This window comes from Coriobacteriaceae bacterium, assembly GCA_025992705.1.
In the GTDB taxonomy this organism is placed as follows: domain Bacteria; phylum Actinomycetota; class Coriobacteriia; order Coriobacteriales; family QAMH01; genus QAMH01.
Map to the genome: position 1 here is coordinate 115,344 of DAJPGJ010000001.1, position 115,343 is coordinate 230,686.

The 115,343-nt window shown below is 59.2% G+C and carries 97 protein-coding genes and 3 tRNA genes (2 of these 100 cut by a window edge); 17 read left to right on the forward strand and 83 right to left on the reverse strand.

The genetic code is table 11. The features are described from left to right. Together OIM11_00545 and OIM11_00550 are read right to left on the reverse strand one after the other, a co-directional pair. A protein-coding gene (locus tag OIM11_00545; protein ID HJI99639.1) for a hypothetical protein crosses the window boundary here: on the reverse strand, nt 1-104 show its 5' end (the start). 403 nt of this gene lie to the left of the window's left edge; 104 of the gene's 507 nt are visible here — the first part of the coding sequence; the start codon lies at nt 102-104; its stop codon lies beyond the left edge, outside the window. Next, entirely contained in the window at nt 104-2,467 is a 2,364-nt protein-coding gene (locus OIM11_00550; protein ID HJI99640.1) for a molybdopterin-dependent oxidoreductase, read from the reverse strand. Before OIM11_00550 ends, OIM11_00545 begins: the two co-directional genes overlap by 1 nt. A 282-nt stretch (nt 2,468-2,749) precedes the next feature. On the opposite strand from OIM11_00550, the gene OIM11_00555 reads away from it, so the two are divergent. Continuing rightward, entirely contained in the window at nt 2,750-3,970 is a 1,221-nt protein-coding gene (locus OIM11_00555) for an acetate kinase (GenBank protein HJI99641.1), read from the forward strand. A 14-nt stretch (nt 3,971-3,984) separates the two neighbouring features. Here OIM11_00555 and OIM11_00560 read toward each other — a convergent pair whose 3' ends face one another. The 3 genes from OIM11_00560 to OIM11_00570 are packed head-to-tail and all read right to left on the reverse strand — an operon-like array spanning nt 3,985 to nt 6,530. Then, on the reverse strand, nt 3,985-4,575 hold the full coding sequence (locus OIM11_00560) for an indolepyruvate oxidoreductase subunit beta (GenBank protein ID HJI99642.1): 591 nt from the start codon (nt 4,573-4,575) through the stop codon (nt 3,985-3,987). Next, nucleotides 4,568-5,248 (reverse strand): thiamine pyrophosphate-dependent enzyme, encoded by a 681-nt coding sequence (locus tag OIM11_00565; protein ID HJI99643.1) that lies wholly within the window; start codon nt 5,246-5,248, stop codon nt 4,568-4,570. Before OIM11_00565 ends, OIM11_00560 begins: the two co-directional genes overlap by 8 nt. Beyond that, the gene (locus OIM11_00570; protein HJI99644.1) at nt 5,217-6,530 is read right to left on the reverse strand and encodes a hypothetical protein; all 1,314 of its coding nucleotides are present in this window, start codon (nt 6,528-6,530) and stop codon (nt 5,217-5,219) included. The genes OIM11_00565 and OIM11_00570 overlap by 32 nt, the downstream gene beginning before the upstream one ends. A 127-nt stretch (nt 6,531-6,657) precedes the next feature. Between OIM11_00570 and thrC the strand changes: the two genes are divergently transcribed. Next, nucleotides 6,658-8,196, forward strand: coding sequence for a threonine synthase (gene thrC / locus OIM11_00575; GenBank protein HJI99645.1), 1,539 nt, complete (start codon nt 6,658-6,660; stop codon nt 8,194-8,196). A gap of 166 nt (nt 8,197-8,362) precedes the next feature. Then, the gene (locus tag OIM11_00580) at nt 8,363-8,713 is read left to right on the forward strand and encodes a LysR family transcriptional regulator (GenBank protein ID HJI99646.1); all 351 of its coding nucleotides are present in this window, start codon (nt 8,363-8,365) and stop codon (nt 8,711-8,713) included. 136 nt (nt 8,714-8,849) lie between these two features. Here the strand turns inward: OIM11_00580 and OIM11_00585 are convergent, their stop codons facing one another. The 11 genes from OIM11_00585 to OIM11_00635 all read right to left on the reverse strand — a co-directional run bounded on the left by OIM11_00585 (nt 8,850) and on the right by OIM11_00635 (nt 21,239). Continuing rightward, the gene (locus tag OIM11_00585) at nt 8,850-9,989 is read right to left on the reverse strand and encodes a DUF5692 family protein (protein HJI99647.1); all 1,140 of its coding nucleotides are present in this window, start codon (nt 9,987-9,989) and stop codon (nt 8,850-8,852) included. Between the two features lie 16 nt (nt 9,990-10,005). Beyond that, nucleotides 10,006-10,593, reverse strand: a complete 588-nt coding sequence (locus tag OIM11_00590) for a TetR/AcrR family transcriptional regulator (protein ID HJI99648.1) — start codon at nt 10,591-10,593, stop codon at nt 10,006-10,008. A gap of 184 nt (nt 10,594-10,777) precedes the next feature. Then, nucleotides 10,778-12,586 (reverse strand): Stk1 family PASTA domain-containing Ser/Thr kinase, encoded by a 1,809-nt coding sequence (gene pknB, locus OIM11_00595; GenBank protein ID HJI99649.1) that lies wholly within the window; start codon nt 12,584-12,586, stop codon nt 10,778-10,780. 118 nt (nt 12,587-12,704) lie between these two features. Then, entirely contained in the window at nt 12,705-15,476 is a 2,772-nt protein-coding gene (locus OIM11_00600; GenBank protein HJI99650.1) for an FtsW/RodA/SpoVE family cell cycle protein, read from the reverse strand. Nucleotides 15,477-15,478: 2 nt separating this feature from the next. Further along, a complete protein-coding gene (locus OIM11_00605; protein HJI99651.1) occupies nt 15,479-16,732 on the reverse strand; it encodes a Stp1/IreP family PP2C-type Ser/Thr phosphatase in 1,254 nt (417 codons plus the stop codon). Then, on the reverse strand, nt 16,729-17,142 hold the full coding sequence (locus tag OIM11_00610; GenBank protein HJI99652.1) for an FHA domain-containing protein: 414 nt from the start codon (nt 17,140-17,142) through the stop codon (nt 16,729-16,731). Before OIM11_00610 ends, OIM11_00605 begins: the two co-directional genes overlap by 4 nt. Before the next feature lie 7 nt (nt 17,143-17,149). Beyond that, nucleotides 17,150-18,148, reverse strand: a complete 999-nt coding sequence (locus OIM11_00615) for a DUF3662 and FHA domain-containing protein (GenBank protein HJI99653.1) — start codon at nt 18,146-18,148, stop codon at nt 17,150-17,152. A gap of 2 nt (nt 18,149-18,150) precedes the next feature. Next, nucleotides 18,151-19,812 carry a serine/threonine protein kinase gene (locus tag OIM11_00620; GenBank protein ID HJI99654.1) on the reverse strand — a complete coding sequence of 554 codons (1,662 nt, stop codon included), beginning with the start codon at nt 19,810-19,812 and terminating at the stop codon, nt 18,151-18,153. 126 nt (nt 19,813-19,938) lie between these two features. Beyond that, a tRNA-Leu gene (locus OIM11_00625) sits at nt 19,939-20,024 on the reverse strand. Between the two features lie 140 nt (nt 20,025-20,164). Continuing rightward, entirely contained in the window at nt 20,165-20,338 is a 174-nt protein-coding gene (locus OIM11_00630) for a hypothetical protein (GenBank protein HJI99655.1), read from the reverse strand. Between the two features lie 103 nt (nt 20,339-20,441). Continuing rightward, nucleotides 20,442-21,239 (reverse strand): SDR family NAD(P)-dependent oxidoreductase, encoded by a 798-nt coding sequence (locus OIM11_00635; protein ID HJI99656.1) that lies wholly within the window; start codon nt 21,237-21,239, stop codon nt 20,442-20,444. A gap of 118 nt (nt 21,240-21,357) precedes the next feature. On the opposite strand from OIM11_00635, the gene OIM11_00640 reads away from it, so the two are divergent. Next, the gene (locus OIM11_00640) at nt 21,358-21,756 is read left to right on the forward strand and encodes a phage holin family protein (GenBank protein ID HJI99657.1); all 399 of its coding nucleotides are present in this window, start codon (nt 21,358-21,360) and stop codon (nt 21,754-21,756) included. 449 nt (nt 21,757-22,205) lie between these two features. On the opposite strand, the gene OIM11_00645 is transcribed toward OIM11_00640, so the two are convergent. From OIM11_00645 to OIM11_00670, 6 genes are all read right to left on the reverse strand, one after another. Beyond that, a complete protein-coding gene (locus tag OIM11_00645) occupies nt 22,206-22,439 on the reverse strand; it encodes a hypothetical protein (protein HJI99658.1) in 234 nt (77 codons plus the stop codon). Between the two features lie 8 nt (nt 22,440-22,447). Then, a complete protein-coding gene (locus OIM11_00650) occupies nt 22,448-23,731 on the reverse strand; it encodes an Nramp family divalent metal transporter (protein HJI99659.1) in 1,284 nt (427 codons plus the stop codon). Between the two features lie 11 nt (nt 23,732-23,742). Beyond that, nucleotides 23,743-25,080 carry a CBS domain-containing protein gene (locus OIM11_00655; protein HJI99660.1) on the reverse strand — a complete coding sequence of 446 codons (1,338 nt, stop codon included), beginning with the start codon at nt 25,078-25,080 and terminating at the stop codon, nt 23,743-23,745. A gap of 189 nt (nt 25,081-25,269) precedes the next feature. After that, nucleotides 25,270-25,364: transfer RNA gene (locus tag OIM11_00660), tRNA-Ser, on the reverse strand. A 66-nt stretch (nt 25,365-25,430) separates the two neighbouring features. Continuing rightward, entirely contained in the window at nt 25,431-25,823 is a 393-nt protein-coding gene (locus OIM11_00665; protein HJI99661.1) for a hypothetical protein, read from the reverse strand. A 7-nt stretch (nt 25,824-25,830) separates the two neighbouring features. After that, nucleotides 25,831-26,082, reverse strand: coding sequence for a hypothetical protein (locus OIM11_00670; GenBank protein ID HJI99662.1), 252 nt, complete (start codon nt 26,080-26,082; stop codon nt 25,831-25,833). Nucleotides 26,083-26,267: 185 nt separating this feature from the next. Here OIM11_00670 and OIM11_00675 point away from each other — a divergent pair. Continuing rightward, nucleotides 26,268-26,344, forward strand: a tRNA-Arg gene (locus tag OIM11_00675). 95 nt (nt 26,345-26,439) lie between these two features. Here OIM11_00675 and OIM11_00680 read toward each other — a convergent pair. The 5 genes from OIM11_00680 to OIM11_00700 all read right to left on the reverse strand — a co-directional run bounded on the left by OIM11_00680 (nt 26,440) and on the right by OIM11_00700 (nt 35,555). Further along, on the reverse strand, nt 26,440-27,480 hold the full coding sequence (locus OIM11_00680; GenBank protein ID HJI99663.1) for a peptidylprolyl isomerase: 1,041 nt from the start codon (nt 27,478-27,480) through the stop codon (nt 26,440-26,442). A gap of 46 nt (nt 27,481-27,526) precedes the next feature. Continuing rightward, complete coding sequence (locus OIM11_00685; GenBank protein ID HJI99664.1) at nt 27,527-29,125, reverse strand: BspA family leucine-rich repeat surface protein; 1,599 nt, start codon at nt 29,123-29,125, stop codon at nt 27,527-27,529. A gap of 24 nt (nt 29,126-29,149) precedes the next feature. Continuing rightward, on the reverse strand, nt 29,150-30,892 hold the full coding sequence (locus OIM11_00690; protein ID HJI99665.1) for a CAP domain-containing protein: 1,743 nt from the start codon (nt 30,890-30,892) through the stop codon (nt 29,150-29,152). Between the two features lie 270 nt (nt 30,893-31,162). Beyond that, nucleotides 31,163-33,502 carry an InlB B-repeat-containing protein gene (locus tag OIM11_00695; GenBank protein ID HJI99666.1) on the reverse strand — a complete coding sequence of 780 codons (2,340 nt, stop codon included), beginning with the start codon at nt 33,500-33,502 and terminating at the stop codon, nt 31,163-31,165. A gap of 70 nt (nt 33,503-33,572) precedes the next feature. After that, nucleotides 33,573-35,555 (reverse strand): CAP domain-containing protein, encoded by a 1,983-nt coding sequence (locus tag OIM11_00700; protein HJI99667.1) that lies wholly within the window; start codon nt 35,553-35,555, stop codon nt 33,573-33,575. A gap of 434 nt (nt 35,556-35,989) precedes the next feature. Between OIM11_00700 and OIM11_00705 the strand changes: the two genes are divergently transcribed. Beyond that, entirely contained in the window at nt 35,990-36,640 is a 651-nt protein-coding gene (locus OIM11_00705) for a hypothetical protein (GenBank protein HJI99668.1), read from the forward strand. Nucleotides 36,641-37,362: 722 nt separating this feature from the next. Here the strand turns inward: OIM11_00705 and OIM11_00710 are convergent. The 13 genes from OIM11_00710 to OIM11_00770 all read right to left on the reverse strand — a co-directional run bounded on the left by OIM11_00710 (nt 37,363) and on the right by OIM11_00770 (nt 63,125). Then, complete coding sequence (locus OIM11_00710; GenBank protein ID HJI99669.1) at nt 37,363-39,096, reverse strand: putative DNA binding domain-containing protein; 1,734 nt, start codon at nt 39,094-39,096, stop codon at nt 37,363-37,365. A 335-nt stretch (nt 39,097-39,431) separates the two neighbouring features. Further along, nucleotides 39,432-43,520: an RICIN domain-containing protein gene (locus tag OIM11_00715; protein ID HJI99670.1), complete on the reverse strand. Its 4,089-nt coding sequence runs from the start codon at nt 43,518-43,520 to the stop codon at nt 39,432-39,434. Nucleotides 43,521-43,684: 164 nt separating this feature from the next. Then, entirely contained in the window at nt 43,685-46,063 is a 2,379-nt protein-coding gene (locus OIM11_00720; protein HJI99671.1) for an InlB B-repeat-containing protein, read from the reverse strand. A gap of 24 nt (nt 46,064-46,087) precedes the next feature. Next, on the reverse strand, nt 46,088-47,731 hold the full coding sequence (locus tag OIM11_00725; protein ID HJI99672.1) for a BspA family leucine-rich repeat surface protein: 1,644 nt from the start codon (nt 47,729-47,731) through the stop codon (nt 46,088-46,090). Between the two features lie 71 nt (nt 47,732-47,802). Next, a complete protein-coding gene (locus OIM11_00730) occupies nt 47,803-49,887 on the reverse strand; it encodes a BspA family leucine-rich repeat surface protein (protein ID HJI99673.1) in 2,085 nt (694 codons plus the stop codon). Between the two features lie 117 nt (nt 49,888-50,004). Further along, the gene (locus OIM11_00735; GenBank protein HJI99674.1) at nt 50,005-50,139 is read right to left on the reverse strand and encodes a hypothetical protein; all 135 of its coding nucleotides are present in this window, start codon (nt 50,137-50,139) and stop codon (nt 50,005-50,007) included. Between the two features lie 298 nt (nt 50,140-50,437). Next, a complete protein-coding gene (locus OIM11_00740; protein HJI99675.1) occupies nt 50,438-51,811 on the reverse strand; it encodes a CAP domain-containing protein in 1,374 nt (457 codons plus the stop codon). Between the two features lie 17 nt (nt 51,812-51,828). Beyond that, nucleotides 51,829-53,082, reverse strand: coding sequence for a BspA family leucine-rich repeat surface protein (locus OIM11_00745; GenBank protein ID HJI99676.1), 1,254 nt, complete (start codon nt 53,080-53,082; stop codon nt 51,829-51,831). A gap of 16 nt (nt 53,083-53,098) precedes the next feature. Next, complete coding sequence (locus OIM11_00750; GenBank protein HJI99677.1) at nt 53,099-55,051, reverse strand: CAP domain-containing protein; 1,953 nt, start codon at nt 55,049-55,051, stop codon at nt 53,099-53,101. 242 nt (nt 55,052-55,293) lie between these two features. Continuing rightward, on the reverse strand, nt 55,294-56,364 hold the full coding sequence (locus tag OIM11_00755; protein HJI99678.1) for a hypothetical protein: 1,071 nt from the start codon (nt 56,362-56,364) through the stop codon (nt 55,294-55,296). A gap of 189 nt (nt 56,365-56,553) precedes the next feature. Then, on the reverse strand, nt 56,554-58,275 hold the full coding sequence (locus OIM11_00760; GenBank protein HJI99679.1) for a BspA family leucine-rich repeat surface protein: 1,722 nt from the start codon (nt 58,273-58,275) through the stop codon (nt 56,554-56,556). A gap of 184 nt (nt 58,276-58,459) precedes the next feature. After that, complete coding sequence (locus OIM11_00765) at nt 58,460-60,208, reverse strand: BspA family leucine-rich repeat surface protein (GenBank protein ID HJI99680.1); 1,749 nt, start codon at nt 60,206-60,208, stop codon at nt 58,460-58,462. A 271-nt stretch (nt 60,209-60,479) separates the two neighbouring features. Further along, on the reverse strand, nt 60,480-63,125 hold the full coding sequence (locus tag OIM11_00770) for a BspA family leucine-rich repeat surface protein (protein ID HJI99681.1): 2,646 nt from the start codon (nt 63,123-63,125) through the stop codon (nt 60,480-60,482). Between the two features lie 209 nt (nt 63,126-63,334). On the opposite strand from OIM11_00770, the gene OIM11_00775 reads away from it, so the two are divergent. Both OIM11_00775 and OIM11_00780 read left to right on the forward strand, forming a co-directional pair. After that, a complete protein-coding gene (locus OIM11_00775) occupies nt 63,335-63,550 on the forward strand; it encodes a DUF6290 family protein (protein ID HJI99682.1) in 216 nt (71 codons plus the stop codon). Further along, nucleotides 63,550-63,819 (forward strand): type II toxin-antitoxin system RelE/ParE family toxin, encoded by a 270-nt coding sequence (locus OIM11_00780; protein HJI99683.1) that lies wholly within the window; start codon nt 63,550-63,552, stop codon nt 63,817-63,819. The genes OIM11_00775 and OIM11_00780 overlap by 1 nt, the downstream gene beginning before the upstream one ends. A gap of 148 nt (nt 63,820-63,967) precedes the next feature. Here OIM11_00780 and OIM11_00785 read toward each other — a convergent pair whose 3' ends face one another. From OIM11_00785 to OIM11_00920, 28 genes are all read right to left on the reverse strand, one after another. Beyond that, nucleotides 63,968-64,483, reverse strand: a complete 516-nt coding sequence (locus OIM11_00785; protein ID HJI99684.1) for a ferritin — start codon at nt 64,481-64,483, stop codon at nt 63,968-63,970. Between the two features lie 58 nt (nt 64,484-64,541). Next, the gene (locus tag OIM11_00790; protein HJI99685.1) at nt 64,542-65,603 is read right to left on the reverse strand and encodes a glycoside hydrolase family 3 protein; all 1,062 of its coding nucleotides are present in this window, start codon (nt 65,601-65,603) and stop codon (nt 64,542-64,544) included. Between the two features lie 167 nt (nt 65,604-65,770). Then, nucleotides 65,771-66,076: a metalloregulator ArsR/SmtB family transcription factor gene (locus OIM11_00795; protein ID HJI99686.1), complete on the reverse strand. Its 306-nt coding sequence runs from the start codon at nt 66,074-66,076 to the stop codon at nt 65,771-65,773. A 77-nt stretch (nt 66,077-66,153) separates the two neighbouring features. Further along, nucleotides 66,154-68,247 carry a heavy metal translocating P-type ATPase gene (locus OIM11_00800; GenBank protein HJI99687.1) on the reverse strand — a complete coding sequence of 698 codons (2,094 nt, stop codon included), beginning with the start codon at nt 68,245-68,247 and terminating at the stop codon, nt 66,154-66,156. Between the two features lie 123 nt (nt 68,248-68,370). Continuing rightward, nucleotides 68,371-69,087 carry a hypothetical protein gene (locus tag OIM11_00805; GenBank protein ID HJI99688.1) on the reverse strand — a complete coding sequence of 239 codons (717 nt, stop codon included), beginning with the start codon at nt 69,085-69,087 and terminating at the stop codon, nt 68,371-68,373. Between the two features lie 21 nt (nt 69,088-69,108). After that, a complete protein-coding gene (locus tag OIM11_00810; GenBank protein ID HJI99689.1) occupies nt 69,109-69,801 on the reverse strand; it encodes an HAD family phosphatase in 693 nt (230 codons plus the stop codon). 87 nt (nt 69,802-69,888) lie between these two features. Beyond that, nucleotides 69,889-70,461 (reverse strand): 50S ribosomal protein L9, encoded by a 573-nt coding sequence (gene rplI / locus OIM11_00815; GenBank protein HJI99690.1) that lies wholly within the window; start codon nt 70,459-70,461, stop codon nt 69,889-69,891. Nucleotides 70,462-70,589: 128 nt separating this feature from the next. Beyond that, entirely contained in the window at nt 70,590-70,850 is a 261-nt protein-coding gene (gene rpsR / locus OIM11_00820; GenBank protein ID HJI99691.1) for a 30S ribosomal protein S18, read from the reverse strand. 35 nt (nt 70,851-70,885) lie between these two features. Further along, on the reverse strand, nt 70,886-71,392 hold the full coding sequence (gene ssb / locus OIM11_00825; GenBank protein HJI99692.1) for a single-stranded DNA-binding protein: 507 nt from the start codon (nt 71,390-71,392) through the stop codon (nt 70,886-70,888). 39 nt (nt 71,393-71,431) lie between these two features. Beyond that, on the reverse strand, nt 71,432-71,743 hold the full coding sequence (rpsF, locus tag OIM11_00830; protein ID HJI99693.1) for a 30S ribosomal protein S6: 312 nt from the start codon (nt 71,741-71,743) through the stop codon (nt 71,432-71,434). A 4-nt stretch (nt 71,744-71,747) separates the two neighbouring features. Beyond that, nucleotides 71,748-72,908 (reverse strand): M23 family metallopeptidase, encoded by a 1,161-nt coding sequence (locus OIM11_00835; protein HJI99694.1) that lies wholly within the window; start codon nt 72,906-72,908, stop codon nt 71,748-71,750. 141 nt (nt 72,909-73,049) lie between these two features. Beyond that, on the reverse strand, nt 73,050-73,640 hold the full coding sequence (gene purN / locus OIM11_00840; protein ID HJI99695.1) for a phosphoribosylglycinamide formyltransferase: 591 nt from the start codon (nt 73,638-73,640) through the stop codon (nt 73,050-73,052). Next, on the reverse strand, nt 73,633-74,682 hold the full coding sequence (gene purM, locus OIM11_00845; protein HJI99696.1) for a phosphoribosylformylglycinamidine cyclo-ligase: 1,050 nt from the start codon (nt 74,680-74,682) through the stop codon (nt 73,633-73,635). The genes purN and purM overlap by 8 nt, the downstream gene beginning before the upstream one ends. A gap of 114 nt (nt 74,683-74,796) precedes the next feature. Then, nucleotides 74,797-75,510, reverse strand: a complete 714-nt coding sequence (locus OIM11_00850) for a LytTR family DNA-binding domain-containing protein (protein ID HJI99697.1) — start codon at nt 75,508-75,510, stop codon at nt 74,797-74,799. 72 nt (nt 75,511-75,582) lie between these two features. Next, entirely contained in the window at nt 75,583-76,974 is a 1,392-nt protein-coding gene (locus tag OIM11_00855; protein ID HJI99698.1) for a histidine kinase, read from the reverse strand. 27 nt (nt 76,975-77,001) lie between these two features. Next, complete coding sequence (locus OIM11_00860; protein HJI99699.1) at nt 77,002-78,255, reverse strand: hypothetical protein; 1,254 nt, start codon at nt 78,253-78,255, stop codon at nt 77,002-77,004. Nucleotides 78,256-78,473: 218 nt separating this feature from the next. Further along, nucleotides 78,474-80,387, reverse strand: a complete 1,914-nt coding sequence (rnr, locus tag OIM11_00865) for a ribonuclease R (protein HJI99700.1) — start codon at nt 80,385-80,387, stop codon at nt 78,474-78,476. 9 nt (nt 80,388-80,396) lie between these two features. After that, nucleotides 80,397-81,221 (reverse strand): hypothetical protein, encoded by an 825-nt coding sequence (locus OIM11_00870; protein ID HJI99701.1) that lies wholly within the window; start codon nt 81,219-81,221, stop codon nt 80,397-80,399. Between the two features lie 26 nt (nt 81,222-81,247). Continuing rightward, nucleotides 81,248-81,667: a YtxH domain-containing protein gene (locus tag OIM11_00875; protein ID HJI99702.1), complete on the reverse strand. Its 420-nt coding sequence runs from the start codon at nt 81,665-81,667 to the stop codon at nt 81,248-81,250. A gap of 184 nt (nt 81,668-81,851) precedes the next feature. After that, the gene (locus OIM11_00880; GenBank protein ID HJI99703.1) at nt 81,852-83,411 is read right to left on the reverse strand and encodes an MBL fold metallo-hydrolase; all 1,560 of its coding nucleotides are present in this window, start codon (nt 83,409-83,411) and stop codon (nt 81,852-81,854) included. Between the two features lie 51 nt (nt 83,412-83,462). Next, the gene (locus OIM11_00885) at nt 83,463-83,936 is read right to left on the reverse strand and encodes a hypothetical protein (GenBank protein ID HJI99704.1); all 474 of its coding nucleotides are present in this window, start codon (nt 83,934-83,936) and stop codon (nt 83,463-83,465) included. Between the two features lie 4 nt (nt 83,937-83,940). Continuing rightward, the gene (locus OIM11_00890) at nt 83,941-84,438 is read right to left on the reverse strand and encodes a septal ring lytic transglycosylase RlpA family protein (GenBank protein ID HJI99705.1); all 498 of its coding nucleotides are present in this window, start codon (nt 84,436-84,438) and stop codon (nt 83,941-83,943) included. 191 nt (nt 84,439-84,629) lie between these two features. Beyond that, a complete protein-coding gene (gene purE, locus OIM11_00895; protein HJI99706.1) occupies nt 84,630-85,094 on the reverse strand; it encodes a 5-(carboxyamino)imidazole ribonucleotide mutase in 465 nt (154 codons plus the stop codon). Nucleotides 85,095-85,144: 50 nt separating this feature from the next. Then, nucleotides 85,145-85,714 carry an NUDIX hydrolase gene (locus OIM11_00900; GenBank protein ID HJI99707.1) on the reverse strand — a complete coding sequence of 190 codons (570 nt, stop codon included), beginning with the start codon at nt 85,712-85,714 and terminating at the stop codon, nt 85,145-85,147. Continuing rightward, nucleotides 85,702-86,985 carry a phosphoribosylamine--glycine ligase gene (gene purD, locus OIM11_00905; protein ID HJI99708.1) on the reverse strand — a complete coding sequence of 428 codons (1,284 nt, stop codon included), beginning with the start codon at nt 86,983-86,985 and terminating at the stop codon, nt 85,702-85,704. The genes OIM11_00900 and purD overlap by 13 nt, the downstream gene beginning before the upstream one ends. A 1-nt stretch (nt 86,986) precedes the next feature. Beyond that, the gene (locus tag OIM11_00910) at nt 86,987-88,267 is read right to left on the reverse strand and encodes an adenylosuccinate synthase (GenBank protein HJI99709.1); all 1,281 of its coding nucleotides are present in this window, start codon (nt 88,265-88,267) and stop codon (nt 86,987-86,989) included. 105 nt (nt 88,268-88,372) lie between these two features. Beyond that, a complete protein-coding gene (dnaB, locus tag OIM11_00915) occupies nt 88,373-89,713 on the reverse strand; it encodes a replicative DNA helicase (GenBank protein HJI99710.1) in 1,341 nt (446 codons plus the stop codon). 292 nt (nt 89,714-90,005) lie between these two features. Then, nucleotides 90,006-91,580 (reverse strand): 2-isopropylmalate synthase, encoded by a 1,575-nt coding sequence (locus tag OIM11_00920; protein HJI99711.1) that lies wholly within the window; start codon nt 91,578-91,580, stop codon nt 90,006-90,008. 290 nt (nt 91,581-91,870) lie between these two features. Between OIM11_00920 and OIM11_00925 the strand changes: the two genes are divergently transcribed. The 3 genes from OIM11_00925 to OIM11_00935 all read left to right on the forward strand — a co-directional run bounded on the left by OIM11_00925 (nt 91,871) and on the right by OIM11_00935 (nt 96,428). Further along, nucleotides 91,871-93,409, forward strand: a complete 1,539-nt coding sequence (locus OIM11_00925; GenBank protein HJI99712.1) for a Re/Si-specific NAD(P)(+) transhydrogenase subunit alpha — start codon at nt 91,871-91,873, stop codon at nt 93,407-93,409. Nucleotides 93,410-93,411: 2 nt separating this feature from the next. Next, nucleotides 93,412-94,857 (forward strand): NAD(P)(+) transhydrogenase (Re/Si-specific) subunit beta, encoded by a 1,446-nt coding sequence (locus tag OIM11_00930; GenBank protein HJI99713.1) that lies wholly within the window; start codon nt 93,412-93,414, stop codon nt 94,855-94,857. Between the two features lie 428 nt (nt 94,858-95,285). Beyond that, complete coding sequence (locus tag OIM11_00935; protein HJI99714.1) at nt 95,286-96,428, forward strand: DUF3810 domain-containing protein; 1,143 nt, start codon at nt 95,286-95,288, stop codon at nt 96,426-96,428. A gap of 19 nt (nt 96,429-96,447) precedes the next feature. Here the strand turns inward: OIM11_00935 and OIM11_00940 are convergent, their stop codons facing one another. From OIM11_00940 to OIM11_00985, 10 genes are all read right to left on the reverse strand, one after another. Next, nucleotides 96,448-97,761, reverse strand: a complete 1,314-nt coding sequence (locus OIM11_00940; protein ID HJI99715.1) for a protein kinase — start codon at nt 97,759-97,761, stop codon at nt 96,448-96,450. 15 nt (nt 97,762-97,776) lie between these two features. Continuing rightward, the gene (locus OIM11_00945) at nt 97,777-98,196 is read right to left on the reverse strand and encodes an XRE family transcriptional regulator (protein HJI99716.1); all 420 of its coding nucleotides are present in this window, start codon (nt 98,194-98,196) and stop codon (nt 97,777-97,779) included. Nucleotides 98,197-98,281: 85 nt separating this feature from the next. Beyond that, nucleotides 98,282-98,926 (reverse strand): DUF4190 domain-containing protein, encoded by a 645-nt coding sequence (locus OIM11_00950; protein ID HJI99717.1) that lies wholly within the window; start codon nt 98,924-98,926, stop codon nt 98,282-98,284. A gap of 225 nt (nt 98,927-99,151) precedes the next feature. Beyond that, nucleotides 99,152-101,479 carry an acetyl-CoA carboxylase carboxyltransferase subunit alpha gene (locus OIM11_00955; GenBank protein HJI99718.1) on the reverse strand — a complete coding sequence of 776 codons (2,328 nt, stop codon included), beginning with the start codon at nt 101,477-101,479 and terminating at the stop codon, nt 99,152-99,154. Nucleotides 101,480-101,510: 31 nt separating this feature from the next. Continuing rightward, entirely contained in the window at nt 101,511-101,957 is a 447-nt protein-coding gene (gene fabZ, locus OIM11_00960) for a 3-hydroxyacyl-ACP dehydratase FabZ (protein HJI99719.1), read from the reverse strand. A gap of 56 nt (nt 101,958-102,013) precedes the next feature. Then, entirely contained in the window at nt 102,014-103,303 is a 1,290-nt protein-coding gene (gene fabF, locus OIM11_00965) for a beta-ketoacyl-ACP synthase II (protein ID HJI99720.1), read from the reverse strand. Beyond that, nucleotides 103,300-104,061, reverse strand: coding sequence for a 3-oxoacyl-[acyl-carrier-protein] reductase (gene fabG, locus OIM11_00970; protein HJI99721.1), 762 nt, complete (start codon nt 104,059-104,061; stop codon nt 103,300-103,302). The genes fabF and fabG overlap by 4 nt, the downstream gene beginning before the upstream one ends. After that, nucleotides 104,054-105,022 carry an ACP S-malonyltransferase gene (locus tag OIM11_00975; GenBank protein ID HJI99722.1) on the reverse strand — a complete coding sequence of 323 codons (969 nt, stop codon included), beginning with the start codon at nt 105,020-105,022 and terminating at the stop codon, nt 104,054-104,056. Before OIM11_00975 ends, fabG begins: the two co-directional genes overlap by 8 nt. 13 nt (nt 105,023-105,035) lie before the next feature. Further along, on the reverse strand, nt 105,036-106,019 hold the full coding sequence (locus tag OIM11_00980; protein ID HJI99723.1) for a nitronate monooxygenase: 984 nt from the start codon (nt 106,017-106,019) through the stop codon (nt 105,036-105,038). Nucleotides 106,020-106,032: 13 nt separating this feature from the next. Further along, nucleotides 106,033-106,254 carry a phosphopantetheine-binding protein gene (locus tag OIM11_00985; protein ID HJI99724.1) on the reverse strand — a complete coding sequence of 74 codons (222 nt, stop codon included), beginning with the start codon at nt 106,252-106,254 and terminating at the stop codon, nt 106,033-106,035. Nucleotides 106,255-106,448: 194 nt separating this feature from the next. Between OIM11_00985 and OIM11_00990 the strand changes: the two genes are divergently transcribed. The 4 genes from OIM11_00990 to dcm all read left to right on the forward strand — a co-directional run bounded on the left by OIM11_00990 (nt 106,449) and on the right by dcm (nt 111,944). Next, nucleotides 106,449-107,522: a ketoacyl-ACP synthase III gene (locus tag OIM11_00990; GenBank protein HJI99725.1), complete on the forward strand. Its 1,074-nt coding sequence runs from the start codon at nt 106,449-106,451 to the stop codon at nt 107,520-107,522. A 126-nt stretch (nt 107,523-107,648) separates the two neighbouring features. Then, complete coding sequence (locus tag OIM11_00995) at nt 107,649-108,953, forward strand: DUF4143 domain-containing protein (GenBank protein HJI99726.1); 1,305 nt, start codon at nt 107,649-107,651, stop codon at nt 108,951-108,953. A gap of 118 nt (nt 108,954-109,071) precedes the next feature. After that, nucleotides 109,072-110,556: a Sau3AI family type II restriction endonuclease gene (locus tag OIM11_01000; protein HJI99727.1), complete on the forward strand. Its 1,485-nt coding sequence runs from the start codon at nt 109,072-109,074 to the stop codon at nt 110,554-110,556. A gap of 110 nt (nt 110,557-110,666) precedes the next feature. Then, the gene (dcm, locus tag OIM11_01005; protein ID HJI99728.1) at nt 110,667-111,944 is read left to right on the forward strand and encodes a DNA (cytosine-5-)-methyltransferase; all 1,278 of its coding nucleotides are present in this window, start codon (nt 110,667-110,669) and stop codon (nt 111,942-111,944) included. An 18-nt stretch (nt 111,945-111,962) separates the two neighbouring features. On the opposite strand, the gene OIM11_01010 is transcribed toward dcm, so the two are convergent. From OIM11_01010 to OIM11_01020, 3 genes are read right to left on the reverse strand one after another with little or no spacing between them, the layout of a single operon-like run. Beyond that, the gene (locus OIM11_01010) at nt 111,963-112,352 is read right to left on the reverse strand and encodes a (deoxy)nucleoside triphosphate pyrophosphohydrolase (protein ID HJI99729.1); all 390 of its coding nucleotides are present in this window, start codon (nt 112,350-112,352) and stop codon (nt 111,963-111,965) included. Nucleotides 112,353-112,361: 9 nt separating this feature from the next. Beyond that, nucleotides 112,362-112,679 carry a hypothetical protein gene (locus tag OIM11_01015; protein ID HJI99730.1) on the reverse strand — a complete coding sequence of 106 codons (318 nt, stop codon included), beginning with the start codon at nt 112,677-112,679 and terminating at the stop codon, nt 112,362-112,364. Then, nucleotides 112,676-112,954: a type II toxin-antitoxin system Phd/YefM family antitoxin gene (locus OIM11_01020; protein HJI99731.1), complete on the reverse strand. Its 279-nt coding sequence runs from the start codon at nt 112,952-112,954 to the stop codon at nt 112,676-112,678. Before OIM11_01020 ends, OIM11_01015 begins: the two co-directional genes overlap by 4 nt. A gap of 141 nt (nt 112,955-113,095) precedes the next feature. Between OIM11_01020 and OIM11_01025 the strand changes: the two genes are divergently transcribed. Continuing rightward, nucleotides 113,096-113,404, forward strand: a complete 309-nt coding sequence (locus tag OIM11_01025; GenBank protein HJI99732.1) for a type II toxin-antitoxin system RelB/DinJ family antitoxin — start codon at nt 113,096-113,098, stop codon at nt 113,402-113,404. Beyond that, nucleotides 113,401-113,829, forward strand: coding sequence for a PIN domain-containing protein (locus OIM11_01030; protein ID HJI99733.1), 429 nt, complete (start codon nt 113,401-113,403; stop codon nt 113,827-113,829). Before OIM11_01025 ends, OIM11_01030 begins: the two co-directional genes overlap by 4 nt. Here the strand turns inward: OIM11_01030 and OIM11_01035 are convergent. Next, nucleotides 113,826-114,437, reverse strand: coding sequence for a TatD family nuclease-associated radical SAM protein (locus tag OIM11_01035; protein HJI99734.1), 612 nt, complete (start codon nt 114,435-114,437; stop codon nt 113,826-113,828). The genes OIM11_01030 and OIM11_01035 overlap by 4 nt on opposite strands. A 330-nt stretch (nt 114,438-114,767) precedes the next feature. After that, nucleotides 114,768-115,343, reverse strand: the final stretch of a protein-coding gene (gene serA, locus OIM11_01040; GenBank protein HJI99735.1) for a phosphoglycerate dehydrogenase. The gene runs 1,008 nt beyond the window's last position; the window shows 576 of its 1,584 coding nt (coding positions 1,009-1,584); its start codon lies off the right edge, out of view; it ends in the stop codon at nt 114,768-114,770.

The window sequence follows — 115,343 nt, forward strand, 5'->3', positions numbered from 1 at the left end:
TTGCCCACGGGATAGTTGTGGGTCTCCTTGCAGGTCACCTCGCAGCTTTGGCAGCCGGAGCAGTACTCGTAATCGATGAGGAGTCCGTATGCTTCCTTGCTCATTATTGGTCCTCCCTCTTGAACTTCGTCCAGACCTCGTTCATGTCGGTGTCGAGGCACTCTTCAATCGGCTTGATGTTGCACAGCAGGCACTTGAACGGCGCGCCGAAGCCAAGCTTGCCAAAGTGGAAGTTGGGCACGAGGTTGTTGACGTTGCTACGCCAGTTACCGTAGAGATTGGGCTCGCTGCCGTCTTCCTCGGGGAACCACCAGGCATGCTGGCAGTGGATGGTATTCTCGTCGACTGTTTCGGTGACCTTGGCCTTCTGCTTGCAGCTGCCGAACTGGTTCCAAATCTCGCACCACTGGCCGTCCGCGATGCCAAGCTTCTTGGCCGTCTTGGGGTTGACCTCGACGATGGGGTCGGGGTTGAGCTCGCGGCAGAACGGAATCTGGCGATTCTCGGAGTGGAAGAAGGCGTACGGACGCGCACCGGTCGTGAGCACGAAGGGATACTCCTCCAGAAGCTCCGGCGTGTTGCGCGGGCTATACTGCGGCTCGTCGTAGTAGGGCAGCGGGTCATCATCGAACTGCTGGAAGATGGTGGAGTAGAGCTCGATGCGGCCGGTCGGCGTATTGAAGCCCACCTTGCCATCAGCACGCAGCTTGCCGCACTCGTTCTTGCGATACGTCACCTCGTCCTGCACGTACACGGCAGGCGCGACCTCGCGGAACTTGAACTTGTTGGACAGACGCAGGTGGTTGATGAAGTCCTCGACGGTGTCGTAGTCGGTCCACCACTGCGGATTGAGCGCCTTGCCGAGCTTGAAGCATGCCTCGGCGTCGGTGAGCGCCTCGCCCGTGCGGGTAGCCGCCTGCGAGAAGCCCTTGATGCCCATTGATGCGCCGTAGTGCGTGAAGGTCGTGCCCTCGCGCTCGGCCGACGCGGCCAGCGGCAAGAACACATCGCACGATGCCTGCGCCGACGGCGTCATGAAGGTGTCGATGGTGAAGCAGAACTCGAGCGACTTGAGGATGGCGTCATGCCAGCGCTTGGGCTCGGCAGAGGTACACGACATGAGGTTGTTACCGCAGTACATGCCGAACTTGATGGGATAGGGCTCACCCGTCTCGAGAGTCTGGAGCATGAGGTCGGCGTGCGCGTTCATGATGAGGTTGCAGTACGCCGGGTATTCCGCCAGGCCGATCATCTCGCCGACGAGGTCGCCGACGCCCTTCTCGAAGCCGAAGCCGACTTCGTTGAGGCCGGAGGTCACGTCACCGAGGACGTTGCCGCCGGGCACGTCGACGTTGCCGGTGATGGCCATGAGGTCGAGGATGCACTGGCCGGCCTGCATGCCGTTGGCCTTCTGGTCGATGGCGAGGCCCCAGGAGATGCATGCGGGCTTGGCCTGCGCGTACATGCGCGACGCCTCCACGATCTTCTCCTCGGGAATACCGCAAATCTCGGCGGCCTTGGCAGGCGTCATACCCTTCTCGGGATCGTTGATACGAGCCTTGAGCTCGTCGAAGCCGTAGCACCAGTACTCGACGTACTCAGCATCGTAGAGACCCTCATTGATGATGACCGAAAGCATCGCCATGGCGAGTGCAGTGTCGGTGCCGGCGCGCAGGCGCAGGTGGATGTCGGCACGGCTCGCGAGCCAGTTCATGCGCGGGTCGACCATGATGAGGCGAGTGCCACGACGCATCATGTCGATGACGGCATGGCCGAAGAGGCCGTCGCCATTGGACGACAGCGGCATCTTGCCCCACATGATGAGGCACTCCGGCAGCTCGTAGGCCGGGTCATCGAAACGGCCAGGCAAGGCGCAGGCATAGTCGATTTCGGGATAGGCCGAGCCGATGATATAGCTCGAAGCAGCCAGGCGCGGGATGTAGCAGGCATAACCCGACTGCGTGTAGCAGTAGTTGGGCGTGCCGAGCATAACCGAGCCATAGGGGTTGAAGGTGCCACCCTCACGACCGGTGCCGGTGAAGCACACGCAGCTCTCGCGACCGTACTGCTTGGTGATGCGGTCGTAGTTCTCCTTGATGATGGCCACGGCCTCATCCCAGGTGCAGCGCTCCCATGCATCGGCGTCGCCGCGCTTCTCGGGGTCACGCTTCATCGGATAGATGATGCGGGAGGGATTGTACATGTAGTCCATAAGCGTGAGACAGCGTACGCAGAGGCGACCCTGCGTGATGGGATGGTTCTCATCGCCCTCAACCTTGACCACACGGTCCTTGCCGTCGGTGTAGATCTTCAGGCCGCAACCGGTGGGATGGCATCCCGGAGCCGACCACGGGGACAGGCGCGTGACGGTGAGACCGTCTTCCTCATAGCGCCAGGGCTTTCCGATGTCGTTGACGTCGGAGAGCGTATCCAGTTTCACAACCGGGGCAGCTTTCATTTCTTCCATGAATGACCGCCTTTCTCCTTCTCTCAGTTGGTTTTGAAACCGACGAGCTGACGAGTGCCCGCCGATACAGAAAGTCTAGAAAGCGCGTATGGGGTGGTCATGACCCGCAGGGAATGGACTTGGGGGTGAGATGAGAGGGTGAGAAGTAGCCCGCATCAAATGAGACAAAAGTCGCCGGGGCACTTTTGTCTGGTTAATGAGACAACGTCTCTGAGTAACTGTCTCATTCCGCCGGTAAGCGCCTCATCTATAATGGTCGAACACGGTCACAAGGAGGACACAATGCTCGTACTGGTCGTAAACGCCGGAAGCTCCAGTTTGAAAAGCCAGCTCATCGACACAAATAACAAGTTGTCGCTCATGAGGTGCCTCGCGGAAAAGGTTGGCTCGCCCGAAGCGTTCATGAACGTCTCGTTCGCGCCCGACTTTGCCAAGACCTCCTACGACGTGGCGGGTCTTACGGTGCCGGAATGCCTCAAGGAGCTGTTGGACATACTGGTGCAGGACCCCAAAAGTCCCATCAGCAGCCTCGACCAGATCGATGCAATCGGAAATCGCGTCGTCGCGGGTGGCGAGTACTTCAGCAAGGCCACGCTCATCGATGACGACGCACGGGCAAAGCTCGAGGCATGCGAGGAGTTGGCGCCGCTCCATAACCCGCCCGCAGATGCTTGCATCGACATGATGCGCAAGATGATGCCGGACACGCCGGAGGTCGCCGTGTTCGACACCGCATTTCACACCACGATGCCTCCGAAGGCCTACATGTACCCATTGCCCATGCGCTACTACGAGGATTATCGCATCCGTCGCTACGGCGCCCACGGCACGAGCCATCGCTATGCAGCGAAGCAGGCAGCCGCCCTTCTCGGACGTCCGCTCAAGGACCTTGGCCTCATCACCTGTCATCTGGGAAACGGCGGCTCCATCACGGCCGTGAACCATGGCAAGTCCATCGACACCACCATGGGCTTCACGCCACTCGAAGGCCTCATGATGGGCACGCGCACGGGCTCCATCGACCCGGCCATCATCACCTACATCATGCGTCGCGAGGGCATCAGCTTTGACGAGATGGATGCCATCCTCAACCGCGAAAGCGGCATCCTGGGCGTGTCGGGCCTATCCAGCGACATGCGCGACGTGCTGGAGGCGGCACAGGATGGCAACGAGCAGGCAGAGCTCGCAATCGACATGTACGTGTACCGGGTGCAGAAGGCCATCGGCGGCTTCTACGCCGCGATGACGCGAACAGACGCCGTCGTCATGACTGCAGGCATTGGCGAGAACTCGGCCGAGTTGCGCGAGCGCATCTTCGACGGGCTGGCGCACATGGGCATAATTCTCGATAAGGACCGCAATCACGTGACGGGCCAGATAGGCGTCAATCGCATCATCTCGATTGATGACAGCCCCATCAAGATCTGCGTCGTGACCACCGACGAAGAAGTGCGCATCGCCCGCGAGACGAGCAGTCTCGTGAAGAAACTCAACAAAAAGTAATGAACGAAGCGCGCTTAGTCCCCGAAGACGAGGGCGATGGCACGCAGATTTATCTCGTGAAAGCGAGGCTTCACGCGAGCGCGTATAGCGGCTTCAAGCTCATCACGCGTAATGCCGAGCGCACCGCTTTTGACAGCCGCGGTGAGCAGCGCGATGTTGAGCACCTTTGCCGATCCGACCTGATCGCAGATGGAGGTTCCATCGACTTCGATGAGCGTGGCATCGGGCAGCGAACGCAGGTATGCAAGTGCCTCGGACCCGTCGTAGTCGATGCCTTGCAGGGCCGCTACCGGAGGTTGAGTTGCCTGCGTGTTTACGACGATGGTGGCGCCAGGCGCAAGGTAGTCGATACAGCGCACAGCCTCGCCAGGCTCGAAGGCGATGAGGCAGTCGGCGCAGCCCTTGGGCACGAGCGGGGATTGCGGATGACCACCACGCACGTGACTTGCGACTGAGCCGCCGCGCTGTGCCATGCCAATGGTCTCTGCGGTCTTTACGTGCTCGTCACGGGCGAGCAGCACCTGCGCAATGAGGCGCGAGGCAAGCACATTGCCCTGTCCGCCCACGCCACAGATGACGCAGTTAAGTCCGGAACGTCTACTCATCGCGTCCCCCTTCCCGCAGCGCGTCAGTGGGGCATATCTTGCAGCAGAGCTCGCAACCGTAGCACAGCGATGCATCCACGGCCACGTGGCCATCCTCGACCACGAGAGCAGGACAGCCAAGCTGCTTGATGCAGACGCGGCAGTCAATGCAGGCATCGAGGTCAAGCTCAACGGCTGGATGCCGTGGCGGCTCGAGATAGATGCAGGGCGACTTGAAGATGATGGCACGCACGCCCGTCTTGTCGATGGCATCGCGCACCGTCTGCACGGCAGCCTCGAAGTCGAGCGGATCGACGATTGCGCACTCGACATCGAGCGCTTCGAGAATGCGCGGGATGCTGAGCGCGGGCACGTCGTTGCCCATCATCGTGTGGCCTGTGCCCGGATGCGGCTGCTGGCCGGTCATGGCCGTCGTCGAGTTGTCGAGTATACACACGATCATATCGTGCTGGTTGTAGACGGCGTTGACGACGCCCGTGATGCCGCTGGCAAAGAAGGTCGAATCGCCCACGAAGCCAAACGCGAGCGTGCCAGGGTCAGCCGTCTCGATACCCTGCGCGACGGTGATGCCACCGCCCATGCACAGGCATGTGTCGACCATGTCGAGCGGTGCGGCATTGCCGAGCGTGTAGCACCCGATGTCACCGCAGAAGACGGCCTTGCGTTTGCCCACGGCACGTTTGACGGCATAGAAGCTTGCGCGATGCGGGCAACCCGCGCATAACACGGGAGGGTCGCGGTGGGAGATCAGGTTTGTCGACGGGATGTGCCAGGGGGTCTGACCCCCTGGCACACGCCAATGTGCCAGGGGGTCTGACCCCCTGGCACATCCCGTCGACAAAATCCGCGAGCACGTCGCAAATGGCCTCGACGCTCTGCTCGCCTGCATAGCCAAAGTAGCCATCGAGCTTGCCATGGATGGTGTTGGGCAAGAACTCGAACCCACAGAGGAAGTTGAGCTCGCGCTCGATGACGGGATCGAGCTCCTCGACACAGATGACCTCGTCAACCGCCTCGAGAAACTCGGTCGCGAGTTTGGCGGGGAAGGGATAGGGCGTCCCGATTTTGAGGACAGGCAGCTCGAGTCCGCACATCTCGAGGGCTTCCATGACGTAATGATACGAAACGCCACCGCAGGCGATGCCGAGCGCGAAGCGCGACTCGCCACGCTGCTCGAATGCATGAGTCGCCTCCTCACGTGACATGCCGGAGATCTCGATACGGTTGGGGCGATAGCCGAAGGAGAGCTCATCGGCAATGGCCGCCGCGCGCTCCTCGACCTTGCCATGGTTCAGAAAGCTCGTGCGCGGGAAAACGACCCAGCGCTGCGTGTCCTTCACAAAGCCGCTCGGGACATGCCGCTCCCAGGCGGCATCATCGTCATCTCGCGTGGGATTTGCGAACTCTGCCCCGCAATCGGCTACGCCGCCACGCGTCTTGACGGTGCCGCAGGCGTGGCTTACGCGCGTGGTCGGGCGCACGATAACGGGCGTATGGTGGCGCTCGGAGAGCTCGAAGGCATCCTGGATCATGCCGTACGCCTCGCCGGGGCTCGCCGGGTCGAAGATCGGCACCTTGGCAAACTGCGCAAAATTGCGTGTGTCCTGCTCGGTCTGACTCGAGATGGGGCCGGGATCATCAGCCACGACGATGACGAGCCCACCCTCGACGCCGATGTACGAGAGCGTCATGAGCGGATCGCTCGCGACGTTGAGACCGACCTGTTTCATCGTGACGAGGGCCCGTGCGCCGGCATAGGCCGCTCCCGCGGCAGCTTCGAGGGCGGCTTTCTCGTTGGTAGACCACTCGACATGGATGGAGCCATCGTTGTGCTTGGCGATGGTCTCAAGCACCTCGGTCGAGGGCGTGCCAGGATACCCGCTCACGAAGTTGACGCCCGCGTGCATAGCGCCGAGCCCGAGGGCCTCGTTTCCCATGAGCAACTTAACTGGCATGTCGTATCTCCTCGTCTGCGCCTTCTCGTCAGGCTTTCCGATAGCGTTTGCGTGCCGAGTCGTGTGCTCGGCGCAGTTCGATACATGGTACCATCTATCGCACGTTCACCTTACCTTGGAGTTTCGCATGGAAATTCGCTATATCGACACGCGTGGTAACACACAGGAACCCTTGACCTTTAGTGAGGCGCTTCTGAAGGGGATTGCCTCGGGAGGAGGCCTTTTCGTTCCCGAGAAGCTGCCTTCGATGACGCTCGACGAGATCGTCTCGCTCGCCGACATGCCCTATGCCGAGCGGGCGGCGTTCGTGTATGAGCGCTTCGGCGTTGACTTTGGCGATACGGAGCTCAACGAGCTCATGCAACATGCGTATAACGAGAACTTCGACACGCCGGACATCTGCCCGGTCGTCACCGTTGCCGATGGCATGCATGTGCTCGAGTTGTGGCATGGCCCCACGTGCGCCTTCAAGGACATGGCGCTCCAGTGTCTGCCGGTGTTCTTCTCGGCATGCGTTGACAAGCATCGTGCTGCGGGCGGTGCGGATAACGATTATCTCATCGCCGTGGCAACGAGCGGTGATACCGGCAAGGCGGCCTTGCAGGGTTTTGCAGACCGCGACCATATCTCCATTGTCGTCTTCTATCCAGACGGTGGCGTGAGCGATATCCAGTTCAAGCAGATGGCCACGCAAGAGGGCGACAACGTCTGCGTCTATGGCGTACGCGGCAACTTCGATGATTGCCAGACGAGCGTCAAGCGCATGTTCGACGATGCGACCTTCAACGCGCACTTGCTCGACACACGCAATATCGCATTGTCCTCGGCCAACTCGATCAACTGGGGCCGCCTGCTGCCGCAGGTCGTGTACTACATCAGCGCATATTCCATGATGGTCAAGGACGGCGTTGTGGCCGCCGGTGACCCCATTGACGTGACGGTTCCCACGGGCAACTTCGGCAATATTCTCGCCTGCTGGTATGCCAAGCAGCTCGGCGTGCCCATCGACCACATCGTCTGCGCGAGCAACGCCAATCGCGTGCTCGCCGACTTCATCGAGACGGGCGTTTACGATATCAGCGACCGGCCCTTCATGCTCACGCCCTCACCTTCGATGGACATTCTCGTCTCGAGCAATCTCGAGCGCCAGCTCTTCGAGCTCACGGGGCGTAATGCCGCAGCCATCCAGGGATGGATGGATGACCTGCGTGAGAAGCGCCGCTTCGAGCTTGACGAGGAGACCTTCGCCGCGCTCCAGCAGAATTACCGCGCGGGTTCAGTCGACAGCGACACGTGCCTGCAGATCATTCATGACGTCTTCGAGCAACATGACTACCTGCTCGATCCGCACACGGCTGTCGCATGGAAGGTCGCCGAACAGCAAAAGGGCGACAACCCCATGCTCATTGCCTCGACGGCCAACTGGGCGAAGTTCGGCAGCAACGTGTATCGGGGACTAGCCGGTATCCCGGCAGACGAGCCGCTTCCCGCTGACGTGGAGGAGCTTACCGATGTGCAGCTCAACCGCAAGGTGTATGAGATGACGCGCGTCTGCCCCATTCCGCCGCAGCTCGATGAGCTCGACGACAAGGCAATCCGCTTCACGACGGTGATCGACGGAGACGTGACGGCAATCGAAGATGCGGTTACCGATTTCATAGGATAAACACGAGCGTATGAAGGGTTAACCGTTCGCCACCGCAAATAGCCTTTGCTCAGCTTAATCTTGAAATCCGATAAAAATCTTGTTATCCATGTAGATAGCGTTAAAGGTATTTATCGGGCAATTCATCAGTGCGAATCTACAGGACAGCTTACCGAGAGGATTCATCATGGCCGATAAGAAAAATCTGCACGCACAAGTCAAACTCATGGTTAGTGCTACCGAGGATCGCAAAGGTCCGACATTTGGAAAAGGCGCGGCGACCCTTCTCCACGGGATCGAAGAGAACGGTTCGTTGAACAAGACGGCCAAGAACCTTCACATGGCCTATAGCAAGGCGTGGAGCATGATCAAGAAGGTCGAAGAGGGCCTCGGCTTCCAGCTCATCGAGCGCTATGGCGCCCGTGGCTCCAAACTCACCGAGGACGGCGAAGAGTTCCTCAAACTCTACGATGTCTACGACAAGAAAGTCGAAGCCTACGCCGACAAGGTCTTCCGCGAGACCTTCAAGGACTTCTAGAGTAACGTGCCTGGCACGCAGTCTCAAAAGGTAGCCAAAAGGCATCGATTGTCGATGATTTGAGACAGCGTGCCAGGCACAGAGAAGCCGCCCGATGGGGCGGCTTCTCTTGCGTCACGCAAGTCACGAGCCCGAGTTACTCGCGCTTGATGGTATCGACCTCGACATCGATTTCGTCAGCATTCTTGGCAACGTACACAAAACCGACCTCGCCATTTACAGGCAGCTCGTTGTAGGCAACCATCTCGGCGATTTCCGCAGGAGTCGCGCTTTTGGGCTCGGTCTCGAGCAGGTAGGCGGTGTCGGCACGACGCGCCATGGCTTGCTTGAAGTCCTTCGTTCCTACGAAGACCTCCTGCTTGTACGGGTTGACGCCAAGCTTCTTGGAGCGGTAGATGATGTAACCGAGCGCCAGGATGTTGGCGATGAGCGCGATGGAGGCGACCACGGTATTGACGGCCGGGTCGTTCACGGACTGCACCGCGAAGATGGAGTCGTTGGCGAACATCGGCACCATCTGGCAGAACATGCACCACATCGAGAGCGTGAACGCGCGGTTCTGGATCCAACCACCCTTGTTCCACATCAGGCCCGCAATCGTCGGAGCTAGCAGCAATGCGATGCCGCAGTACCAGGAGTGGGTGGGCAGGCAGTTGTAGGTGTAGCAGAAGTTCCATAGGTCATACGCGATGATGAACACCCACGTCATGTCCGGCCACAGCATGTCCTGGCGCTTCTTGGAAATGTAGATGCCGAACCAGCCGGTCATGCACAGGATGTTTAGCAAGCCGGCGCAGCCGTTGAGCACGTTATGCCAGCCGCCGTTGAGCAGGACGCCCTCGTCGGTGACGAAGCTCGAATCCCAGGCGACGATGGCGCTCTCGAAGTCGCTCGCGACCGCGATCAGGATGTTGATGGCCACGATCACGAACGGGAACGCCTTGAACCAGTGCGAGCGACCGATCTTTCCCCAGCTGTACTTGAGCATCATGAAGCCGATGCAGCCCGCGGTCGCTGCGTACACCTTGGCGTAGTGGAACCAGCCGCCCATGGTGGTGTACGTGGGGTTGTTGAGCGCCCACTCGGCGCCCATTGCGGCACCGACCTCGACGGCAATGCAATAGATGGTCATCGCGCCGCACACGCCGAAGAACATAAAGCAACCGCCGAACTTGGAACGTCTGGCAAACTCGTTGAGCAGGATGAGGGCTACCAGCACCATGATGAGCCCCATCCATTGAAATGGGGCGTTTGCCCCGTATACGTCAAACAGCATTTCTCATCCTCCTTGTCTATGGCCTATCCATGTGGAGCGTCTGCGCAATTACGTCGGCGATGACGGCATCGTCGGCATCCGGATGCTTGCGTAGATATCCGATGACACCCAATATGAGCACGTAAAACGTCTCGTACAGGTGGTCAATCCGCACGTCGTGGAGGTCCGCATAGTCACGGACGGTGGTGTCTATGATGTAGCGCGTCGTCTCGTCCGCGACACGATTCACGAACTCGAGGTAAAGCGCGGCGTTTTCGCGCGAGGACAGGGCGATATGGAAGGTGTCGTCCTCGAACAGGCCGATGCGTAGCAGCTTGACGATGGTGCTGAGCGCATGGTCGATGTCGCCTTCGATTCGACCGTCGTTCCAGTGCGCGAGCGCCTCAATGTAGTCCTGGGTGTAGTCGTCTATGACGGCAGACGTGACGGCGTCCTTGTCGGGAAAGTAGTGATAGAAGAGCGTCCGCGTGACACCCACACGCTCGGTGATGTCCTTCACGGTCGTGTGGGAGAGGCCGCGCTCCTCGTAGAGGTCGCGGGCTGCGGCGATAATCTGCGCCCTGCGCGCGTCACTGCGATTGACCGTTGCGTCGTCTGGATTCATGGCGCGTCTCCCCATCTCCCGATTCGCGTATTAGGCTATCGCTCTGGTCGACACGGGGTCAATGAACAGAATTGACGAAACGTCAATGAGAGACAACGTGCCTGGCACCCTGTCTCAAAAGGTGGCCAAAGGATATCGATTGTCGATGATTTGAGACAGCGTGCCAGGCACGCCTAACGCAACGCTATTGCGTGGTGGACGCCTCGCCCTCGCCGCCGCCAGTTGCATCTCCTCCGCCGGTGTTATCACCGCCGGTCGTGTCTCCACCGCTTGGAGTGTCGGGCGTTGTGGGCTCGGAGGGATAGGGCGAAACAGCAACCGTAATCGTGATGCTTGAACCCTTGGCCACCTCGGTACCACCAGAAATGCTCTGGCTGATGACCTCGCCCTGAGCAGCGCTGGTAGATGACTCGTACGTGACCGACACGCTCAACCCGCGGCCTTCGAGGGCCGACACGGCATCAACCTCGCCGATACCCAAAACGCTCGGCACAAGGACGTTTTCCTTCTTCTTGCCCGTCGAAACGGTGTAGGTGACCTTGGAACCAGCCTCAACCTGCGAGTTGACGAGCGGATCCTGGGCACAGACCTTGCCAGCTTCAACAGTGTCACTGCTGTCCTGCTTGGATTCACCTACGAGCCCTAACGCAGCGAGTTGCTGCTCTGCCTCCGAGGCCGTAAGCCCCGTGAGGTTGGGCACGGTAACAAGATTGCCGCTCGTCTTGCCCGACGAAATCACAAGGTCAACGGTCGAGCCGGGCTCCACGTGGGAGTTTGCCGTCGGGGTCTGGCTAATGACCTTGCCCTTCTCGACCGTCTCGCTGATGTCGAGCTTGATCTTGCCGACCTTAAGCCCGACAGCATTCAATGACTTGCGGGCTTCTTGCTCGGTCTGCCCTTGGAGGTTGGGCACGGTGACGGAGCCGCCCCCGAAGAGACCCGCGCCATTGGCGACAAAGAAGCCGATTCCAGCGATGAGGATAATGGCGATGATCGCGATGATGACGTTGCGCTTCGTGTTGCTATTGCGTGGTGGCTGCTGCATGCCGCCACGCCCGCCACCGGGCATGATGGTGGTCTGCCCCGGCGTGGGCATGACGGTCGTCTGGTCGACGCCATAAGCGCCGACGCCGGCAGCGGCATAGCCAGGGTTAAGGACCTGGGTCTCGGCCGAAGCGCGACCCGACAGATAGTCGTCGATGGCGCGCTGCATCTCCTTGGCAGTGGCAAAGCGATCGTCGGGATTCTTCTCGAGCGCCGTCATGATGATGGCCTCGAACTGCGGATCGATGTTGGGGTTGATCTGACGCGGCGGTACGGGCAGGTCACTTACCTGCTTCATGGCGACCGAAACCACGTCCGCACCGTCAAAGGGCAGTTGGCCCGTCGCGGCCTCATAGAGCACGATACCGAGCGAGTAGAGATCGCTTGCCGGCGTGAGCTTCTTGCCCTGGGCTTGCTCGGGGCTCACGTAATGCGCGGTGCCCAGAACAGACGAATCCTGCGTCATGCCGGGATGACCGGCCTGCGCAATGCCAAAGTCCATGACCTTCACGTTGCCATCGCCCTGCACCATGATGTTGGCGGACTTGATGTCACGGTGGATGATGTCGTAGCCATGGGCGACGGAGAGCGCGGAGCACACCTGCGAACCGATCTCTGCAACCTTGCGCGGATGGATGTTGCCGCGTTGCTGGATGGCGGTCTTGAGATCCGTGCCGCGCACGTACTCCATGACGATGTAGTACGAATCGCCGTCACGGCCCCAATCGTAGATGTTGACGATGTAGGGGCTGCTCAGGTTGGCGGCAGCCTGTGCCTCCTGCCTGAAGCGTGCGGCAAAGTTGGGATCTGACGCATATTGCGGAAGCATCACCTTGACGGCGACAGTTCTGCCAAGCGTTGAATCGGTGGCTTTGTAAACCTCTGCCATGCCGCCCATACCGATTTTCTCGGTAACTTGATAGCGGTTCCCCAATGTCCGATTAACCACGTTTATACTCCCTGTCGCTTGTGATGCGAATGCGCGCGTTCGCATACCATCAGGCATTCTACCAATCTAGTAGCTGCCGTATCTGCATAATGTCGAAAAAAGCGCTTTGCCTGCATATCTAGAGCGCCCCCAATTCCCTTAGGGCAGCCAAAAACACCGTTGAGGCCTTGGGCGCCGCAACGTCTCCGCCGCTGTCGCCTTCCTCGATGACGATGGCGACGGTCACGCTGCGACCGTTGGCCTGCGCCGTACCGACGAACCAGGCATCGGATTTCTCCTTGCCCGTCTCGGCCGTACCCGTCTTGCCGATGACGTTCGCGCCGTCAACACGGGCTTGCGTGCCCGTGCCGCTATCCACGACGCCCGCGAGAATCTCCTGCTCGGTCTTGGCGGTCTTTTCCGAAATCGTCTGGCCCATGATCTGGGGGCGCGTCTCGAAGGTCGTCGACCCGGAGGCAGACACCACCTTGGATACGACATAGGGATGCAGGGCCACGCCGTTGTTCGAAATCGCCGCCATGCAAACGGCCATCTCCATCACCGTGGCCTGGGGTCCTGCGGGGCTTTCGTGCTCACCGACGGGCTGGCCGTCGCCGGCCCAGGCGGTTTCCCAGCGGGTCATCTCGTTAGGATCGGGCATGAGCGAGGTGGCGAGGTTGAAGTCAAGCGCCACGGTATCGCTGTTGAAGCCGAACTTCTCGGCATAGGTGACGAGGTTCTTGGTGCCGAGTTCGTCGGCAATCTGCGCAAAGGCCGTGTTAGCCGACAGCGCGGTAGCCTCAGCGACGGTGACGCGACCGTACGCATGGTTCTTGTAGTTGGTGATGGGCGCGTTGCCGATATCAAGCGAGCTTGGCGCGCTGTAGACGGTGTCAGGCGTAACCGTGTTCGTGTCGAGCGCAGCGCCGAGCGTGACGATCTTGAAGGTCGAGCCCGGTGCGTAGAGCGTCTGCGTCGCGCGGTTGACGAGCGTTCCCTCCGAGCTAAGCGACGATCCGGTAAGGATGCTCTCGACATTGTTGTTGTCATAGGTCGGTGTGGATGCCTCGGCAAGCACTGCGCCCGTAGCGGTGTCGAGTACGACGCATGCGCCCTTCTGGCCATAGAGAACGCCTTCGGCGGTACGCTGAATCTTCGAGTTGATGGTGAGCACGACATCGTTGCCCTGCGGTTTCTCGCCTGCGTAGGCGCGGATGGCATCGCCTATCGTCTCGAAATGCTCCTCGCCCACAAGGGTGGAGCCCATCGTGTTCTCGACGCCAGTGCTGCCAAAACGCTGCGAGGTGTAGCCAACGGCATGAGCAGCGAGCGACCCCTGCGGATAGACGCGCTCATAGGTGCCATCCGCCTGCGGGATGGATTCGGCGAGCACGACGTTGTCGGAAGTGACGATGGCGCCACGTTGCTGCTCGGCGATGCGCTGCAGCGTATGGTTGTTGCCGCTACGGTTCTGCAAGTCATCGGCTTGCACGACCTGCACGTAGGTGAGATTGGCGATAAGGGCGGCAAAGAGCAGCGCGAAGACGGTGATGAGCCTGGTAAGGCGCTTGCCCAGGGCCGAGCGGCCCAGAACGCCCGTCTCGCCCGGCGTCTTGATCGTGGTTGTGCTCGTCATCTCGGTTTGCAGACCAGTTCCCTCGTTGCCAGCGCAGAGCAGCAGGCCGACGATGATGAAGCTCGAGAGCAGCGACGAGCCACCTTGGCTCATGAAGGGAAGCGTCAGGCCCGTGAGCGGGATAAAGCCCGTGACACCACCGATGATGATGAAGGCCTGCAGGCAGATGGACGTGGTGAGGCCGACAGCCGTGAAGGCCGCCATGTCGGATTTGGCGCGTGCTGCGGTGAGAAATCCGCGCACGGCAAAGAGCATGAACAAGAAGATGACGCCCGATGCGCCGAGCAGGCCCATCTCCTCGGCAATGGCCGAGAAAATGAAGTCGCTCTCCACCTCGGGGATGAAAGTGGGCATGCCCCGGCCGATGCCGCAACCGAACAGGCCACCATCGGCAAGCGAGTACAGCGACTGCACGAGCTGATAGCCCGAGCCGCCTGGATCGGCAAAGGGGTTGAGCCAGATTGCGATGCGCGTCTGCACGTGCGGAAAGAGCGTGTAGAGGCCCACGCCGCCGATGGCGACGAGCACGATGCCGATGAGCACGTAGGAGAGTCTGCCAGTGCAGACGTAGACCATCACGAGGAAGATGCCGAAGAACAGCAGGGCGCTTCCCAAGTCGCGCTCGAGGATGACGATGAGCATGGCGATGATCCACATCGCAAGCAACGGTATGAGCGCACGGAAGTCAGGGTACTTGAGGCCGGAGCGGCTACGGCGCATGACGCTCAACAGCTCGCGGTTGTCGGCGAGATAGGCGGCGAGAAACAGGACGACGAAAATCTTGGCGATTTCGCCTGGCTGGAACGAGAGCCCGAAAATCGACAACCAGATGCGCGAGCCGTTGTATTCCGCTCCGATAAACGGAACGACCGGCAACAGCAGCAATATGAGGCCGAAGAGCAGGCAGGTGTACTTGTAGCGCCCCAGTCGCTCGACGCTGGGCACGAGAATGATGGTCGCGACCATGAGCGCGATGCCGGCAAAGAGCCAGATGATTTGGCGTCCAGCGCTATCGGGCGCGAGACGCAGCACAAAGCATATGCCTATGCCGCACAGCAAAAACGCAATGGGCAGGATTGCCGGGTCTGCATTGGGCGCAAATCGGCGCAGCGCCAGATGCGCAACGAAAAAACTCACGACCAGCGCGATGGGCACGGCAAAGGAGTTGAACGTCAACGGCGTGTTCGCGTTGACGAGCAACATGAGGAATAGCAGCAACAATACGGGTGTTGCTGCTATGAGAAGCCATAGCTCTGTCGTCCGGCGTGAACGCACGATTAGCCCTTCGTGGTCTGCAGACGGAACTCGGAAATCTTCTCGTTTGCCTCGTCAAGCGAGTTGACGGAAATGCCGTTCTTCAGGTTGCTCTGCACCATGGGCGTGAGCTTGGACACGTCGATATCAGGAGCCTGAGACTCGAGCCAGGACACCGAGATGCCGGCAAACTCACCGGGAAGGCCACGATAGACGTTCACGACACCGTTTTCGGCGATGATGAAGTAGGAGTTCTGCGCGAAGGCGTAGAATCCGAAGCCTGCGGCAGCGAGAATGAGGATGAAGGCAAGAGCCCAGATGAACGGTGCCATCCTGCCCCTGTGCTTGGGTTTATGGTGCTTGCCACCCTTGCCGCTTTTCTTGGGCTTGCTCTTGGATGCGTGTGCCGCCTGCGTGGGCGCAGCTTCAACGGGTGCGGCCGCAACGGCAGGAGCGGCGGGCTCCTCCTCATCGGCCCTTGCGTCTTCGGGAAGGCCAACGACGCGCTCCTCGACGATGTCATCCTCGTCCTTCTCGCTCGGAGGATCACCGAGGGGATCGATGACGATGACGGTGACGTTGTCGAGACCGCCGGCGATAATCGCCTCCTCGACCAGCGCATCGCAGGCGTGGGCGGGAGCGGGATTATCGAGCAGGATTTCCTCGATGTCCTCATCGGAGATCATGGAGCATAGGCCATCGGAGCACAGGAGCAGTCGATCGCCCTCCTCGACGTGCAGGGTGTAGAGGTCGGGCTGCATGTGCGGATCGCTGCCGAGAGCACGCGTGATGACCGAGCGTTGCGGATGGAAACGCGCCTCAGCCTCCGTCAGACGGCCCTGCTCGATGAGGTCTGCCACGAGAGAGTGGTCGCGCGTGATGCGCTGGAGCTGGCCATCGTGCAGCAGGTACGCGCGCGAGTCGCCCACCTGCGCGATGGTTGCCTCGTCCTCGAAGACGAAGGCGGCGGTGAGCGTCGTGCCCATGCCCGGTTTACCCGTGCCGTCCTGGGCGCCGCGCAAGACGGCCTCGTTGGCCTTGATGACGGCTGCGGCAAGCGCTTCGGGGCTCGTGCTCTTGGGCGCATGGGCCTCCATGGTGGTGACGGCAATGTTGCTCGCGACCTCGCCGGCCTCATGGCCGCCCATACCGTCAGCGACGACGAAGAGCGGGGTCTTGACCAGGTAGCTGTCCTCGTTGTGTTCGCGCACGCTGCCAACATCCGAGCGAGCAGCATACGAACGCGGCATGGTGGGCTTGGTGAAGTTGAAACTCATTGACGGCCAATCTTTATATCGACGTTTCCGATGGTAACGATATCGCCCTCAGAGCAGGCGACAGGCTTGGTGACGGGATGCCCGTTGAGCAGGGTGCCGTTGGTGGAGTTGAGGTCCTCGACCGAAAGGCTCTTGCCCGAAAGCGAGAAACGCGCATGGCGTGCCGAGACGTAATCGGTGGGGATGACGATATCGGCGCCCGGAGCGCGGCCGATGACGATGGGGCCGGCAATGGTCAAGCGAACGCCCTTGAGCGTGCGCGGGCCTTTCTCAACGTTGAGCGTCCAGGACTTTTCCTTCTTGTTCTGACCGCGCACGAGGCCGACGCCCGTCTTCACGACGAAGAACAGGAAGAGATAGAGCAGGGCGACGAGCAGCAGGCGGCCAGCCAGAAGAAGAAGATCGACCATGCTGTGCTTAGCCCTCCTGGAACTCGAGCTGGGTGGTACCGAGGTCGATGATGTCGCCGTCGTAAATGCGCGACTGCGTCGTGGCAATGCCATTGACGATCATGCCGTTGGTTGAACCGGTGTCACGGATGAGCCAGCCGGAATCGTTATGCAGGACCTCGGCATGATGACGCGAAACGCTCGGGTCACCGATGATGACGTCGCAGTTGGTATCGCGACCGACGACGGTGCGATCATCACGTAGCTGGTACACGCGCTGCGTCTTGAGGTTGTAGAGAACGGCCTGGGGCTGTTGCGGCATGGGCTCGTTGAGGATGACGGTGCGTTGGTCGGCAGGCGCAGCGTCGCTGACGGCATCATCCGCCGCATTGTCGACGACGACATCGTTCGCGAACGCGTCAGGACCAGGGATCGAGGTACCCGAAGGCATGGGCGCGGGCGCGTCGAAAAGCGGCTCGTCAAAGTCGCTCGCAAAGGGCTCCCCTGCGAAACCGTCGTCAGCCTGGAAATCAGCCCCCTGCGGCTGCTGGTTCCTCGAATGCGAATGGGAACGATCGAAATCGAAGTTATCGAGGTTGTCGTAATCCGGCTCGATGCCGTAGCGCACCATCTCCTCGTGACGGAGCTCGGCGATGATTGCCGGGTTGACGCTCTCGGCGATGATGTCGAACTTGCCACGGCGCAGGCCATCGTCGACGATAAAGCGCGCAAGAGGCGGGCAATCGAAGACAAGGCCGCGCTGAGCACCCTGACCGGTGAGATAGGTCTCGATCTCTCCTGCAAGCGAGGGATAGTAGCCGCTCATTGCGGCATCATCCTCAGGTGATACGAGGATGTTGTAGAGCGTGGGCGCATACTCGTGCCCGACGCCAATCATCTTCTCGTGCTCCATCTCCTTGCAGGCACGTTTGGCGAGCTTGACGGGTTCGATGCCACCGCGACCGCGACCGCCCGATCCTTCGATGACGTCTTCGGCCTTGTTCTCGAACCTCGAAAAAATGCCCATTGCTATTCTCCTTTATGACGTACCGACGACCCAAGGACGCCGACGACACACATTGCAACGCACGCAAGAACCGTCGTGATGGCCCACGTGCCGCTCGGACCGGCGGGGAAACCGGTCAAGATAGTCAATCCAATACCCTGCGCGATAAGCAGAATAAGCGCCGCGCAGATTGCACCAAGTATCGACAGTATACGTGTCTCGCGCACGCATAGCACCGACATAAGCACAGTCGCGATAATCCAACCACATATCATAATCCAGGTCGGTATGCTCGTGATGCTGCCAAACAATAATTCTGGCCCCGTATTCTTGCCTACGGTGAGCATGAGAACGACCTGGATGATGGCAGCGCCGAGCGCACGCCTTGGCGGCAGGCAATAACCAGCGATCATGGGTGCGAGCGGCGCAAAACCGACGAGGCCGAGGGGCGAGATGACAAGCGCGCAATTGGTGTCGGCAACGCCCTCCCTGCCGAAAAGCACGACCCAGGCGATGGCCGCCGCAATGGCAACCACGCCGAGCACCGGCATGGGCACGGGGCAGAGGAAAAGCGAGACACCGTTGATGAGCATCGCGAGCAAGGCGCCGAAGGGAGGCTTGACCGCTGCGGCGACTGCCGGCAGCAGTGCGATGAGCATGGCGATGTTGGTGTCTATCATCGTAATGTTGAAGAATGCCGAAGTGCTGATCCACCAGCAAAGCGCTGCGGCGATGACGCGTCCGAGGATGAAGCTCAGGTTGGGCGAGACGCGATCGAGGATGCCACGCTTCTTGGGCGCGTAGCTCTGCTCCTCGACAACCTCATCGTCCACTTGAACGATCTCGCGCAGGCGACGGCTACCCTGCGCGGCATTTCCCAGATAGGGCATGAGCGCGGTGAGGAAATCCGCGATGCTGTCGTAACGGTCTTCCGGGTCGGGCGAGAGCGCCGTGAACAGCACGCTGTCGATGCCCGGGTCGAGGTCAAGGCGCACCGAAGACGGTGGGGTGACATCGAACTTCTGGATGAGCTTGGCGCTGGCATCGAGGCTGTTTGCCGCAAAGGGACGCTTGCCCGTGAGAATCTCGTACACGACGGCTGCCAGGGCAAACTCGTCGGTGCGTTCATCGAGCATGTGGCCGTTCATCTGCTCGGGCGGCATATAACCGATGGTGCCGCCGCTTGCCTTGCGGAAGCCCTGCGCGTCGGCGAGCTCGGACACGCCGAAATCGCTCACCTTGCAGGCGCCATTGCGGTTCACGAGGATGTTATCGGGCTTGATGTCGAGATGCAGTACCTGGTTCTCGTGCGCGAACTCGACTGCGTCGCCGACGGCGAGGATGATGGCCGCCGCAATGTCGAGGTCGAAGCTGCCCGCCGGGGTGTCATGGATGATCTGTGCCAGGGAGGGGCCATCGATGGCTTCCATGATGAGGAACGCCTCATCATCGACCCTGTCGAAATCGTACACGCTTACGATGGAGGGGCGACTGAGCATCGCACCTGTGCGGGCCTCGGAAAGGCCGGTGACGACACCGTTTGCCTGCGCGTTCGAGATGGGCATGCGTTTGATGGCGACACGACGCTGTATGCGCGTGTCCCAGCAGATTTCGACCCTGCCGCTGCCACCTTCGCCTTTAACTTCTATGGGTCGATAGCGATCCAGAATCAACGGACCTTGCATCTTGCCTCTCTCCTCGATTTCTGTTCATTTTGACAGATGCAGTAGCACATTATAGGTAATCGGCGGATAAAACTGCCGAAGTCCACGAAAAAGGCCGACCACTTGGGTCGGCCTTTCATGCTTGTATGGTGCGGGCGAAAGGAGTTGAACCTTCACGGGCCGAAGCCCACTGGCACCTGAAGCCAGCGCGTCTGCCATTCCGCCACGCCCGCATGCGGCGCTTTTGCGCGGATACGTATACTAGCACAAAAATGTGGCGATGGGGGCGAAACAAAGGGACGGTCCTAATGTTGCGAAAATCGTGCAACATTAGGACCGTCCCTTTGTTTCGCTCTGTCTCGTTTTGGAGGAGCTAGTTGTTGAGGGCTGCCTCTTCGAAGGTAGCGGCGGTCTCCGCAGCATCCACGGCGGCCTCCTCCTCGCCCATCGCATCGTAATCCTCGACTGCAGCCGCTGCCTCTGCGGCTGCCTCTTCCTCGATGCGCTCAAGGTCCTTGCGGGCATCCTCGTCCATTGTATCGACCATCGTGACCACCATCCTTCTATTAACCTAACCTAGATATATTCTAAAACTCGAATGTATCTTTCTCAAGGATTAAGACGTATGTCAGAAGCTTTTTGCCCTGCCACTAGAGCCGGCGCACAAGCTCCCAGCCCGCCATGCTGATGCAGTTGGGAACGACCTTCCCGATAATGCGCAAAGCACAGGACTGTGGGCTTGCCGTGGCAACCGCCATATGCAGACGATTTGCTCGCAGCGCGCGAGACACGACGGTCGAAGCCTTCTGGGCACCGAGCAGATGATGTACGTCACTGCCTCCGCCAGACTCGCGGGCAACTTTCTCGAAGCCTGTCTTTACCCAGGTGGGACACAGCGCAGTTGCCGTGATTCCCGTGCCGTGCAGCTCCCAACGCAGCGCACGCGTGTAGCGCAGCACGAACGCCTTGGTAGCTGCATATACGTTCATATGAGGAAGCGGGACAAAAGCCGCGGCAGATGCAACCTGCACGATATGCGCACCACGACCCATATAGGGCAGTGTCGCATGCGTCATGTCGACAAGACCACGGCAGTTGAGGTCAATCATGGAATCGACGGCCTCGTCCGAGATGCTCTGCCAATCCCCGAACTTGCCAAAGCCGGCAGCATTGACGAGGTAGCGCACATCGGGATCGAAGTCCGCCAGCCGCTGCTTGATAGCCGCGATATCTGCCTTGCTCGTGAGGTCTGCCACAATGGGAACCGCCGGAGAACTGAGCGTGTCGGCGATCTCTTGCAGTGCGTCGTGGTTGCGGGCGATGAGCCACAGCTCGTCTACTTGCTGGAGAAGGTCTATCTGCCGGGCGAATTCCCGCCCGAGCCCCGATGAGGCACCTGTGATCATTGCCACGCGTTTGCGTGATTGCCGGGTTTCGTTCTCTGCCATGGGAACCTCCGATCACGTTCATCTTGCTGGCGTATAATGTCATTATATACGCGATTCAAGAAGGTCAGGCGCAATTCGCCTGCACGCCTCACCATAGTCGCTCGTGAAAGGAGTAGCCATGTCGTTTCTTATTCGCTGGATAGTAACTGCCATTGCCGTTGCCGCAGCCGTATGGCTCATTCCCGGCATCGAAATCATTGGCGGTGACTCCGCTTGGGTCGGCATCGTCATTTTCGCGTTGTTCCTCTCGCTGATAGACATCTCCATCAAACCGATCCTGCAGATACTCTCGCTCCCCATATCGGTGCTGACATTGGGAATCTTCTATCTGATTGTCAACACGGCGCTGTTGTATCTGGCAGCTTGGCTTGCCAACGGATTATTCGGCGTCGGGTTCTGGATTTCGGGCTTTGGCAGCGCGTTTCTCGCGTCCATCGTGATCTCGATTGTGAGCGCCATCGTCAATGCAATCGTCGCGGGAGACAACAACCGGGCAAACCGCCCGTACGCGAATTAGCACGAAAATTAGCACGCGAGCTTTTCGACAGCGAAAGTGCGTGCTGGCCAGACAAATGAGACAGTTGCTCAGAAACACTGTCTCATTCGCGGCAGCCAATCGTGCCAGCGCTGACGAGAAATGACGTTTGTGGCACACGCTCGCACCGTTGCTGGCGAGAATTGACGCTTGTGGCGCGCGCTCACACTGTTGCTGGCGAGGATTGGCGTTTGTGGTACGCGGAACGTGCCACAGCAAGGAGTTCTTGGCAGGATGCGACATAAACCGACGTTTGTGGCACATTTGCTACACCACAAACGTTAATTCTCGTCACGTGCCCGGCGCAGACGTACCCCAAGCGACAATCCTCGTCACGTGCCCGGCGCAGGCGTGCCCCAAGCGTCAATCCTCGTCAGCAGCTCGTCAGCGGCGGATCTATCCAGCGACGCTCGTCCAGTAAGCGGCGGCGCCTATGCAATCTTGGGAGCCCGTGAGAGGAAGAAGCGGCAGTTGTGGCAGTTCTCCTTACGAGCCACGCTGAAGTCGACGTCATAGGCATCGAGCATTTCCATGGCGCCGGCGCGCTCGTACCAGAAGCAATCGCATATGGTGTTGATGCAGTCGCGCGGGCAGACGCCCGTGGCATCATGCGGGCAGTCCTTCGACATCGCCCCGTGGCAACCCCTGTCTTCCCAGCAGCGCATCTCTCACCTCAAAAGCCGAGCACGGTCATGGCCAAACAGCCTATCGTCAACACGAAGACTACCACGATGAGCACCCAGATGAGCACGGTGAGCAGCCGACGGTTGGTGTACGCGCGCATGACATGACGGTCAGAGAGGATGAGCACCATGAAGATGAGCAGCACCGGCAGCAGCACGCCGCTGACGAACTGTGCGACGAGCATGATGCTGATGAGACTGACGTCGGGAATGAGCGTCACCACGACGCCAATGACAATCATGGCGGTGTAGATGCCGCGGAACGCGGGGGCATCATTCCAACCCCGGTCCACGCCGCGCTCCCAGCCAAATGCCTCGCAAATGGCACTCGAGGCCACGAGCGGAACGACGCAGGCGGCAAGGAAACTTGCGGCAACGAGACCAACACCGAAAAGGATCGTGGCGTATTGCCCGGCAATGGGCGTGAGTGCCGTTGCGGCTGCGGCGGCGCTATCCACGGTGACCCCCTGCGGATACAGGACGGTGCCCGTCGTGATGATGATGAAGCCCGCGACCGCGCACGCGACAATCGCACCACCAATGGCATCGACGCGCTCGAGCGGGAGCTCGTCTGGCGTGACGCCCTTATCCACGACGTTGTTCTGCGTCAGGAAGATCATCCAGGGAGCGATGGTGGTGCCCACGGTGGCAATCACCAGGCTGATGAAGCTCGGGTTATTCTCGAAATGGGGAATCACGAGAGACAGGCCAACCTCGCCCCAATTGGGTTGCGCAAGAAACGCCGCGACGATATACGTCACGAACACGCAGCTAATGGCAAGGAACACCTTCTCGACACGCTTGTAGCTGCCGCCCATGACGAGCAGCCACACGACGACGCCGGCAATGGGAATCGCAATGTACTTGCTCACGCCAAAGAGCTCCATGCCAGCGGCGATACCGGCAAACTCCGAGAGCGTGGCGGCGCCGCTCTCGATGAGGACGGCGATCATGGCGAGCGCGGTCAGGCGCACGCCAAACTGCTCGCGAATGAGCGACGCGAAGCCCTTGCCCGTCACCGCGCCCATGCGCGAGGCGCCTTCCTGCACGATGGCGAGCATCACCATCATGATGGGGATGATCCATAAGGTCCCATAACCAAACTTGGCACCGATGGTCGAATACGTCGAGATACCGCCAGCATCGTTGCCCGCCATTGCGGCGACAACGCCAGGGCCAAGCGCCGCGAGCACGATGAGGACGCGGTTCTTCTTGCGTGGAGCCGGCTGGCCCTGCTGCAACCCCTCGCGTTCTGTCAACTTCTCGTTCGTCACGGCATTGCCCTCTAGCTATTGAGCATGAAGATGAGCACGCCGATGACGATGAGCAGCGCGACGATGATACCGATGACCCAGGGGCTCGAGATGGAGCGCTGCTGCAGATCCTCCTCGTGCTCCTCCTCCAAAACGTCCATGGCATCATCGACGGTGACGACGCCGAGCATGACACCTTGCTCGTCGACGACGGGAATGGCGAGCAAGTCGTACTTGGCGATGGTCTGTGCGCACTCCTCCTGGTCGAGGTCAGGATGCACGGTAATGAGCTCCTTTGTGCTGAGCTCGTCAAGCGACATCTCGGGTTTGGCGATGACGAGCGTTCGCAGGCTCAGCACGCCGGTGAGCACGTCGTTGTCGGACACGAGGTAGAGGTAGTGGATGCTCTCCTGGTTCTCGTCCATCTCTCGTATGGCCTCGATGGCATCCGAGACGGTCAGGTCATCGTTCACGGTGAGGAAGTCGGTGGTCATGATGCCGCCGGCCGTCTCCTCCTTATAGCCGAGCAACGACCGCACCGAGGCTGACTCCTCGACGCCCATGAGGCGCAGGAGCTTCTCGGCCTTATCGTAAGGTAGGTCGCCGATGATGTCAGCAGCGTCATCGGGATCCATCTCGTTGAGGACGGCGGCACCGCGACTCGTGGTCATGTCCTCGATGACATCGGCCTGGAACTCGTCCTCGAGCTCGGCGACCGCATCGGCTGCCTGGCCTGCGTCGAGCTTGTCGAAGACCGCCTGGCGGTGTTGCGGCTCGAGCTGCTCGATGATGTCGGCAACGTCAGCCGGATGCATGTCATGCAGACGCTTGTGACTTACGGAGAGCTTGATCTGCGACATGTCGCGCTCGATGAGCTCCATGTAGTTCCACGCGATGAGACGCTCCTTGAGCGGATGCCCGAAAGCCGTCGCGATGGCGTTGACGGCCTTCTCGAGATGCGGCGAGATGCCGAAGAGCAGGCCGCGGATGCCCGTCTCGGCACCGAGCAGGCGCAGACCCGCCGGGCTATCGGAAAGCTTGAGGTCGTTAACGCGCACGACCTTCATGCCCTGCGTGTCGACGATCTGCTTGTCGAGCAAATCACGCGCGAGCAGCACCTCATCGGGCTGCAGGTACGAGAAGCGAATGTCCGACGACGGCACGTTGAGGCGCACGCAGCTGCCATCATAGGACTCGACGTACTTGCGCCACGAAATCATAAACGGAGTCTTGCGCGGGCCAATGAAGGCCAGCGAGGTGACACGCGGGAAGACCTCGCCGGTGGCGATGGCCAAGTCACTGATGACGCCGATTTGTTCGCCGTCCTTATCGAAGACGGGTTGCTTGAGAATCTGACGCAGGTAGATCATGCAGGCGGACTCCTCTATTCATTACCTATGCGCCGCGCAAAAAGGCTATGCGGGCATGACCCGCGCGATGCTGTTATGCGTGGCGAAACGACGGCCCCACCGGGCCGCCAAGAGGAGGTCCGGAAAGGCTAACTACTGTGAGGTCGGGGTTTCACAGAGTTCCTTTCTTCTGGACAACAAAAAAGCGTCTGGCGGAGAGCTGGGGATTCGAACCCCAGATAGGGCTATCTAACCCTATACTCGCTTAGCAGGCGAGCGCCTTCAGCCAACTCGGCCAGCTCTCCGTGCCAATTCGACGCAAATCGGAATGATAGCACAAACGTTACGAGGTGATACACGCCGCATTCGGACTAGTCGAGCGGATTGCCCGGATGAGCGGCTGCCTGCATGCGAACCCACGCAACGCGCTTGGCATCGGGGTCATCGAGGCAATCCGCGAATCCTGGCACGGCAACCAGTCGATAGCCTGTGACATGCACGGGGACATCTGCGGCAAAGGCCTGCTCATCTAGATCGAAAGCCCCGCGCAAGGCGTCAATCGAAGCGTCATCGATTGCGATGAGCGACCAGGGGTCGGCCTCGAAGACGAAGCGCTTGAGATCGCCGGTCTCCGAGAGCTGCACGATGGCGCAGCCGTCCGCATAGCCGAGCGCCTGCGCGGCGGATTGCAGGGCAGAAGCCACCCGCACGTCGAGAGGCGCATGCGCGAGCACGACGAGCGTGGTGTCTTGAGCCTGCGTCATGGAAAGCTTAGACAGCGGTAACCGTTACGCCCGTGTCGGCGTCATCGCGCTCGATGGCATCTTGGGCCTCGGTGAGCATCTCGCGCACGTTATCGAGCTCCATCTGGATCTTCTGAAGCTGCATGGCGGTGCGCTCCATCTGCCCATCGGATGCGAGATGGTACATGCGATGCGTCCAGCGCCTCGTGAGAGCGACCGTCTCGTCAATCTGATTGACCGTATCCTTGAGCTGCTGGGTGTTTACGCCATTTGCGCACATGATTAACCTCCAGTTGAAATTCACACGTATTGCGAAATCATAGCACGTTGCAGTGATGGGAGGAATGCCGCGTGGCGCGCATGATGGCAACCAGACAAAGGTGCCCCGGCGGGCTTTGTCTGGTTGAATGCAAAAGAGCAGTGTTGACATGGTCGGCTGCGGTGGTATTATGTTCAGGCTTCATCGGGGCATTACCTCAGCTGGATAGAGGGACTGACTACGAATCAGTACGTCAGGGGTTCGAATCCCTTATGCCCCACCATAAAGAATCGGGCCGGCATCACGCCGGCCCGTTTTGTTTTGCTTGACGAAACGGGGTGGTCACTCAGAGAGCAGCCACCCCGTTCTCGCTCCTGCTTAGAGCAGTCCCGTCGTGATCTTCTCGATGACGGGGCGCTTATCCCTGTCAATCATTCCATTGCCAGGATCGTCACCAGGCTTGCCAATCTCGTCGCAGATCTTGTCCACGATCTCGATACCGTCGATGACATGACCAAACGCAGCATAGTGACCGTCCAGATCGGTCACATCCTTGTGGCAGATGAAGAACTGCGAGCTGCCGGAGTTGGGATCGGTAGAGCGGGCCATCGAAATCGCGCCCCTCGTGTGCGAGACGGGATTATCGAAGCCGTTGTCGGCGAACTCGCCATAGATATTCTCGCCGCTACCGCCGCTGCCTGTGCCCAGCGGATCGCCGCCCTGCATCATGAAGTCCTTGATGATGCGATGGAAACCGAGCCCATTGTAGAAGCCCTTATTGGCAAGCGTTACGAAGTTGTCGACCGTCTTGGGAGCAGCGGTGGCATCGAGGGAGACCGTGATGGTGCCCAGGTCCTTCATCTCGATATCAGCGTAATACTCCGTGCCATACCAGCTCTCGCCTTCGTACTTCCATCCCTTGCTTACCAGAATGTCTCGCTCGCCAGCATCCTTGGTGTAATGGTGGTTATTGGCGAACTCGTTGGGATTGTAGAGGCGGTACAACACGACGTGCTTCGTGGCGTTGGAGCGCCAGCGCTCGCCCTCGTCAATCCAGCCCAAAGAAACCAGGCTATCGCGCTCGACGGTGCTCATCGTGTAGTGATGCTCGCCGGCGTTGGGATTGTAGACGCGGTATACCGGCTCGCCCTCGGTGGGGGCAACCCAGCCCCTGCCCTCGTCATCCCAGCCGTTGACCACGCAATTGTCGCGCTCGACCTCGCTTGACGTGTAGAAGTGCTCGCCGGAGTTGGGGTTATAGAGACGGAACATGACCTCGGCGCCCGTCTTTCCGTTAGCCGCATAGGCCTGCTGGGCAGGCTGTGCAGCCAGCGTGACCGCCAGAGCGATCGCGCATGCGCAGAGCACGGCGAGCAGCGCCCTTGCGACTCTCCAGTGTGTTGACTTCGAAATCTCCATGGATTCCTCCTTCATGCGCTAGGCGCTTTTTCTTCCAGGACGCGCTTTAGCGTCCCTCGATCCCATACCAACCTATGCCCTCGTCGTTCCAACCAATGCTAACAAGATGGTTATGCTCGACTTCGCTGGACGTGTAGTTATGATTGTTCGCGTACTCGTTGGGGTTGTACTCGCGCATGAGCGGCGTATATCCGCCCGAATACCACCTCACGCCTTCGTCAATCCAACCCAGACTCGTGAGATTGCTCTTCTCGACGGTGCTCATCGTGTAGTGATGCTCACCGGGCAGGTTGGGATTGTAGAGACGGTAGACCGGCTGACCCTCGGACGGGGCAATCCAGCCGATGCCCTCGTCATTCCAGCCGTTGACCACGCAATTGTCGCGCTCGACCTCGCTCGACGTGTAGAAGTGCTCGCCGGAGTTGGGGTTGTAGAGACGGAACATCGTGACGCGCTCGCCTTGAGGCTCCGTCGGCCTGGGCTTCTCGGGGTCATCGGGAATGTACCTGCTGTAGCTATCAGCCGCGTTATTGCGATCGGCGGCGATCTGAGCGGCCGTGAAGGTCTTATCCAAGGCCTCCGAGTGCCATTCGCCTTCGGGCAGCGTCGTGAGCACCTCGTTTCTCGCGCCCTTGAAGCTGAAGCCGGTGCCAAGCTTCACCTCGGCAAGGTCGTCGCAGCCGCCGAACATCTTGTAAGGGCCGAGCTCCATCCTCGTCACCTTGGAGGTATCGAAGCTCGAGAGATCCAGCGAGCGGAGCGCCTTGCAGCCGTAGAACATGCCCTCCATGCTGATGACGTCGGAGGTGTCGAACTTGGAGACATCGAGCGAGCCGATGGAGGAGCAGCCGGAGAACATGTTACCCATGACCGCGACGCGCGAGGTATCGAAGTTCGAAACGTTTAGAGATCCGAGCGAGGCGCACCCGGAGAACATGCTATCCATGTGCGTCACGCGCGAGGTATCGAACCTGGAGACGTCGAGAGACGACAGGCGCGGACAACTCGCGAACATGCCCGTCATGACCTCGACTTTTGAGGTGTCGAAGCCCGATACGTTCAGCGTGCTCAGCTCCGTACACGACTCGAACATGGCCTGCATCTTGACGACCTTCGATGTGTTGAACCCAGAGACGTCAAGCGAGGTGAGGGCCGAGCAGCCCTTGAACATCATGGTCATGTCCTCGACATTGGCCGTGGAAAGCCTTGTCGCATCAATGGTCGCGAGACGAGTGCACCCGAGGAACATGCTCTCCATGTTGGTGGTACGGGCGGTATCCAGACCAGCCAGATCGATGGACGTGATGAACGCACAGTCGGCGAACATGCCGCTCAGGTTCTCGTTTGCCTTGACGCCGGGCTTGATGATCACGGCCTTGATGGCGCTGCGATGGGCAAGCCACGGAGCGCTGTTGTCTGTATGGTATTCGAGATTGGCGAGCATTCCGCTTGAGCCGTTGGTAGGGGCGATGGTGAGGGTGCCTGCGCCATCGATCGTCCAAGTGCACTCGCCACTCGTGCTGCTTGCCGGGTTATCCGCATGGGCGGAGAACGCCGTGACGGGCACGAGGGCCAGCGCCAGCGCCAGCGCACAAAGAGCTGCGATAACGCCTTTCAGCGGCATGACTTGCGTCTTGGTATTCATGCTCTATCCTCCTTGGATCTCGGGCTACTCGATGCCGTACCAGCCGATGCCCTCGTCGTTCCAGCCAGCGGCGAGCACGTTGTCTCGCTCGTATTCGCTGGTCGTGTAGTTATGGTTGTTGGCGTAGGCATTAGGGTTGTACTGGCGGTATAACGGCGTGCGTCCGCCGGAATACCAGCCGATACCCTCATCGTTCCAGCCGACGCTGATGAGATGGTCGCGCTCGTAGGCCGACAGCGTGTAGTGATGCTCGCCAGCATAGGAGTTGTAGAGGCGATAGACGGGGTCGCCATCGGAAGGCGCAATCCAGCCAACATCCTCGTTGTTCCAACCGATGTTGATGAGATAGGCGCGCTCGTACTCGCTCGCGGTGTAGAAATGCTCGCCGCTGTTGGGATTGTAAAGGCGATACATGACGACGGGCGTGCCGATGGGATCCGAGGGCTGCGGATCACTCGGTTTAGTGGCCGAAGGCGGCACGATCTTGAACGTGGTCGTCAGCGTACCCGTATAGGTCCCGATACCGGTAACCTTGACCGTGGCTGTTCCCTCGTTGACGTTGTTGCTGTAGGCGACCTCGTAATCCCTGTCTTGGGTGAGTAGGCGGTCATAGTATTTGACGCTCGGCTTGGGCGTGATCTCGGAGCCGGTGTACTCGTATTCGGTCTGAGGCAACGTGACCGAGGTGATCTCGTCGCTCAGGCCGAAGAAGCTCACCTTGTAGCTCACGGGATTGGGAATGCCCGTGACGGAAACCTGGTAGAAGTCGTTTTCACCACTGCCCACGCCAACGGAGAGGTCCTTGGGGCGGAAGATAATGCAACCCTTCTGTCCGTAGTTATCGTTGTTGACGTAAAAGTCGCCATCGGCGCTGCCCTGAGAAAGATTCCAGGTCTTCATGTCGGAATTGCGCGTGACCGTGACCTTCACCTGGGAGGCGTCAAGATTGGCGCCCGTGGAAAGCGACCAGGCGCTATCGGAGGCGAAGAGCTCCATGGGGGTGTTCTCCGCAGGCCAGGCGACGTTTTTCTGCGAGGCACGCGTATTGCTGTTGTCAATCGAGTACATGGCGCCCCAGCCTCTGAAGCCACCCTTGCCACCGGAATCCGCCACGGCACCAAAGCCGGTCTTGCCCATGTAGGGATTCAGCACCCAGCGACGATGACCAAGAACCGAGATGTTGTGCTCGTCAGAGTCGTCGAGCCAGGAAAGGATGGCCGCATTGATGCTGCCGGTTCCGGACGAGGCATACAGGTTGCTTGCCTGAGCGCCCGCGAGGCCCTTCTCGTACATGTCGCTCGTCATTCCCTCGGGGCGAGTGGGAGTGTGAGTGAGCTGGCCGTTTGCGGCATCGACGAGCGCGGCCGCCTGGGCGAGCTGCGTGTACTCGTCATCAAGGGTGACGTTGGCATCGAGGCCCGCGACGAAGCGAACGAAGTTGAGCGTGGCGAGCGACTGCTCGAGGGACGTCTTGCTCATGGCACCCACGGCATAGGGACTCGTCGCGTTGGGGACCGCCGAAAAGCTCACGCCCTGGTTCAGGTTGATGCTGTGCTCGCGGTAGTAGTTCTTGATCTCCCGCTCGCTATGGTAGGTGACGTCAAGCTTGCCATCTGCCTGGGCAACGAGAGCGGAGCCCTCCGCGGCCGCCTCCTGCTGCGTCGGTGCTGCAAAAGCGGCAACGGGCATGAGGCTTGCGGCAAAGGCAAGCGCGCAGAGGCAGGCTATGATCTTTTTCGAGAACGAAGTCTTTGGTTGTGCGAACATCTCAGGTTCCTTTCAAGCCGGCACGGGAGCCTGTTACGATTCTTTGGAGCATTGTACGGACTGCCGCGGTCCTCTCCAAGATAACTCGCCGAAATGACAAGTAAATCGGGGTGCGGTACGCAATCGTTTCCGGCACTTCACAAGCCCTCGACAATTGAGAATGCCAGCGGCACCATTGTCATTCCGACCGGAGGCGCCGCAAGGCTCCCCTGTCATTCCGACCGGAGGCGCGAAGCGCCGGAGTGGAGAAATCTCGCCCTTCGTTCGAACTTACTTCACGCCGTACCAGCCGAAGTCCTCGTAGCGCCAGCCGATGGAGACCAGGTGGTCGCGCTCGACCTCGCTCGTGGTGTAGTGGTGGCTTCCGGAGTTGTTGGTCGGCGCGTTGGGGTCGACGTTGGGGTTGAACAGGCGGTGAAGCCCGACGGCCTCGTTGTCGTCGGAGTACCAGCCGATGCCCTCGTCGCTCCAGCCCACGGATATGAGGTGGTCTCGCTCGACGACGGAGGTGGTGTAGTGGTGGTCGGTGCCCGAGTACAGGCGGTAGACCGGCGTAGCGCTCGTCACCGGCGCGGTCCACGCCTCGCCCTCGTACTGCCATCCCACGGCCACGATGGATTCCACCTCGGCGTAGTGCGCCGTGTAGAAGTGCTCGCCGGAGTTGGGGTTGTAGGCGCGGTACATCACCTGGGTGGCCACGGGGTTCGAAGGATCGCTTGATGCTTCGGGGACGATCTCGAACTCTGCCTCCAGCGTACCGGTAAAGTTCTTGCATCCGGTTATGACCAGGTGTTTCGTGCCGACACTGGTGCAGTCATTAGGATACGAGACGGTGTAGTCGGTCCACTCCTCGAGCACCTTGCCAGCACCCATCACGGTTAGCTTGGGCTCCTGCCAAAAGCCGGTATAGGTAAGGCGCGTCTCGCTGAGGCTCACGGAGCTGAGCTGGGCGGGAGTGATGGTATAGGCGACGGGTTTGGTGCCCGAATAGTTGCCCTCTCCGTATACGTGCAGGACCTTGGTCCCGACATTGACATTATCCGTCACGGGATAGACATAGTAGTCCGGGCCGTCCTGGAGCGTCTTGCCGCCAAGATTCACGGTCACGGCCGGCGTTTTCTCCGTGCCGTCATAGATGTACTGCGCCGGATTCGCTGTCACGCTTGCATCGGTAATCGAGGCGCGCTCGATCGTGAAGTAGGCGTACTTGCGTCCCGTATAGCTTCCCATGCCCTCGATGATCACGGTCGCCCTCTCGGTAGCGTCGATGTTGCTTGCGTAGCTGAGCGAATAATCAACGCCCTTGACAAGGCGCTTGCCATCGATCGTCACGGCAGGATCCGGTTTTATCCCGGCTCCCGTATAGGTGACACTTGGAATGGGGGCGACGACCGCATCGCTCAACGATGTCGTATCCTGATTTGCCGCTGCTTGCGGAGTTGCGGCGAAAGCGGCTGCTGCAGCGGTCGTATTCGCCTTCCAACGGGCGTAAAGGGTGATGGTGCTTCCGCCGAGCCCGAGGTTACTCACCTGCTCGCCATCAGAGAAGCGCTTGGCGCCACCCTGCTCCGTCGCCCAACCGTCGAACGTGTACCCGCTGCGGCTGTAGAGATTGCGGGGTAGGCTATAGGTGGTGTCGCGGTAGTAGGAAATCGGCGACATGGTACCCGACCCGCCGGTGGCATCGAACTGCACGCGATACGTGGGCTTCTCATCAGGATCGGTGACCTTGAGCTTCCAGCCGGCAAAGAGCTTCACGTCACTATCGACCGGTGTCGAAGACGTGTATTGGTTGCCTCCATGGGGCGAGGTGAACCAGCCGGTGAAGTCATAGCCATCACGAGTCACCATTGGCCCATCGCCAAGAGCACTTCCCTTCTTCACGGAGCGCTGCACCGCGCCGGTCATGGTGCCACCGTTGCCGTCAAAGGTAACGACATATATCGTCGCGGAATCGTCGGAGTCGGTGCCCGACTCTCCCGAGCCTCCGGGGTTGTTGGAGTCGCCGGGACCGTTTGAGCCGTTGGAGCCGTTGCCAGAGTTACCGGAATCGTTCCCAGCATCCCCGGAGTTGGAGTTCACGCCGTACCAGCCGATGCCCTCGTCCTGCCAGCCGAGAGAGAGGAGCGTCTGGAACTCGCCCCAATCGGTGGTGTAGTGGTGGTTGTTGGCATAGGCGTTAGGATTGTAGGCGCGGTACAGGGGCACGGCCTTATCGGGATCGGAAAGCCAGCCTCCCTCCTCCCAGGTCCAACCGGCACCCACGAGCATGTCACGCTCGTCGGGCGAGGTCGTGTAATGATGCTCGCCAGCGAAGGAGTTGTAGAGGCGGTAAACCTGGATGCCCCGGATGGGGGCCGTCCAGCCGGTGCCCTCGTCGTCCCAACCAGCGGCGATGACGTTGTCGCGCTCGACAGTCGAGGACGTGTAGAAGTGCTCGCCGCTATTGGGGTTATAGAGGCGGTACATGACCTCGGTTTGATCATCAGATACCTGGGCAATCAGCGACGCGTCGGCGTCAGACTGAGCCACGGGCGCGGCAAACGCCGCCGCGGGCAACATGGCGAGCGCCAGCGCTGCGCTGAAGAAAACGGATAGTGCCTTTCTCATGGAGTGCTTCCCTTCGTTCGGGGCCAAGTGGGACAAATGGACAGGTCATTTGTCCCACTTGCGCTGTCGGTTAGTTCACGCCGTACCAACCGACGCCTTCGTCAACCCAACCTAAATAGATCAGCCGCTGAAACTCGCCTGGATCGGCGGTGTAGTGATGGTTATTCGAGTAGGCATTGGGATTATAGGCGCGATATAACGGGACGGCTTGATCGGGGTCGGAAAACCAGCCGCCTTCCTCCCAGACCCAGCCCACGGAAACCAGCATGTCGCGCTCCTCGACGGAGATGGTGTAATGATGCTCGCCCGCATAGGGGTTGTAGAGACGATAGACCTGGATACCGTCATCAGGCGCGGTCCAGCCAACGCCCTCGTCAATCCAACCAGCTGCGACTACGGCAGAGCGCTCCACATCGCTCGAAGTGTAGAAATGCTCGCCGGAGTTGGGATTGTAGAGACGGTGCATGGTCTGAGGCTGCGCGGCGGGCGCATCGGGCTCCTCGGGTACATCGGGGTCTTGCACCTCCGGCTGGTCAGGAGCATCTGGATCCGATGGGGTGTCCGGCGCCGGCGGCTCTTGCGGTGCGTCGGCAGCCACAATCTCGTAGGTAGCCCTCACTGTGCCGCCATAGTTGCCAAGACCGCTTACCTCGATGACCTTGGTGCCTACACTCGTCATATCGTCATTGAGCCAGGATATCTGATAGTCACCCTCGCCTAGAACCTTGTTTCCGGACTTCACGGTCACGACAGGCTTCTTTTCCGTGCCGTCGTAGGTGAACTGGGTGTAGTTCGACGTTGCCGAGGTAATTGGCGCAGGGCCGATCTCGAAATAGACGGTCTTCGAGCCAGCGTAATCGCCAATACCCGTCAGGATAATTCTCGCATCGCTTCCCGCATTGACGTTATTCGCATAACTGAGCGTGTAGTCGGTGCCCCCAATAAGACGCTTGCCACCAAGAGTGACCGTGGGATCCGGCTTTATCTTTGCCCCCGTATAAGTCAGATGCGGGATATCTGACACGACCGCATCCTCCAAGGACGGCTTCACGACCCATTCGTACGATGCGCTCCTGCCAGATGGAAGCGTTGCCGTAATTGTGGCAGTACCGGCTAATTTGGCAGTAACGGTACCATTTTGATCGACAGCGCAAGCGTCCGGGTTCGAGCTCGTCCAGACGGCGTTGCCGGCATCGATGACGCAGTTGAAGCGGGTGCGGCCATCGTTGTTTATGCAATAGCGCATGTCGAAGGTCTCACCCGGAGCCAGCGAGGGCTTCAACTGGGGGTCGAGATCCGCATTAAGTGCCTGGTTGGTGCCGCAACAATCATAGTCAACCGATATTTGGCGCGTCACATCGACCTTGCCGCTCTTGACGCTGCCCGTCGCCTCCGCAGAATCGAATGACTGCTGCCAGTAGAACACACCGCCCTGGTAGAAGCAGCCAATGCCAGTAGACTTGTAATCGGGGCTGATGATATTCTCGTAAGAGATCGAAACCCAACGGTCACTCGTATCCTCCGTAATCAGAACGCCACTGGGCAGGCGATAGGTGCCGGCGGCAAGAGCAGCTTCCAAGGTGATGTCCTGTTCTTCCCATCTGTAAACCTGACGCGCGTCATAAAGCCAGGTCTGCATGACAGCGGCTGCGCTCTTCTGACCCGCTGCGACACTTTCGCCTCGAAAACAGTCTTCGGAATCGTCTCTGACGGGAAAGGCGGTGGACCATTCGCTGCCGTCTGGTCGTTTGTTGAATTTGTAAGACTCGCTGTGCTCGTCATAGCCGTAGTACACCGAAACCTCGGCGGCACGCAGCATGGCGGTCTCCATCAGCTCCGCATCGAATTGGAGAGGCGCGAGGCCGAGGTCGGCGCGCTCCTTGTTGACAAAGGCAAGAGCCTCGTGGGCCATGTCGTAATGCTCGGTGCCGCTGATGGTCAGGGTATCCTGGTTTGCCGCTGCTTGCGGAGTCGTGGCGAAAGCGGCTGCCATGGGGACAAGCGTCGCCACCAGTGCAATTGCCAGCGCCATGCTCGCGAATCTCTTCATCATCGCGCTCGTCCTTTCCGTGGGCGGGTACGCGTCAGCTAGGTGCGTCCATGATACGACCTCGCTGCTTGGTTTGGGCTGTGCAGGCCCACGCGAGGGCTGCATGCGGCCGATTTGGTGCCGCGTAGACCCAGGCGGCGGGGCTTCGCGGGAAACTTCGAGCAGTGCGTGATAGAGACCGGTGTTGCTCCCACTTAATGTAACCGTCGTTATCTGGCGTGTAGAAGCGTCCGAAAAGCTGAATTGGTACAATTCGTGTACTCCATTTTGCCCACGAGGATTAGGACTCTGCTATGGAAAGAATCACTTATGCCCCACGCGCCTGCTCAAAACTCGCAACTATCGTCTCATTCGGCTTACTGTTTGTCCTGTTGGCATTTGCGTCCTTTTCCTTAAATGCCGAAGCCGCATTTGCGACCGATTCGGGCAGCCAGGAAATGCATCGTGTGTACAATCCCAATTCCGGCGAGCACTTCTACACCGCTGACACTGCTGAAAAGGACAGTCTGGTAAGCGTGGGCTGGAATTACGAGGGAATAGGCTGGGTTGCACCGGCATGGTCGGAAGCCCCCGTCTATCGCCTCTATTCGGGCACTGATCACCATTACACACGAGATATCGGGGAACGCGATGAGCTAGTTCGCGTCGGTTGGAGGGATGAGGGTATTGGCTGGTACTCATCCGACAGCCGCACGGATATTCCGCTTTACCGCCAGTTCAATCCCAACGTCAACCCGAATGCTCGTCGTAACAACTCGGGATCTCATAACTACACGACCTCAAAAGGCGAGAATGATTCACTCGTCGGTATCGGTTGGCGCGGCGAGGGTATCGGCTGGTATGCCATCGGCGAGGGCAGGACGATTGCCCCAGCCCCCGCGCCGGCCCCTGCCCCGGACACAAACAGTTCCTCCGGAGTAAACAACTCATCGGGACCGTCGGTATCGGATACCGTGTACATCACCAAATCCGGCACCAAATATCACCGCGCGTCATGCTCTTCGACCAAGCGCAGCAAAACGACAGCCATTAGCTTGGATGCAGCCCGCGCCCAAGGGCTAGAGCCCTGCCGGCTTTGCTTCCACTAGAATTAGCTGGCACCCATCGCCAGACGCATGGCGAAGCTAGTATTACACAAGGATTCAAAATGTACGCTTCCGATACAGCTGAGTGATGCAAATGCGTATTTCCTGAGGCAGATGATTGCGCCCAACTCGACTATCAGAAAACACGACGCGCAAAACTACTTCTATAGCCTCGAGTCGGTGTTGTTGAAGGAGACATCGAAAAACGACGAGCTCGGAATCGTGCGCCTGTAGCAAGATGGCGGCCCAAGAGGCCGCCACTTGGTGCCCTCTACTGGCGCAATCATGGCACTTTCAGGTGCTGGCACAATTGTATCACGCGGAATATGACGGCACGCGGCCGATTTGGTGCCGCGTAGACCCAGTATGTGGGTGACGAGACGAAAAACGCATGATTGTGGCGCATCCGAGCGCCAACGATGACGAGAATCTACGGCTGTGGCTCCGAAATGTGCCCCAAGCGAAAGGTTTCGTCAGAATCTGACGAGAGCGTGCGGTTGTGGCACAAAGCGCGTACCACAACCGCAATTCTCTGCCAGAGAGCCAGACGGCCAGGCCGTGCGCAAACGATGCATCGACAGGGCCTCGGGCGGATTATGGGATAAGCGCCTTTATCTCTCTAGCAACTCTCTAAGCACTCTCTAACTACTCTCTAATTAGAGAGAAACCTAGAGAGTAGATAGAGAGTTTTGGAGAGATAAATAGAGAGCATCCGCTAATTCCGCCTACTTGCCTTCAAGAAACTCTCGGCCGTTTTCTGCAAGTACGTATTTTCTCGATCGGTTGGTCGTGGGAGCTGTAGGCGCTACGAGTCCATCAGATACGAGCGCTGCCATCTGAGCACGCAACGTTGATATCTTTCGCTGGGTTAACTCGGCAATCTCTCGAATGCCTATAGGATCCGAGGCTTTTGCCAGGACATTCAATATCGCGTCTCTTGCAGGCATCCTCTCTGCCTCAGCGCCCATAGAGTCTAAATCTGCAACGGCAAACGTGTCCTTAGGACCCTCTGCAACTAAACCATCGGCAACCAATCGTGCGCATATCTGGCGTATGTCATCGGAATCATAACCAAGATGTTCATGCAGCTGCTGTGTCGACACGCTCTTTGCTCGTCGAAGCTCCAAGAGCACCGCGTCTTCTTTTCTGGTGGTGTCTCTATCAGAAAACGTTTTCAGCCATTCCTTGTTTTTGACAAGCTCTGCTCCGCCTCGTTGTAAAACTACCTTGAAATAGTCAACGCCCACATCAAAATGCGGCTCATCTAGGGCTTTCGAGCGCATCAGACGATACATCAGCGGAATACCAGAGCCCTGGCCTTCCACTGGAGATCCATCGCGTGGACTCTGTATTCTCGAAACGAGTTTCATCAAAGTCGGATTTCTGCAGCGCGACTGACCATCGGCGAGGTTGTCGACCGTCTTTCCGCCCCACAAGCCACCAGGGTTCACAATCTCGATACGGTCGGCGTATATATCGACTGACACAGACTGCCCTATAAACTGCCTATCGTATTCCCGATGGACAAGGGCATTTGCAATTGCCTCGCGCAAAACCTCCAAGGGCACTTCGAGCTCGTCTCTTCTTCCAGATCCTTCAATGTACGAAAAGGTGCGAAGATTCTTTGCAATGGCTTGCAGTGCTGAATCAACCATCTCCGCTGTCGTTCCTTCGCAAATTACTCTATCTAAGAACCTCGGTTCATATGGATCTGACTTTTCGATTCCCGGATGCACCGCAATATCCACCACAAGTTTTGGATAAAACTGCTGTGGGTAAAACCCTAGGCTCAAAAGACCAGCAAGGGCAACCTCGCCCTGCGGAGTCAAAGCGCTTAAGCGCCTGAGGGCATCCTGTTGAGATGTTGTTCCTCGCACAGCCTTTGAATCTCGTTCTTTCTCACTGTCTATCAACGCCTTGACAAGACTGCCATCAAGATCATTTAAAGTTGCACCTTCCACCGCGCCTCTATCGGCCTCGGAGGGCTCGAGCATGTGCTGCAGCTCGTACAACTCGGTGGCAGAGAGCTTTATATCCTTATCATCGACACGCTTATATGAGCCATTTGTAATTCCTTTAGAAGATACGTAGCACGGCTTGAAGCGATTTTCTACTTCGTCAATATCGATAACGAGGATCTGGCCATTCTCAAAGTCCATACGCGAAACGCTATATTGAGGAGGATTGTCGACCTTTCGTCCCTTGTTTCCTCCGTCGCCCATCCCCTCAACAAACTGATCAAGGACTTTTTCCAACGGGAAAGGCTTCGCAAGTGAAAACCCGTCTTCCTCATTAATTCCAAGCAAAAGGGTCCCACCGCTTGTATTGCCAAATGCGCTTACAGAATCCCATACATCTTTCGAAAGCGCTTTTTTGCACGCCTTGGCTTCATAGTGAGCGTCATCTTTTCCCTGCTTTCGCAATCGAGCGATGACCTTGCCTAATTCGTTTGGAGTCATATGCTTCTCGTCCCTATGATTGTTTACTCTCTGCCTATCTCTCTAAGTACTCTCTATTTTACTCTCTAATTAGAGAGAAACCTAGAGAGTAGATAGAGAGATAGGCAGAGAGACGAGATTTCTCGACTCCGCTTTGCTTCGCTCGAAATGGGACAAATGACCTGTCCATTTGTCCTATGCAGACCCACGCGAGGATTGCATGCGAGCGATTTGATGCCACGTAGACCCACGATGCGGGTCTGTGCGAGAGCGTCTTGGGAGAACCTGGCAAAACGAAACGGCCCAGACTCATTTCTGGGTCTGGGCCGTCAATTGCGGGGAGTACGATGGGAGCATCAGCTTCCGGATTGATTCGAGCTGCCGTCCCAAACGTACACGATTGCGTAATACCACACTCCGTGATTGTTGTAGCACGCGACTCCTACACCATATGCAGAATCGCACTGCATCATCTTGCGGTGACCCGTGGAATGAATCCAGCCATCGACTACCTCCTGGGCGGGGGCATCCCAACCTGTGAACTGGAGAATATCCGACCATATGTGTAGCTTGTTTGGATCTTTATCATCCCTTATTGCCGGGCAGGTTTCGCCAGTATGAGGATTAGTCGTTGCCCTTAGCCCTGTCCACCATTCATCCGCATGCTTCAAAGCACAGGTGTTAGTCGCCGCATTGTACTTCACGGTATCCATTGCACGTGCTGCGCAGCTATCCCACCAGGGAATCTGTTTAAGGCCCTTGCTCGCGCGGTATTTGTTGTACGCATTATAGATCTCTTTGGCTTTGACCTCAGGCGATTGCGACGGTTGCGGCGCCTTATATGGTGCCTGCTGCTTGATGACCCAGCTTTGGGCCTTTGTGTCATTGAGCGTCCACTGGTGCAGCTTCGTCCCATTTGTGGTCGCACCTCCGGTAAGGTCAAGCGCCATGCCCGAGTTGGAGTTCACGAAGATACAGCCGCCGTAAATCGAGCGCTTTGCATACCACCTCTGCGCATGCGTGTCATTCTTATCGTGCTGAGCAACGGGTGCACCCTCCGTTTTGCTGCCACTCGGAATCTCAAGGCGCTTGCCGGAATTCACGTTCTCAATCCAATATGCACCGTTTCCGGCACCCGTGGGCGTGATGCGGAACACCTGCGCGTTCGACTGGGTATTCCACCACACCTGGGCGACCTCGCCATTTGCAGTGCTTGCGTTGGGAATGTCTATATAGCTTTTACTTGATTCCGCTTGGTTACTAATAAGATACGTGCTGTCGCTGATGTCGTACGCTGCGCGGTTCATCACGCTGTAGCCGCTCACGGCCTCGAGCGTCCAGGATTGGGCAGCTGTATCGTTCTTTGTCCAGGAGTGAACGTTCTGCCCATCCTTGCAGATTTCCGTATCGACATCGAGAGTCCTGCCCGCCTTGTTTACAAGCACATAGCCGCCGTACATCGACCTCTCGAAGCGCCACAGCTGCGCGTCGGTGCCGTTGCATACGTACTGCTGCACGTTGGCGCCATCGGCCGTACTTCCAGCCGCCACGTCAAGGCAAAGCGCCGAGTACGCGCCCGTGATGCGATAGTAGTCACCCGAGACGCGGCACACATGCCATACGCACGCGGAAGTGTTGTCGTTCTTGAAAAGCTGCACGTTTCCGCCATTTGTGGTGGCGTTGCTGTACACGTTCAGGTATTTGTCGGCGCTTCCTGCTTGGGTACGCAGGCGATAGTAGCCGTCAGCCGGCATGACGTTGGAGCGCGTGAAGGTCGTCTTGTTTAGAACCCACGCCTGCCCGCGTACATTGCTCTTTGCCGCTCCCTTGACGTTCGCGCTGTTGGCGTTCGAGTCCACTGCGAGCATAAGTCCCGTTCCCTTGTTCTCGAACACGATTGACCCGTCGTTAAAGCTCGATTTGTAGGGTTTCCAGAGCTGGTACGGATTGTTCGCGCCATGGTTCCATTGCTGCACGTTCTTGGATGACTTGTCCATGTCCATCACGAGCATGGAGTTGCCATTGGCAATGCGATAGTAGCCATCCGAAACCTTCTCTATGTACCACACCTGCGCGGCGGCATTGTTGGGCTCCCATAGCTGCACGTTTCCGCCGCACTTAGTATCGGACTTCGACATATCAAGGTTCTTGCGATTGGAAGACGTGGTCGAAAGGCTGCTGTATATGGTGTAATAGCCTGTCGCGATGGAAGCTGGTTTGAGTCCGTTTGAAGCCGTGACGCTCTGCTTGGGCTCGGAGGTTGCCACGAGGGAAACGTTGCCGGCGGGCATGGAGAAACTGTAGGTCGAGTTCGAAGAGGAAAGCGAACCGTTCCAGCCCGCAAAGTCATTACCGGTTTTCACAGTCGCAGACACGGAGGTGCTTGCGCCATACTGCACGGAACCGCCGCCGGTCGTGCTCGTAATGCCATCATCTTTCGTGACCGTCACCTGGTAGCTATTGCGCGTGTAGTAGTAATCCACCTTCGTGCTGCCATCGGATTTTACGGTCACCGTCCTTGCAGCAGGCGCCGTGAACCCTGCGTACTGCTGGACCTCGGGCGTCACGGAAGTTCCCACCTCGGCGCTGAGGGATTCCGTTTCGGCGCGAGTGTAGTTGGTGGCGTTCTGCGCGGAGCCCGCCTTTAGCTTCTGCTGCCAGTGATTCACGGTGTACTTTGCCGTGGTGACAGCGGGTGTCGGTGGCTCTTGGATGATGACCTCTTCGGTGGGATAGATTACCTCCTTCTCCACATCCGGCGTCGAAGGCGTGGGATCCGGCGTCGGGGTTGGCGTGGGAGTGGGGTCCGGCGTGGGCGTCGGGGTCGGAGTCGGCGTGGGATCCGGGGTTGGGGTCGGCGTCGGGGTTGGGGTGGGTGACTCCGGATTGCTTGGGCTTGACGGTTCGTCACCAGAATTGCCCCAGTCCTCATTACCCCATGCGTTCGGGTTCACGCCGTACCAGCCGATCCCCTCGTCCTGCCAGCCCAGCGACAGCAGGGTCTGGAACTCTCCCCAGTCGGTCGTGTAGTGGTGGTTGTTGGCGAAGGCGTTGGGGTTGTAGGCGCGGTACAGGGGTACGGCCTGGTTGGCATCGGAGTACCAGCCGCCCTCCTCCCAGGTCCAGCCGGCCCCCACGAGCATGTCGCGCTCCTCGGGCGAGGTCGTGTAGTGGTGCTCGCCGGCGAAGGAGTTGTAGAGGCGGTAGACCTGCACGCCCTCGGTCGGGGCGGTCCATCCCTCACCCTCGTCGTCCCAGCCGGCGTCTATGACGGCCTGGCGCTCCACGGGAGAGGCGGTGTAGAAGTGCTCGCCGGAGTTGGGGTTGTAGAGACGGTACATCGCCTGGGTGCCGACGGGCTCTGCAGTGCCGGGCTCGTCGTCGGCCGACTCCTCCTTCAGGTAGGTGTCGGCGATTGACTTGCGCTGCGCGGATACCTGCTCGGAGGTGAACCACGCGCCGACAACCTTGGAGTACCAGTCAGCGCGCCCGTTCACGGTGTCGGTCGGGAGCTCAATGTTTACCAGCGTCTTGGGACCGACCTTGACGCTGGAGAGCGAGGTGCAGTCATAGAACATCTCATCCGCGATCATCACGTTTGACGTGTCAAAAGACGACAGGTCTAGGGAAGCGAGTGAGGAGCAGCCTCCAAACATCCCCCTCATAGCCTCCACACTCGACGTGTCAAGAGACGACAGGTCGAGGGAGGCAAGCGAAGAGCAACCGGAAAACATGTAACTCATCTCGTCCACGCTCGAGGTATCCAGACCCGACAGGTTCAAAGAAACTAGCGACGAACAGCCATAGAACATGTCGCGCGTCCACGTCACGCTCGAGGTGTCCAGGCCCGACAGGTTCAAAGAAACTAGCGACGAGCAGCCGCCAAACGTACCGTGCATACCTGTCACGTTCGACGTGTCGAGAGGAGAGAGATCGAGGGATGTGAGCGAAGAGCAGTAAGCGAACATGCCGCTCATATCCGTCACGTTCGATGTGTCGAGGGGAGAGAGGTCGAGGGATGTGAGCGACTCGCATTGTTGAAACATGTCACCCATATCCGTGGTTTGTGATGTGTCCAGGCCGGAAAGGTCGATGCTGCTGACCTTGCTACCGTAAACACTCAACAAGGAGCCACAGTCGGCCGGAGCGATGACCTTGCCACCGTTCTCAGCCTTGAAGATCACCTTGGTGATCTCTGTCACGTAGTCTCCCCACGGCGACTCATAGTTCGTGTCCGCGCCTTCACCCGGATGCACGGTGAGGACGCCGTCGGCCGAGATCTCCCAGGGGCAGGTCCCCCACGTGCCCGATGCGATGTTCTCGCCGGCCTGGGCGGCAAGCGGCGCGTCGGCGTCGGGCTGCGCCACGGGCGCGGCGAACGACGTCGCCGGCAGCATGGCGAGCGCCAGCGCGACGCTGAAGAGGATAGACAGTGGCTTTCTCATGTGGTGCTTCCTTTCAATCCGGTCAGAGAGATTTCTCGACTCCGCTTCGCTCCGCTCGAAATGACAGGGGTCATCTCCCGCTGTCATTTCGACTGGAGTCGCCGATAGGCGGCGTAATGGAGGAATCTCGCCATTTTGCTCCGAATGACAATGCGTCATACCCCCTAGTTGCACGGGGTTCCCGGCTCGGCGGTGCCGTCGTAGATGTACTTCGCGGTGGGAGGCGTCGACGTGTTGCCGTCGATCTGGCCCGAGGCGACCATGGCGTTCACCTGCTCGCGAGTCAGCTTGAGCGAGTCGGGGAGCGCATCAAAATCGGCATCTTGATACCAAGCCCTTTTCGTGTAGTAGTGAACCGCGTGCCAATAGTCCCCATCACTCTTATACCGGTAGGTAACGCTCGTCGTATGGGTGTTGCCATTCCGGTCCGTGTAGGTGACGTCATGCAGGATTATGTCGGCATTTGGATGATCGGCGAACTTCGTGCCGACCTCGACCCTTTCCCGATCGTTCACGTACCTTCCGTCAACCCACGCATCGGATGCATAGTCAACATAGCCGTCATACGCGTAAGTGGCATAGCCGATGGTCGTGCCACCTCCAAGAAGCCCCTCATAGGCGATCTGAATCCATGCTCCATCACCCACAACGCTGGACACAGCCTCCCGAGAAAGCTTCGCAAGCGCAGTTTCGGCGAATTCATCGGACTTATCTGCATATTCGAGGCGCTTTGCCTTGAGGGTCGGCATCGAGAGGTTCGTGCCATAACCCTGGTCGGTGCCATCGAACCTGAATGTCTTCTCGACGAACTTGGTATAAATGGGATATGTCGATCCCTCGCCGGCACCGCCATAGGTATGCGTCTCACCGTTATAAGTTATGTCGACGTTATAGTGATATGTGCCGCCTTTGACCTCACAGTCCGGCTGCAGCCTCTCGGCAACGGAACCAATCATGCCAGGATAGCTCAGGGAGTCGAGCACGAATCCGTATGCCGAGCTTATGAAGAGAGCGTCACCCTTTTCATACATGCCCTCGATGTGCTTGTTTAAGCTGAGTTCGTAATACGGTGATGCGGCCAGACATGGATAGGCAGACTCGCTCGGCTTGCTCGTATCTCGCACACTCTTGGGATACAGAGCAATATCACGCAAGCCGCTCTGAACTGCGTTGAGCTTATCAAAGAATCCCGTCTGTCCCGCAGCGTAGGTGCGTATGAGGTAGTCCTGTCTGTCCTCAAGAGTGGAGCAGGTCACCGTGACGCCCGTATCATAGTTGGTGCCATCGCTAGAACTATAACCATAGTCGGTCTCATGATAGGAGTAGCCGATGTTGGCCTTGAGTTCGAGGGAGCCACCGTCGGTGTTACATTCGTAGTTGTAGAACAAGTACCCCTTGTTGGCGATGCGCTTCGTCTCCGCGTTGGTGTAGACGACGTCACCATAGCTCCAGGGCACCGGTTTGATAGTTGAAGTTTCGTCGTTCTCAAGATACTTGCTGCTCTTGTCCACGAGCTGGAAGCTGTAGGGATCGGGGTTGTCGGTTTCAACGAAGAACATGTTGTTAAAAGACCCATTGACCGGTTTGATGCTGTAGGAGTACTTCTTGACATTCGCTACAGTCTGCTTGATTTTGCCATCTTCCGTAAGCTCCCAGTGCGCATACAGGGTGATGTCAGAGTCTACCTCAGAATAATAGTCGTACTCTGTTCCTCCTGTAGGGGAGGTGTACCAGCCGACACAGTAGTAATCGTCACGTGTGGCTGTCGGTGTCCAACGGAGATAGTCGCCTTTTTCCACACTCTTGGTCGCAAATTCTACGGTACCACCGTTGCCATCGAAGGTGACGGTGTATTTGGTTGCGGATGGGACCGAAGGATCCGGAGTGTCAGGCGTATCCGGTGTGCTGGGTACATCTGGGACACTCGGTGTGTCCGGCATGCTGGGTACGTCAGGGGTACCGGGGTCATATGGATCGTCTGGCGTGTTGGGGTAATCCGGAACATCCGGATCCTCGGGGACAAACGCGTCTGGATCCACGCCGTACCAGCCGATTCCCTCGTCCTGCCAGCCGAGGGAGAGCAGGAACTGGAACTCTCCCCAGTCGGTCGTGTAGTGATGGTTATTGGCGAAGGCGTTGGGGTTGTAGGCGCGGTACAGGGGTACGGCCTGCGAGTAGTCTGAGCACCAACCGCCCTCCTCCCAGGTCCAGCCGACGGAGACCAGCATGTCTCGCTCCTCGGCGCTCGTGGTGTAGTGGTGCTCGCCGGCGAAGGAATTGTAGAGTCGGTAGACCTGCACGCCCTCAATCGGGGCGGTCCAGCCCTCACCCTCGTCGTCCCAGCCAGCATCGATGACGGCCTGGCGTTCCACGAGAGAGGCGGTGTAGAAGTGCTCGCCGCTATTGGGGTTGTAGAGGCGGTACATGGTGGCCGTGTCGGCCGCCTGGGCGGTCAGCGCCAGAGCGCATGCCGTCGCCAGGGCGACGAGCGCCCCGCAAACCATGGCCCCGAGGCCGCGACTAAGTCCAATGGTGTGGTTCATGTCAGGTCACTCCTCTTTCTTGCCCTATTTCACTCCATGCCAGCCGATCCCCTCGTCCTGCCAGCCCAGAGACAGCAGCGTCTCGAACTCGCCGCGGTCGGTGGTGTAGTGGTGGTTGTTGGCGTAGGCGTTGGGGTTGTAGGCGCGGTACAGGGGAACGGCCTCTGCCGGGTCGGAGAACCAGCCGCCATCCTCCCAGGTCCAGCCCACGCTGACGAGCATGTCGCGCTCCTCTGCGGAGGTGGTGTAGTGGTGCTCGCCGGCGAAGGAGTTGTACAGGCGGTACACCTGGATTCCTTGCGTCGGCGCCGTCCAGCCGATGCCCTCGTCGTTCCAGCCCGCGGCGATGACCGCGTCGCGCTCCACGGTCGAAGCCGTGTAGAAGTGCTCGCCGCTATTCGGGTTGTACAGGCGGTACATGGCCTGGGTGCCCACCTGCTCGGGATTCGTCGTGCCCTCGATCGTCAGCTTGGCCGTAGCCGTGCCGTTAGCGGAGACGACGCCGACCGTGTGCTCGCCCGCGGAAAGCGTGGAGAGGTACTCGGGCTTGAGCTCTATGACCGTGGAGCCCTCGCGTGCAGTGTAGTTCGCCGGGTCGAGCGTGGTTCCGTCGACCTCGACGCGGATCAGCAGGTAGAACGCGGCGTCTGACCTGATGAGCGCGGCCTTGCCGTCGCCGCTCTTCCACACGATGCCGGCACCTTCGACGATCTTGGGGGCGGGCGCCGCGCTGTCGAACCTCACGTAGGTGTCGGCGACGTCCTTGCGTTGCGTGGAGATCTGCGCGGAGGTGAACCACGCACCGGCGGCCTTGGAGTACCAGTCGGCGTCGAAGGGAAGATCAAGGTTGGCCAGGGTCTTGGAGCCGACCTTCACGCTTGCCAGCGAGGCACATTCGTAGAATACGTCACCCATTTTCGTCCCATCCATGTTCGACGTGTCGATAGAAGACAAGTCGAGAGAGGTGAGTGAGGAACAGCCAGTAAACATTTGGCCCATGTCTCCCGCATTCCTCATATCGAAGGAGGACAGGTCCAAGGACTCGAGTGAGGAGCAGGCACCGAACATCATGCCCACGTGCATCACGCTTGAGGTGTCAAAGGAAGATAGATCGACGGAAGTCAATGAGGAGCAAAGACAGAACATCATGCCCATGTACTCCACGTTCGACGTGTCGAAGGAGGATAGGTCCAGGGAGGTCAACGATTCGCAGCGGTAAAACATCATGTTCATGTTCGTTACGTTCGACGTGTCGAGAGGAGAGACATCGAGAGAAGTGAGATCGTTGCAGTACTGGAACATGACACCCATATCCGTGGTGCGGGACGTGTCCAGACCGGAAAGGTCGATACTGCTGACCTTGCTGCCGGTAACGCCCACCAAGGAGCTGCAGTCGGCCGGGGCGATGACCTTGCCACCGTTCTCGGCCTTGAAGACCACCTTGATGACATCCTCCTTGTACTCTTCCCACGGCGACGCGCCGTTCGTGTCCGCACCCGTACCCGGATGCACGGTGAGGACGCCGTCGGCCGAGATCTCCCAGGGGCAGGTCCCCCAGGTGCCGCTCGCGGTGGTTGCCTGGGCAGCCACGGGCGCGGCGAAGGCCGTCGCCGGCAGCATGGCTAAGGTCAGCGCGGTGCTGAAGAGTACGGACAGTGTCTTTCTCATGTGGTGCTCCTTACAGTCTGGATGGCGAGATTTCTCGACTCCGCTTCGCTTCGCTCGAAATGACAGGGGGGTCAGTTCACGCCGTGCCAGCCGATTCCCTCGTCCTGCCAGCCGAGGCCGAGCAGGGTGACGAACTCTCCCCGGTCGGTGGTGTAGTGGTGGTTGTTGGCGTAGGCGTTGGGGTTGTAGGCGCGGTACAAGGGGACGGATTCGTCGGGATCCGAGAACCAGCCGCCCTCCTCCCAGGTCCAGCCCACGCCCACGAGCATGTCTCGCTCCTCGGCGCTCGTGGTGTAGTGGTGCTCGCCGGCATAGGAGTTGTAGAGGCGGTAGACCTGGATGCCCTCGGTGGGCGCCGTCCAGCCGATGCCCTCGTCGTTCCAGCCCGCGGCGATCACGCTGTCTCGCTCGATCGTGCTTGCCGTGTAGAAGTGCTCGCCTGAGTTGGGGTTGTACAGGCGGTACATGGCCTGGGTGCCCACGGGCTCGGGGTCAGCAGTGCCGGGCTCGTCGGGCTTGGGGTCGGTCGTGCCTGGATCTGTAGTACCCGGATCATCCGGCTTGGGCTGCGCCACCTCGACTGCGGCCATGGCCGTGCCACCATCGGAATAGCGCGCGACGATCTCATGCTTGCCCACTCCCAGGCCGACGGCCTCGGTGGCGGGTATCTTGATGATGGTGGAACCCGACTTCGCCGTGTACTTGCCCTCGGCGATGACCTTGCCGTCGATGACAAGCTCGACAAAGAGGTCGAAGGGCCCATCAAAGCGAATGGTGATGGTGGCACCGGGTGCGACGGGAACCTCGGGGAGCTCGATGGGTTTGTAGCTAGATGCCGTCTTCAGATAAGTGTCGGCAACTGCCTTGCGATCTGCGGAAATCTGTGCAGAGGTGAACCACTTTCCGGCGGCCTTGGAGTACCAATCGGCATGTCCCATCACAGCCTCTGTGGGGAGCGCGAGCTTGGCCAAAGTCTTGGGACCGACCTTCACGCTGGCAAGCGCGGTGCACTTTCCGAACGCCTCGTCCGCCTTCTCCACCTTCGAGGTGTCGAAGCCCGAGATGTCGAGGGAGACGAGCGAGGTGCAGCCTTGAAACAGCGCTCCCATGCGCGTGACATTCGATGTGTCGAAGTTCGAAAGGTCAAGAGAGGTGAGGGCACTGCATCCGATAAACATGCCCTCAGAATCAGTGTTTGTGTAATAGTTGCCCATGTTCGTCACCTGGGATGTATCGAAATTCGAAACGTCCAGGGAGGCAAGGGATTTGCAGTAGGCGAACATGCCCGCCATGTCCGTGACCTTGGACGTGTCAAAGTTCGATACGTCGAGAGAAGCAAGGGCATTGCAGCCGCTGAACATGACCGCCATATCCGTGACGTTCGAAGTATCGAAACCCGAGACATCCAGAGTCGTTGCCCCGAAATTCATGAACATGCCGTTCATCGTCGTGACCTTGGACGTGTCGAAGCTCGAAAGGTCAAGGGTAGTGTCACCGCAAGACCGGAACATCCCGGCCATGCTCGTCACGTTCGAGGTGTCGAAGCCGGAAAGGTCAAGATTGAGGCTTGAGGAGGCATCGCCGCAGTGCATGAACATGCTGGTCATGCTCGTGGCCTTCGATGTATCGAACATCGAGACATCAAGAGACTTGAGTTCGGGGCAGTTGAAGAACATGGAGCCCATATTCGTCACGTTCGAGGTATCGAAGCCGGTGAGATTTACCGACTCGAGACCGTCGCAATTCTGAAGCAAACAGTTCATGTTCGTCACGTTCGAAGTGTCGAGGCCCGAGAAGTCTATGCTCGCCAATTCATGCATACCCCAGAAAAGAAAGCTGCAGTCAGTCGGCGCAGTGACCTTTTTGCCGTTCTCGGCCTTGAAGATCGCCTTTGTGATGTCTCCGGCATGGGCATTCCACGGCGAGGTGCCACCCGTGTCCGCACCCGTACCCGTGCCCGGATGCACGGTGAGGGTGCCATCGGCCGAGATCTCCCAGGGGCAGGTGCCCCAAGTACCCTCGGCGATGTTGTCGCCGGCTTGGGCGGCAAGCGGCGCGTCGGCATCGGGCTGAGCCACGGGCGCGGCGAACGCCGATGCCGGCAGCATGGCGAGCGCCAACGCTGCGCTGAAGAAGACGGTCAGTGCTTTTCGCATGTGATGCTTCCTTTCGCTTCGGTCGGAGAGATTTCTCGACTCCGCTCACTTCGTTCGCTTCGCTCGAAATGACAAGGGGGGCGTCCCTTCGCTTCGCTCGAAATGACGAGTGGGGCGCTACGCGCCTCCGGTCGGAATGACAGGCGGAGACTCGGAGGTGACTTCGTAGAGCCGCACCAGGGCAGCCGCGAGCCCCGCGCCGAGCGCGAACACTGCGAGCACCCCTGCAAGCTTCTTCTTCCTCGTACTCACGAAAGCCGTTCCTCCACGTCATAGGCATCTATGACGAAACGTCTACTTGGGTGTTGTCTGTCAGGCAACAGACGGGTGGATGATACGCCCCCCCCCCCCCCCGCGTTTTCAAGAAATGCGCAAGGACGCATCGCCAGACGTGTGACGACGCGGTGGCGGACGGAATATGAGTGGATTGGTAGAGGGTGTCTCGGGACCACATGAAAAACGGCGCAGACCCAATTCTGGATCTGCACCGTAGGTTCTGGGCAAGGGAGGAGAGATTTCTCGACTCCGCTTCGCTCGAAATGACAGGGCGTTACCCCACGCCGTACCAGCCGATGTCCTCGCCGCGCCAGCCAATCGAAATCAGCTGCTCGTGCTCCTCGAGGCTGGTCGTGTAGTTGTGCGAGCCTGAGTTGTTGAAAGGCGCTGTCGGATCGACATTGGGGTTGAACTGGCGATACAACGGCACGCGCTTCTGGTCGTCGGAGTACCACGCGATGCCCTCGGCGTTGTCACCCTCGAGCGTCCAACCGACATCGATGAGATGGTCACGCTCGACGATAGAAGTGGTGTAGTGATGGTCAGTGCCCGAGTACAGGCGGTAGACCGGCGTGTCCGACTCGCTGGGAGCGGTCCAGCCGATGCCCTCGTCGTTCCAACCGGCGGCTATCGTAGCGTCACGCTCGGCAATGCTGGCCGTGTAGAAGTGCTCGCCGGAATTGGGGTTATAGAGGCGGTACATCACCTGAGTGGACTCGGGCTTGGCCTCGACAACCGTCCATTCGTGCGAGAGGGAACGGCCCGAAGGCAGCGTTGCGGTGACCGTCGCCTTGCCCACGGCACGAGCCGTAACGACGCCAGCAGGGTCAACGGTGCAGACGCTCGTGTCCGAGCTTGTCCAGGTCACACAGCTCGGATCGAGGGTGACGTAGTTGTAGCGCCAACGGTCGTTGGTCACGTCATAGTGCATCTCGAAGGTTTCGCCCACCGCAAGCGTCTTGCCCGTGAGATCCTCGTTCTTGTTGAAGCCCTGGTCCGTGCCGCAGACATCGTAGTCGATGTTGATCCGGTGCGACTTCTCGACGGTACCTCCCGTCGTGATCCGAGCCGGCTCCTCACCGCTTAGCGCCTGCTCCCAATAGTAGGTGCCCTGCACGAAGCAGCCGATGCCGATGGACTTGAAATCGGGATTGATGATGTTGAGGTAATGGCCGACCTTGTCGCGGTCGCGCTCGCCCTCTTCGTAGAGCTTGCGCTCGCTATAGAACCAACCCTCCATGACGTCTGCCGCATCGTCATAGCCGATGGCGATGTTCTCTCCCCTGGCCGTGAAGCCCGATGGCGGAAAGGCGGTGAAGCAGTCCGTGCCGTCCGGACGATTGTGGCTGTAGAGCACGGAGAGCTCGGCGACGCGCTGCATGGCGGTCTCGGTCAGCTCGACGTCGAGCTGCAGGGGGTCGAGCCCCAGCGCCGTGCGCTCCTTGTTGACGATGTCGAGAACCGCATGCGCCTCATCGTAGTCCTCCGTGCCGGTCACGGTCACGATCTCGTGAGAGGCGGCGGCATTGTCGGCAGCTTGGGCCTGCGGCACCGCGCCCGTCCATGCCACGGCTGGCATGAAGGCGACGGCCAGCGCGAGGGCCAGGGCCGTGGTCGCAAATCGTTTGGTCAGTGCTTTCGCGTTCATGGGCTTCCTTTCCACCGCTATCCGATGCCGTACCAGGCGGTTCCCTCATCCTGCCAACCCTTGCTGAGCAGGATATCGCGTTCGCCAGCTTCCTTGGTGTAGTGATGGTTGTTCGCGTACTCGTTGGGATTGTAGACGCGGTACAAGGCAACGCGCTGGGCCGGATCGGATCGCCAGCCGATGCCCTCGTCGTTCCAACCGGCGGCGATGAGGCTGTCACGCTCCACGGTGGAAAGCGTGTAGTGATGCTCGCCGGCATTGGAGTTGTAGAGGCGGTAGACCGCTTCGCCAGCCTTGGGTGCCGTCCAACCCGTACCCTCGTCGTTCCAACCCACGCTAATCAGGTGGTCACGCTCGACGGTGCTCGACGTGTAGAAGTGCTCGCCGCTATTGGGATTGTAGAGACGGAACATCACCTCGTAGGTATCCGGGTCGGCAATGGGGGTCGTCACCTTGGTGTAGCTGTCGGTCGTATCATTGCGCTGCGCGGCAAGGTCGGCCGCCGTAAAGGTATAACCGAGCGCAGCGGACAGCCAATTACCGCCGGGAAGCTCGGTCAGCACCTCTTCCTTGGCGCCCTTGAAGCTGAAGCTCGAGCCGAGTCTTACCTCCTTGAGCATCGTGCAATACTCGAACATGCCGCTCATATTTGTCGCACGCCAAGTGTTGAAGCTCGAGAGGTCGAGCGTGGTAAGCGAGGAACATCCGGCGAACATGCCGCTCATGGACGAGACGTTGGCGGTGTTGAAGCCAGCGAGGTTGAGCGATTCGAGCGCGCGGCAGCTGTTGAACATGGAGTCCATGGCCTCCACGCGAACGGTGTTGAGGTCCGTCAGGTCGAGCTGCTTGAGCGCCGTGCAGGAGTAGAACATGTTGGCCATGGACGTGGCATTGGTGCTATCGAGACCGGAAAGGTCCACGGAGGCAAGGTTGGGGCAACGCGAGAAGATGCCAACGAGGCCGCCATTCGCCCTGACGCCAGACTTGACGACGACCGATTTGATCGCATCGCGGTGGGCGAGCCAGGGGGCATCATCGCGCGTATAGTCATCGAGCGTGCCGCTGGCACCATCTGCGGGCGCGATAACGAGCGCACCAGCAGCGTCAATCGTCCAGGAACAGGTGTTGCTCGTGCCGCTTGCGATATCCGCCGCCCGTGCCGGACTGGCCAGGGCGACAGCCGGCACGAGGGCAAGGGCCAACACGAGGGCCAGGGCCGTGGTCGCGAATCGTCTCATCATGGAAGCCACAAGCATCGTTTCCTTTCGCACGCTCTTCTCGTCCCCCTTACTTCCCGAGGCCATACCAGCCGACTTGCTCGTCTCGCCAGCCGATGCCCAGCAAGATATCACGCTCGCCGGCCTCTGTCGTGTAGTGGTGGTTATTGGCGTAGGCATTGGGATTGTAAAGGCGATACAACGGAGTCTTGCCGCCGGTCTGCCAACCGATGCCCTCGTCGTTCCAGCCCGCGGCAACGAGGGCATCACGCTCGCCAGCACTCGGCGTGTAGTGATGCTCGCCGGCATAGGGATTGTAGAGGCGGTAAACCGGCTCGCCTATCGTGGGAGCCGTCCAGCCCGTGCCCTCGTCGTTCCAGCCGACGTCGATGAGATGCCAGCGCTCCTCATCGCTTGCGGTGTAGAAGTGCTCGCCGCTATTGGGATTGTAGAGGCGATACATCACCTGACCGGGATCGTCGGGGTCAGGCTCGCTCGATCCGGGAGCAAGCTCCTCGGTGATCTCGAAAGTCGTGCCCATCGAGCCAGTATGGTTGCCCATGCCGGTGACGGTGATGGTGTGATTGCCGATGCTTCGCATGTCGCCGGGATAGGTCACGTAGTAATCCGCGTTCTCGGTAAGAACGCGATCGCCGCTCTTGACGGTGATGTCCGGCCATTTGTCCTGGCCATTGTAGGCATAGCGGGTTTGGCTCAGTTCGACGGCCGTGATGGATGCCGGCACGATCGTGAACCTAAGCTCCTTCACGCCCGAGTACTTGCCGATGCCCGTGATCTTCATGCTCGCCATGCCGACGTTCACGTTGTAGCTGTAGCTCACGGTGTAGTCGGTGCCCCGGACGAGCGTCTTGCCGTTGGAGGTCACGGTCGGATTCGGCTCGATGGGACTACCCGTGTAGGTCTGGTTGGGAATGTCGGGGACGGGGATGGTGGCCACCGACTCGCTCACCGTCCACTGGTGGGTGAGCTGCCTGCCCGAACCAAGGCGCGCGGTGATCGTAGCCGTCCCGGCACCAACGCCTTTGACGGTGCCATCCTTGCTGACCGTGCAGACGCCCGTGTTCGAGCTCGTCCACGTGGCGCTGCTGGGGTCGACAATGCCGTAGACCCGAGAAAAACCCGCGTTGTATATGCAGTAGCTCATCTTGTAGATGGAACCGACGTTCAGCACCTTCATATTGTCAAGATTCGTGTCCAAGTTAAAGCCCTGGTTAGTGCCGCAGGTCTGGTAATTGATATTGACGTTGCGCGTGTTGTTCACGTCGTTTGTCTTGACGTTGCCTTCGGGAGTCGCGTTGCTAAACTCCTGGGTCCAGGAAAACAATCCCCCTTGGGTGAAGCAACCGATGCCAATGGACTTAAAATCGGGATTTATGATGTTGAGGTAATGACCAACCGCATTGAAGAATTCCGGCGCCCTTTGATAAAGCTCATAGGCCGACATGTTCTGCCAGCCGGAAGGCAGGGCCTTTCCGTTATACGAATTGGTATTGAGAGAGGCATTCCAGATATCGCGTTCGCTATCAAACCAATCCTTCATAACATCCGCAGCACTCTTCTGACCCATGGCGATGTTCTCGCCATAATAGTCCTGTCTGTCGGCGGGAATGGCGGTGGAGCTGCTTGACCCATCCGGTCGCGTATGGCTGTAGAAAATCGCAAGCTCGGTCGCACGCTGCATGGCGGCATCCATCATCTTCTCGTCGAACTTGAGCTCGGAGCGACCCAGGGCCGCGCGCTCCTTGTTCACGATGGCAAGCACCTCGCGGGCTTTTGAGTAGTACTCCACGCCAGCAACCTTCACCGCCTCGTCAGCAGCGGCCTGTGCCGTCAGCCCCGCATCGACATCGTCGCCTGGCTCGGCGACAGCGGCCGCAACGAGCGGCGCGACCTCGGTCGACTCATCTGCTGCCGCCTGCGAAGCGGGTGCCAGCCATACCGTGGCCGGCATGAGTCCTACCGCCAAGGCAAGCGCCAGGGCAACATATGCGAATCGCTTCATCGTAGCGCTCATTGCCATCGTTTCCCTTCATTCTCTCTTCGTCATTTCGACCGGAGGGGCCGCAGCCCCTGCTGTCATTTCGACCGGAGGAGTGTGACGCCTCCTGTTGTCATTTCGACCGGAGGCGCGTAGCGCCGGAGTGGAGAAATCTCATGAGAGAGATTTCTCGACTACGCTCACTTCGTTCGCTCCGCTCGAAATGACATGGTCACCCGCTTCACTCGCTCCGCTCGAAATGACGGCTACTCCAGTCCGTACCAACTAATGCCTTCGTTGTCCCAACCCTCATTCAATAGGAAGTCGCGCTCGACCTCGCTCGTCGTGTAATGATGATTGTTCGCGTACTCGTTGGGATTGTAGAGGCGGTAGAGGGGCACGCTGTAGGCGGTGTCGGAATACCAGCCGATGCCCTCGTCACTCCAACCCGCCGCGACGAGGCTATCACGCTCCACGGTCGAGAGCGTGTAGTGGTGCTCACCGGCATAGGAGTTGTAGAGACGATAGACCGCATCGCCCGATGACGGGGCCTTCCAGCCCGTGCCCTCGTCGTTCCAACCCACGCTAATGAGATTGTCGCGCTCGACGGTCGAGAGCGTGTAGAAATGCTCGCCGCTGTTGGGGTTGTAGAGGCGATACATGAGCTGGCCCTCGTCCTCGGGGTCCGTCGGCTTGGAATCATCATTCGCGGGGCTCTTGATGCCCGAATCCTCGTCCTCGAGGGGAGCGAGAATCTCGAAATCAGCAGTCAAGACGCCGGCATAGTTCGCCGTACCCTTGACCGTCAGCGTGTGGATGCCGACGCTGCTCAGGTCCTGGTTTTGCATGCCCACGACAATGTAGTCCTGACCATTTTCGAGCACCTTGTCACCGCACTTGACGGTCACGACAGGCGTCTTGCGCTTGCCATCGTAGAAATAGCGCGTCTCGCTCAGCGAAATCGAGGTGATTTGCGCCTGGATGATATCGAACGTGACGATCTTTCTGCCCGTATAGGCACCGATGCCATTTACGTAGACATGGGCGGTACCCTCACCCAGGTTACGGCCATACTCAAGCGTATAGTCCGTGCCCTCGACGAGCGTCTTGCCGCCGTACATGACCTTGGGTTTGGGTGTAATCTGCTCACCCGTATACGTCTGGGGAGCAATGGGCTCGACATAGGCTTCTGTAATCGGAGTGGCCTCCATAGCCTGCATCGCATGGGCCTGCGAAGGGATGCTCGCGAGCATCGCGACCGGCATGAGGCCGATTGCCAACACAAGGGCCAGCGCAGCCCGCGCGACCGTCCGCGTTATTGTCTTTACGTTTGCCATCGTCGTCCTTTCCTATTTCTTGCGGCGGTCAAGATTTCTCGACTCCGCTTCGCTCCGCTCGAAATGACAGAAGCGTCATTGTCATCTCGACCGGAGGGGCCGCGAGGCCCTCCCCCGTTGTCATCTCGACCGGAGCGGTCGTCAGACCGCGGAGTGGAGAGATCTCTGCCCCGCTCGAAATGACAGTAGCTACTCGCCGATGCCGTACCAACCGATGCCTTCGTCTTGCCAGCCAAGGCCAAGCAGGTGATCGCGCTCGACCTCGCTCGTCGTGTAGTTGTGGTTGTTGGCGTAGGCATTGGGGTTGTACTGGCGATACAGCGGAATCGTACCGGCCGTGCGCCAGCCAATGCCTTCGTCGTTCCAACCAAGCGACACGAGCACGTCACGCTCACCGGCATCCATGGTGTAGTGATGCTCGCCCGCATTCGGATTGTAGAGACGATAGACCGGGGAGCCTCCCTTGGGGGCGATCCATCCGATGCGCTCGTAAGTCCACCCCACCGAGACAAGGTGGTCACGCTCGTACTCGCTTGCCGTGTAGAAATGCTCGCCGCTATTGGGATTGTAGAGGCGATACATGTTGACGGGCTCCAGCAACGACGGGTCGTTGGAAATCGTGAACTTGGTGCTTGCCGTGCCCGTCGCGGACAGGATGTCGATGGAATGCTCGCCGAGGGAAAGACCCTCGAGAAACTCCGGCTTGAGCGTAACATTGGTCTGGTTGCCGCTCAGATCGTAGTTCTCCGAGTTCACGACGCTATTGTCGACCTTCACGCAGACGAAGTCCTCGACCGCGGCGCTCGAGCGGAATAGCGCGCCCACCTTCGAGCCCTTGGCCCAGACGGACTCGGCGCCGCTCACGATACTGGGACCGGGGTAGTCGGCCTTGCTCTTGGTGTAGGTGTCGGCAACGTTGTTGCGCTCGGTGGCGATTTGCTGCGAGGTGTAGGACCTGCCCGCAGTCGACGAGAGCCAGGTTGCCTGAGGCAGCTCGCAGGACTCGTCGATGAATGCGAAGTTCGCCCCCAACCTCACACGGTCAAGCGCGCTGCAGTCTTCGAAGAGGTAGCCCATGCTCCTCACATCGGACGTGTCGAAACTCGAGAGGTCGAGGGTCTTGAGCGAGCTGCAGCCGAAGAACATGCCCCACATATCCGTGAGGTTCGAGGTGTCAAAATGCGAGAGGTCAAGGTTCTCGACCATCGTGCCCGAAAACATGCGCTGCATGTTCCTCACGTGCGAGGTGTCGAAGCTCGACGTGTCGAGCGAGGAGAGCTTCGAGCAGTTCACGAACATGTCGGACATGTCGGTGACATTGAAGGTGTCGAAGTTCTTCACGTTGATGGCGGCAAGCGATGAGCAACCCCTGAACATGCCCTTCATGCTCGTCACACGCATGGTGTTGAATCGCGAGACATCGAGCGCGGTGAGCGCGGAGCAGCCATCGAACATGTCGATCATGGCAGTGGTCGAGGACGTGTCGATCCCGGTAAGATCGATGCTCGTGAGAGCGGAGCATTCGGCGAACATGCTGTTCATACCCTGCACGCCCGAGGTGCTCAAGCCCGACAGGTCGACCGTGCGCAGCTTCTTGCAGCCGGCAAACAGGCCATCGAGGCTCTTGTCGCCCGAGACACCGGGCATGATGCGCGCGGCGACGATGCTATCGACATGTTCGTGCCACGGCGAGGTGCCCTCGAGATCGGCAAGCATGCCGCTCTTGCCCGACGTGGGACGCACGGTAAGCGTGCCATCGCCGTCGATGGTCCACGTGCAGCCGCCGCTTGTGCCGCGCGCAACCTCATCAGCTTGCGCGGTCGAGGCAAAGATGGGGATAAAGGCCACGGCCAGAACGAGCGCCAGGGCAGCGCTCGCGATTCGTTTAGTCAGTGCTACCGCGTTCGTCATCAGCTATTTCCCTTCAAACACCTATCTCGAGAACCTTGCGATCGAGATTTCTCGACTCCGCTCACTTCGTTCGCTTCGCTCGAAATGACAGGGGACGCCATTGTCATCTCGACCGGAGGCGCGCAGCGCCGTAGTGGAGAGATCTCCTTTCGCTCGAAATGACAGGGGGCGTCACTTCGTCGTGTTACTTGCTGACGCCATGCCAGCCGATGCCCTCATCGCGCCAGCCGACGCTGATGAGGTGATCACGCTCAACCTCGCTCGTCGTGTAATGGTGGTTGTTCGCGTACTCGTACGGGTTGTAAAGGCGGTACAGGGGAATCTTCTGATCCGCATCTGAATACCAGCCCACGCCTTCGTAATTCCAGCCAGCGTCCACGAGCATGTCACGCTCGGCAGATGCAAGCGTGTAGTGATGCTCGCCGGCAATGGGGTTGTAGAGACGGTAAACAGGGCTACCCGTCGTGGGCGCAACCCAGCCGATGCCCTCGTCACGCCAACCCTCCCAGACGAGATTGTCGCGCTCGACAGGGCTCACGGTGAAGAAGTGCTCACCGGAGTTGGGGTTGTAGAGACGCAGCATCAGGTGACCGTAGGTGGTACCGCCATTGTTGCCGTTGCTCGGATTGTTCGGGTCATCCGTGCCCGGATCGTCCGTACCCGGATCCACGGGCTTGGAATCGCCCGTAACCTTGAACTCGGTGGATGCCGTGCCGTTTGACGTCACGAAGTCGATGGAGTGATCGCCACCACCGAGCTTCTCGAGATACTCGGGCTTGAGGACGATGGCGCCGGTCTCCTCGTCCACCGTGTAGTTTTCCTTGTCAACGACCTTGCCGTCCACCTTCACGCACACGAGGTCATCGGGGTCGATGTCGGTCTTGATCTCCATGCCGTCAGAGGAGCCAGGGTCCCACGGCTCGGGCTTGTCCTCTTCCTTGATGACGGGAGGGGTCACGCCCGGGTTGTCGCCCTTGTCCTTGACAAAGGTGATGGGGCCATCGCCAGCGGTCATGCCGTCAGAGGAGACGGAATCGCCGGTGGCAGACGAGAGCCAGTCGGCATTGGGGAGTTTGCTATCACCTACGAACTCGAACTTGGGACCGAGGGTGATGCGGTCAATCTCGGTGCAATCGTTGAAGAAATTGTCCATGGAGTCGACCTTGGAGGTATCAAAGTTCGAGAGGTCGAGGGACTTGAGCGAGGTGCAGCCATCGAACATGGATTGCGCATTCTTGAGCTTACCCGTCTTGAAGTTCGAGAGGTCGAGCTCCGTAAGGGACTCGCAGCCCTGGAACATCACGCTCATGTTCGTGACATTGGAGGTATCGAAGCTGGAGAGGTTGAGCGTCTTGAGCGAGGAGCAACCATAGAACATGCCGCTCATGTTCTGCACCTTGGCAGTGTTGACGCCAGAGAGATTGATCTCCTCAAGATTCTCGCAACCATAGAACAGGGAGCCCATATCAGTCGCATTCTCGGTATGACGACCAAGCAGGCTCACTGACTTGAGCGATTTGCAGTAGTAGAACATGCCGCGGATGGAAGTAGCGCTGGCGGTGTCGAGGCCCGTAAGGTCAACCGAGACCATGTTCTCGCACCAATTGAACATGTCGTTGACGTTGGTGCCAGCCTTCACGCCCGGCTCAATGACAGCCGAGGTGACTCTATAGGCATACTGGGGAGCCCTCCAGCTTTCGTCGCCAAAGCTATTGCCAAGCTTGCCGCCTGCAGCACCGGGACGGATGGTGAGCTTGCCCTCATCATCGATCTCCCATTCGCAGTCACCGCTCATGCCACTGGCAACGACACCAGCCTGCGGGCTCATCGTGGTTGCCAAGGCAGCCGCTGGAATGAGCGCGGCGACAAGCGCAAGCGAGAACGCGAGCGCGGCTACCTTTTGCAGGAGCGAAATGCTTCGTTTCATGGTCATGTCTGATCCTCCGAAAAATGCTCGAGGGCGTACGAAAGCTAAGGCGCATGCCTATTTCGGCACTATTGTACGGACGAAGGCGCTTGCTTCCAGGGGATATTTGCCCGAACGGATAAAGGCGCAAGGTAGAGCGCCCGTGAGGGCAACCCTGTCACAAAACCGTCATCTGCCCTTCACTGCTCCTCGACAAAACGGGGCCACCCGAAGGCGGCCCCGAAGCGACTGGCGCGTGTCAAGGAGTCAGACCCCTGACCTATGTTCATGCAATCGGCTAGCCAATCCCGTACCAAGCGATGCCTTCGCCAAACCAGCCAAGGGCAACCAGATAGCCACGCTCGAAGTCGTTCGTGGTGTAGTGGTGATTGTTCGCGAACTCGTTGGGATTGTAGACGCGATACAGTGGCACCGCATGATTGGGATCGGAATACCAGCCGATGCCCTCTTCGTTCCAACCGGCAGCGATGAGGCTGTCGCGCTCGACGGTCGAGAGCGTGTAGTGGTGCTCGCCCGCGTTCGGGTTGTAGAGACGATAGACCGCGTCGCCGGTCTTGGGCGCCGTCCAACCCTGGCCCTCATCGTTCCAACCCACGCTGATCAGATGCTGACGCTCGACCGTGCTGGCCGTGAAGAAGTGCTCGCCAGAATTGGGATTGTAGAGGCGGTACATGGCAGTGGACTCAACCTGCGCGGGCTTGTCGGGATTATCCGGTGTGTCGGGGTTATCCGGATTATCGGGATTGTCCGGGGTATCCGGCGTGTCGGGCTTGGGAGCCTCGACGATCTCATAGTTGGCCTCGAGCGTGCCCGTGTAATTGCCCTTACCGGTGACTTTGATGGTCTTCTTGCCGACCTTCACGCGGTCGCTCGGCAGCGTCACGTCATAATCGGTACCGGCCGTGAGCGTCTTGTCGCCGCACTTCACGGTCACGGTCGGGGTCTTGTCCTTGCCGTCGTAGGTGAACTTGGTGGCAGAGAGCTCCACCTTGCTGATGGTGGCAGGAGCAATCTCGTAGCTGGCCTCGACCTCGCCCGCGTAGTTGCCCTTGGCGATGGCCTTGACGGTCTTGGTGCCGGCGGTGACGCGATCGGTGGGAAGCGTCAGCTCGTAGTCGATGCCGGCAACGAGCGTCTTGTCGCCCGCCTTGACCGTGATGGCAGGCGTCTTGTCGGTGCCGTCGTAGGTGAACTTGTCGGCAGAGAGCTCGATCTTGTCGATGTCAGCCGCAACGATCTCGTAGTCCATCTCGAGCATGCCCTTGAAGTTGCCCTTTGCGGTGATCTTCACGGTCTTCGTGCCGATGTTGGTGATGTCGTCCGACGTGGCAACGTCGAAGTCGGTCTCCGGGTCGAGCACGAGCTCGCCAGCCTTGACGGTAAGGACGGGCACTTGCTCGGTGCCGTCGTACGTGAGCTTGTCGGCGTCGAGGGTGAGGTCGGTGATGGCGGCGGGGGTGATTTCGTAGTCGATGGTTTGCGCAGCACCCGCATACGCACCGACACCAGCAATGTTCAACGTTTTCTCGCCAACATTTACAGCATCGGTGGGGGCCACTACGGCATAATCTGTTCCCTCCACGAGTGTTCTATCGCCGCTCTTCACAACCACGATTGGTGTCTTTGCGGTTCCGTCATAAGTGAAGACAGTCTCATCTGGCACTGCAGAAGTAAAGGTCATCTCACGAGTATAAGTACTCTCAATTCCATTGCGCTCTGTTGCGATCTGATGTGCAGTATATGCAACTCCATCATCCGACGATTTCCAGCTTCCCGCAGGTAACGCACTTGCTTCGCCTACAAAAGCAAACGTGCCGCCAAGCATTACCTCCGTGAGAGCCTCGCAATCACCGAACAAGGAGTTCATGCTCGTCACATTCGTAGTGTTGAAGCTCGAGAGATTCAGCGTCTTAAGTGCAGCACAGCCAGCAAACATGCTGTCCATATCCGTTACATTGGCCGTATCGAAATTCGAGAGGTCGAGAGTAGCGAGCGCGGCACAGTCTTCGAACATGCGAGCCATGGTTGTTGCGCTTGCCGTGGCGATGTTCGTCAGATCAAGACTTTCGAGAGCAGCGCAGCCGGAAAAGACGCCACTCATGTCCGTAACACCCTTCATGCCGAGCGCGGGTAGCTTAAGCGTGACCAGGGAACCGCAGCCAGAGAACATGTCTTTCGCAGCCGTGACGCTTGTCATATTGAATCCAGAGAGGTCGAGAGAGGCGAGCGCCAAGCAGCCTGCGAACATGGACTGCATGTTGATGACGCTTTGGGTATTAATGCCCGTAAGGTCAAGCGTCTTGAGTGCCGAGCAGCCAGCAAACATACTCTGCATGTCTTTGACACTGGCAGTGTTGATGCCGGCGATGGTGAGGCTTCTCAAAGCCGTGCAGTCTTTGAACATGCTCTGCATGTTCGTAACACTTTGCGTATTGAGACCGGCGATGTTCACAGCCGGCAGCGCCGTGCAACCCTCGAACATCGAGCTCATGTCAGTTGCCTGTGACGTGTCGAAATCAGAGAAGTTCACGAATACGAGCGAGGTGCAGTTCGCGAACAACCTGTGCAGCCCTTGGCCGCTTGTGATGCCAGGGCCAAAGAAGACGTACTTGATATCGGCTGCATGGTCTTGCCAGGGGGCCGCGTAGACATTCCCGAGCGTACCCGTGCCGGATTCCGGCGCCTTGATGGAAAGCTCACCATTAGCGCCAATCGACCATGTGCAATTTCCCCCTTCAAACGTGCCCTCGGCAATGGGACCGGGCGTCGGGTCGACCGGATTGGTCACCTCCTCCGCAGGCTGCACCTGCGGCTCTGCCGGATTGGCAAACGCTGCTGCCGGCACAAGGCTCGTGACAAGCGCAACCGCAAAAGCGCATGCGGCAAGCTTGCGCAGGATTTCCATGGACTGTCTCTTGATCATGGCTGACCTCCCAGAACTAGGAACTCATCTCTTCACGATGTATTTGCCTGACCGGATGGTGCCTGCGACCACCCTTCTCTCGCAAGGTTTTTCAGGACTGAAGGCTGCAAGTGGAGTGCCCACTTCGATATGTGGGGCGCATACAAAGCATCGGCAAAGGACTTCACCTCTATGCTAGAATACATTGTATTCACGCTAAGGAGGCTGCCATGACGACCATGACCATGAGAGTAGACGACATCGACGCAGCCCTCGTGCGTAAATACGCAAAGTTCGAGGGCAAAACCATCTCTGATTTCATTCGTGACGCCGTCTTCGAAAGCATCGAGGACAAAGAGGATCTTGCAGCCCTGCGAGCTGCTGTAGCCGAGGATGATGGAACGCGCTACAGCCACGAAGACGCGCTCGCGGAGCTGGGCCTTTAATGGCATATCGTGTTGAATACTCAAAGGCCGCACTCAAGCAGCTCAAGAAAATGGACCGATTCGATGCCCGTCTCATCACATCGTGGATCGGCAAGCATCTTGACGGTATCGATGACCCGCGCATCTACGGCAAAGGGCTATCGGGTAATCGCTCGGGAGAATGGCGATATCACGTTGGCGAATACCGTATTCTCTGCATTATCAAGGACGATGTGCTAGTCGTAGAGGTGTTCTCGATAGGGCATCGAAGCAACGTATACAAACGCTAACCCACGCACACCCTGCTGACGAAAAACGACGCCGCAGACCCAAAAAATGAGTCTGCGGCGAACCATTTCGGCGAAAGATGTCGCTTTTATCTTGTATAGACCCATTTAGGGGTCTACGCGGACTTTTCTTGGCAGCCAGCCTGCCCGTCTACTCTGCGGCAAGCGGGGAGGGCGTGCTGTACGTGCGCGCCAGATACTCCTGGTCAAGCTCGTAGAGCGACTTGGCATCCGAGCCGAAGAGCTTCATCTTCGTGACCATGTCGGTCGCGTTGACCTCCTCCTCGAGTTGCTCGTCGATGAACCAATCGAGGAACTTCATCGTACGGAAGTCGTTGACCTCCTTGGCGGCGGCGTAGATGTCGTTGATGAGGCTCGTGACGTAGCGCTCGTGCTCGAGACCGGCCTCAAGCGGCTCGAGATGGTTCTTGAAGGTCTTGTCCGGCTGGTCAATGGCCTTGAGCACCACCTTGCAGTCGTTATCGAGGAGATACTTGCGGAAGATGAGAGCGTGATCGCGCTCCTCGGCCGCCTGGATGAGGTACCAGTTCTCGTAGCCATCGAGGCCCTCGTCCGCATAGTAGTCTGCGAAGGAGAGGTACAGGTACGCCGAGTACAGCTCCTTGTTGATCTGATCGTTGATGAGTTCGTATACCTTGGAATCCATGATTCGTCCTTTCTTGATAAGAATGTCGAGGACTTCATGATAGCGCGAATAATCGCGCTTAGCGGGTTTTCGCAAGTTCTTCTTGAATCGTCTCGTCAAAAAGCTCCGGGAAGCTCTTGAGCTTGAGCGTGAGAATGCGCATGAGCGACTGGTCGACGCGCTCCATGGGAATGCGACCGCCGTTGATGGCATCCACCAGCCCTGCATAGGCGGCATCGAATTCGGATGGCATGAGCGCGATGTCACAGCCGGCCTCAATGGCTGCGACGCCCACGTCGCCCGGCGAGCAGAACTCGAGCAGCGCGCCCATCCCGAGCGAATCCGTCGTCACGACGCCATCGTAGCCAATCTCGTCACGAAGTATCCCCTGCACGATGTCCGGCGAAATCGAGGCCGGAATGGCACTGCCCGTGATTTGCGGGAGCGATAGATGCCCCACCATCACCATGGGAACGCCTGCCACGATGGCCGCCACGAAAGGCGCTAGCTGCGCCGCGAGCTCCTCACGCGTCTTGTTGGAGTAGATCGAGCTCGCATGGCTATCGTTCTCCGGATCCCCGATGCCGGGAAAGTGTTTGGCGCAACACAGGATCCCCTCGTCTTCGAAGGCCTCGATCTGCGCTGCGGCCATGCGACCCACGAGAGATGCCTCGGCACCAAACGAGCGACGCCGCATGTTGCTGGACTCGCTCGTGGCGACATCGCATGAGGGAGCGAAGTCGACGTTAAAGCCAAGGTCGCGCAGGGCGATGGCGATAGTGCGCGCGGTCTCGCGGGCCACAGCCACGTCGCCGGTCGCGCCGATATCACGAGCATCGCCGATGAATGGCGAGTCGAACCCCGGTTTGCCGCCAATGCGCTGGACTGTTCCGCCTTCCTCGTCAACGCAAAGGAACGGCGGCATCATGCCAAGCTCGCCTGCCACGACCTGCGTGTCGGCAAGCATCGTGCTGGTCTGCGCAGAATCGACGATGTTACCGTCGAAGTAGGTGAGGCCGCAGACGGGATGCGCCTGCAAGCCCTCGCGAAAGACGTCGTCAACTCCCAGGGAAAGCTCCGTCCCGCTGATCTGCTCAGGCGTCACGATGAAGAGCTGCGCGGCTTTTTCCTCCGCAGTCATCTCGTCGATGAGAAGCCGTGCGAGGTCACGCTCGGGAAATGTGGGGGGCGCTGGCCTTGGGGACGAACAGCCCGTGGTCGCAACACCACAGATGGTAGCCGCTGCAAGGCCGCATGCTTCGAGAAATCGACGTCGGGTAAGGTTCATGGTTCCTGCCGAGGTGCGGCCTACTCGGTCACGTGCTCCATGCCGAGCGAGAGAATCGACACGACATGGTCGTCAGCCAGCGAGTAGAAGACTTCCTTGCCCTGGCGATGGTCGATGACGAGATTGCCCTGGCGCAACATGCGCAGATGATGGCTCACGGCGGCGGCGCTCATGTTCATCTGGGCAGCAACATCGCCCACGCATTTTTCTCCATCGAGCAGAATGTTGAGGATCTTCACGCGCGTGGGGTCGGAGAACATCTTGAAAAGACCGGCCAGGTCGGTCATGAGTTCGTCATTTTGCTTGTCAGCCGCTTGGGCAGCCATCGGATGCCTCCCGCATTATCGGATGCGAGTATTGTACCCGATACGATGTGTCAGGGGGTCAGACCCCATGACACACACTACGGCGCTACGCGCCTCCGGTCGAAATGACAAGAGAGACCCGCCGCTTCGCTCGAAATGACAAGGGGTGCGCGCAGCAGGCGCATGGCGTTGAGGACGCAGAGCATAGCGACACCGGTATCGGCGAAAACGGCCATCCACATGTTGGCGATGCCGAGGGCACCGAGCACGAAGACCGCGAACTTCACGGCAATGGCGAACACCACGTTCTCCCGCGCGTTGACAACCGTCTTGCGCGAGAGCTTCACCGCATCGGCAATGCGTGCGGGATTATCGTCCATGAGCACGATGTCAGCTGCCTCGATAGCCGCGTCTGAGCCCATGGCTCCCATGGCGATGCCAACATCGGCACGGGCAAGCGCCGGAGCATCGTTGATGCCGTCTCCCACAAACGCGAGCGTCTCCTTGGAGCCAGCACCCTTCTGTACCAGAAGCTCCTCGACCTTGGCGACCTTGTCACCCGGCAGCAATTGCGCGAAGAAGCGGTCGATTCCGAGCTTCGAGGCGATGCGCTGGGCGACGGGCTCCTTGTCGCCCGTGAGCATGACCGTATCGCGCACGCCGAGGGCCTTGAGCTCCTCGATGGCCTCGCGAGCCTGGGGTTTGATCTCGTCGGAAACCACCAGGTATCCCAGGTAGATCCCGTCGAGCGCGACGTGAATGACGGTTCCGGGCTGATCAGAGCTCGTCCAGACGATGCCCTCGCGGTCCATGAGCTTGTCGTTGCCGACGCAGATGCGACCCTCCACGCACTCGGCGCACAGGCCATGGCCCGGCGTCTCGGCAACCTCGTCACTGTGCTCGGGCAGGTTCAAGGTCGGAGATATGCCGAGGCGCTCGGCATACGCGTCGCAGATGGACTGCGCGATCGGATGCGTCGAGCGCTGCTCCACATGAGCGGCAAGCCCCAGCAGACGCTCGGGCGTGACGCCCTCGACCGGGGCGATTGCCTCGACATGAAACTTTCCCTGCGTGAGCGTGCCGGTCTTGTCGAAGACGACGGTCTCGACCCGGGCGAGCTGCTCGAGATAGTTGCCGCCTTTTGCGAGCACGCCTCGACGGGAAAGGCTGCCTATGCCGCAATAGAAGCTCAAAGGCACCGAGATAACCAGCGCACAGGGGCACGAGATGACAAGGAAGACGCAGGCGCGCTCGATGAAGTCAGCCCATATGGCCGGATTGGCGGGCCCGAGCACGAGCGGCGGAACGACGGCGAGCAGAAGCGCCGCGCCCACGACGATGGGCGTGTAGACACGGGCGAAGCGGCGGACGAAGGCCTCGGTCTTCGCCTTCTTGGAGGCAGCATTGGTCACCATGTCGAGCACGCGCGAAACGGCGGAATCCTCGAAGGGCCGTGTCACGCGCACGTGTAGCGTGTTCGTCCCGTTGACAAAGCCGGAGAGCACTTCCTGGCCTGGTTCGAGGAAGCTTGGCATCGACTCGCCCGTGAGTGCCGAGGTGTCGAGCTCACTCGCCCCCTTCACGATGATTCCATCGAGCGGCACGCGCTCACCGGCGATGACGACGATGATATCGCCCACCTTGACATCCTCCGGATCGACGCGCTTGATGACGCCGGCCTCCTCGACGTTTGCGTACGTTGCCTTGATCTCGACGAGAGATGAGATCGACTTGCGCGAGTTATCGACCGCCCGGTCTTGGAACCACTCGCCCACCTGGTAGAACAGCATGACGGCGACGGCTTCCGCTGCCTCGCCAATCGCAAATGCCGCGATGGTGGCCACCGCCATGAGAAACTGTTCGTCGAGCAGCTCGCGACGAGCGATGCCCTTGGCGGCACCGATGAGGACGGGCAATCCAACCATCAGATAGGGGACGAGGAAGACCACATACTTGACCCAGGTAATGTCCATGATGCCGAGAGGGTTGACGAAGTTGGCCACGAGACCCGCCACGTAAATGCAGGCGGTCACCACGATGAGCCTGAGCGTGACCTCCCATCCGCCACCCTCGTCATGACAGTGGCAGTGGCCGTCATCATGCACGTGGTCATGACCATGGCTCTGCCCATGATCATGATCGTGTCCATGACAATGACAGTGATCGTCCTTGCATACCGCCGCGTCGCTCATGACTCCCCTTTTCGACAAAACATTCAAACGCTCAAACATTCAAACGAACTTTTGATGATTGTGAAGTAAACAGCAAATGAAAAGGAGTGTCAAGGAAAGATTTGTATTTGTTCGCGCGGAGGACTAGTGCGCGATGCTGAGATCGCCAGGGATAAAACCCTGCATGAGCGACTGCGCTGCATCGAGCTCGTCGCGATTGTCGTCCTGCAAGGGATATCTGATCTCCATCTGGTTGATGGACCCAGGGCCGATATTGACCCAATAGAAGTATTCGTACTCGTCGTCGTACTGATAGATGATGACGCGATTGCCCTCGGCGCGTGCGATGCTATCCTCGCTGCCATTCCACAGGGAGTTCATGATTGCATCGGCATCGAGATTGTCAACGTTATTGTAGCCGGTCACATTCGCCGTCATGCGCAGTTTGCTGTTGGTGAGAATCACGCCGGCACCGTTATCGACCTCGGAGCCGAGCACGAAGCCCTCGGGCACATCGAGCTGATAGCCGAAGACCGCATTGGTATAGACCTGCGATGCGGGTACCGTAGCCGCAGACGACGAACCGCTCTCGGTAGCCTCGGCAGAGCCGGATGCATCGGACCCTTGCGATGATTCGGACGATGGCGAAGATGCATTGCTACTCGAGGAGGATGCCGGGCTCGATGCCTGCTGCGATGCAAAACCTGGCAGTTCGACCTTGCCCGTAGCGAAGAGAAAGATGACGCCACCCGCAAGTGCAAGCACGAGAATGACGCAGATGACGATGGCGACGACCTTGCCGCGCCCCTTGCGAGCCGACCTGGGCCTGTCTGTCCGCTTGACGCTATGCGCACCCTTCATAACCCGTCCTCGTCTCTCGTCTTACTCGCCCTGGTGATGCGAGGGCTGTGATTCCTCGCCAAGAAGCTCCGCATAGTCCGTGATGAAGCAATCGACCGTCTTCCTGAGCTCGTCGGTAGCCTGCTGCTTATGCTCATCGTAGACACCGACGACGTAGGCACCCGTCTCTTTGGCGGACTTGGCAGCCGTGACAACATCCTCGAAGATGGCGCAACGCTCGGCAGGAACGCCCAACTGGCGTGCCGCCTCGAGGTAAACGACCGGATTGGACTTGCCTCCGCATTTCAGCTCATCGCATACGCAGATGGTGTCGAACAAATCGAGCACGCCATTGTTCGCAAGCGCTGGCTCGAGCAGATGACGTTGCAGAGAAGTCGCAATGGCCAGGGGCATGCCGGCCTCCTTGCAACGCTGCAGATACTCGAATGCACCGGGCTTGAGCATAACCTGCGTCGCATAGCCTTCCTCGGCCGCGGACTTCCACTCCTCGATGATGTCCTCGGGTTGCTCGTCGAGCCCGAAATGCTCGATGGCGAAGTCTGCCCCAAGCTCGAACCCAAGTACGGCGATCATCTCGCCGAACTCATCGGTAAAGGGGATGCCGCGCTTGGCGAGAAACATGCGATCGACCTCATCCCAGACCCACATGGAGTCTGCAAGCGTGCCATCGAAGTCGAAGATGATGGCATCGACGTCTTGTGTCCCGACCCGCATGATATGCCTTTCCACTCGCTACATCTCTCGAAAAACAAAGGGCGAGCCTACGACCCGCCCCTCGTGCAAAACCTATGCCTCGTGAGATTACTCGGCGTCTTCGGCAACCTCGGCAACAGCCTCGGTCTCCTCGACGACCTCTTCGTCGCCAGCGGGAAGCTCGGGCTCGTCTTCCAGGCGCTCCTCGATCGTCTCGACGATCTCGATCGAATCGTCATCGCTCACGACGTTGACCTCGAGCGTGGCCTTGATGTCGCGGTACACCGAAACGGTGAACTCGTGTTTGCCAGCCGTCTTGATGGCCTTGCCCAGATCGATCTTCTTGCGATCGACCGTAACGCCGAGCTGCTCGAGAATGGCCTCGGCAAGCATGGCGGTCGTGATGGAGCCGAAGAGCTGGCCCTCCTCACCGACGCGGGCGTAAACCTTGACGGTCTTGCCGTCGAGGGCGTTCTTGAGCACGTTTGCGTCGGTGGTACGAGCAAGCTCGCGCTTCTCGATGTTGTGGCGACGCTGCTCGAGCTGCTTGAGCTCGCCCTTGGTGGCCTCAATTGCGATGCCCTGCGGAAGCAGGTAGTTCACCGCGTAACCCTGAGCGACATCCACGACATCGCCCTCGCCACCACGGCCCTTGAGTTCCTTCAGCAGAATAACTTTCATGTTTCTAACCTTCTCTATGTCCCGCTATGGCGCAGGACTGCTTACATATATGTACGCGCCTCATTGCCCGAATGCAGGCCTGACCAAGCGTCGCTATGACGCCCGACCAGTTCGTGCATGAAGATGCACTAGCGATTCCTGCGGCCACCGCTACCGGAAACGATCTTCACGGTGTAGGGCAGCAGAGCCATCTCACGAGCACGCTTGATAGCGGTCGCGAGCTCATGCTGATGCTGGGTGCACACACCCGTCACGCGGCGGGACTTGATCTTGCCACGATCGGTGATGTAGCGGCGCAGCGTCTGAGCGTCTTTGTAGTCGATGAACTCGACCTTGTCCTTGCAGAAGGGGCAATACTTGCGACGCGGTGCGCGAGCGTAATCAGCCATGGTTCCTCCTCACTGATTCTTGAATGCGATAGTGTCTAGAAGGGAATGTCGCTGTCGTCATAGGCGCTCGGAGTCGGAGGCTCCGGGACGACGTTCCCCTGCGGTTGCTGATAGGACTGGTTGCCATAGTTGCCGCCGGCATTCTGGCCACCGTAGTTGTTGCCGCCGCCGTAATTGCCGCCTGCATCATAGCCACCCTGGCCGCCACCGTTGCGCGATGACATGAACTCGAGCTCGTCGACGGTCACGTCGACCTTGCTCCTTCGCTGGCCAGAATTGCGATCCTCCCAGGAGCTGTAGTGCAGCCTACCTTCAATGGCCACCTTGACGCCCTTGGTGAGGTACTGTGCAAGCGCCTCGGCACGACGACCGAACATCGTACAATCGATGAAATTCGCGTAGTCTTCCCACTCACCGTTCGCGTTGCGACGACGATCGTTGACCGCAACGCCGAAGCTCAGGATGGACGTCCCCGAAGGAGTGGTCCTCAGCTCGGCATCACGCGTGAGATTGCCAGAAATCATTACCCTGTTGATGCTCATGTTAAATCGTTCCTTTCAGCCGAGCGCAAAAGCCGTGCTTTACGCGCTCTCAACCGAAGCTGCCTCACCGTTGCGACGCGTGATCATGTAACGCTGGACAGCGTCCATGATGTGGAGCACGCGGTCGAGCTCTGCAATTGCAGTGGGATCAGCCTCGAAATCGATGAGAGTGTAATCGCCTTCGGCAAGACCGTTGATCTCGTACGCAAGCTTGCGCTTGCCCCAATCCTCAACGTTGCTCACCTTGCCGCCTTGCTCGGTAATCGCGGTATCGATACGCTTGCTCGTTGCAAGGCGCGTCTCCTCGTCGATAGACGGGTCGACAAAAAACAGCAGTTCGTAAGCCTTCATGTGGTCACCTCCTCTGGGCTATGCGGCTTCGGGACATGAAGGCTGCGCCCGAAGCAGGAAATAACTTTTGCATGCTACCACCTCCATCGGGCAATGACAAGGAATCTTTCCAGGTATGCAAACGATCTTGCAGCTGCGACCAGCGACGCCTGACACAGGCAACGCACGCGAGGAGGAGCACGCCCATTGCCGCAAGCAGAACAGCGAGGGCCATTTCCTTGCTGCACGAGACGCCGAAGAGCGCCTCGACCATCCCCACGAACTGACCCGTGCATGCATCGCCGAGCCAGCCGAGCGCATCCACGAGAAAGCCTGCTGGTGCAGGAGCGTCCTGCGGCGTGAGCTCGTAATCGCCCGTCTCGATCGCCCCAAAGGACTCGCTGCTCGTGATGGTCGATTCTTCGGGTACGCTGATGATGCCAGGTTGCTCGAGATGTGCAGAGGGGCTTGCGGACTCGCCAACAGAGGGCGCTGCCTCGGCGCTCGCCAGGGGCGTGGACGCGCTCGCGCCGGGCATCTCTGCAGCTGACTGTGCGGCCGCAGCGCCGCCTGGTGCATCGCCTGCCATACCGAAGAGCAACATCGGGTCAAGATAGCGTGAGCCCTGCTTGTAGCCCATGTGCAGGTGCGTTGCAGACGTCGAGACGTCACCCGATGCGGCCAGGGTACCGAGAGGAGCTCCTTCCGCAACCGTCTGGCCTTCCCGTACGCCTATGGATGCAAAGGGCATGAGGGTAACAGTGCGGCCGTCGTTGAGCTCTATGGAAACGGCGTTCATCGTCTTGTCTGATGACATGCCGCCCGTTCGTGAGTCGCCGGACGGTACGGCGCCGGTAAAACGTACCGTCCCGGCAAGCGGTGAGATTATCTGCAAACCGGCAGACGCGGGTATGTCGATGCCGCTATGTACATAGCTATTACTCCCGGCCGAATAGGACTGATGAAACGCGAGTGTCGCGGAAAGCGCCGAGGTGGACATGGGCCAAGTCGCTGCGAGGGCCGGCTGCGCCATGAACACGATGCATAGGGAGACAAGGGGTAGGGCGCAGACGATACGAGCCATGCGTGCGTGAGCGAGTGAGGAGGAACTCGAGCCTCGCGTAATGCGGACGCCGTGACGCGCTCGTCTAAGCTTGCTTGTGAGTGGGCCGTTGGTTCGGTTCATGGTGAGCACCTCCTTCCACCTCGGCTTTCCGGGAAAGATGATGCACCGCGAATCTGTCAAAATCGCCGAACGTTTATGGTCGAATCACCGGATTTTTTCCGAGTGAAATCCGACATGTCTCCGAGTGAATTCGGACTGAAATCAGACCTGGACTTCGCCCTGGGCTATCCGCTGCAAGACCTGGGGATAGTACTCATGCTCGGCCGCATGAATGCGCGTCTCGAGGTCATCGAGCGTGTCGTCAGGCAGCACGGGGACCTCATGTTGGAAGATAATTGGGCCCTTGTCGTACTCCTCGTTCGCAAAATGAATGGTGATTCCCGTCACCTCATCACCCGCTTCGAAGGCATCCTGAATAGCGTGGGCGCCTCGATGTGCCGGCAGCAATGCCGGATGGAGGTTAACGACGCGATTGGGGTACGCGTCGAGCAGCACGGGCGTGACCTTGCGCATGTAGCCAGCCATCGCGACGTAATCAACGTCGCGCTCATTAAGGGCCTCGACGATCCTCGCATCGACCGCCTCGGGGTCATCATAGTCGGCAGGTGTGAAAACCAGCAGGTCAAGCCCCTCGTTTTGAGCGTACTGAATACCCTTGGCGTGATCGTTCGAGGAGACGATGAGCTCGATGGTAGCGTCCAGCTCGCCGGCCTTGATGGCATTGTGGATGGCGACCATGTTCGTGCCCGTACCCGAGATGAATACGGCGAGCTTCATGGGTTCCTTAGCCACGATACACGACCTTCCCATCGCCGGGGATTATCGTCCCGATCTTGAAGACCTTCTCGCCGGTGGACTCAAGCTGCTTAATTGCGGCCTCTTCCACCTCGGGCGGGCAAATCACACACATGCCGATGCCGCAGTTGAAGGTCTTGAGCGCCTCGGTGCGGGACAGACCCGCCTTCTCGACCACGAAGTCGATGATGGGCGGCTGCGTCCACGTGCCCTCGTCAACCTGCGCGTCCACATGGTCGTTGAGAGCACGGTTGAGGTTTTCGGTGATGCCACCGCCGGTAATGTGCGCGACGGCGTGAATCTGGGGCACCGCACGGCGCAGCTCCAGGATGGACTTAACGTAGATGCGCGTCGGAGCGAGCAGAGCGTCGAGCACGGATACGCCATCGAGCTCGTCACGCTCGACCGTAAGCTCGTCGATGCCCATGACCTCGGTGACAGCGCGACGTACGAGCGAAAAGCCGTTGGAGTGAATGCCCGTCGAGGCAAGGCCCAGAATGACGTCACCCTCGGCAACATCAGCGGGGTTGAGCATCTTGGGACGATCGACCACACCTACGCAGAAGCCCGAGAGATCGTAGTCGTCAGGATCCATAACGCCGGGATGCTCCGCCATCTCGCCGCCGATGAGCGCACAGCCCGCCTGACGGCAGCCCTCTGCGATGCCGCCCACCACCTGCGCGATGTGCTCGCTCCTAAGCTTGCCGATAGCGACGTAGTCGAGGAAAAACAGCGGCTCCGCGCCACAAGCCAGAACATCGTTGACGCACATGGCGACCAAGTCTATGCCGACGGTATCGTGCTTGCCGGCCATCTGCGCCAGGGCGAGCTTGGTGCCAACACCATCCGTGCCGCTCACGAGAATGGGATCATCCATCTCTTTGAGCGCAGCGGCAGAGAACAGACCGCCGAAACCGCCGATATCGCCGATGACCTCAGGACGGTACGTCGACTTCACGCTCGCGCGAATCGCATCGACGGCGCGGGCACCCTCGTCAATATCGACGCCGGCGTCCTTGTAGGTGATCTGTTCTGCCATGCTTGCTCCTCTTGTAGAAACGAGACAGTTTGGTCTGACCGGATTGTCTCATTATTAGCTGCCACCGATAAAAAAATGAGACAGTTGCTCTGAGCAACTGTCTCATTATGCAGGTTACAGACCGAGCGCCTTCTTGAGAGAGGAGACGCGTCGGCGCGATACGGGAATCTGCTCGTCCTCGCCGCTGAGCGTGAGCAACAAGGTGCCACCGCTGACAGGATCGACCTCGTTCACGCATGCGAGGTTCACGAGGTAACGACGGTGTACGCGGAAGAAGCCAAGCGGCTCGAGCTTGGCCTCGAGCTGGGCAAGCGAGACCGTCGAAAGATAGCGGTCGTTCTCGGTGTGCAGGTAGGAGTAGTCGTCCTTCGCCATGATGAAGTGGATCTTGCTGGCGGGGATGAGCAGCTTCTTGCCGCCCTTCTCGACGGGAATGCGCTCGTTGGTGGTAGAGCGGCCCTGTGCGGTGATGAGCTGCTTGACCTTGCTGATTGCCTGTATGAGGCGATCGGTCTCGACCGGCTTTACCAGGTAATCGGTCGCGTTTACCTCGAACGCCTTGACGGCAAACTCGCTGTACGCGGTCACGAAAATGATGTAGGGCGGATACTTGAGCTCGTTTAAGGCTTCTGCAAGCTGCAGGCCGTCAACGCCTGGCATGTTCACATCGAGGAACATGATGTCGGCGCCGACCTCCTTAAGCTGCTCGATGGCCTCGCGCACGTTGGTCGCCTCGGCGGCAACTTCGACTTCGCCGGTCTCATCAAGAAGAAAGCGCAGCTCAGAGCGCGCGGGTGCTTCGTCATCAACAATTATGGCTTTGAGCATAGAGTGTCTCCTTTGTGCATCGTTGTCTTGATTCTAACATCAAACGATGTACGCGTGCGAATAATACATGGGCTAGATAATATCCTGCAAATCATGGGCCTCGGCTGAAGCTTTGGGAGCCGACGATTCGAGCGCGGGAGCAGGGCTGCCGCCGACCTCATCATCGCTGATGTCGATACTCTGGTCGACGAGGGCGTCGTATAGGTTGAGGTACACCGTCGTGCCCTTCCCGTACTCCGAATCGATGTAAAGACCGGATATCGCGCCAAAGAAAGCCTTGAGACGCGCGTTGACGTTCTTGAGCGCGATGCCCATGCCCGTCTCCGACTCGCGATCGAGAAGGTTTTCGAGACGCTCGGGCTCTATGCCCACGCCGTCATCGGATACCGAGATCGTGACGCTATCAGATGCACGATACGCCTTGATGGTGATGTTGAGGGGCGTTCCGTCATCGCGCCGACCATGGCCGACGGCGTTCTCGACAAGCGGCTGCAACATGAACGACGGCATCTTGAGCATTTCGAGGCCGGGCTCGATGTCGACATGCAACGTGATGGCGTCATCGCCAAAACGCGCGTTCTGGAACATAAGGTAACGCTCGGTCTGCTCGACCTCCTTGGCCAGGGGAATGAAGTCCTCGGAGTTCTCGAGCATGCGGCGATAGTAGGTCGCGAACTCGCGCAACATGACGCGCGCCTTGACGGGATCGGTTCGCGTAACCGAGGCAATGGTGTTGAGGGTGTTGAAGAGGAAGTGCGGATTGATCTGCGCCTGCATGGCCTTGAGTTCCATGCGGGCGGCGAGCTCGGTCTGCTGTTGCAGATAGGAGAGCGAGAGCTGCGTGGAGAGCAGCTGGGCAAAGCCCTCCGCGATGGCCTTCTGGTTCTCGCCCAGGCTATGGGGATAGCGATAGTAGAACTTGAGCGCACCGACGATGCGCTTGTTGACGATGAGCGCGACGACGATACCCGCCTTGAGCTTGCCCGATTCGCGGCTGAAGCCCACGGCCCCCGAGGTCTCGAGGACGCGTGTGATGCCATCCTCGAGCGTCATGTACGTGCTCATCGTCTGGATGGGCGAGTTGGGCAGGTGATTCTCGCGGTCGAGGCCCGAAAAGCCCAAGACGCGTTCGCGGTTGGTGATGGCGACGGCATCGGCCGTGGCTGCCGGCAGCAGCAACTCGCATACCGCCTGGGCGGAATCGGCATCGAGACCCTGACGCATGAAGGTGACCGTCTTGCTCGCGAGGTCGAGCGTCTGGTTGGACTGACGGGCACGGGCATGGTCGGAAGAGCCCGCCGCGCGCAGCCCGATAATCGTGAGCACGAGCATGGCGATGATGGCGACAAGCGCTACCCACGGCGAGACATCATCGTAGAAGATGATGCCCATGATCGCAAAGAGGCTGAAGACGATGTAGCACACGATGAGCATGGTGTAGCCTGCTACTTTTTGCACGTCCATCGCTTCGCCTCTTCCGTGCGCAGGTACTTACTCTTGATCGGCCGTAACTGCTGAGAAGCGGCTCGTGTAACTTGCGGACGAGCTCTGCAGACCGCTCGTGCCAAGCTGCGTGGCAAGCGCCGAATTGGACCACATGGCGCGCACGATGTTGGGCCACTGATGCTGCAGCTCGAAATAGTTGGCGCAGTTCTCGCGTGCAAACTCGCCGGCATTCTTGATGGTCTTGTTGCCGATGCGGAAGTACTCGGCATGCTCCTTATGGCCGATGGCGCGCAGGTATGCGGTAAGACGCGCACGGCGATGAATGGATGGGTCGAGCCACGGGCCGGGATAGGGATCGAGTGTCGAGGGCGTGATCTGCATGAGGTCAATCTGCGTCTTGGCAAACTCGATCTTGCGCACCTCGTAGAACCAGCGATAGACATCCTGCTCGAAGCGGCTTGAATGCTGCGAACCCTCAGGGGGGAGATGCAGCAGGCTGAACTGGTTGTCGAACCAGACATCATTGCCATACATACGCGCGTTGATGAGATAGTCGAGGTCCTCGCCGCGGGCGATCCACGGGTCGAAGGCGATGCTGCCATACGAATCCGCGTGCAGCACCATGCAGCCGCCACAGCATACGTTGGACCGGCTCAGACGCGGGCCTCTCAGGGCACCGTCGATGTAATCGTTGAAATCGGCCGCCTTGTTCCAGAAACGATCGTACCAGGGCACATCCTCGGGGGCCTTGGGACTATCGTAGCTATCGTAGAAGAAGCCCGTCTTGGCCGTGATGATCGAGCCCGTCGGGGTCTTGCAGGCAATGCCATGCATCGCGCGCTCGAGGAAATCCGCGTTGGGAATGACCTCGTCATCATCGATAAACACTACCGTGTCGTGGCCGAAGATAGAGGCGACGATGAGGCCGAGGTTGCGGATGGCGCCGTAACCCGTGAGACAGGCCGCGCCCTTGTACTCGCCCACGCCGACCTGCTCGAAGCGGCGGTGGATGTGGCGCATCTCGGCATCACCGATGACCACGATGTTGAGGTCCATGAAATGATCGGTGATGGCACGCACGCGCTCGGACGCTTGGTTCTCGACGCCCGGCTCGGCTGCGACGAGCAAAATAATACGATCGACGCCGACGACGTGTCGCAGCGACTCAAGGCAACGGGGCAGCTCACCCGGCTGATCGATCGGGGTCATGTGGTCGTACACGACACCGCGATTAATCGAATGCGTTGACCTGCGCCCACACCAGTACGTGGGAATAACGATTGCCGGATTCAGGTTCATGCGAGACGTCTCTCCTCGGACTACGTTTTGCAAGGCATCAGGGCCATTTGGCACACAACTAGTATAGGGTATCACCCGAACACGCGCGCGTGTTTGTATTTCACGCGAAGAATTATTGAGGCGGGGGTGCCTGGCACGCTGTCTCAAAAACTGGCCAAAACTGATAAAATGCCGATGATATGAGACAGCGTGCCAGGCACCCCCCGCCTCCGTCCCGATCACGCAATCGAGAACGACACGCTGCGCTCACGCGGGTCGACTTCCTCGACGCGCACGCGCAGTTGCTGGCCAATCCGATAGGTGCGTCCCGTCTCCTCGCCTACGAGCGTTTGCGTGAGCGGGTCAAACTCGTGGTATTCACCATGCAGATAATCGAAGCGCACGAAGCCCTCGAGCGTGTTTTCGAGACGCACGTGCAGGCCGCGTGGCACAACGCCCGAGATCGTTCCCGTGAAGACCTCGCCGATGTGCTCGGCAAGATACTCGCAGAGCTTGAGTTCGACGCTATCGCGCTCGGCTTGTTCGGCGATGCGCTCCATCTTCGAGGAATGCTTCGCAAGCCACTGCAGGTGGGTCTCCATGGCGTGCGAGTCCTTGAGCAAACGATGCACCATGAGGTCGGGATAGCGCCTGATGGGACTCGTAAAGTGACAGTAGAACGTGGAAGCCAGGCCAAAGTGACCGATGGGCTCGGTGCTGTAGAAAGCTCGCTCCATCGCGCGAAGCACGAGGTGATTCACGAGCGGTTCCTCGCGCGTACCGCGCGCCTCGTCAAGCACATCCTGGAAGGCCATGGGATTGCCCGTGGTCAGCTCCGAGACGTTGTAGCCGAGCTCGCGCAGCGGGATGAGCAGCGACTCGAGCGCCGCTGCCTTCGGCGGCTCGTGCACGCGATACACAAAGGGGATGTGGTTGCTGTGCGCATGGCGCGCAACGGTCTCGTTGGCGAGAATCATCGCTTCCTCGATCATCGAGGTCGCCTCGGTCTTGTGACGCAACTCGACATGCGTCACCATGCCGCGCTCGTCAAGCTTTGGCTTGGCTTCGACCGTCTCGAAGTCGATGGCCCCGCGCTCGATGCGCAGGGCGAGCAGCTGCTTTGCAAGAGCATCGAAGCGCTTGAGCTTGGGAGCATAGGGGTCGTCTCGCAGACCATCGAGGATTTCCTGCACCTCGTCATAGTTAAAGCGCCGCTTGCTGCAGATGACGCTCGGGTAAATCTCGTATCGTTTGACCGTGCCCGTCTGGTCAAGGTACATGTCGCAGGTCATGGTCAGACGATCAGTGCCGGGCCTGAGCGAGCAGACGTCGTTGCTGAGCTTCTCGGGCAACATGGGAAGCACGCGATCGACCAGGTAGACGCTCGTCGCACGGTCGCGTGCACATATGTCGATATGACTGTCCCAACCCACATAGTGCGAGACATCGGCGATGTGCACACCAAGGCGCAGCATGCCATCGGCCTCGTCGAGCGAGATTGCATCGTCGAAGTCCTTGGCATCTGCCGGATCGATGGTGAAGATGTCACGCATGCGCAGATCGTGTCTGCCGTGCTCGGCAAGGGCCGCCTCCACGTCAACTTCGATTGACTCGGCTTGCTCGAGCGCCTGGGGGCTAAACTTCGTGGGCAAGTCAAGGTTGTGGATGATGATGTCGACGTCCATACCCGGAGCGTCTGCCGCACCGAGCACTTCGACGATGTAGCCTTGCATGGGCTGGTGACGATCGGGATAGCTCGTGATGCGCGCGAGCACGACGTCACCGTCCTGGGCACCCTCCAGACGACCGTCCGTGATAAAGAGATCGTGGCGCACGCGCGGGTCCTGGGCGATGACCACGGCGAGCGGGTCGTTGATCTCAAGCGTGCCGATGAGGTATTCGGTCGCGCGGCTCACCACGCGCACCACCCGAGCCGTACGCTTTGCACCATGCGGTACGTCGCGCGAGCTCACACGCACCTCGACCTTGTCGCCGGGCATGGCGCCTCCGAGCCCGGATTTGGGGATGAAGAAGCTGCCCTCGTCGGTATCGCAAAACGCGTACCCGCGGGCGAGGATGTCGATAGTGCCGATGGGGCCTACGCCCGACCTGCGCGATGCGCCATGGTTTCTGTATGCTCTGCGTCGTGCCATGGCTGCCCCTTAGTCGTCGTGGGAGGCCTTGTCGAACTCCTCCTTGAAGCTCTTGAACATGCCCGATGCACGGCCAAGCTGCTTGCCGAGAAGGTTTGCCGCCTTGTCGACGCCAACGTACTCCCCGCGCTCCTGGGCCTCGCGCTTCTTGGCCTCGTGCTCCTCGGCGGCCTTGCTCGCCTTGTCGCGCACGGCGCCAATCACCTCACCGGCTTTGTACGCACCCTCGTTGATGGCCTCGCCGGCTTTCTTCGTACCCTGCGATGCCGCATGCTTGGTCTTTGCCCAGGCGACACCTGCCGCCGCTGCCGCACCGCCCGTCTCCTCGACGTCCGCCTCGGCATCCTTGACGATGATGGCGCCATCGCGATACCCGACAATCTGCTCGCGAGGGATGAGTGAGCTTCCCAGCAGCACGCGATTTGCGGAATTCGTCGATATGTCGATGTGTTCAATCGTGTAATCGTCGCCGCTGTATACCACGTTGCTCACAAGGCCAATTTCCTGACCGGACTCCGTGCGCACGGGCATGTACTCCCAAATGATGCACGCATCGTAATCGACACCCAAGCGCTTGCACGCCTCGGTATCCCAAGAATCCGCGGCATCGATAACGCTGATGCCCCCTTCGACGGGCTCGATGCGATCGATGGCGGCGAAGCGCTCCTTGCGCTTGACCATGAGCAGCGCATCGGGGCGTTTGATGACGAGCCCCACAACGCGGGGCTCGTTCGGATGAAAGACAGTGGCGCGCACACGACCGAAGCGCTTTAGCTCGCCTTTGGAATTGCGCACGTAGACGTGCAGCTTATGAGCATCGTCAGTTGAAGGCATATGCGATTGGCGTTACGCCGGAAGCGTTACTTGCTTTTGACGGCGTCCGCAGCGGCCTTGGCAGCACCCTCAGCTGCATCCGCGGCAGTATCTGCGGCCTCGGAAACGCTCTCTGCCGCATCTGCGGCGACATCGGAGACATCGGCGGCAACGTCTTGCGGCACGGAGCTATTGCGCGTGATCTGCTCGGCAATGCGATCGCGGGCCTCGTTGATCTTCTCGCGGATGTCGTCTGCATCTGCGTTGGTGGCGACATCTGCGACGCCACGAACCTTGTTGCGGACGGTATCGGCCGTCTGCTGGAAAACCTGCTCGCCATGAGCGGTGTAGTAGTCGACCTTGTCTGCGACAATCTCACGGTTGCGCTCGCCGGAATTAGGCGAAAGAAGCAGGGCTGCAACAGCTCCTACGGCGGCTCCGAGAGTGAAAACGAGAGGCTTGTTCATGATAACCACGCCCTTCCTGGGATTGCTGGTGACAATCATTGTATTCAAGCAGAAACACAATGTGGTTAGGTTACCACCCCCGTATGTATATGGGGAGAAGAAACCCGCATTTTATCGAACCTACAAATAATGAGACGAACGGTGTGGCGACCAGACGATTGTCGCCTGGTCGGGCCAAGCTGTCTCATTTCACGGGGACCATCTTCTCGCGCACGAGAATGAACTGGCCAGGTCCGGACTTGAGGCACACCGGACACACGAAGGTGTCCATGTCCGTCCCCTTGGGCACCTCGGCCTGATAGCCGCAGAAGGTGCAGCGCCAGATCTGGATGACCTTGGTGGTAGGGCCGTCATCATCGGCAGGACCCGCAGGCGTGTCGAGCGGTCTCACTTTGCCCTCCATGCCCGGGGCGATGGGCATACCGCCCTTGGTGCGCACCGGCTCCTTGCTCGGCGGAGCCGCCTGCGGCTTGACGGCACCCACGATGGGCGTGGGTTCGGGCGCGACGTTTTGCACATCGGCCATGATGGGCGCTTCCGGGTTGCGAATCGAATCCACGATGGCTTGCGCGAGAGCATCGAGCTCTCCGTCCTGCTCGTCGGTCATGCGCGACTTGATGGTGAACAGCTCCCCCACGACCTCGTGCTCGGGAATGGCCTCGACCGCATCCATCATCTTCTTGCCCGCGATGGGACCCCAGCTACCGTTCTGGATAAACGAGAAGCGACGGCGGCGCAGGTTATGTCCGACAAAGCAATCGACAAGCTCCTTCATCTTGGGGAACACATCCGCGTTGTAGGTGACGGAGGCCAGCACGATGTTGCTCGCGCGGAAGGCGTCGGCCAACACGTAGCTCGGGTCGGTCACGGACAGGTCGTAGAGGGCCAGGTCGTGAATGCCCGCATCGCTCAGCTTGAAGGCAAGCTTCTCGGCCACATCGCGCGTGCCCCCGTAGACCGAGGCGTAAGCAATGACAACGCCCTCGTCCTCGGGCTCATAGCTCGCCCAGCTGCGGTACTTGGATTTAATCAGATCGATGTTGTCCCTGATGATGGGGCCATGCAGCGGGCAAATCATCTTGATGTCGAGCGTGTCGGCTTTGTCGAGGAGCTCGTTGACCTGGGTTCCGTACTTGCCCACGATGTTGGCGTAATAGCGGCGCACCTCGTCGAGCAGCTCGTCCTCGAAATCGTACATGTCATCGAAAAGACGTCCGTCTAGGCCGCCAAAGGAGCCGAAGGCATCGGCCGAGAACAGAATCTTATCCTCGACATCGTAGGTGACCATGACCTCGGGCCAGTGCACCATGGGGGCCGTCGCAAAGGCGAGCGTGTGCGTTCCGGTCTCGATAGAATCGCCATCGCCCACGACCATGCAGCGAGCCGCGAGCTCGGGGTCGAAGAACTGCCCGATAAGCGTCTTGCAAATCTTGGTGCAGACGAGCTGTGCCTCTGGATGCATGGTGGCCATGGCACCGAGCGTGGCACTGTGATCGGGCTCCATGTGCGAGACGATGATGTAGTCGATCTTGCGCCCGTCAAGCAGATAGTCGACCGTCTCGAAGAAGCGCTCCTCGACCGCGCGGTCGATGGTGTCGAAGAGCACGACCTTCTCGTCGAGCAGCAGATAGTTGTTGTAGGACATGCCGTGCGGCACTGGATGACTAGCCTCGAACAACCCGAGACGCTTGTCGTCTCCGCCAATCCAATACAGGCCTTCGGCGAGCTTCTGTTCGCAATGCATGGTGCCTCCTCAGAACGCAGATGACGTCTTGAGGCAAGTATAGATTTGCGCCTACATCGCGGCAAGGAAGGCGATCATGCCATCGACATCGGGCATGTCGTCCGCATCGGGCTCGAACGCCCAGGCGATGATCTCGATGGCGCAGTTCATCGCCCCAAGCGCGACGAAGTCATTGGCGAAGGACACCGTCGTGCGCATAAGGGCGTAGCCCTGCGGAGCCGTCACCTCGAGCTCCTCGAGCCATGACGTGTGCCCGGCAAGCTGGCGGTCCTGCGGAGCCGCCTTGCCCTGCAGCTCGATGATGACGTGCTCGAGCAGATGCGCGAGCTCCGTACCCACGATCTCGTCACCGAAGCTGCCGTCACCGGCACCGTTCACGCAGACATGATTCGCGAGGTTGGGAAGCAGTTCGAGAATGCGGCTGGCTTGCTCCTCGGTGACATGCAGCGTGTCGATTGCCATGCCGACCTCAAGGTCGAGAGCGCCATTGCGTACGCATATGTTTTGGATTTCGAGTGCGTCCATGAGACTACGCCATGACGCGGTACTGGACCGTACCGACGCCGTCAAAATCGAGGGCCCACGCAATGGCGGGTTGCAAGTCAAGGTCACGTCCCGTAATGAAGGGGCCGCGGTCATGCACGGTCGCGTTCACGACCTTGCCGTCGTACATGATCTGGATCTGGGTGCCCAGGGGAAGCGTCTTATGCGCCACACCCATGGAGCTTTCGGTCACGATGCTGCCATCCGAGCAGCCCGAGCCCATGAGCCCGTCGCCGATGCCGTAGGTGCTGGCGCCGCAGCTCGTCCATTCGACGGGTTCGTCGAAGTTGCCGAGATAGCTCTGGGCGTCGATGGCGCTTCCCGAGGCGAGCGCCGCATCGTTGAGAGTGCGGGTGACGGCTCCCATGAGCTTGCCGTCGATCGTCGCGTCGTCTTCGGCTGCAAGGGCAGGTGCGCTCGAGCCGAGTATGAGCGCGCCCGCCACTCCAAATGCAGCCAGCGATCTTGCTACGTTTATGTTCATGACTCTTTCCGTGTTCGTAGTTCGAATGTGCATCATTTCGCGTTGCAACGGCTTAAAACCCTAGCCGAAGCCCCGACAAAGACGCAAGGAAATGTGAAGAATCTGTGAAACCAAAGGTGGAGCGCCTGTGGATGTGAAGAGGACATGAAGGGAAAGGCGCTCCCGGAGGAGCGCCTTTGCCATATGACGCATTATTTGCCGGCGAGCTCGCGCTTGTACTCGATGATGGCCTTGCGGTACTCGGGCACCGCGACGCCGAGAATCTCCGTCGCGAGGATCGCGGCGTTCTTGGTGCCGTTGATGGCGACGCAGGCCAGGGGCACGCCCGTGGGCATCTGAACCGTGGAGAGCAGAGAGTCCATGCCGCCCAGGTCGCTCGTCTTCATGGGCACGGCAATGACAGGCAGCGGCGTATGCGATGCCACGACACCACCGAGCGCTGCGGCCTTGCCAGCGCCGGCGATGATGACCTTGAGACCGCGCTCCTCGGCGCTTGTCGCCCAGTCACGCACATCATCGGGATTACGATGCGCAGAGTGAATGACGAACTCGTAGGGCACGCCGAACTTCTCGAGCATCTCCTTGCAACCCTCGAAATCCGGGGCATCCGATTTGGAGCCCAGAATGATTCCTACCAGCGGTTTTTCTGCGGACATCTCTTCTCCTCACTCGTGCAACCGCACAGACGCCTGTTCTCTGCGGAGCTCTACATTCTATGGCGCAGCGCATCGCATATGAGCGCGGCAATAACGGTCTTGGAGTCCTCGATGCGACCGTCGAGGACGGAGTCGATGAGCGACTCGATGCTCACCCACTCGGCGACGACGAACTCGTCATCATCCGGATGAGCCGAGCCCGGCATCAAATCGGTTGCCATGTACAGATGGATGATCTCGTCGCTATACCCCACGGCCACGGCAATGGAGGCAAGACGGCGGATTTGCCCTGCTGCGTAGCCCGTCTCCTCCGCGAGCTCGCGGCGCACGGCGTCCTCGGGATCCTCGCCGGGGTCGATCTTGCCTGCGGGAACCTCGATAGTCACGCGCTCGAGCGCCGTGCGGTACTGACGCACGATGAGCACACGGCCCTGGTCATCGAGCGCGATGACGCACACCGCGCCAGGGTGACGAATGACCTCGTGCTGCGTCTTGTGCCCGTTGGGCAACTCAATGTCGACGGAATCGACCTTGACCAGGCGTCCCTCGAAGCTGCGCACGGAACTGAGGATCTTCTCGCTGATCGCGGGATCCTCGAAGTGCTCGATTAGCTCTCCCATGCGCTGCGGCCCCTCATGGCACGGGCGCCGATGTCGCGACGCATGAACTTGCCGTCCCAGTTGATGAGGTCGCAGGCCTCGTAGGCGCGGTCGCGCGCGGCCTCGAAGGTATCACCGAGTGCGGTGACATTGAGGACGCGGCCTCCGTTGGTGTAGACCTTGCCATCGACGACCTTGGTGCCGGCATGGTAGACGTGCACGCCCGGCAACGCGTTGGCCTCGTCGATGCCCGTGATCTCGCGGCCCTTCTCGTAATCGCCAGGGTAGCCCTCGCTCGCGAGCACGACGCTCACGGCCCACTCGGGGCGCCAGGAAAGCTCGACCTCACTCAGGCGCTGCTGGGCAGTCGCGACCATGACATCGACCAGGTCGGTCTCGAGACGCGGCAGGACGACCTGCGTCTCCGGGTCGCCAAAGCGTGCGTTGAACTCGAGCAGTTTGGGGCCTTCCGGCGTAAGCATGAAACCGCCATAGAGGACGCCTCGATAGTCGATGTCCTCCTCGCGCAGACCGGCGACGGCACGCTCCATGATGTCGATCATGGTCGCATGCTCCTCATCGGTGACGATGGGCACCGGCGAATACACGCCCATGCCGCCCGTATTGGGGCCCTCGTCGTTCTCGTAGGCACGCTTGTGATCCTGCGAGGGAGCCATGGGAAGCACGGTGATGCCATCGGTAAAGGCGAGCATGGAGCACTCGGGGCCGGTCATCATCTCCTCGATGACGACCGTGGAGCCCGCCTCGCCAAAGCGACCGTCAAAGCACTCGCAAATGGCTTCGTCGGCCTCCTCCTTGGTGAGCGCAACCGTAACGCCCTTGCCCGCCGCCAAGCCGTCGGCCTTGACGACGATGGGAGCGCCATGCTCGTTGAGATAGGCCAACGCGGAATCGCAATCCGTGAAGGTGCCATATGCCGCCGTGGGCAGGTCGTACTTCATCATGAGGCTCTTGGAGAAGTCCTTGGAGCCTTCGAGACGCGCACCCGCGGCACCGGGGCCAAAGCAATCGATGCCAGCCCCACGCACGGCATCGGCGACACCGGCGACAAGCGGAGCCTCCGGGCCGATGACCACGAGCTCGCAACCATTGGCGCGGGCAAAATCGACGACGGCCTGACCGTCCTCAATGTCGAGGTCAACGTTAGTGCCGAGCTCTGCCGTTCCACCGTTACCAGGTGCGATGAAGAGCTGGTCGCACTTGGGCGACTCGACAAGCGCCGTGGCGATGGCGCACTCGCGCCCGCCGCTTCCCAAAAGCAGGATATTCATGTTAGTTCCATCCTCTCATGATGGTCTGATCGCGGTCGGGGCCAACCGTGACGATGCTGATGGGAACGCCCGCGAGCTCCTCGAGGCGCTCGACGTAATCGCGGGCCTCCTGCGGAAGCTCCTCGTAGGTGCGGCAGGCGGAGATATCGCACTGCCAGCTGGGCATCTCCTCGTAGATGGGCTTGGCATGATGGAAAGCCGTCTGGTTCGTGGGCACGTTATCGTAGATGACACCGTCTGCCTCGTAGGCCGTGCAGATCTGGATCTTGTCGACGGCACCGAGCACGTCGAGCTTGGTGAGCGCGATGTCGGTGAGACCGTTGACGTCGGCTGCGTAGCGGATGATGACGGCATCGTACCAACCGCAACGGCGCTTGCGACCCGTGGTGACGCCGACCTCATGACCGGCCTCTCCCAGCGTCTTGCCGTACTCGTCGAAGAGCTCCGTGGGAAACGGGCCGCTGCCGACGCGTGTCATGTACGCCTTGGCGATGCCGAGAACGCGATCGATGCGCGTGGGGCCCACGCCCGTGCCCGTCATGGCGCCACCTGCCGTACAGTTGCTCGAGGTGACGAAGGGATAGGTGCCGTGGTCGATGTCGAGCTGCGTGGCTTGCGCGCCCTCGAAGAGCACCGACTTGCCAGCACGTAGCTCGGAGTTGAGCAGCTGGCTCGCGTCGACGACATGCTTGCGAATCATGTCCGCGTAGCCAAGGTACTCGTCCAGGATCTCATCGACGGTGAACGTGGGCATGTCGTAGACGTTTTGCAGGATGTCGTTCTTGATGGCGAGTGCCGTCTCGAGCTTCTCACGCAGGATCTTCTTGTCGAGCAAGTCCTGGATGCGAATGCCGATGCGTGCGTACTTGTCCTGGTAGCACGGGCCGATGCCGCGCTTGGTCGTGCCAATCTTGTTGGCACCCAGACGGGCTTCGGTGGCACCGTCGAGGACGCGATGGTAGGGCATGATGACGTGCGCGTTGCTGCTGATGAGGAGACGCTCCGTGGAGATGCCCTGCTCCTCGAGCCCGGCCATCTCATCGCAAAGCACCTTGGGGTCGACAACGCAGCCATTGCCGATGAGCGGCGTCACGCTCTCGTACATGATGCCCGATGGAATAAGGTGCAAGGCGAGTTTGGTGTCTCCGTAGATGACGGTGTGACCGGCGTTGTTTCCGCCCTGGAAGCGGACGACGTAATCGTAATCGGAAGCAAGCAGGTCTGTGACCTTGCCCTTGCCCTCGTCGCCCCACTGGGTCCCAACTAATATAGTGCCTGACATGTGGTTCTCCTTAATGAGAGGCTCAGCGCGTTCGCGCGAAACATCATTGTATCGAATGTGAAGGACTATACGCGGAGGATTCGAGGGGAATGCGAGAGAGCCGCCCTAGTACCTGTCATCCGGGCGAGCGAGGTTATCGAAGCGCGTGAACTCGCTCTGGAATGCTAGGCTCACGGTGCCGATGGGACCATTGCGGTGCTTGGCCACGATGACGTCTGCCGTGTTGAGCGGCGGGCGATCCTCCTGCTCGGCCTCTTTCTCGGACAGAGAGCGGTCAAGGAACATGACGATATCGGCGTCTTGCTCGATGGCGCCGGATTCGCGCAAGTCCGACAGGATGGGACGCTTGCCTTGACGCGACTCGACAGCACGGGAAAGCTGCGAGAGCGCGATGATGGGCATGTCCATCTCCTTCGCGAGAATCTTGAGGCCACGGGAAATCTCCGCGATCTCTACCTGGCGGGACTCCGTACGCGTGTTTTGCGGCTGCATGAGCTGCAGGTAGTCAACGATGATGAGGCCCTTTTGCGGCTCGACGTTGCGCAGCTGACGACGCGCCTTGGCGCGCACCTCGAGAATGGAGGCGCTCGGGGTATCGTCGACCCAAAGTTGCAGCTTGGAGAGCGTATCTGACGCGTTGACGAGCGTGACCCAGTCCTGGCCGCTCATCTGGCCCGTTTGCATCTTCTTGGAGTTGATGCGCGTCTCGGTCGAGAGCACGCGTTGCACAAGCTGCGTGGCTGACATCTCGAGCGAGAAAAAGGCGACCGACGTGCCAAGCTGGGCAGCGCGACTCGCAATGTTGAGCGCGAGTGCCGTCTTGCCGACGGAAGGACGGGCGGCGAGGATGACGAGGTCGCCACCGCGCAGGCCGCCAAAGAGATCATCGAGGTCCTTGAAGCCCGTGCGCACGCCATTGTAGCGGCTCTTGGTGTTGGCGAGCTCCTGGAGCTCGTTGAAGGTCTCGACCACGAGCGAGCTCATGGACTTGAAGTTGGTGGAAACGCGCTTGTTGGTGACATCGAAGAGGAGCTTCTCGGATGTCTCGACGACCTCATCGAGGTCATCTGGCGCATCGTAACCGAGCGCGGTGATGCGTACGGCGGCACCGATGAGGTCGCGCAGCATGGCAGCGCGCTTGACGATGTCTGCGTGATGAGCCCAGTTGGCCAATGCATAGGTGTTGTTGCCGAGCTCGACGATGTAGGATTTGCCGCCCACGGCATCGAGGTCTCCACGCGTCTTGAGACGATCGGCCAGGGAAAGCTGATCGATGGGGGCGTTCTTGTTGTAGAGCTCCTCCATAGCCTCGAAGATCTTGCGGTGCGCAGGACGGTAGAACTCCTTGGCCGAAAGCTTCATGAGCGCTTCCTCGACGACCTCGGTGTCCTGGCCGAGCAGCATGGCCGCAAGCACGGCCTTCTCGGCATCGATATCCTGCGGCATGATGCGCTCAACCGAATTGTTAGCACTCGATGTATAGGCAAGCTCTGGCATGGTGCGCTCGCATCTCCTCGTTGGGTTGTCCTTTTCAGGGGTGACCACCATACCCGTTTGGTGAGACACGATTGTCCGCGTTTGCGCGCATTAACACCCGATGTGGAGACCAAAGCGCCATCACAAGGGGGAAATGCCGAGTTTTCCACTTATAAACGGATTTTCAAACTTTCTCGAATGGCAAAGGGGGTTGTCATTTCGACCAAAGGCACGCGGCGGCACCCGCTCGAAATGACAGGGACTAGATGTGCGCAGGGGCGTCGCTGCCGCTCTCGGCGCGTTGGGCGTTGCGTCGTTGCTGGTCAATCATGCGATTGAGCGCGTTGACGTAGGCCTTGCCCGAGCTCACCGTTATATCGCGGTCGCTACCACGACCGATGAAGATGGCTCCATCGTGATCCATGATGCGCACCGTCACTTCGCCCAGGGCGTCAATACCACGCGTTACCGCCTTGACCGAATACTCCATGAGGTCGTTCTCTGCCTGAACGACCTTGTTGATGGCCGAGTACATGGCATCGATGGGTCCCGAGCCGATCTCGCAAGCAGTGTGCACCTCGCCAGCCTCATCGGTAATGGTCACGGTTGCCGTCGAGACAAGCGGCTGACCGCAGGAAATCTGGACGGCGTCGAGGCGATAGATGGCGTTCTCGTTTCGGTCCTGCTCGCCCATGAGCGAATGCAGGTCCTCGTCGTAGACTTCCTTCTTGCTATCGGCGAGCTCGAGAAATGCCGCGTGGACCTGCTCGAACTTGTCGTCCGGAATGTTTGCGTATCCCAAATCCTCAAGACGCTTGCGCAGGGCAGCATGCCCGCTGCGGGCAGTGAGCACGATCTGGCTTCCGGAAACACCCACGTCCTCGGGCGCAATGATTTCGTAGGTGGTGCGGTTCTTGATGACGCCATCTTGGTGGATGCCCGAGCTATGCGCAAAAGCGTTTGCGCCGACCACGGCCTTGTTGGGCTGCACGTTGATGCCCGTAATGGACGAGACGAGGCGGCTTGTGTGCGCGAACTCGGTCGTGTTGATGTCCGTGTGAGCATCAAGCTCGTCCTCGTGCATCTTGATCGCCATGACGACTTCCTCCATGGCGGTATTGCCCGCGCGCTCGCCCAGGCCGTTGATGGTGCACTCGACCTGCGTGGCGCCGTTCATCACGCCCGCGAGCGAAAGCGCCGTTGCCATGCCCAGGTCATTATGACAATGCACGGAGACGCAGACGTCCTCGATGCCATTGACATGCTCCATGAGATAGCGGATGCGCTGGCCGAACTCCCACGGCACGCTGAAGCCCGTGGTGTCGGGAATGTTCACGACCGTCGCACCGGCCTTGATGACGGCCTCGAGCATGCGGGCCAGGTCCTCGTAAGGGGCGCGTCCGGCATCCTCGGCATAGAACTCGACGTCGTCGACGTACTTGCGGGCATGACGTACGGCGGCAGCGCCTTGATCGATGGCCTCGTCAAGCGACATGCCCTTGAACTTGTAACAAAGATGCTCGGGCGAGACGCCAATGCCCGTGTGGATACGCGGGCGTGCGGCAACCTCGAGCGCCTCGGCGCACACATCGATATCATGCTCGACGGCACGCGTGAGGCCAGCGACGATGCACTGGTCACCGCAGGTAATGGCGATATCCTGGACGGACTTGAAGTCACCGGGGCTCGACACGGGAAAGCCCGCCTCGATGACGTCGACATTGAGACGAAGAAGCTGTCGCGTAATGACGAGCTTCTCCTGGGCGTTCATGCTTGCCCCTGGTGACTGCTCGCCATCGCGCAGCGTGGTATCGAATATGGCGATCTTCCTGCTCATGACGTCCTCCCGCAAAATGAGACAAATCGTGCCGGGCGAGTTTTGTCTCATTTGTTTCCGGTGCCTGCTCATAATGAGACAACGTCTCTGAGCAACTGTCTCATTACGAAGCGAATACTACCCGAGCTAGGCGCAAACGCAAGGGAAGGCGGGGTGTTCATGCCCCGAGAATGAGGTCGTACCCCGCGACTGAATTTACTTACCCCTCTTTTTCGCTATATATATGCGCGCGTACATGCATTACCATACCCATCTATACACAACGGGCTTTTTCGTAATGGGGAGGAAAAATGCTCATAGGTATACCTCGGGAACCGAATCCCGAACAGACGCTCGTCGCAGGCACCCCAGATAGCGTCAAGAAGCTCATCAAGCTTGGCTATGACGTCGCCGTTGAATCCGGCGCCGGCGCCAAGGCAAGCTACTTCGATGACGCGTACGAGGAAGCGGGTGCGACAATCGTGAGCCGCGAGGAGGCGTGGGGAGCCGATATCGTCGTGTGTCTCGACACTCCGCCGGATGCTGAGCTCGCCCTCATCAAGCGAGGCGCCACGCTCATCGCCCGCATGAATCCCGGTGCAAACAAGGACATCATCGGCAAATTCGAGGAAATGGGCATCACGGCGCTCGCCATGGATATGGTGCCGCGTCTATCGCGCTCGCAATCCCTCGACGTGCGCTCGTCAATGGCCAACGTAGGCGGCTATCGTGCCGTCATTGAAGCAGCCAACGTCTTCGGCAGGCTCTTCACCGGCCAGGTAACCGCTGCCGGTAAGATGCCCCCGGCCCGCGTCTACGTCATCGGCGTCGGCGTCGCGGGACTGGCCGCGATCGGCACGGCAAACTCCATGGGAGCCGAAGTCTCCGCAACTGACGTGCGTGCGGACGTCGCCGACCAGGTCGAGTCGCTCGGCGCGACCTTCGTCGAGATTCCCGTCAAGCAAGAGAGCTCGGACGGTTACGCCAAGGCCCTCGACGAGGACGAGCAGGCGCGCGTCCTCAAGGTCTACGAGGACCAAGCCGCCATCAACGACATCGTCATCACGACGGCACAGGTGCCGGGTCGTCCCGCTCCGCTGTTGCTCACCGAGGAGGCCGTCGCTGGCATGAAGCCCGGCAGTGTCATCGTCGATATGGGCGCAAGCCCACTTGGCGGCAATTGTGCGCTGTCCAAGCCGGGCGAGGTCGTCGTCACCGACAACGGCGTAACCATCATCGGCTACACGGACCTGCCGGGTCGTCTGCCAGGCCAGGCTTCGCAGCTCTTCGGCCAGAACATCGTCAACTTCTTCAAGCTCGCAACCCCAGGCAAAGACGGCGTGCTCGTCCTCGACGAGGACGACGAGGTCATTCGCGGCATCACCGTCACGCTCGACGGCGTCGGCATGTGGCCGCCTCCCGCAGTCAGCGTCTCGGCAGCCCCCAAGAAGGAGGAGGCACCGGCCGAGGCCGCTCCCATCGAGGAGCCCAAGGAGAAGTCGGCATTCGCCAAGTGGTGGTGGAAGGTCGCCGCGGTACTGCTCGGCGCGGTCGTGGTCATGCTCGCCCCGCCGTCCATGACCTCGCACTTCGTCGTGCTCGAACTGGCCATCGTCGTCGGCTTCTACGTGATCGGCGGCGTGTCGCATACGCTGCACACCCCGCTCATGTCGGTGACCAACGCCGTCTCGGGCATCATCATCGTGGGTGCCATCCTGCTCATCAGCTCCTCGAACCTCGTGGTCACCATTCTCGCGTTCATCGCGATGGCCGTGGCCTCCATCAACATCTTCGGTGGCTTCCTGGTGACGCACCGAATGCTCAAGATGTTCGAGAGGAGCTCTGATTAATCATGATGAACTCCACGATTCTCGATGCTCTCGCGCACTTCGAGTCCCTCGCGTACCTTGTCGCAGCGCTGCTGTTCATCCTTGCGCTCGCGGGACTCTCCAAGCAAAAGACCGCCCAGCGCGGCAACTTCTTCGGCATCGCCGGCATGGTGCTGGCTCTTGTCGCCGTCATACTCGTGACGCTCGTTTCGTCCACGCAGCCCCTTGGCCCCGTTATCGGCTTCATGGCGGCAGCTATCATCATTGGCGCCATCATCGGCATCTGGCGCGCCAAGACCGTCCAGATGACCGCCATGCCGCAGCTCGTGGCGATGTTGCATTCCTTCGTGGGTGCGGCTGCCGTGCTCGTGGCCTTCGGCTCGTTCTTCACGACGCCGGGCAACCTTGCCGGCGGCGCCGAGAACGCCTTCCACATGGCCGAGACCGGCCTGGCCATCTTCATTGGCGCGGTCACCTTCACCGGTTCGATCATCGCCTATCTCAAGCTGGCGGCCCGCATCTCGGGCAAGCCGCTTACGCTGCCCGGTCGCAACATCCTCAACCTCATCATGGTCATTGCCTCGATTGCGCTCATCGTGTGGTTTGCCAACACCGAGGGCGTCGATGCGGGCCTGACCCCGCTCATCATCCTGACCGTCGTCTCGCTCGTGCTTGGCCTGCACCTGGTCATGGCTATTGGCGGTGGCGACATGCCCGTCGTCATCTCGATGCTCAACTCGTACTCCGGTTGGGCTGCCGCGATGGTCGGCCTCACGCTCGGTAACGACCTGCTCATCATCACCGGCGCACTCGTCGGCTCGTCGGGCGCGTACCTCTCCTGGATCATGTGCCAGGGCATGAACCGCTCGTTCGTCTCGGTTATCCTGGGCGGCTTTGGCTCTGCGCCCACCGCATCTTCGGGCAGCAGCGCAACGCAGGGTGGCGAGCACACCGAGACGACCCCCGAGGAAGTCGCCGAACTGCTGCGCAACGCCAAGAGCGTCGTCGTCACACCTGGCTACGGCATGGCCGTGGCTCAGGCGCAGTTCCCCGTGGCAGACCTCACGCGCAAGCTCATCGAGCGCGGCGTGGACGTGAAGTTTGGCATCCATCCCGTTGCCGGCCGCATGCCCGGTCACATGAACGTGCTACTTGCCGAGGCCAAGGTGCCCTACGATGCGGTCTACGAGATGGACGAGATCAACGATGACTGGGGCGACGTGGACGTCGTGCTCGTCATCGGCGCGAACGACACCGTGAACCCGTCGGCCGCGACCGAACCGGGCAGCCCCATCGCCGGCATGCCGGTGCTGCACGTCTGGGAGGCCGGAAAGGTTATCGTGTCCAAGCGCAAGATGGGCTCCGCCGGTTATTCTGGCGTGGATAACCCACTGTTCTACAACGAGAACACCGACATGCTCCTGGGCGACGCCAAGGACAGCGTCGACGCCATCATTGCCGCGCTATAAGACGCGAGCGACATAGCGACGAGTAGCGAAGGGAGGCTGCGCAGATGCGTGGCCTCCCTTTTTAGTCGGGGTACTTCGACAGATTCATCGTAGATTTATTGCAAGTCTCCAAGTCCCTTGAAGGATTTGGAGACTTGTTGGCTGAAATTCGAGAAGCTGGTGCGCAAAAATCGCGGATGTCTAGGATCTCCAGGAGATCCGTGCGCAGGTTTGGCAAATGTCTAGGGAATCGCACTTGTTTGGAGGACCCAAGGCCTAGACATGCGTCATTTTTGTGCACCAGGAGCACGAGAAGCCTAGACATGCGTCAAAAATGCGCACGGACGCGCTGTGTACCCACTCGCAACGCACCCAAACTCTAGACATTCGCAACAAACCTGCGGGACCACTCCCCGTTTTCATCGCATCCCATCCGCTATGATGAAAGCATGGAGCAGACACAAGACAGAACAACGAGGAAAGACGCGCTCAAGGCAAGCTGGCGACGAGAGCTGCGACGGCTATGGTGGCTGGTACCAGGCATCATCGCACTCGTGCTCACCATGCTGGCGCGCGCGAACCCCGATACATGCGAGCACATATTCTCACGCAGCGTGTATCCATGGGTCTCGAGCGTGTGGGGATACCTGCCGTCGCTTGTCAGCTTCTCGGTGGCGCAGTGGATCGTCATCATCGCCGTCGTATCGATTGCATGCATGCTCATCTATTACATCGTGCACATCGTCACGCGCAGCGGCCAGCGCCTACGCTATCTCTACCGCATGGTCACGAGCTTTCTTGCCATCGCCTCCATCGCGTTCTTCCTGTACGCCATGCTCTGCGGACTCAACTATTACCGTTACACCTTTGCGCAAAACGAAGGCTTTGGCGTCAGGGAATCCACAACGCAGGAGCTGGTCGACCTGTGCGGCGAGCTCACGGCCGAGCTCAATGCCGCACGTGCCGAAATCGGCGACGATATGCAGGCGCATATTGACGAGCGAGGCGGCTTTGCGGGATACGCCGTGCGCAGTGTCGACGAAATGAAGGTGCTGGCGGAGCAATACACCACACTCGAACGTCCGGTCTATTCGCAACCCAAGCCCGTCACGTTGTTCTCGCAGCTCATGTCATACGGAGATATAACGGGCATGTACTTCGCGTTCACGGTGGAGAGCAACATCAACACGCTGCCGCCTTTCTACACGATCCCCGCAACCATGGGTCATGAGCTCGCACATCAATGTGGGTACATGCGTGAAGATGAGGCGAACTTCATCGCCTACCTTGCGTGTAAGCAGAGCGGAGATGCGCTCATCCGTTACAGCGGCTACTCGCTTGCGTACTCCTATGCGATTTCAGCGCTGGCACGCACAGACGAGAACGCAGCGCGCCAGGTAGCAGCTGGGCTTTCGGATGCCGTGCGAGCCGATCGCACGGAGAATGCGGAGTTCTGGGCACAGTACGAGGGGGCGTTTCGCGACTTCGCGCAGAGCGCGAACGACGCATACCTGAAGGCAAACGACCAGGCAGACGGCACACAGAGCTACGGGCGCATGGTGGACTTACTGCTGGCAGAGCAGCGAGGGTGAGGAACGAGGGGGCGTTGTTTCATCCAGCGGCGCTTGCGCTGAACATGACCGCTTCGTTCATGATGGTTCCGATTACAGCTGAGGCGAGCATGATTGCAAGCCCTACGGCCACACAGAGCAGCAGCATTTTCCACCATGCAAACCTTCTAAAAAAGGCAATTCGCTTTCTCAACCAGCTCTTATCAAGCAACCCGAATGCTATCGGAGCAAGCCCAACTAGGAAAATGCCTATCGAAATGATTCCCCGCGCGACCGGCGAGACGAAGGTGTCACCCTCAATGGGAAAAAAGGTAACCGATATGGCAGCGATAGCAAAAAGCGCCCATGTCGCAATCACTAGAACATTCCATACGATACCGACCCACTGCGGGATTGTTGCAAAAGGCCGCCTGCCTTTCGCCGCATTATCAGCATTGGAGACGCTCAGCGTCTGAGGTGGTGGTGGTGGAGCTGCGGGAGCACTCATCGCTTCCTTGTCCGTGCGCGCCGCGTCGTCTTCTTCGGTACACGCAACAACCGGGTCCATCTCCGCAAGTGCGGTTGCCATGCTAGGTGAATCCTTCATAGCTCGCACGCTTTTGTAGCGCCTCTCCGGATCGAAGGATGTCGCACGCGCAAGGACCGGTCGGAGTGATTCAGGAATGCGCATATCTTCGAAACAGCTCTCGATAAGACTCCGGCTCGGATCTTCGCGCAAATAGCAATATGCAATCAGCATTCCCAGCGCGTATATATCACTACGCTCGTCGGTCTGCCCATAGCCAAACTGCTCGGGAGGAGCATAGCCGCGTGTGCCAAAACTTCTCGTGTCCCTCTCCGCATTCTTGTCAAAGGTTCTGGCAATGCCAAGGTCGATGAGCGTGAGATTCGATGGGGAGACAATGACATTTTCGGGTTTGAGATCACGATGAATCATCGGAGGATCGAAGCATTCATGCAACTCCATGACCGCATCGCAAAGTAGACCGGAGATGACAAGGGCAGCCTCATCGGTATAGCTGGAATTCCGGACCAGCTCATCTAGGGTGACACCGTCCACATGCTCCATGATTACGATACGATCATCGCCATCCATTCCGCATTCCACGATGCGCGGTAAGTGCATGAAGCGCTTGCCCGCCTTCTGCGCTCGCCAAAGACGCTCATACGCCTCACCCAACCCGGATTCAATTTTCATGCGCTTGCGAATGAAGGGGCCCCGCTCCGTACCATCGGCAACGATGAGAAAAACACGTTCCGTCATCTCTAGGGCGTTTTCCTTCAAAACGGCATCGACACGATAGCATTCGCCCCGAGCGAGTGCGTCAAGATATGTTGCGAGATCATCATCCATCGTAAGGTGATGATATCAGCAAATGGTCTCCTCGCCGAAACGGTACAACTCCTCGTCCGTTTCCTGCAGCGAATAGGAGTGCTCAATGCAAAAGATGATAATGCCATCGCGACGATTCTTGCAGTAAAGCCCATTAGCGCCTGCTGTCTGCAATAGCCGATTGGCCTCGCGCAACGTCAGTTCCATGGCGAAAGCGAGTTGCAGGATCGTGTCACGCCCCGCCCCGCGCGCACCGGTGAAAACCTGGTAGCCAAAGGTCGCGTTGAGATTTGCCTTACGTATGACTTCAGCACGCTTGAGGCCCTTTTTGTCGAGGAGTTCCTGCAGATATTCGGACAAGGTAACCTCGTTGGTAACATTATCATCAAGAAAGCCCTCTATGCTCGGCGACGCAAGAAGCTCGGCAAGGAGCTCCTCAGTGATTCTCTCGTCCATAACTTTCCATCCATCTCATTTTGCAACGAGAGCAGCATACCCCGCATGCCGACCTTCATAAAGCATGCGATACTGGCCTTGCGCACTATATCTCCGAGACCGAAATGATGTTGAAGCTTGCGTTTTTCATCGCCTCGTAATCGTCGGAGCTTACGAAGGCAAAGGCGTCTAGCTTCGTACTCTGCCCCGCGCCAAGGTCGTTGACAATGACGGTATCATCGTTGATGCGCGAACCGTTTGCATCAACGGCTTCGACGTTAATCCAAAACGAAGCGGGTTCTTTGAGCAGGTTTGTCACCGTGACCGGGAGATCGCTTTTCACGAGGCCGTATTGATCCTTGCTGATCGAGTAGTCACCGATAGTGACCTCGACATCAACACCCAAGATGTCGTCAGTCGCATCACCCGTCATCTTATTGAGCTGCTGAGTCGACTGATCCACCGCCTCGTTGAGAACCGCAGAATAAAAAGCCTGAGTACCTAGAACTAGAAGCCCCGCGACAATGGAGAGAACGAGACCGGCGACAGCAAGACCCTTGCCACTGTTCTTGCCCTTGCGAATCCCAGCTATAGCCACGATAGCAAGGATGAGTCCAATCAGGGCGATAAAGAAAGAAGCATTGTTTATGATGGGCATAAACGATGTTGCCGCAGCAACGATTCCCAGAACGAGGGCAGCAATCGCAAAACCGGACCTCGGCTTGTTGGTGTCTGTCTGAACGTTATTCATGGCTTTCTCCTCATACGGTAAGTTCGGCATGCTCGGCTGACATGTCGATGCGCGGTTATTGCGCAACCGTTGGGAGTCTATCCACAAGGAACACGTATTTCATTAGCTGGGAGCTAAGAACGCCAGCACATAATATGGCAGAGCTTGCCAGAAGGCCCTTGCCGTGGGTGAGATTTCTCGACTGCGCGACCTGCGGTCGCTCCGCTCGAAATGACAGAGGAGGGGCTAGAACCTTGCGAAGCGGGATTGGCGTTGGGCTAGCAGCTCGTCAGGGGTGAGGGCGCTCAGCTCCTCGAGGGTCTCGTCCACGTAGGCGAAGACGATATCGGCAGCTTGCTCGGGATTTTCGTGCGCGGCTCCATCGCCCTCGGGCAACACCGCGTCCACAACACCCAACTCAAACACATCGTCAGCGTTCATGCCCATGACCTTGGCCGCCTCGGGCGCACGCGAGCCGTCCTTCCACAGGATCGAGGCAAAGCCCTCGGGCGAAAGCACCGAATACACCGCATGCTGTTGCATCGCCACGCGGTTGGCGAGAGCGAGCGCGAGCGCGCCGCCCGAGCCACCTTCGCCAAGCAACACGCTCACAACCGGCACATGCAAGCCAGCCATGAGCTCGAGGTTTTCGGCTATCGCGTTACCCTGACCCCGCTCCTCAGCCTCCATGCCGCAAAACGCACCCTGGGTATCGACCAAGCAAACGATGGGTCGGTTGAACTTCTCGGCCTGGCGCATGAGGCGTGCCGTCTTGCGGTAGCCTTCGGGCTGGGGGCAGCCAAAGTTGCGTTTGATGCGCTCGGGCAGGGTCGAACCCTTCTCCTGGGCGATGATGGTAACGGGACGCCCGTTGATGCGACCAAGACCGGCGACGATAGCCTTATCGTCGGCAAACTCGCGGTCTCCGTGCAGTTCGAGGAATGACGGCGAAAGCACCTTGATGTAGGAGCTCGCCGTAGGTCGGTGGACATTGCGGGCAATCTGCACGCTCTCCCAAGCACTACCGGGAGCAACATCTGTCGAAGACTCATCCGAATCAGCATCGCGCTTGCCACGGAAGCGCTGGTTCACCTTATCCATGCCCGCCTCGGCGCCTTTCTTGATGCTCTCAACGAAAGGCAGTCGGTCAATCTGATTGCCGATCCACTTGCGAGCGGCATCGGCGGCATTCGGCGTATCGTCATCCTCAAGCGAATCGCTCTTGAATGACCCGAACAGCGCGTTGTGGTCGTTCCCACGCCACGGCCGATGAAACGCCACGCCAGCCCGCAGCACGCCACGCAGGTCGCCCCTCTCGACGATGGCGTCGATGAGCCCATGCTCGAGGGCAAACTCCGCGGTCTGGAAGCCCTCGGGAAGATCCTGCTTGATGGTGTCGCGAATGACGCGCTGACCGGCAAATCCGATGAGCGCTCCGGGCTCGGCAAGAATCATGTCGCCGAGCATGGCAAACGATGCCGTAACGCCCCCGGTGGTCGGATCGGTGAGCACGGAGATGTAGAGCAGTCCCGCTCGGTCATGGCGTTCCACGGCACACGCGGTCTTGGCCATCTGCATGAGCGAGGCCAGGCCCTCCTGCATGCGGGCGCCACCCGACGCGCAGAAGATGATGACCGGCAACCCTTCGTCGGTGGCGCGGTCAAACAGGCGGCTCACCTTCTCGCCCACGATCGTCCCCATCGAGCCCATGAGAAACTCGGACTCCATGAAGCCGAAGGCCACGGGCAAATCACCGAGCATGCCCTTGCCAGTACGAACGGCCTCGTGCTTGCCGGTTTTCTCGCGATACGATGCGATCTTCTCGGCATAGCCGGGAAACTCGAGCGGATCGACATCCTCGATATCGGCATCCCACTCCTCGAAGGTTCCCTCGTCCACGATAAGCTCGATACGCTCGTCGGACGTGAGGCGCGCGAGCGTGCCGCACGAGGGGCAGGAGTAATCGTTTTCGACGAATTCGGCATTGTCGAAGGTGAGCTTGCATGCATGGCAGGTGCGCCACTTCGTGGGCTGAGGCGCATCTGCGTGATCCGAGGGCACGCATTCTACCCAGTTTTCGAATGTCGTATCGATATCGAGCGCCTTGAACACACGCAGACCAGCATCGGCCGCACTCTGCAGGAAACGATTGTCCTCGGCAAGCGCAAGCGAATCGGTGCCCAGCAAGATGCACTGCACCTCGGCATCCTCGGCTGCCTTGAGAACGGCATATGCGTTGGTGAACAGCTTGCGCGTGGGCTTGTTGCCCAGCTCGACGGTCGTGTATGCGAAACGCGGGTTGCTATCGAGGCGCCAATCGCCCGTCAGGGGCATGACGCTCGCAATGCCGGCGCCGTTGATGGCGCTATGCGCCTGTTTGGCTGGCTTGCCCTGCACCATGACCAGGGCGGACGGACCGTTCATGGAAAGGCCATCGTCCCCGTCCACGGAACCTGACACATGGAGCAATCCCTGCTCGTGCATCTTCGAGGCAATTTCGAGAGCGATGCGATCGAGACGATACACGACATCGACACCCGGATTCATTTTGGGTTTACTAGCTTGTTCTTCCACGTCAATACTCCGTTAGCAGCTGCTATACGCGTTACTCGGCGGTAGCGAGCACGTACTTTTGGGTTGCGGTCGCGCAGACCGTATCGCCAACCGAGGCCTTCACCTCGGCCACGCACATGCGGCGCGACGACTTCACGATGGTCGCCTCGAGGGTCAGGGTGTCTCCGGGGCGTACCTGATTGCGGAACTTCGCGTTGTCGATGCCCGCAAAGAATCCGAGCGTGCCCTCTGCCTCGCGCTCGACCAGGATGGAGAATGACGCCGCCTGGGCCAACGCCTCCATGATGATGACGCCAGGTAGCACGGGATAGTCGAGGAAATGGCCCGCGAAGAGCGGGAGAGCGGGATCAACGTCGAGCTCGGCCTTGACGGAGACGCCGGGCTCGCACTCGAGCACGCGGCTCACCCACACGAAGGGATCGCGATGAGGCAGCACCGACTCGATGACGTCGCGTCCCGCGGGATAGCTGATTTCCATGACGTACGCTCCTTTCTGAGACAATGTGCCTGGCACACTGACTCATATCTTGGTCATTAGCCCGTATAGGGGCTGAATGCGAGCGTCGCGTTGTGGCCGCCAAAGCCAAGCGAGTTAGAGAGCGCGACCTTCTGCGGAACGTCCGTCAGGGCCTCGGTCACGACATTGACGGCGCACTCGGGATCGGGCTCGGCGAACCCCGTCGTGGGTGGTACGCAATCGCGGGCGACCGAAAGCGCACAGACGATTGCTTCGACCGCACCGGCCGCGCCGAGCGTGTGGCCCGTCGTGCCCTTGATGGATGTCACCGGAACGCCCGCGGCAAGCTCATCGTCATCGCACAGCGCGTACAGGGCGATCGACTCGGTCTTGTCGTTTGCAGGCGTACCCGTGCCGTGGGCGTTGACGTGCCCGATGTCGGCGGGCGTGAAGCCACCCTCATCGAGCGCCTGGCGCATGGAACGCACGATGCCCGCGCCTTCGGGGTCGGGCGCGGTCATGTGGTAGGCATCGCCGGTAGAGCCATATCCGGTGATCTCGGCAATGGGTGTGGCGCCACGTTTGAGCGCATGCTCAAGTGATTCGATGACGAGCGCGCCAGCACCCTCACCTGCGACAAACCCCTTGCGTCGTACATCGAAGGGCAGCGAGGCCTGGGTGGGATCCTCGGCCTTGGAAAGCGCCCCAAGATTGGTGAACCCGGCGATACAGATGGGCGATACCGATTCCTCGGCTCCTCCGACGAGCGCGGCGTCAGCGTAGCCGTGGCGGATGGCGCGAACAGCCTCGCCGATGTTATGCGCTCCGGTCGCGCAGGCGGTGACCACGTTGATGCACGCCCCGTGAATGCCGTAGCGAATGGCGAGGTTGCCGGCGGCGATATTGCCAATCATGGTCGGCACGAACAGCGGGCTCACACGCTTGGGGCCTTTGTCGTGCAAGGTCTCGAAGCCCTTTTGCAGCTCGTCGATACCGCCGATGCCCGTACCAAACGCAATGGCCACACGCGTCGAATCGACCTCGTCCATGTTCAGGCCCGCCTGGGCCATCGCCTCGTCAGCTGCGACCATGGCGTACTGGACGAAGCGCTCGAAGCGGCGCGCCTCCTTCTTGGAGAGACCATGCTCGGTAGCATCGAAGCCACGCACCTCGCCGGCGTTGTGCACCTCATATTCAGATGTGTCGAAACGTTCGATGGGCGCGATGCAGCATTGCTTGCCCATGACGGCGTCCCACAGCGCATCCACGCCAACGCCTGCCGGCGTAACGGCACCCATGCCCGTGATGACGACGCGTTGCGTGCCGTCCGGACGACGAAGGTTCATGTTCTCGTTTGTCGTGCTCATAGGGAAAGTCCTCCATCGATGCTGATTACCTGTCCGGTGATGTAGGAAGCTGCGGGACTCGCGAGAAACGCCACGAGGGCGGCCACGTCGTCTGCCTCGCCCAATCGGCCAAGACCGATCTGAGAGGTGATGGCTTCCTTTTGCTGGTCGTTGAGCGCATCCGTCATGTCGGTCGCGATGAAGCCCGGGGCAACCGCGTTGACCCTGATGTTGCGACGCGCCAGCTCTTTGGCAAGCGACTTGGTAAGGCCGATGACACCGGCCTTGGAGGCGGCGTAGTTTGCCTGCCCTGCATTGCCCGCAATACCCACGATGCTGCTCATGTTGACGATGGCACCGCTACGCTGCTTCATCATGTACTTGGACGCAGCCTTGCAGCAGTTGAAGGTGCCCTTGAGGTTCACGTCGATGACGGCATCGAAGTCATCCTCGCCCATGCGCGCGATGAGACCGTCACGCGTGATACCCGCGTTGTTGACGAGCACGTCGATGTGACCGAGTTCAGCAACCGCCTGGTCCACGAGGGCCTTGGCGGCCTCCATATCTGCCACATTGGCCACAACGGCAAGCGTACGCACGCCGTACTCGCCGGCAATCTCCTCGGCGGCAGCATTCGTGCGCTCGAAGCTCGAATCGCTCGAGCAGTTAAGGCAAACGTCATGGCCATCGGCAGCAAGCGCTCGTGCACAGGCAAGGCCAATGCCACGGCCTGACCCGGTGACGAGGGCAACGGGGCTGCCCTGATCGGTGTTACTCATCGCTTTTCCTCCACGATTCCTCGAGCTCCTCGAAGCTTGGTCTATCCTGCACGCAAGCACGTGTGGCTTCCTTGTCGATGCGTCGCACCAAGCCGCTCAGCACGCCGCCGAAGCCGACCTCGATGAAGGTGCTCGCACCCTGTTCGCGAAGTGCCTCGACGCTCTGTTGGAAGCGCACCGGATGCGTGAGGTGATCGACCAGACGCTGACGAACCGTCGCGACATCAAGTGGCGTGGCATCGGTATTGCAGATGACCGGGATGACCGGCTCCTTGAAGTCGACGGTCGCGAGATACTCCGCAAACGGATCGCATGCCGCCTGCATGAGCGGGCTGTGAAATGCGCCCTGCGTCGCCAGGCGGCTTAGCTTGCCGCCTTGCTCCCTCCAGGCTTCCTCCGTGCGCTCGATTGCAGGCACGGTGCCGGCCACGACGATCTGGCCTGGGCAATTGAAGTTCGCGGGTGCGAGCACGTCGCCTTGGGCGCATTGCTCGCACAACGCCATGACGCTTTCCTCGTCAGCCTTGAGCAGCGCGGTCATCGCACCCGGATTCGAGCGTGCCGCCTCGTCCATGACGCGTGAGCGCACGTCGATGAGCCGAAAGGCCTCCTCGTCGGTGAGCATGTCGGCAAGCGCGAGCGCGCTGATCTGCCCGAGCGAGAAGCCGAGCAGCGCATCGGGCCGGATGCCGCGCGCCATGAGGGCGCGACCAATGCCGATGGAAAGCGCTGCGATGGCAACCTGCGCATTGCGCGTCTCGTTGAGTTGTGCCTGCGCCTCGTCGCCTTCGCTGTTGACGAGCGCCGCTATGTCGCGGTCGAACACGTCGGATGCGCACTCGAGCGCGGCTTGTACCTCGGGAACGCCAAAGAGCGAAACGCCCATGCCGGGCTTTTGCGACCCTTGTCCCGAGGCCATGAAGACCGTGTGGACCGGTCCGATTCCTTCAAGTTGAGCCATAGCTTCAGTCTTCCTATGCGTCGGCATCTTCCAGGCAGCGGCCCTGTCGGGCGTTGAGCTCGGCCATGGCGGCGAGGTCAAGCGCACCGAGCGCCTCGGCTTCGGCCATGAGCTCGGCGATGAGCTCCTTGGCCGTGCCGCGCTTCTTCACGAGCGCGGCAACCTGACCGGCGAGGATGGAACCGTTCTCCATATCGCCCTCGACTGCACGTTTGAGCGAACCTGCATACATGCCCTCGAGATCGTCAGGACTGCTCGCCTCCATCTCGCGTTTGCGGCAGGCGCGTGCGAACTTGTTCTTGAGCCCGCGCACGGGATGACCCGTGCCGCGACCCGTCACGATCGTGTCGGAGTCCTTGGCGCCGAGCACCTTCTCCTTCCACGGGTCGCACACGGTGCACTCGTCGATGGTGAGGAAGCGCGTGCCCATCTGCACGCCCTCGGCACCCAACGCGAAGGCCGCGCAAATGCCACGACCGTCGGCGATGCCGCCGGCGGCGATGACGGGAATGGAAACGGCCTCGCGCACGCTGGGCACGAGCGCCATGGTGGTGAGCTCGCCGACGTGACCACCAGACTCGGTGCCCTCGGCGACCACGGCATCGACGCCGAGGCGCTCCATGCGCCTGGCCTGCGCCGTGGTGGCGATGACGGGGATGACCTTGATGCCGGCATCGCGCCACATGGGCAGGTACTCGACCGGACTGCCGGCGCCCGTGGTGACGACCTTGACGCCGAGCTCGACGACGAGCTTGGCGACCTCGGGCGTGAGCGGGTCCATGAGCATGATGTTGCAGCCAAAGGGCTTGTCGGTCTGCGCCTGGGCCTGCTTGACCTGATCGGCAATCCAATCGAGCTTGGCGCCACCGCAGGCGATGATGCCCAGGCCGCCGGCCTCGCTGACCGCCGCGGCAAGCGAGGCATCCGCAACGCGGGCCATGCCGCCTTGGATGATGGGAGCCTCGATGCCCAGGAGTTCGGTTACTCTCGTTTTCATGAGGCGCTTCGACCTACTTCAGGGAGTCGATATGCTCGACAATGTCGCCGATGGTCACAAGATCGGTCGGCTCGCCGAAGTCGACCTCGCACTGGTCCTCGATGTCGCAGATGAGCTCGACCATGTCGAGGGAGTCGATGCCGAGGTCCTCGATGACGGCATCTTCGGTGATGGCCTCCGGATCGAGGTCCTGGTTCTCGACCAGCACGTCGCGGACGATGTCGATAGTTGCCATGATGGTTCCTTTCGCGGTGTCTAACAAACAAGCGCGACTATTGTAGACGAAGATTTTATGAGTGAGCCACGATGCAAAATCTTGCGCAAACATTGCAAACGAAGGCATTTTCCAGCGGAATTACTCTAAGATAGTCGGGCGTCAGCCCACCCGACCGGACGTGGGCGACGACCGACCAACAAGGAGAAACGCCCATGGGATGCAGGATCGTCGGACATGGAAAGGCACTGCCGGAGCTTGTCGTGAGCAATGACGACCTGGCAAGCATTGTCGACACGAGCGACGAGTGGATCGTCGAGCGCACTGGCATTCATAACCGGCGCATCGCGGTTGACGAGTCCACCACCGATCTTGGAGTCCAGGCTGCACAAGCCGCCCTCGAAAACGCAGGGGTCGCGGCCGGAGATATCGATCTCATCGTGTGCATGACCATCTCCGGGGACGTCATCGTGCCGTCCCAAGCGGCGCTCATCAAGGCGCAACTGGGCGCCAGCAAAGCCATAGCGTTTGACCTCAACGCCGCCTGCAGCGGCTGCATCTACGGCATCGACGTCGCCTCCACCATGATCGAGGCATCGGTTGCCAGTGCGGGCGGAAGCGGCATCGGGCACAAGCGCAACGCCATGCGCCGCGCGCTGGTCATAGGTGCGGAGCGGCTTTCGCGCATCACCGACTGGACCGATCGCGCCACCTGCGTGCTCTTTGGCGATGGTGCCGGCGCCGTGGTGCTCGAGTGGGATGAGAGCGCGCCGGGCATTCTGGCGAGCTTCCTGAAGAACACCGACGATGACACCCTGTGCCTGACCGTCGACGCGAACCACGACATGAGCACCTTCCCGTTTGGGGAGAACGTCGGCAATGTGGGCGTGGGCGAAATCATGAACATCGAGACCGACGAAGGCGGCTTTGCCGAGCACGCCGCGTTCATCCGCATGCACGGCCAACGCGTCTTCAAGTTCGCCACCGCCGCCATCGTGGAGGCCGCACGCGAGGTGTGCGAACGCGCGGGCGTCTCGATGGACGAGGTGAGCTGCATCGTGCCGCATCAGGCAAACGACCGCATCATCCGCTTTGCCGCCAAGAAGCTGGGCGTTCCCTACGAGCGCTGGCAGGTCTCCATCGCCGAGGCGGGCAACACGAGTGCGTCGAGCGTGCTCATGGCGCTTTCCGATGCCTACGACGAGGGCCGCATCAAGCCGGGCGACAAGGTGATGTGCGTGGGCTTTGGCGGCGGACTCACGAGCGGCGCGCTGCTGTTCGAGGCGTAAGGACACAGGGCGGAAAATCGGTAATGGGAATCGCGGATTTTCGGTAATGGAAAATTCGGATTTTCGGTAATGAATTGCGCGGATTTTCGGTAATGCCTATAATATTTCCCGATAGAAGGGAATATTATGAATGCTCTTGAATCATCGTTTTCTCCCCTTCGCCCAGAAGGTTACGTGCCGCGCATCGTTGACGCACGCGTCGAGCGATATCTTTCGATTTTTGGAGCTGTCGAAATCGCCGGCACAAAATGGTGCGGCAAAACGTGGACGGCTTGCGCACACGGCGCATCCATCACCTATATCGACCGAGATAACAACCTTCAACTCGCTCAAGCCGATCCCCACATCGTGCTTGAAGGCGCGCGTCCGCACATCGTCGATGAGTGGCAGAAGGCTCCGGGGATATGGAATGCAGTGCGTCACGAAATCGACCTCGTGCGCGGTCTTCGCGGAGGATGGATACTTACCGGTTCATCAACTCCGCCAAAGGACGGCAATCGTCACAGCGGAGCTGGGCGCATTGGGCGCATACGCATGCTCCCAATGTCCCTGAGCGAGTCTTCAGATTCGACAAAGAGCGTTTCGCTCGCCGGTCTATTCCGGGGGGAGTTTGCCGCAGCCGCCGTACCCCATGATACTCGTGCGCTTGTTGAGTTATGCTGCAGGGGCGGCTGGCCAGAAACATTTGATGACAACTACACAATCGCCCAGCACGTGGCCCGCGAGTACCTGCAATCCATCTATGAACAAAGTGCGCCGGCGCATAGCAAGAACTCGCAGGTCACCGAACGCCTCGTACAGTCAATCGCCCGCAATCTTGGGCAGACTCCCACGCTCAGCACGACACTCCAGGACATGAATGGGTTTGCAGTAGAGGTAAAGTCCGAGAAAACGCTCTCCGAGTATCTCGAGTTCCTAAGGAGCATCTTCCTCATTCAGGAAATCCCTGGATGGGTGCCAACGTCGCGCTCGCCAAAACGGTTGCGTACCAAACCCAAGCGGTACTTTGCCGACCCCTCGCTTCCGATTGCCGCGCTTGGCCTGTCCCCCGAAGGGCTATTCAATGACTGGCAGACCTTTGGCCTCGTCTTTGAAAACCTATGCATTCGCGACCTGATTGTTTACGCATCCGCACTGGAGCTCTCTCCCAGACACCCCGTCAAGTACTATCGCGATGACAGTGGTCTCGAAGTAGATGCAATCATTGAACTCACGGATGGTTCATGGGCAGCTTTCGAGTTCAAGGTTTCCGAGGATAAGGTTGATGAGGGCATTGCAGGCTTGAAGCGACTTCGCAAGAAACTTGGGGCAGATAAGGGCGCTCGAAACAAGCCGCCTTCCTTCATGGCCGTCATCACCGGCAACGGAGAGTTTGTGCGTGAGGCAGAAGAAGGAATCTACGTCATTCCAATTCGCGCACTGACGGCGTAGGGCAACAACTACGGTACATCATGCGGTGATTACGCCTATGTATCACAAATGTGATACGTTTAGGTGCGATACAGCGGCATTGCCTAAAGCAACCGAAGGACTCATCATGCAGCGGTCTATGAACGTCGATATATCGACAAACGAGCTTGAGTATGTGCCTGTCGATTTTGATGACCCGCAGACACTCCTCGAACATGCAAAGAAACTTGAGGGTCATACGTTCCGCGAGGTATTGGAACTTGGAATCACTCCCGATGGACGCACTCTAGAAAAGGCCGATTATAACGACATCTCTTTCAAAGGAGGTATGGGTACACTCATCGAGGAGCGATACTTCGGCTACCGTGCCAATAGCGACGCGCATGCCGACTTTGACGATGCTGGTGCAGAGTTGAAAACTACCTGCTATGACGTTAAGAACGATGGCAGCGTCCGGGCCGGCGAGCGTCTTGTCCTTGGCATGATTGCCTTTGATGAAAGCATTGAGCGCCCCTTTGACGAATCACACATGTGGGAAAAGGGCGGAAATATCCTGCTCATCTATTACAAGCGCGATAAGACAATCGATAAATACGACCAAAGAATTGAATACGTCACACTTTTCACTCCTCCTGATGAAGACCTCGCAATCATCCGCGAGGATTACGGCACCATTCAAAAGTACGTAACGGAAGGAAGAGCAGATGAGCTATCGGAATCGATGACTCACTACTTGGGGGCATGCACAAAGGGCGCGACCGCCGAAAAAAGCATGCGCGACCAGTCCGTATATGCACCGGGCAAGAAAGCAAAGGGGCGGGCCTGGTGCTATAAGAACAGTTACATGAATGTCGTTCTCAACGACTACATCATCGGCCAACGGGGTAACGAGTCCATCATCAAGGATTCGGAACAACTATCCAAGTGCTCCTTTGAACAGCATGTCATTTCGCTCATCGAGCCTTTTATTGGAATGACTGACAAGGAGATTTGCGACAGACTCGGCCTCGCCTATACCGGCAACAAGGCCCAATGGACCACGATTGTCTATCACATGCTCGGACTGCATGACAATCGAGCAGACGAGTTCGAGAAGGCAAACATCAACGTAAGAACCGTTCGCATCGAGCAACATGGCAGGATCAAAGAGAGCCTATCCTTGGACACGTTCTCGTTTATCGACATTTTGGACGAGGAGTGGAATGATGCCCCGCTTCATGAATATTTTGAAGAGACGCGGTTTCTATTCGTCGCGTTCCAAAAGGAAGAAGATGAGCTGCGTCTTAAAGGGGCGACATTTTGGAATATGCCTCGAGCTGATATAGATGGTCCCCTTCGTGCTTGTTGGGAAACAACAAAAGACGTGATAGCTACTGGCGTCACAATTACAAAAGTCCCGCGGGGCGACGGCTATCGTTTTGAAAATAACCTCCCAAAGAAAAGCGACAACCCCGTGGCGCACGTCAGGCCACACACTTCCAAAGCGGCGTATAGATTAGAAAATGGCCTGACGATTGGAAACATTAATCGCGATGCTGATGAGCTGCCAGACGGACGCGCTATGACAAAGCAGAGCTTTTGGCTGAACAACGACTACATCTACGAGATTGTTCGAGACATCTAGCGAAATCGATCTTGACACCGTTCAGCGGATCTGGGATCCTAATACACAGCTTGTTGCACCAATAAATTAAATCTGTAGTCAATGGCTTTCAGAATGCGAAGGAGCACCCTATGGCCAACGACACAATCGAAGTAGCGGAGCTATTCGCCGGAGTCGGCGGATTTCGTCTGGGTCTTGACGGATACCATGACCCAAACCATCCCAAATTTGATATGGAGGCTGCTGGCCCATTCAAAACCGTTTGGGCCAACCAGTGGGAGCCACCCGGAACAGAAGCCAAGCAGTTTGCATGGCGCTGCTATGAAGATCGCTTCGGCAAGGGTAGCTGCGTCAACGAAGACATCAACAAGGTACTCGACGAATACGAAGCGGGCGAGCGTGACATTCCCGATTTTGACATGCTGGTCGGCGGATTCCCTTGCCAGGACTACTCCGTCGCCAAGCCCCTCAATATGGCCCGTGGCATCGAAGGCAAGAAGGGTGTCCTATGGTGGGATATCTACCGTATGATTCACCTAAAGCAGCCGAAGTATTTGCTTCTTGAGAACGTAGACCGCCTCCTCAAAAGTCCAGTGAAGCAACGCGGACGTGACTTTGCGATTATCCTGAGCTGTTTGGCTGAAGAGGGCTACTCGGTCGAATGGCGTGTCATCAACGCAGCAGAATACGGCATGCCACAGAAACGCCGACGCGTATACATATACGGTGAACTCACAGAAAACGAATGGGACCTTGAAGGTCGCATCAAGCAAGACGGCATCATGGCAAAGGCCTTTCCCATCACTGAGAAAATCACCGCTATCACCTCCGTTGATGTCACTGCGGATCCTTACGAGATATCCCAGCACTTCGGCGTTGGTAAAAAGCTCTCGCCATTCCAGAATGCCGGAGCAATGCAAAAAGGGCAGATCATGACATGCAAGGTCGAGGCTGTCTTTGATGGCGAGGCAACCACGCTTGCTAGCATTGTCGTTCCCGATTCTGAAGTGCCTCCTGAGTTCTTCATCTCAGAAGAAGACCTTCCTAAGTGGGAGTATATGCGCGAGGCAAAAAAGGAACCTCGCACCACGGCCGCGGGATTTACGTACATGTACACTGAGGGCGCGATGGCGTGGCCAGACCCACTTGATAGACCGGCTCGAACCATTCTCACAGGCGAAGGCGGAAAAGGCGCTAGTCGTACCAAACATGCCGTTATGGGAGATAGCGGACGAATTCGTCGTCTTGTTCCCGATGAGCTCGACATGGTTCAGATGTTTCCTAAGGGCTGGACAGATACCGGCATGACCGATGGCCAGCGTGCGTTCTGCATGGGTAATGCGCTCGTAGTAGAGATACCACATAGGATAGGGAAAGAGATAGCGAATAGGTTCTCTTTGGAGTCTTGAGTCAATATGGGGCAGCCCCTACACAACTCCCGCGGACCTAATTGCCGCGATCACCTCGACATCCGAAGGCAGCCAATCAACCGAATCCAACTCGTCTCTCCCCAGCCAGCGCGCGTCGCTGTGCTCGAGCAGCTTCATGCCGCTGGCGAGCGTGCAGACAAAGCACTGCATCGTCATCGCGAACTCGGGGTAGTCGTAGTCGATCGTGATGAGCTTTGGCCCCACCTCGATATCGGCGTCGAGCTCTTCGTGAATCTCGCGCACGAGCGCCGCCTCGGGAGCCTCGCCCGGCTCGATCTTCCCGCCGGGAAACTCCCAGCTGCCCTTGTAATTTCCGTACCCGCGCTGCGTCGCCAGAATCTTGCCGTCATGCACGATGATTGCGGCTACCACCTTGATGTGTTTCATGAAAAGGTCCTAACCAAACCGGAGCATAGGATCACTGCGCTGGTCTTCAATGGCAAGCACAATGACCGCTCTCTTGGCCTCATCAATCAAATAGTAGATGCCATATATGTCTGCATACGCAACTCGCGCGTCGTCGGGAAGATTTGCCGCTTCGTACTGTGGATCATAAACCCTTCCAACACCGGGAAAGGCCTCTAGAATATCGAGCATCATATCGACCCGGGAAAAGCGTGGAGAACGAGATACCCGCCTGTAGTCTTCTTCGGCCTCTCGCGTCATGAGAACTTCATAGAAGACAGATTCTTCGGCATCATCTTCCGCATTCATGCAAGGCCCATTTCTTCGCGAATCTGCTTCAATGGCTTTACCCTGCCCGCCTTCACGTCTTCATAGGCCGCCTCGAGGCGTTGATTCAAAGCACGCTCGTACGCCGAGACTTCCTTGCGAAGCTGCTCGTGGGCCTCGTAATAATGCGCGTCCATGACAACGAGATCGGCTTTGCCGTTGCGGGTGATGTAGACGGGCCCGGGATTGTTTTGGCAGAGCTCGTAAATCTCGCCGATGTTCCTCTGAAGATCCGATGCAGTTCTCACGATAGGCATAATGTGCCTCCTTATCCGTTAGGCACATTCTAACATGATATTCAGAATATTTTCTGAATACGCAAATCTTAGTTAATCGCAGCATATTGTTTGCATTACTGTAATGCAAATATTACAATGCAAGTGGCGAAAGGGGCAGTCATGGCATCTACGCTGAACATACGCATCGATAGCGCCCTCAAGGAGCGTGGCGACAAGGTCCTCAAGGAGAACGGCATCAGCGTCACCGAAGCAATCCGCGCACTCTGGGAAACACTCGCGAAAACGCACGAGCTGCCAGAGTTTCTTCAGAACCAAGATCCCAAGAAGGAAGAAGTCATGCGAAAGAAGCTCGATGCCATCGAGCTGCTGGGGGCTCTGCCGGCTACCAGATTCTCGAACACGAGCGATGACGAACTGCGCGATATGCAATACGAGGAGAAGCTTAGGGAGTACGAAGCTCTGGCATGAAAGTCCTCGTAGACACCAATGTCTGGCTCGATCTCATCCTCCACAGAGCCCCGTTCGAAGAAGACTCCAAAGGTTGCTTGATGGCATGCGTGGAGGAATCCGTCGGTTTATGCGTTGCGGCAACCTCGCTCAAGGACGTTTTCTATATCACGTCCAAATGTCTCGATACTGACAGGGCGTACGAGGCTGTTCGCCTGGTTCTCGAAATCTCAAACGCGGCGAGTGTCGATGACCTTGTGTGCAGAAACGCCCTCGAGCTGGAAAAGCCAGACTACGAGGACGGCATCATCGCTGCCGCGGCTGTCGCAGACAAGGTCGACGCCATCGTCAGCAGGGATGTCGATGCGTTCTCGACATTGCCCGCATCACGCTTCACCCCGACTGAGCTCCTCGAGCATCTTGGTTACGAGAGGTGGAGCATCTAAACCCGTGGGCGAATGCGATAGCTCACGCCAAGCTCGTCGCATAGCTCCTGGCACGCACGCTCCTGCTCATGCGTTATGGTACCTCCCACCGTGGTGAGCACCACCGTCGGAACATAGCTTGCCGCGCGCTGCGCGAACTCGAGCATCGCGGGGTGCGCGTCGCTCCCAAACTTGCTGCGCGTGAGCGCGAGATACTCGTCCGCATCGGGGCTGTTGAGGCTGACCGAAACGGTATCGACAATTCCCTCGAGCTCGGGCGTGATGTCGCGTCCATTGATAAGCGAACCTTGGCCGTTGGTGTTGATGCGCACCGGCAACGCCATGTTCTCCTTCACCCAGCGGGCGACCTCCCCGAGCACGTCAAATGTTTCCATGGGCTCTCCATACCCGCAGAAGACGAGCTCGGAGTAGCGTGAGAGGTCGAGTTGACGAAGTTGCTCGATGACCTCCCCGGCCGTGGGCTCACGTTCGAGCCAGAGAACGTCGTGGCCGTTGACGGTGTCGGATTCGTTGCGAATACAAAAGGTGCAGCTGCACGGGCAGCGATTGGTGAGGTTGACGTAGAGCGTGTCGCCGATCTCGTACAGTATGTTCATCGCCTTGGTCATGTGTGAGCTCCGGTCTGGTTCTATTAACGTGTTTTAGAGGATAGCCTTTCAAAGCCTTGGCGAAAACATGCGGTGAGACATTACGAAACTAGCGCTGCCTGGAATTACCGTTTGGGGCGCTTGCCGTGTGCCCCAAACGAGCGCTTTCGTCATATTCTGCCGAGGATTGCCGATTGGGGCACATTGGGTGTACCCCAAACGTAAATTTCCGCCACGCCCGTAGCAAAAATGTGCCCCAAACGTTCGTTTCTGCCAGCTCTTGCCAAAAACTACCGCTTGGGGCACATAGTGTGTTCCGACAGACAGCGTGCCTGCCGTATAGCTTCGTCCTTACAGATCGATGTACCAGACGCGCTCGATATCGAGAGCGGCCTCGAGATCGCGGCGCACGTTGGCAGGAACCGCTTGGTTGAGGTTAATGAGCACCTCGACCAGGGGATGCTCAGAGTCCTTGGCAATCTGCATGGACTCAACGTTGATGCCCGCATCGCCAAACACCGTGCCGATCTTGCCGATCTGGCCAGGCTGATCCTCGTACTCGAGCACGACGAAGTCCTTCATCGGCACGAAGTCGACGGGCAAGCCCATGAAGTTGATGATGCGCGGCATGTCCGAGGTCATATCGCGCGTGACGCTGATGGAATACACATCGTCACCGCACGACGCTTCGATCTCGATGTAGCTCGGATAGCTCTCAGAAAGCGGATCGGTAGCGGTCTCGACGACGATGCCGCGCTGCTCGGCGATGTAGCTGGCGTTGATGATGTTGACGGTGACTTCGCTGTTGAACGTCACGCCGCCCGCAAGCGCCGCCATTCCCAGAATCGTCGGGTCCGTGTCCGCTATCTTGCCACATGCCGTAACCTTCAGCTTCTCGATGCCGCCGCCAACGACCTGCGACAGAAT

Excerpts from the sequence above, each read along its gene's own strand:
- OIM11_00550 (HJI99640.1), bottom strand. The coding sequence starts at position 2,467 with ATGGAAGAAATGAAAGCTGCCCCGGTTGTGAAACTGGATACGCTCTCC.
- OIM11_00555 (HJI99641.1), top strand. The coding sequence starts at position 2,750 with ATGCTCGTACTGGTCGTAAACGCCGGAAGCTCCAGTTTGAAAAGCCAG.
- OIM11_00560 (HJI99642.1), bottom strand. The coding sequence starts at position 4,575 with ATGAGTAGACGTTCCGGACTTAACTGCGTCATCTGTGGCGTGGGCGGA.
- OIM11_00570 (HJI99644.1), bottom strand. The coding sequence starts at position 6,530 with ATGCCAGTTAAGTTGCTCATGGGAAACGAGGCCCTCGGGCTCGGCGCT.
- thrC (HJI99645.1), top strand. The coding sequence starts at position 6,658 with ATGGAAATTCGCTATATCGACACGCGTGGTAACACACAGGAACCCTTG.
- OIM11_00580 (HJI99646.1), top strand. The coding sequence starts at position 8,363 with ATGGCCGATAAGAAAAATCTGCACGCACAAGTCAAACTCATGGTTAGT.
- OIM11_00585 (HJI99647.1), bottom strand. The coding sequence starts at position 9,989 with ATGCTGTTTGACGTATACGGGGCAAACGCCCCATTTCAATGGATGGGG.
- OIM11_00590 (HJI99648.1), bottom strand. The coding sequence starts at position 10,593 with ATGAATCCAGACGACGCAACGGTCAATCGCAGTGACGCGCGCAGGGCG.
- OIM11_00605 (HJI99651.1), bottom strand. The coding sequence starts at position 16,732 with ATGAGTTTCAACTTCACCAAGCCCACCATGCCGCGTTCGTATGCTGCT.
- OIM11_00610 (HJI99652.1), bottom strand. The coding sequence starts at position 17,142 with ATGGTCGATCTTCTTCTTCTGGCTGGCCGCCTGCTGCTCGTCGCCCTG.
- OIM11_00615 (HJI99653.1), bottom strand. The coding sequence starts at position 18,148 with ATGGGCATTTTTTCGAGGTTCGAGAACAAGGCCGAAGACGTCATCGAA.
- OIM11_00620 (HJI99654.1), bottom strand. The coding sequence starts at position 19,812 with ATGCAAGGTCCGTTGATTCTGGATCGCTATCGACCCATAGAAGTTAAA.
- OIM11_00630 (HJI99655.1), bottom strand. The coding sequence starts at position 20,338 with ATGGTCGATACAATGGACGAGGATGCCCGCAAGGACCTTGAGCGCATC.
- OIM11_00635 (HJI99656.1), bottom strand. The coding sequence starts at position 21,239 with ATGGCAGAGAACGAAACCCGGCAATCACGCAAACGCGTGGCAATGATC.
- OIM11_00640 (HJI99657.1), top strand. The coding sequence starts at position 21,358 with ATGTCGTTTCTTATTCGCTGGATAGTAACTGCCATTGCCGTTGCCGCA.
- OIM11_00645 (HJI99658.1), bottom strand. The coding sequence starts at position 22,439 with ATGCGCTGCTGGGAAGACAGGGGTTGCCACGGGGCGATGTCGAAGGAC.
- OIM11_00655 (HJI99660.1), bottom strand. The coding sequence starts at position 25,080 with ATGATCTACCTGCGTCAGATTCTCAAGCAACCCGTCTTCGATAAGGAC.
- OIM11_00665 (HJI99661.1), bottom strand. The coding sequence starts at position 25,823 with ATGACGCAGGCTCAAGACACCACGCTCGTCGTGCTCGCGCATGCGCCT.
- OIM11_00670 (HJI99662.1), bottom strand. The coding sequence starts at position 26,082 with ATGTGCGCAAATGGCGTAAACACCCAGCAGCTCAAGGATACGGTCAAT.
- OIM11_00680 (HJI99663.1), bottom strand. The coding sequence starts at position 27,480 with ATGGAGATTTCGAAGTCAACACACTGGAGAGTCGCAAGGGCGCTGCTC.
- OIM11_00685 (HJI99664.1), bottom strand. The coding sequence starts at position 29,125 with ATGAATACCAAGACGCAAGTCATGCCGCTGAAAGGCGTTATCGCAGCT.
- OIM11_00690 (HJI99665.1), bottom strand. The coding sequence starts at position 30,892 with ATGTTCGCACAACCAAAGACTTCGTTCTCGAAAAAGATCATAGCCTGC.
- OIM11_00695 (HJI99666.1), bottom strand. The coding sequence starts at position 33,502 with ATGAGAAAGGCACTATCCGTTTTCTTCAGCGCAGCGCTGGCGCTCGCC.
- OIM11_00700 (HJI99667.1), bottom strand. The coding sequence starts at position 35,555 with ATGATGAAGAGATTCGCGAGCATGGCGCTGGCAATTGCACTGGTGGCG.
- OIM11_00705 (HJI99668.1), top strand. The coding sequence starts at position 35,990 with ATGCATCGTGTGTACAATCCCAATTCCGGCGAGCACTTCTACACCGCT.
- OIM11_00710 (HJI99669.1), bottom strand. The coding sequence starts at position 39,096 with ATGACTCCAAACGAATTAGGCAAGGTCATCGCTCGATTGCGAAAGCAG.
- OIM11_00715 (HJI99670.1), bottom strand. The coding sequence starts at position 43,520 with ATGAGAAAGCCACTGTCTATCCTCTTCAGCGTCGCGCTGGCGCTCGCC.
- OIM11_00720 (HJI99671.1), bottom strand. The coding sequence starts at position 46,063 with ATGAACCACACCATTGGACTTAGTCGCGGCCTCGGGGCCATGGTTTGC.
- OIM11_00725 (HJI99672.1), bottom strand. The coding sequence starts at position 47,731 with ATGAGAAAGACACTGTCCGTACTCTTCAGCACCGCGCTGACCTTAGCC.
- OIM11_00730 (HJI99673.1), bottom strand. The coding sequence starts at position 49,887 with ATGCGAAAAGCACTGACCGTCTTCTTCAGCGCAGCGTTGGCGCTCGCC.
- OIM11_00740 (HJI99675.1), bottom strand. The coding sequence starts at position 51,811 with ATGAACGCGAAAGCACTGACCAAACGATTTGCGACCACGGCCCTGGCC.
- OIM11_00750 (HJI99677.1), bottom strand. The coding sequence starts at position 55,051 with ATGAAGCGATTCGCATATGTTGCCCTGGCGCTTGCCTTGGCGGTAGGA.
- OIM11_00755 (HJI99678.1), bottom strand. The coding sequence starts at position 56,364 with ATGGCAAACGTAAAGACAATAACGCGGACGGTCGCGCGGGCTGCGCTG.
- OIM11_00760 (HJI99679.1), bottom strand. The coding sequence starts at position 58,275 with ATGACGAACGCGGTAGCACTGACTAAACGAATCGCGAGCGCTGCCCTG.
- OIM11_00765 (HJI99680.1), bottom strand. The coding sequence starts at position 60,208 with ATGACCATGAAACGAAGCATTTCGCTCCTGCAAAAGGTAGCCGCGCTC.
- OIM11_00770 (HJI99681.1), bottom strand. The coding sequence starts at position 63,125 with ATGATCAAGAGACAGTCCATGGAAATCCTGCGCAAGCTTGCCGCATGC.
- OIM11_00775 (HJI99682.1), top strand. The coding sequence starts at position 63,335 with ATGACGACCATGACCATGAGAGTAGACGACATCGACGCAGCCCTCGTG.
- OIM11_00780 (HJI99683.1), top strand. The coding sequence starts at position 63,550 with ATGGCATATCGTGTTGAATACTCAAAGGCCGCACTCAAGCAGCTCAAG.
- OIM11_00785 (HJI99684.1), bottom strand. The coding sequence starts at position 64,483 with ATGGATTCCAAGGTATACGAACTCATCAACGATCAGATCAACAAGGAG.
- OIM11_00790 (HJI99685.1), bottom strand. The coding sequence starts at position 65,603 with ATGACTGCGGAGGAAAAAGCCGCGCAGCTCTTCATCGTGACGCCTGAG.
- OIM11_00795 (HJI99686.1), bottom strand. The coding sequence starts at position 66,076 with ATGGCTGCCCAAGCGGCTGACAAGCAAAATGACGAACTCATGACCGAC.
- OIM11_00800 (HJI99687.1), bottom strand. The coding sequence starts at position 68,247 with ATGAGCGACGCGGCGGTATGCAAGGACGATCACTGTCATTGTCATGGA.
- OIM11_00805 (HJI99688.1), bottom strand. The coding sequence starts at position 69,087 with ATGAAGGGTGCGCATAGCGTCAAGCGGACAGACAGGCCCAGGTCGGCT.
- OIM11_00810 (HJI99689.1), bottom strand. The coding sequence starts at position 69,801 with ATGCGGGTCGGGACACAAGACGTCGATGCCATCATCTTCGACTTCGAT.
- rplI (HJI99690.1), bottom strand. The coding sequence starts at position 70,461 with ATGAAAGTTATTCTGCTGAAGGAACTCAAGGGCCGTGGTGGCGAGGGC.
- rpsR (HJI99691.1), bottom strand. The coding sequence starts at position 70,850 with ATGGCTGATTACGCTCGCGCACCGCGTCGCAAGTATTGCCCCTTCTGC.
- ssb (HJI99692.1), bottom strand. The coding sequence starts at position 71,392 with ATGAGCATCAACAGGGTAATGATTTCTGGCAATCTCACGCGTGATGCC.
- rpsF (HJI99693.1), bottom strand. The coding sequence starts at position 71,743 with ATGAAGGCTTACGAACTGCTGTTTTTTGTCGACCCGTCTATCGACGAG.
- OIM11_00835 (HJI99694.1), bottom strand. The coding sequence starts at position 72,908 with ATGAACCGAACCAACGGCCCACTCACAAGCAAGCTTAGACGAGCGCGT.
- purM (HJI99696.1), bottom strand. The coding sequence starts at position 74,682 with ATGGCAGAACAGATCACCTACAAGGACGCCGGCGTCGATATTGACGAG.
- OIM11_00850 (HJI99697.1), bottom strand. The coding sequence starts at position 75,510 with ATGCTCAAAGCCATAATTGTTGATGACGAAGCACCCGCGCGCTCTGAG.
- OIM11_00855 (HJI99698.1), bottom strand. The coding sequence starts at position 76,974 with ATGGACGTGCAAAAAGTAGCAGGCTACACCATGCTCATCGTGTGCTAC.
- OIM11_00860 (HJI99699.1), bottom strand. The coding sequence starts at position 78,255 with ATGAACCTGAATCCGGCAATCGTTATTCCCACGTACTGGTGTGGGCGC.
- rnr (HJI99700.1), bottom strand. The coding sequence starts at position 80,387 with ATGGCACGACGCAGAGCATACAGAAACCATGGCGCATCGCGCAGGTCG.
- OIM11_00870 (HJI99701.1), bottom strand. The coding sequence starts at position 81,221 with ATGCCTTCAACTGACGATGCTCATAAGCTGCACGTCTACGTGCGCAAT.
- OIM11_00875 (HJI99702.1), bottom strand. The coding sequence starts at position 81,667 with ATGAACAAGCCTCTCGTTTTCACTCTCGGAGCCGCCGTAGGAGCTGTT.
- OIM11_00880 (HJI99703.1), bottom strand. The coding sequence starts at position 83,411 with ATGCATTGCGAACAGAAGCTCGCCGAAGGCCTGTATTGGATTGGCGGA.
- OIM11_00885 (HJI99704.1), bottom strand. The coding sequence starts at position 83,936 with ATGGACGCACTCGAAATCCAAAACATATGCGTACGCAATGGCGCTCTC.
- OIM11_00890 (HJI99705.1), bottom strand. The coding sequence starts at position 84,438 with ATGAACATAAACGTAGCAAGATCGCTGGCTGCATTTGGAGTGGCGGGC.
- purE (HJI99706.1), bottom strand. The coding sequence starts at position 85,094 with ATGTCCGCAGAAAAACCGCTGGTAGGAATCATTCTGGGCTCCAAATCG.
- OIM11_00900 (HJI99707.1), bottom strand. The coding sequence starts at position 85,714 with ATGGGAGAGCTAATCGAGCACTTCGAGGATCCCGCGATCAGCGAGAAG.
- purD (HJI99708.1), bottom strand. The coding sequence starts at position 86,985 with ATGAATATCCTGCTTTTGGGAAGCGGCGGGCGCGAGTGCGCCATCGCC.
- OIM11_00910 (HJI99709.1), bottom strand. The coding sequence starts at position 88,267 with ATGTCAGGCACTATATTAGTTGGGACCCAGTGGGGCGACGAGGGCAAG.
- dnaB (HJI99710.1), bottom strand. The coding sequence starts at position 89,713 with ATGCCGCAGGATATCGATGCCGAGAAGGCCGTGCTTGCGGCCATGCTG.
- OIM11_00920 (HJI99711.1), bottom strand. The coding sequence starts at position 91,580 with ATGAGCAGGAAGATCGCCATATTCGATACCACGCTGCGCGATGGCGAG.
- OIM11_00925 (HJI99712.1), top strand. The coding sequence starts at position 91,871 with ATGCTCATAGGTATACCTCGGGAACCGAATCCCGAACAGACGCTCGTC.
- OIM11_00930 (HJI99713.1), top strand. The coding sequence starts at position 93,412 with ATGATGAACTCCACGATTCTCGATGCTCTCGCGCACTTCGAGTCCCTC.
- OIM11_00935 (HJI99714.1), top strand. The coding sequence starts at position 95,286 with ATGGAGCAGACACAAGACAGAACAACGAGGAAAGACGCGCTCAAGGCA.
- OIM11_00940 (HJI99715.1), bottom strand. The coding sequence starts at position 97,761 with ATGGATGATGATCTCGCAACATATCTTGACGCACTCGCTCGGGGCGAA.
- OIM11_00945 (HJI99716.1), bottom strand. The coding sequence starts at position 98,196 with ATGGACGAGAGAATCACTGAGGAGCTCCTTGCCGAGCTTCTTGCGTCG.
- OIM11_00950 (HJI99717.1), bottom strand. The coding sequence starts at position 98,926 with ATGAATAACGTTCAGACAGACACCAACAAGCCGAGGTCCGGTTTTGCG.
- fabZ (HJI99719.1), bottom strand. The coding sequence starts at position 101,957 with ATGGAAATCAGCTATCCCGCGGGACGCGACGTCATCGAGTCGGTGCTG.
- fabF (HJI99720.1), bottom strand. The coding sequence starts at position 103,303 with ATGAGCACGACAAACGAGAACATGAACCTTCGTCGTCCGGACGGCACG.
- fabG (HJI99721.1), bottom strand. The coding sequence starts at position 104,061 with ATGAGTAACACCGATCAGGGCAGCCCCGTTGCCCTCGTCACCGGGTCA.
- OIM11_00975 (HJI99722.1), bottom strand. The coding sequence starts at position 105,022 with ATGGCTCAACTTGAAGGAATCGGACCGGTCCACACGGTCTTCATGGCC.
- OIM11_00980 (HJI99723.1), bottom strand. The coding sequence starts at position 106,019 with ATGAAAACGAGAGTAACCGAACTCCTGGGCATCGAGGCTCCCATCATC.
- OIM11_00985 (HJI99724.1), bottom strand. The coding sequence starts at position 106,254 with ATGGCAACTATCGACATCGTCCGCGACGTGCTGGTCGAGAACCAGGAC.
- OIM11_00990 (HJI99725.1), top strand. The coding sequence starts at position 106,449 with ATGGGATGCAGGATCGTCGGACATGGAAAGGCACTGCCGGAGCTTGTC.
- OIM11_00995 (HJI99726.1), top strand. The coding sequence starts at position 107,649 with ATGAATGCTCTTGAATCATCGTTTTCTCCCCTTCGCCCAGAAGGTTAC.
- OIM11_01000 (HJI99727.1), top strand. The coding sequence starts at position 109,072 with ATGAACGTCGATATATCGACAAACGAGCTTGAGTATGTGCCTGTCGAT.
- dcm (HJI99728.1), top strand. The coding sequence starts at position 110,667 with ATGGCCAACGACACAATCGAAGTAGCGGAGCTATTCGCCGGAGTCGGC.
- OIM11_01010 (HJI99729.1), bottom strand. The coding sequence starts at position 112,352 with ATGAAACACATCAAGGTGGTAGCCGCAATCATCGTGCATGACGGCAAG.
- OIM11_01015 (HJI99730.1), bottom strand. The coding sequence starts at position 112,679 with ATGAATGCGGAAGATGATGCCGAAGAATCTGTCTTCTATGAAGTTCTC.
- OIM11_01020 (HJI99731.1), bottom strand. The coding sequence starts at position 112,954 with ATGCCTATCGTGAGAACTGCATCGGATCTTCAGAGGAACATCGGCGAG.
- OIM11_01025 (HJI99732.1), top strand. The coding sequence starts at position 113,096 with ATGGCATCTACGCTGAACATACGCATCGATAGCGCCCTCAAGGAGCGT.
- OIM11_01030 (HJI99733.1), top strand. The coding sequence starts at position 113,401 with ATGAAAGTCCTCGTAGACACCAATGTCTGGCTCGATCTCATCCTCCAC.
- OIM11_01035 (HJI99734.1), bottom strand. The coding sequence starts at position 114,437 with ATGACCAAGGCGATGAACATACTGTACGAGATCGGCGACACGCTCTAC.